The sequence below is a fragment of the Sphingomonas mucosissima genome, from assembly GCF_002197665.1.
GTDB classification, from domain to species: Bacteria; Pseudomonadota; Alphaproteobacteria; order Sphingomonadales; family Sphingomonadaceae; genus Sphingomonas; species Sphingomonas mucosissima.
In genome coordinates this window covers 113,608-226,082 of the sequence record NZ_NBBJ01000005.1, presented here as the reverse complement: position 1 = coordinate 226,082, position 112,475 = coordinate 113,608, and the positions used below count along the sequence as shown (strand labels likewise).

Here is a 112,475-nt window from a genome sequence, read left to right as displayed (position 1 = left end):
GCCGCTGGCGATAGCAAGGCTGCGCTTGCAAGCGGGGTCTGCACTGTCCGCGCACCGAGAAGCGTTCGCTCATCCCTGCGAAGGACAGACCTAAACCGCGCTTGATGTTCCTATTATGTTCATGCAGAATCACTGCATGAGCTCGACTCCACGACCAGCGCGAGCAAGACCTCAACGCGGCGCTACCAACAACGCCGAAAGCAGTCGGTTCAATCTGCCCAAGCGAGAGCTGGACGGCGATTGGCTGGACGAGCGAGCGATGATCGACGGCGAGCCGGCACCGGAACGGACAAGCGTGCAAGCGCTTCGTCCCAAGACGATCATTTCGTACAACAAGAGCCCGGACGTCCCGTTCGATCGCAGCATCAATCCGATCGTCGGCTGCGAGCACGGCTGCATTTACTGCTTCGCCCGCCCCAGCCACGCCTATCACGATCTGTCGCCGGGTCTCGATTTCGAAACCAAGCTATTTGTAAAGCCCGACGCCGCAGCGCTCCTGCGCACCGAACTCGCCAAGCCTAGTTACCGCTGTGCGCCGATCGCCATGGGCACGAACACGGATCCTTATCAGCCGATCGAATCCACATGGCGCATCACGCGCGACATCATCGAGGTGCTGGCCGCGTGCGATCACCCGTTGGTCATCACGACCAAGTCGAACCGTGTGCTACGTGATCTCGATCTGCTGGCGTCCATGGCGAAGAAGAACCTCGCCGGCGTGGCGATCTCCATCACGTCGCTCGACCCGAAGATCGCGATGACCATCGAACCACGCGCGCCCCACCCCGAGCGCCGGCTGGAGGCCGTACGCCAGCTCAGCGAGGCGGGGGTGCCCACTTATGTGAACATGGCGCCGGTGATCCCGGCGATCACCGATCACGAGGTAGAAACCATCGTCGCGCGCGCCGCCGCTGCAGGCGCACTCGGCGTCTCGTTCATACCGGTGCGCTTGCCTTGGGAAGTGGCGCCGCTCTTTCGCGCATGGCTAGACACCCACTTCCCCGATCGTGCGGGTAAGGTGATGGCAGCGATTCACTCGCTGCGCGGCGGAAAGGACAATGACGCCGGCTTCTTCACGCGCATGCGCGGCCAAGGGGTGTGGGCCGATCTGCTGCGGACCCGTTTCTCCATCGCGCGCCGGCGCCACGGGATCGATCGGATCGGCGAGCGGATGCAGCTTCGCACCGACTTGTTCCGCCCACCTGCGGGGCCGCAGGGCGAGTTGTTCTGAGTTCGCGCGCTGCAGCTTGACTCGACCTGAGCGTAACGACGTGAACATGCGCTGCAGCCAGCTCCTCAGCCGCGCTCTACCTGATAACCCCGGTCGCCAACCCGCTCACCCAACGAGCGCCAGCCGGGCCTCCGACTGCCGCAGCGTGACTTCCTGAACGCCCGTGATGTCTTCGATCCGCTGCACCAGTTCCAGGTCGAGCAGGAAATCGCGCCCCAGCAGCAGCTTCGCCTCGCCATCCGCCAGTGCGGCGCGGACGATCACCTCGCCGCGCGCGCCGCGCTGGTGCTCCAGCAGGCCGGCCAAGGCGGTCAAGGCACTCTCTTCGACCACCACTATCTCGATCACGAAGCGCGCCAGCGAGGCCAGCGTCTCAAAGGGCTGGATGCGTTTCACCGTGACGCGCGGTGTCTCCTCGCCCGGTCGGCGATCGAGCTCCACCGTGGCAAGCCCGCATCCGCCGGCCCTCGCCGCCTCTTCCAGGTCAGCGGCGACCGCATCGTCGAAGCACGTCGCCATGAACTGGCCGCTCTGGTCGCTCAGCGTTGCCATCAGATACCGCTTGCCGCGTGCCGAGGTACGCCAGCGTGCCTCTTCGACCAGCACCGCCATGGTCGCGCCCGAGCGTGTCCCATCATCAGGAATCGCGAGTTCGCCCAGCGCGGTGTAGAGCCGCGCGCCATGCGCCTTCGCCAGATGCGCGTGGCGATCGACCGGGTGCGACGAAAAGTAAAAGCCAAACGCTTCCTTCTCCTGCTCCATGCGCTCTGCCATCGTCCAGCGGCTCGCCGCCGGCAGCTTGATCGCATCCCCGGCCGGTTCCGCGTCGCCGAACAGCCCGCCCTGGCCGCTGATGCGCTGTTCGTGGGTTCGCGCGGCCACCGCCAGTATAGTTTCGGCCACCGCAAACACGCCGGCACGGTTCGCTTCGATCGCGTCAAATGCGCCGCCGCTGGCCAATGTTTCGAGCTGGCGCTTGTTGATCAGCCGCGGATCGACCCGGGCAGCGAAGTCGTCAAGGCGCGCGAACGGCCCGCTCGCGTCACGCTCCGCGACCAACTTTTCCATGGCGCCTTCGCCCACCGACTTCAGCGCGGCGAGCGCGTAGCGGACGGCGGGCCCCTCCTCGTCCACCTCTACATTGAAGTCCGCGAGGCTGTGATTGATGTCCGGCGGCAGGCACCGGACGCCCAGCCGCCGCATGTCGTCGCAGAAGATCGCCAGTTTGTCGGTCTGGTGGATGTCATACGCCATCGACGCAGCGAAGAACTCGTGCGGGTAGTGCGCCTTCATCCACGCCGTTTGATACGCGAGCAGCGCATAGGCGGCTGCGTGGCTCTTGTTGAAGCCGTAGCCTGCGAACTTGTCGATCAAATCGAACAGCGCATTGGCGCGGTCGGCAGGGATCTGGTGATGTTCGGCGCAGCCGCTCACAAACGTCGCGCGCTGCGCGTCCATTTCGGCCTGAACCTTTTTGCCCATCGCGCGGCGGAGCAGATCCGCGCCGCCGAGCGAATAGCCCGCCAGCACCTGCGCCGCCTGCATCACTTGTTCCTGATAGACGAAAATGCCGTAGGTTTCCGCCAGGATCGGCTCCAGCAAGGGATGCGGATATTCGATCGCCTCCGTGCCCTGCTTACGACGACCGAAGGACGGGATATTGTCCATCGGGCCTGGCCGGTAGAGCGAGACGAGCGCGATGATGTCGCCGAAATTGGTCGGACGGACGGCGGAAAGCGTACGGCGCATGCCTTCCGATTCCAGCTGGAACACGCCAACCGTGTCGCCCTTCTGAAGCAAGGCATAGACCGCCTCGTCGTCCCAGGTCAGCGCATCGAGATCGACGTGAATGCCACGCTTTTCCAGCAGTTGCAGACCCCGCTTCAGAACCGATAGCGTCTTCAGACCCAGAAAGTCGAACTTCACCAGCCCCGCACCTTCGACATATTTCATGTCGAACTGCGTGACCGGCATGTCTGACCGCGGATCGCGATACAGCGGCACAAGTTGCGCCAGCGGCCGATCGCCGATCACCACGCCGGCAGCATGGGTCGAGGAGTGCCGCGGCAAGCCTTCCAGCTGCATCGCGAGATCCAGCAAATGCCGGACTTGATTGTCGTTGGCGTATTCGCGGTGAAGCTCCGCCACGCCGTCGATCGCGCGCTTCAGCGTCCATGGGTCAGTCGGATGGTTCGGCACCAGCTTGGCCAGCCGATCGATCTGGCCATAGCTCATCTGCAGCACACGGCCGGTATCCTTCAGCACCGCGCGCGCCTTCAGCTTACCGAAAGTGATGATCTGCGCGACCTGATCGCGGCCGTACTTCTCCTGCACGTAGCGGATCACTTCGCCGCGCCGCGTTTCGCAGAAGTCGATGTCGAAGTCAGGCATCGACACGCGTTCCGGGTTGAGGAAGCGCTCGAACAGCAAACCGAGCTGAAGCGGATCGAGATCGGTGATCGTCAGCGCCCAGGCGACGGCCGAGCCCGCACCCGAGCCACGCCCCGGCCCCACCGGAATGTCATGTGACTTCGCCCATTGGATGAAGTCAGCCACGATCAGGAAGTAGCCGGGGAAGCCCATCTGGATGATCACATCGAGCTCGAAATCGAGCCGCTTGCGATATTCCTCCTGCCAGCCTTCCGGCAGCGGCTCGGTTGCCAGCGCCTCGATCCGCTTCAGGCGCGCGGTCAACCCCTCATGCGATCGCTCGCGCAGCATCGCGGCTTCCCCCTCGCGATCACCGGCAAGGCTGGGCAGGATCGGCTTGCGCTTGGGCGCCGCCACGGCGCAGCGCTGCGCCACCACCAGCGTGTTGGCGATCGCTTCGGGCAAATCTTCGAACAGGGTTCGCATCGCCGCTGCCGGCTTCATCCACGCATCGGGCGAACTCCGCGGCCGATCCTCGCTCTCGACATAGGTGGAGTTGGCGATGCACAGCATGGCATCGTGCGCCTTTGCAAACGCCTGCTCGGCAAAGCAGCAGGGATTGGTGGCGACGATCGGCAGCCCGCGGTCATAGGCAAGATCAAGCAAGGCCTGTTCCGCCCGCTCCTCGACCTCGTCCCCCCGTCGCGCCAGCTCCACATAGACCCGGTCCGGAAACAACGCGGCAAGCCGGTCCGCATAAGTGCTCGCGCGCGCTGGCTGGTCCTCGGCAAACAGGCGCGCCAGCGCTCCCTCCCCGCCCGCGGTCAGCGCGATCAGCCCGTCGGTACGCCCGACCAATGTCTCGAAAAGGACGTGCGGTGCAAGGTCGATCGGTCGATCGAGGTGCGCGGCGCTCGCCAGCGCGCATAGATTGTCATAGCCGCGCTCATCCTGCGCATAGAGCGCCAGCCAGTCGACGATGGGCGCCACGCCATCGGGCATGTCCGGCCGGGCAACACCCAACATGGTGCCGATGATCGGCTGCACACCCTCGGCAAAGGCGGCGTCCGAGAACGCCATGGCGGCATAAAGGCCGTTGCGATCAGTCAGGGCTGCTGCGGGAAAACCCAGCTTTGCTGCATGTTTGGCAATCGCCTTCGGATCGATCGCCCCGTCGAGCATCGTGTAGGATGAGAAGATACGAAGCGGTACGAACCCGGAATGCGGCATCCCCTGCGCCTATCTGCCAGGCCGTGATTCGACCAGCGGAACTGCGCCATGATCGATCCGTTTCGCGGCAGATCGAAGTGGAGGTTGTGATGAGCGACGTGGGCCGCGCTGGCACGCCGACCACCGGCGCCGGCTGGGGATGGATCATCGCTTATGGCGTGCTTTCGGCTCTTCTTGGCCTGGCAGCGCTGCTGTTGCCGTTCCCCGCGACAATCGCGGCCACCTTCGTGATCGGCATTGCTTTTACGGTTTCCGGCGTGTTCTCGCTCATCGCTGGTCTTCGCGGCGCCGGAGCGGAAAGCCGCGGCTATTCGGTCCTCCTCGGCGTCCTGTCCATCGCCGCGGGCGTCATCATGGTGGCCCGCCCACTGACGGGCGCCATTTCGCTGACGATCGTCGTTGCCGCATGGCTGCTGCTGCGCGGCGCACTCGAGATCGTGCTGGGGCTGCGCATGCGTCGGCGCCGCTGGCTCATGCTGCTGCTTGGCGCAGTCAACATCCTGCTGGCGCTGCTGATCATCAGCACCGTGCCATTCTCCGCGTTGACGCTTCCCGGCTTCGTCCTGGGCGTCAGCTTCATGTTCAGTGGCGTCGCGGCGGTCATGGCCGGCCTGGATCATCGCGCCGGCGCCGCCGCCTTCACCTTCCCTGATGCGCGCCGACCATGAAGGACAAGAGCCGGCCTTCGATCAGAGCAGCTTCTCGATGTCCTTGCGGATGTCTTCGGGCTTGGTCGTCGGGGCATAACGATCGACGACCTCGCCGGCGCGGTTCACCAGGAACTTGGTGAAGTTCCACTTGATCGCCTTTGATCCCAGCAAGCCCGGTGCATCGCTCTTCAGCCGTTCGAACAGCGGATCGGCCTGCGCCCCGTTGACGTCGATCTTCGCGAACACAGGGAAGGTGACGTCATAGGTGAGCGAGCAGAAGTTTGCGATCTCGGCGGCGTCGCCCGGCTCCTGCGCACCGAACTGGTTGCAGGGAAATGCCAGCACTTCAAAGCCGCGCTCGGCGTAATCGCGGTGAAGCGCCTCCAGCCCTTCGTACTGCGACGTGAACCCGCATTTGGAGGCGGTGTTGACGATCAGGAGCACCTTGCCGCGATACGCTTCCAGCGACGCTTCTCCTCCGTCCGCGGTTTTCACCTGAAAGTCGGTTATCGCGCTCATTGCCGCTCTCCTCTGATCCAATCCGAGGAGGTCTCGCCGCTTATTGAATTGCGCGCAAGACAATAACGAAGGCGCACCAACGGCTGTGATGGCACGAGGCCGCCTATCCCGTGGCCGTTTACGTCAGCACACCGTCATGTAGCCGCACGACACGGTCCATCTTCGCGGCCAGGCGCTCGTTGTGCGTGGCGATCAGCGCCGCGGAGCCTTCCTCGCGCACCAGCCGGAGGAACTCGGCCAGCACGCGATCCGCCGTGCCCTCGTCAAGATTGCCCGTCGGCTCGTCGGCGAGCACCAGCGCCGGGTTGTTCGCCAGCGCGCGCGCCACCGCAACCCGCTGCTGCTCGCCGCCCGATAGCTGGCTCGGCCGGTGCGTCAGCCGATGTCCCAGCCCCAGCGCGCTCAGCAGCGTTCTGGCACGCGCATCAGCGGCCTCGCGCTCGGCACCATGGATGAGCTGGGGCAGCACGACGTTCTCGATCGCGTTGAAGTCCGGCAGCAGGTGGTGAAACTGGTAGACGAACCCCAGGTGATCGCGGCGCACCACCGTGCGACCATGCGCGTCGAGCTTGGCGGCTTCTTCTCCGGCGATGCGGATCGATCCTTCAAAGCCGCCCTCCAGCAGCCCGACCGCCTGCAGCAGCGTGGACTTGCCCGAGCCGGACGGGCCGAGCAGCGCAACGATTTCGCCCGGCGCCACGGACAGCTCGACCCCGCGCAGGACATTGATCGTCTCGTCGCCCTGGGTGAAGCTGCGGGACAGGCCGCGGGTTTCCAGAACCGCGCTCATCGCCGCGCCTCCCAACCGCCATGAGCAATCGCGTCGGCCTTATTCATAGCGCAACACCTGAACCGGATCCGTGCTCGCCGCCTTGTACGCGGGATAGATGGTCGCGAGCAGCGTCATCAGCGCGGTGATCACGACGATCGCCACGATTTCCACCGGATCGGGTTTCGAGGGCAATTCCGTCAAATAGCGGATCGAGGGGTCCCACAGCTCCTGCCCGGTCACGAACTGGACGAAGTTCACCACCGCCTGGCGATAGAAGAGGAACACCGCGCCCAGGATCAGGCCGGCGATGATCCCCAGCGTCCCGATCGTCACGCCCACCGTCATGAAGATCCGCATCATCGCCCCGCGGGTCGCACCCATGGTGCGCAGGATGGCAATGTCGCGGGTCTTGGCACGCACCAGCATGATCAGAGACGACGCAATGTTGAAGGCGGCCACCAGGATGATGATGCAGAGCACGACGAACATCGCCACCCGCTCCACCGCCAGCGCCTCAAAGAGTTGCGCGTTCATCTGGCGCCAGTCGCTCACCACCGCGAACCGGCCGACCTTTTCCGCGAGCGGCGCAAGGATCTGCCCCACCTTGTCGGCATTGACCGTCTCGAGCTCGATCATGCCCACCGCGTCGCCGAGCAGCAGCAGCGTTTGCGCATCCTCCATCGGCATGATCACATAGGCCTTGTCGAAATCGTACACGCCGATTTCGAAGACGGCCGCCACCGTATAGTTGACGTAGCGCGGCACCGTGCCGAACGGCGTGGTCTGGCCAGCGGGATTGATCAGCGTGATCTCCGACCCGACCGTCGCGCCAAGCGATTCGGCGAGGCGCGAACCCAAAGCGACGCGGTTTGATCCCGGCGTCAGCGAACTGATCGTTCCGGTGATCACCTTGTTGCCGATCGTCTGGTTCGATCGTAGGTCCTCGACGCGCATGCCGCGCACCAGCACGGCCTCAACGCGGCCGTTATACGTGGACATCAGCGGCTGTTCGACGAGCGGCACGGCGCTGGTCACGCCCGGCGTCGCCTGAGCGTCGCGAACGACCTCGCGCCAGTCCGTCAGCCGGCCGCCGATCCCCTGCACCACGGCATGGCCGTTCAAGCCGACGATTTTGTCAAAAAGCTCGGCGCGAAAGCCGTTCATGACGCTCATCACTATCACGAGCGCCGCCACTCCCAGCATCACCGCGCCAAGGCTGAATCCAGCAACAAGAACGATGAAGCGCTCACCGCGCCCGGGAAGCAGATAGCGCCGCGCGATCATTCGTTCATAGCGCGACAGGATCATGGCCCGCGTCTATCGACGGCTTCGCAGGCTGGCAACGGCGCTGTTGCGAAATGATCACAGAGCAGAAGCAATCGGTTTAGCTGGCGTTCATTTTCGTGGACGACCCACGGGTGAGCACCTAGCAATGCCGTCACTGGCACACAGGCAAAGGCCGTGGTTCGGGGAACGCTTCCAGCCCCGCCTCTTAGATGAGGCGCGCGGGCGGAGGCACAAGGGGGCTGACGAGCAATCGTCACGCAGGCGCCCGGGTCGGAAACGATCCGGGCGTTTGCTTGTCAGCCAAATCAGAAATCACAAGAAAACAGCACTTTGCTGTCGCGAGATGCGGCCAAATCCCAATCCGGCTCGTTGTTTCGCAGCATTGGTCATTGGGCATTTGGCATGAACGGCAAAGCTGCGATCCTCGTCATCGATTTGCTAAACACTTTTGATTTCACCGGCGGCGACACGTTGAAGGATCAAGTGAGCGCGATGGTCGATCCACTCCGCTCGCTACGTCAGCACGCGAAGTCGGCGGACGTGCCGGTCATTTTCGTCAACGATAACTACGGTCGCTGGCATGACGAGCCTAGCGAACTAGTGGCTTTCGCCAGCGAGGGCAAAGGCGGTCCGCTGATTGCGCAGCTAAAGCCGGAAGAGGACGATTACTTCGTCATCAAACCGGAATCCTCGGGCTTCTACGCCACGACCCTGCCGGCCTTGCTTCCGCGCTTGGGAGTGACGCGATTGGTGCTGGTGGGCGTCGCCGCGGACATTTGCGTGCTGTTCACCGCCGCCGACGCGCATATGCGCGAATACGACCTGTGGGTGCCGCGAGACCTGGTCGCCTCGCAGCATGAGGAACGCGCGGGCTGGGCGCTGGAGATGATGGAAAACGGGATGAGCGCCAAGACGCGGCCGACCAGCGAGTTGAGCTTGGCGGATTGGCTGGCAAGCGCGCCCAAGGTCCGGCAGGGCCGCGCTGATTGAGGTGCCGCAACGTCACGGCTTTTGCCACGTTCATGGTCGATGAACCGGCTTTCCCCTGATGATGATGACGCCCGCTATATTCGCCGATTATTCCTGACCCTTGGTGTCGCGGCGCTTGCCGCGACGCTGTATTTCACGGGCAACCTGCTGATCCTCGCTTTTGGCTCGGTGCTCGGCGCGATCGTCATCCACGCCATTGCGGAGATTTTCGAAGAGCGCCTGCGCCTGCCTGCCAAGCCTGCACTCGGCGGTGCGATCATCTCCGTGCTCGCCATCATCATCTTCCTCGGATGGCTGTTCGGCGTCGAATTCCGCACGCAGGTCAACGTGCTTGTCACGCGCCTCCCCGGCATCTTGGCGGAGCTGGGCGCCCAGCTCTCATCCTCACCGGTAGGCGCCAAGGTGGTGAACGCGGTGCGCGCGGCCTTTGCCGGCAGCCGGGTTGCACAGGACATCGGCGGCATTGCGGAAGGCGCCGGGCAGTTCGTCCTCAACGCCCTGCTTGTTCTGGTCGGCGCAATTTTCTTTGCCGTCGATCCCAAGATCTATGAGCGTGGCTTTCTTCTGCTGATGCCGCCTTCCAAGCGGGCGGTGATGGAAGATGCGCTCCTCGACACCGCCTCCACGCTCCGGCTGTGGCTGCGTGCGCAGCTCATTCAGATGACGACGATGGGCGTCTTGGTCGGACTTGGCCTTTGGCTCGTCGGCGTGCCGTCAGCACCGGCGCTCGGGCTGTTGACGGGGCTAAGCGAGTTCATCCCGTATGTCGGCCCGCTCGCCGCGATGGTCCCCGCCCTCGGCCTCGCCGCCACGCAATCGCTTCATCATGTCCTGCTGACCGTCGCCGTCTTCGCCAGCGTGCGCATTGTGCAAACGAACTTCATCACGCCGTTTGTCACCAGCCGCGTCGTCGCCATTCCCCCCGCCATCACCTTATTCGCCATTCTTGCGATCGGCGCCGTATTCGGATTGTTCGGCCTGTTCTTTTCGGCTGCCATGTTAGTCGTGATCTACACCTTGGTACGCAGCCTCTATCTTCGCGACACACTTGGCGAAGATATCCCGCACGCTCGTCACCGGACCTTGTTCGATTCTGCTGGGTCGCCGCGCGAGTAATTTCTGATATACCGATTAAGCGTCTGTTTACCTTTTACGTTCACATGTGATTTGGTTAATGGATCGGTTGGGGCGTGACGGGGGTACCGAGCATGCTCGCAAACGGGAGGATGACGGATGCGCGTGCTGCTGATCGAGGATGAGCCGACGACCGCCAAGGCAATCGAATTGATGCTCTCGGCTGAGGGCTTCAACGTATATTCGACCGATCTTGGCGAAGAGGGTTTGGACCTCGGCAAGCTGTACGATTACGACATCATCCTGCTCGATTTGAACCTGCCGGACATGCACGGATATGAGGTGTTGAAGAAACTGCGCGTTGCGCGTGTTTCAACCCCCGTCTTGATCCTTTCCGGCGTGAACGAAATGGAATCGAAGGTTCGCTCCTTCGGCTTCGGCGCCGACGATTATGTCACCAAGCCGTTTCACCGCGAGGAACTGATCGCGCGCATCCAGGCAGTGGTTCGCCGCTCCAAGGGGCATTCGCAATCGGTGATCCGCACCGGCAAGCTGTCGGTCAACCTTGATGCCAAGACGGTGGAGGTGGACGGCGCCCGCGTTCACCTGACCGGCAAGGAGTATGCGATGCTGGAGCTGCTTTCGCTCCGCAAGGGCACGACGCTGACCAAGGAGATGTTCCTCAACCACCTGTATGGCGGGATGGACGAGCCGGAACTCAAGATCATCGACGTGTTCATCTGCAAGCTGCGCAAGAAGCTGAGCATGGCGTGCGATGGCGAGAATTACATCGAGACCGTCTGGGGCCGCGGCTACGTGCTGCGCGAACTGGACGAGGTGACCGCAAAGGTCGCCTGACAGGCTCCTCGTGTATTGAGGAGAGGGCCGCGGGTATCGGGGGGTTCCCGCGGCCTTTCCATTTCATGGCATGTCGCGGATTGCGACACAGGTGCCGCCTGCCGCTGATCCGGTGCAGCGACGATCCGTCGTTGTGACGCTTGGGTCAGGCCGTACCGCTGCCATCGCCTCCGAACAATGAGGGGGAAACATGACGAACATCGCTATCCTGATCGGCGCCGCCATTGTCGCGGTCGCCTCGGCACCGGTGTCGGCCACGCGTGAGCGGACCGATACACCCGCGATTAGCCCACGCTGTGACACGAAGTCTTGCGCCAGGCGCGTACCAGTCACGTGCATGATCAATGCTGCGAGCAGCAAAGCGGGCGCCTGCCAGCATTCCGCGCGCGACATGGAGGAACTGGGCCGGCAGCAGTTGGATCAACTGATCGCCGGCTTGAACTGAAGCCTCAAGGTTCCGGTTGGCGACTTACGACCAGCGCGTGGAGGTGCTCCCGTAGCGCCTGCGCGTTCGCCGGCCAGGTGAAGCTTGCCGCATGGCTGCGCGTCGCCTCGGCCGACGGCGGGGCGCGCAGCACGTCCGCGATCGCCGCTGCAAAGGCAGCCGCATCGCGCGGAACCACGCGCCCGGCCGCGGGCCCGGTTACGACTTCGTGCGCACCCCCGGCTGGCGTGATCACAACCGGCGTGCCGCAGGCCAGCGCCTCCATCCAGGCGTTCGCCAGTCCTTCGGATGCGGAGGCCAGCGCCATCACATCCGCTGCCGCGATCAATCGGGGCAGATCCTCGTGCGGCACGGCGCCCAGCAATCGCACCCGGTCCGCAAGTCCCAGGCGGGCTGCCGCCGCCTCGATGCGCCCGCGCGCCGGGCCCTCGCCGGCGATGATCAGCGACACGCCTGGCAGGCGTGCGACCGCTTCGACCACGATCTCATGTCCCTTCCGCTCGATCAGCGCGCCGACAGAAATCACCAAGGGGCCGCTGATGCCGAGCTGCTGCTTGGCCGCGGCGCGCGCGATCGGCGCGAAGCGGTCGAGATCAACGCCGGTGTGATGCACGCGAATGCGATCCGCAGGCAGGCCGATCCCGATCATGTCGTCTCGCATCGCCGACGAGACGGCCAGCAGCCCGTCAGCCTCCTGCCCCGCCCGCCGGACCTGCGCCGCCGTTGCGCCTTGGCGACCCCAGAAATGAATGTCGGCACCGCGCGCCTTGATCGACACCGGCACGCCATAACGGCGCCCGAGCGCAACGGCCGCGGGGCCGTCCGGGAAGAAGAACGACGCATCGATCACGTCGAATGCAAAGTCTCGGCGGATGGCGTCCAGAAGCGGAACCAGCGCCCGCGTCAGTGATGGAACATGCAAGCGCCCCTGCGTTCCTGGATACACCGTAAAGCGCGGCCGATCGATCGTCAGTCCCTTCCACGTCTCGGCACGCGGGAGCCCCGCGAGCTGACGAAAGCGCGGCAGCAGGCGCAACGGCCCGGGCGGCAGCCCGACCGGCGCCACGGCTCGCACGGCCACGTCGGGCTGCGCGGCAAGGCCCAGCGTCTGGCGCTCGACGAAGATGCCGAAATTGGGCCGTGTCGAATCGGGAAACAGGCTGGAAAGCGTGAGAACGCGGAGCATGGCCGTTCCTGTAGCCCGCTACCCGTTAAAGCGAAGATGCGATGGCGTCAGTCGGCGGTGATGGCGTTTTAATGCCCCCGCTGCTATTCATCAATCATGGCGCACGCGCATCACGGCCCCGGGCACCATCACGGCCACGAGCACCATCACGGCCATAGTCACGGCCATCACCATCACGCGGCGCCCGTTCGCTGGGACGGTGCCTTCGCGATCGGCATCACGCTCAACTTGGGCTATGTCATTGCGGAGGCCAGTGCCGGTTTGTGGACGGGCTCGGTGGCGCTTCTTGCCGACGCCGGCCATAATCTGTCGGATGTTCTCGGGCTCGCCGTCGCCTGGGCGGGCGCAGTGCTGGCGCGCACGCCACCTTCCAAGCGCTTCACTTATGGGCTGAAGGGATCGACGATCCTGGCGGCCCTCGCGAACGCCGTGCTGCTGCTCGTGGCCTTGGGCGTCATCGCGATCGAGGCAGCGCAGCGGTTGACCGAACCAGCGTCAGTGCCCGGCCTTACGGTGTCGGCCGTGGCGGCCGTAGGCATCCTTATCAACGGCATCACCGCCTGGCTGTTCGCGCGCGGCCGAAAGGGCGACGTGAACATCCGCGGCGCCTATCTTCACATGCTCGCCGATGCGGCCGTCTCCGCCGGGGTGGTCCTCGCCGGGCTGGGTATCTGGCTCACCGGCCTCGGCTGGATCGACCCTGTCGTCAGCCTGCTGATCGCCGCGCTGATCTTCTGGCAGACTTGGGCGCTATTGCGCGAGACGGTGGAAATGAGCCTCGCCGCGGTGCCTCGCGCCATTGACTATGATCGGGTCAGCGATGCCCTCGCCAGCCTCCCCGGCGTGGCGCACGTGCATGATCTTCACATCTGGCCGATGTCGACCACCGAACCCGTGCTTACCGCGCACTTGCTGATGCCGCAGGGGCATCCGGGCGACGGTTTCCTGCGCCAGGTGCAGCACATGCTCCACCATGATTTCGGCATCGGCCACGCCACGCTGCAGGTGGAAACCGGCCGGGAGAACTGCGTGCTGGAACCGGCAGACGCGGTTTGATCGAACGCCCGTGACGTCGCCGCAGCCGGCGGGAACTCTCCCGTCAGGCGCTACTTAGATCAGCAGCCTGCGAACCTCAGTAAACCCGCGCCACCGCAAATTCGACCGCTTCGATCATCGCATCCTTCGCCGGCCCGTCGGCAAAAGGCGCGACGGCGTCGATCGCCCGCTGTCCGTAATGCCGCGCCCGCGCGATCGTATCGTCCGCTGCATGCGTGGACCGCACCAGCTCGATGGCACGGGCGAAATCCGCGTCACTATCGCGCCGCCCCTCCACCGCGTCCTTCCAGAACTGCCGCTCTTCCTCGCTACCGCGCGCATAAGCGAGGATCACCGGCAGCGTCATCTTCCCCTCACGGAAATCATCACCGGCGTCCTTGCCCATGGTGCCCGCATCAGAGGTATAGTCGATCGCATCGTCGACCAGCTGGAAAGCGATGCCAAGGTTGCGGCCATAGGCATCGAGCGCCGCTTCCTCGCCCTCCGGACGATCGGCCACCACTGCGGCAATCCGGCACGCGGCGGCGAACAGCGCCGCGGTCTTCGCGTTGATGATCTCCAGATAGCGATCCTCGCCTAGGTCGACGCGCCGCGCGGCGGTCAGCTGGTTCACCTCGCCCTCCGCGATCACGGCGCTGGCGTTCGACAGGATCTTCAGCGCGCTGAGGCTGCCCGATTCCACCATCAGCTCGAACGAGCGGGAGAACAGGAAATCGCCCACCAGCACGCTTGCCGGATTGCCCCAGATGATGTTCGCGGTGCGCTTGCCCCGGCGCAGGTCCGATCCGTCGACCACGTCGTCGTGCAGCAGCGTCGCGGTGTGAATGAACTCCACCGCAGCAGCGAGGCCGTAATGCCGTTCGCCATCATATTGGAGCAGCCGCGCGCTCGCGAGCGTCAGCATCGGGCGCATCCGTTTTCCCCCACTGCCGATCAGATGATTGGCGAGTTCGGGAATCAGGGGGATCTGCGATTGCATGCGATCAACAATCGCGGCGTTGACCTGATTCATGTCGTCAGCGACGAGGTGAATCATCGGGTCAAGCGAAGGCTGATGGCCGGAAAGGCGTTGGACGGTGGCGCTCATCTACAACTGCCTCTACGGACGCAGGCGCTAGGCCGCAATGGGAGGGCGCGAATGGCGGACGAGGTGTTGAGGGGGTATCGCAAAAGCATCGACAACATCGATGCAGCCTTGGTCTGTCTTCTGGCTGAACGATTCAAGGTCACGCAGGCGGTCGGCCGATACAAGGCCGAAGCGGGCCTCCCGCCGGCCGATCCGGGCCGCGAGGATCAGCAAATCGGCCGGTTGCGCGCCTTGGCCGAGGAAGCGGAGCTCGACCCGGAGTTCAGCGAAAAATTCCTGCGCTTCATTATCGATGAGGTGATTCGCCACCATCAGCAGCTGCGCGGCTGAGCCGTCCTCCCCCTTTCCGCAGGGCAGAAAGGGGAACTGACACCATTATTTGCCGGTGAAATTGGCGGGCCGCTTCTCCAGAAAGCTCGCCATCCCTTCGCGGAAATCCTGGCTTTGAAACAGCGGCAGCAGCTGAAGATAGACATGCTGCACATGGGTATCGAAGGTTTCTTCCATGCCCATGCGCATCAGCCGCTTCGCCCCCTGCACCGCCATTGGCGCATTGGCGGCGATCTCCAGCGCGATTTCCCGCGCACGTGCCGCGACCTGATCCGCCGGCACGACTTCGTTGACCAGCCCTTCCTTCAGGCAATCCGCGGCGCTGAGCGTCCGCCCGGTGAAGATGATCTCGGCTGCCTTGGCCCAGCCCAGCATGCGCGGCAGAAACCAGGTGCCGCCCGATTCGGGTAGGATCCCGCGCTTCACGAACGCCGCGGCGAGCTTCGCCTCCGCCGCCATCACCCGGATGTCGCACCCCAGCGCCATGTCCATGCCATAACCGGCCGCGGAGCCGTTGAGCGCCGCGATCACCGGCTTGTCGAGCGCGTGAAGCACCGTCGGCGGCGTGTTGCGCAGGTCGATCGTCGCGCCGAAGGTCGCAGAGGAGGAGCCGATCCCGTCGCCTTTCTGTGCGGCGTTCAGGTCGAGCCCGGCGCAAAAGGCGCGCCCAGTGCCCGTCAGCACGATTACCCGCGCTTCGCGATCCTCGCCCGCGCGCACCAGCAGGCGGGTCAACTCATCGAGCATCGGACCGGAGATGGTGTTCATCCGCTCCGGCCGGTTTAGCGTCAGCGTCGCGATGCCTTCAGACACCTCGTAGGTAACGTCCTCGCTCATCATTCCCTCTCCCATTCATCGTCATTCTGAAGCCGATCGAGACGCAAGGCCGTGGCGGCGTTCCGCTCCCGGCGAACTCAGCGACGCAGCGGCCTGGACGCCGGCACAAACCCGCCATGACACACGATCTTTCGCATCGCTGGCGGACTAATGCGGCATCAAGCCGCGCGCGCCATCCGCGCGACGGTGGCTTCATATTCCGCCATCGTCTCATCGAAGATTTGCGCCACTGGCTTCACCTCACGAATGCGCCCGGCAACCTGCCCGGTGAGCGCGATGCCCGCCTCCAGATCCCCACCGAAATACACCGCCTGCGTATCGGCGAACTCACCAAAGATGTTCGCCGTACCGTCCTTTTCGATTCGCGTGGTCCGGTCGGTACGCAGCGCGCGAAGCGCCGGCCCTGGGCCGCTGCGGTTGAGGAACACCGTATCGGTCGCATCCGCCTCGACGATCGCGCGCTTCCAATTGTCATGCACCGGGCATTCGGCCGAGGAGAGAATTCGTGTCCCCATCAGCACGCCCTCCGCGCCCAGCGCGAACGCCGCCGCCATCGTCCGCCCGTCCATGATCCCGCCCGCGGCGACGACTGGGACGTCGACCGCCTCCACCACCTGCGGCACCAGCACCATGGTCGACACGTCCTTGGGGTTCTTGAAGCCCCCGCCCTCGCCACCCTCGACGATCAGGCCGTCGACGCCGGCCTCCACCGCCCGCAGCGCGCCGGCAAGGCTGGGCACGACATGGAAGACGGTGAGCCCCGCCTCCTTCAGCATGCCGGTATATTTCATCGGGTCACCGGCCGAGGTGGTGACGAAGCGGATGCCCTGATCGATCACGAACTGGATGATGCCCGGATCGCGCACGAACGCCTGGGCGACGTTCACCCCGAACGGCTTGTCGGTCAGCTGCCGCATCTTGAGGATCTCGTCGCGCACCGCGTCGAGTTCACCCGACGATGTCTCGATGATCCCCATGCCGCCGGCGTTCGACACGGCCGACGACAAATGCGACCGCGCGATCCAGCCCATCGCCGCCTGGATGATCGGCTTTTCGATCCCAAGCATCTCGGTGACGCGCGTCTTCAGCGCCATTCGCCCTCTCCCGATTCCCTTGATTTGAAGATCGGGTTCGCACGGCAAGCGCCTTGGCGCCAGTCCCTTTCAAACAGTGAGTGCGAGAAGCGCGAAGGTCGCCAGCCAGTGCGTACCCATGTAATCGTCCGCCAGATGCGGCAGGCTGGCGGCGAGGTGATCATCCGCCGCGGCGCGTGCGACCGGCGCCAGCGGACTATGCGGCAACGCGGCAGCGATCGTGCGCCAGCACCACGCCCGGCTGAGGTTCAGCCCGTCGAGATGTGCGATCTTGCCATCGCTGCGATCGGACACGATGGCCGGGGTGAACAGCGTCTGCGGCTTGCCTTGCACCGCCTGCGGCAGGAACGCGTCGAACCATGCCGCGAAGCCATCGCCGAGCACTCGGCTCATCAGCAGCGCCTCGCACAGCGCGGAGGACAGGAACTCGTCACCGCCCGGCTCCCATGCCTGACAGCCGCGATCCTCGCGGAACCAGTCGCGGGCGCGCGCGTCGATCAGCGTCACCAGCGCTGGATCATGATCTAGCGCCCAGTCACGTGCCAACGTCAGCGCGAAAGCGGTGTTGTAGTGGGTGCCGACGCGAATCGGATAGGTGAGCTTGGGCAAATGCTGGTGGAAGCGCTCGGCAAAGGCGCGCGCGAGTGGCTCCAGCGCCGCGCCCCAGGCCGCGTCATGGCGCATCGCTTCGGCATGCAGCGCCAGCGCCCAGGCCCAGCCGTACGGCCGTTCGAACCCGGCTGCGTAGGGCCGCGTGAGCACCGCCAGCTCGCCGGCGACTTTCTCCGGCACCAGCATCTCGTTGGCGCGGCCGCCAATCTCCGCAGCCTCGGGCAGATCGGGGAACAGCCGCGCGATCGTCAGTAGCTGCCACCAGCCATGGACGCAGCTGTGCCAATCGAAGCTGCCGTGGAAGATCGGGTGGATCTCATGCGGCTCGCGCAGATCCTCCGGCCCGGTCAGCACCTGATCGAGCTTGAAGGGATAACGCTGCCCGACATGGCCCAGCGTGAGCCGGGCGAAGCCGGCGGCGACATCGGGCGTCAGGGTCATGCAACGATCCACCACAACAAAAGCACATTGAACACGAGCAGCGGCAGCGCCGTCGGCACCTGCGCACGGATCACGCCGTTGCGATCCTTCAGCTCAAGAAGCGCGGCAGGGACGAGATTGAAGTTCGCCGCCATCGGCGTCATCAACGTGCCGCAGAAGCCCGCCAGCATCCCGACCGCCGCCACCGGCGCGGGATCCGCGCCATAGGTCTGTACCAGCAGCGGGATGCCGACCGCCGCCGCCATCACCGGGAACGCGGCAAAGGCATTGCCCATCACCATCGTGAACAGCGCCATGCCGAGCCCGAAGGCCAGCACCGCGCCAAGCACGCTGCCGGTGGGGATGGCGACGCCGACCAGCCGGCCGACCACCTCGCCGACGCCCGCCAGCGCGAACACCGCGCCGAGGCTCGCCAGCATCTGCGGCAGCACGGCGGCCCAGCCAATATCGTCCATCAAGCCGCGGCCAGCACGGAACGGCTCGGCCGGTGCCGGCCGCAGCCAGACGTAACAAAGCACGAGCGCCAGGAGCACGCCCGCCGTCAGCGCCACCAGCGTCGCCTGCTTGCCGTCGAACACAGTTGGGAATTGCTTGAACACGAAGGTGCCGATCAGTGCGGTTGCCGGGATCACCAGCGCGGGCACGAACACCATCGCGCCGCGCGCTGTGGGCTCGCCCGCCGGCACGCGCCGCTTCATTCGCCCGCTCGCCGCGATCGCCACCAGCGCGAGGACCAGCACGCCATTGCCGATGTCCCCCAGCCAATCGCCGGCAAGGAAGCTCGTCGCGACCAGCCCGTAGAAACCGGTGTTGGCCCAGCGCCGCTCCGTGAAAGACAGGATCGCGAAGGCGAGGAACGTTATCCCCGCGACGAGATAAACGAAATTCAGCCCGATCATGCGCGGCGGGCCTTGCGATCGAGCCGCCACAGCCGCGTCCCGTGGATCGCAAAGGCGGCGATCGCGGTGGGGATCGCCCAGACCGACATGTGCAGCGGCTCGACGAAGATGCCGTAGCCCTCCAGCACGCCCTTCATCAGCAGGATCGATCCGATCGCGATGAAGATATCCTCGCCGAAGAACAGCCCGATGTTGTCGGTGGCCGCAGCCATCGCCTTCACCTTTTCGGGATCATGCGCCTCCCCCGCCGCAGCCTCCGCCATCGGCGCGATCAGCGGGCGGACGGTCTGCGCCGGCCCCGCGACGGAGGTGAGGCCAAGCGCGGCGGTGATCTGGCGGAACGCGAGATAGGCCATCAGCAGCCGCCCGGTCGTCAGCCCCTTCAGCCCGCCGACGAGCGAGCGCGCCCGCGCCTGTAACCCGTTGCGCTCCAGCAGCCCAATCACCGGAAGCACGATATAGATGGCGGTGACGTAGCGCGTGTCGTTGAACGCCTTGCCGAACGCGGCGAGAATGGCGAGCGGATCGATCCCGGCGGCGAGCCCGGTGACGAGCGCGGAGGCGGCGATCACCAGCATCGGGTTGAAGCGCAGCAAGAAGCCAAGCGCGATGATCGCGATGCCGGCAAGGACGAGCATCTATTGCGCCATTAATCGATCGACCGAACCGCCGTTGCGCGCGAGGATCGCGGCAACCCGGCGGCGGCCCGCATAATAGATCAGCACGCCGGCATCCGGATAGCGCGCGCGGATCTGTGCCTCGTCCACCGCGCCGCCGATGCTCGTCTCTCCTGCAACGTGATCGGCATAGCCCTCGCGCTTCCAGGCCGGCAACCGAGCCAGCGCGATCTCACCGTAACGTCGCGCGGTCAGCACATGCACCATTTCGTGCGCGATTGTTCCGGAGAGCGTGCGCGTGCCGCCAATCCCTGCCCCATTCGTCACCCGATCTGCCGCCACGTCGGTGTGGTTGAACAGCAGCACGTGCGCGAACGGGCGCCGCAGCGCGACCGCCCCGGCGTGCCCCGCCGCCATGACGCGCCAGCGCCATCCGCCGTTGGTAAGCACCAGCGTCCGCGGCAGCGAAGGATCGTCCAGCGGACATTGTGCCAGCAACGCGTCGGCGCGCGCGAGCCGCTGCGCGATCACTGCAGGGATCGGCCGGTCGGCATAGATCGTTGTCCGGCCGATCTGCATCTGGTGCGGAAAGGCCAGCGCAGCGGGAACGTAGGTCAGCACCGCCGCAGTCGCTCCGCTGGCGGCGAGCGCCTCAAGGCTACGCCGCCCGAACGCTCGCTGGATCAGGCGCCCTGCATGCGTCACGCCGGCTGGAGCAGGCCTTCCCTGGCGATCTTCTCGCGCCAGACGAGCGGGGCGAGCTGGTGGACGTTGTTGCCTTCGCTGTCGACCGCGACGGTGACCGGGAAGTCCTCCACCTCGAACTCGTAGATCGCTTCCATGCCGAGATCCTCGAAGCCGACGACCTTGGATCCCTTGATCGCGCGCGCGACGAGATAGGCCGCACCACCGACCGCCATCAGATAGGCGCTCTTGGCGTCCTTGATCGCATCGGTCGCCGCCGGCCCGCGCTCGGCCTTGCCGACCATCGCGAGCAGACCCTGATCGAGCATCATGCGGGTGAACTTGTCCATCCGCGTCGCCGTGGTGGGGCCGGCCGGGCCGACCACTTCCTCGCCGACCGGATCGACCGGACCGACATAATAGATCACGCGGCCCTTGAACTCGACCGGCAGCTCCTCGCCGGCATCAAGCATGTCCTTGATCCGCTTGTGCGCGGCGTCACGCCCGGTCAGCATCTTGCCGTTCAGCAGCAGGCGATCGCCCTGCTTCCACGAGCGGACCATCTCCGGCGTCAGCGTGTCGAGGTCGACGCGGATCGCGGCCTTGTCTGGCGTCCAGTTGACCTTCGGCCACTCATCGAGCTTCGGCGTCTCGAGATACGCCGGGCCGCTGCCGTCGAGCGTGAAATGCGCGTGGCGGGTGGCGGCGCAGTTCGGGATCATCGCCACCGGCTTGCCCGCGGCATGGCAGGGCGCATCGAGGATCTTGACGTCGAGAATGGTCGACAGCCCGCCCAGGCCCTGTGCGCCGATGCCGAGCGCATTGACCTTGTCGAAGATCTCGATGCGCAGCGCCTCGATATCGTTCTTCGGGCCGCGCGCCTTCAGCGGACCCATGTCGATCGGCTCCATCAGCGCCTTCTTGGCGAGCAGCACGCAATGCTCCGCCGTGCCGCCGATGCCGATGCCGAGCATCCCCGGCGGGCACCAGCCGGCGCCCATCTGCGGCAGCATTTCCAGCACCCAGTCGACGATCGAGTCGCTCGGGTTCATCATCTTGAACTTGGACTTGTTCTCGCTGCCGCCGCCCTTGGCGGCGACATCGACCGACACTTTGCTGCCCGGCACCATCTCGACATGGAGCACGCAAGGCGTGTTGTCCTTGGTGTTGCGGCGGGTGAAGGCGGGATCGGCGAGGACCGAGGCGCGCAGCTTGTTCTCCGGGTGGAGATAGGCGCGCCGGACGCCTTCATCGACGATTTCCTGCATCGAGCGATTGGTGTCGTCGATGCGGCAGTCCATGCCCCATTTGACGAACACGTTGACGATGCCGGTGTCCTGGCAGATCGGCCGGTGGCCTTCCGCGCACATCCGGCTGTTGGTCAGGATCTGCGCGATCGCGTCCTTCGCGGCCGGGCCCTGCTCCGCCTCATAGGCGTCGCCAAGCGCGCGGATGTAATCCATCGGGTGATAGTAACTGATGAACTGGAGCGCATCGGCAACGCTCTCGATCAGGTCTGCGGCGCGGATCGTCGTGGTCATGAGGCGCTGCACTATGGCGCGCCCGCGGCGAGTGCAACTGGTCTGCGCGCCTGTTGCGATCCTCCCGTGCCGGCGCGCACCGCATGGCTCTTGGCAGCCCTGCCGCGCCCGTCACAGCCAACTCAGGTTTGACGAAAGATGCTCAGTCATAAACACTTTGCCAATCCTCTTTGGGTAGCCGGTGTGCATGGGATCCGTTCGCCGTACCATGATTGCCGCGCCAGAGCGTTCCGCCCGCCTCGTTGAGGCGCTGGGATTGGTCGCCTGCGATGACGATGCTCAGTGCGACGCCAGCACGGCGCGGCTGAAAGAAACTGCCACGCTGTGGCCGGTCGTGCTGTCGGTGCTTCTCGTAACGTCGCTGGGAACGGCGGGCACATTGGCGCTCTGGCACGAGCCGGTCGGGCTCGCCACCGCGCTTGGCGTCGCCATGACCGGGCTCGGCCTCGCGGCTTGGGCCGTGCTCGCACTTCCCGCCGCGCAGGACATGGCGCCACATCAGCGCATCCTTTCGCTTGCGGGGCTCGCCGCAGCGCTGGGCATCGTACTGTCGCTTCAGCTCGATCTCTCGCCGACGCTTCCCACTGGCCCGCTGCGGGTCACCGGCTTCGTTCTCGGCTTCGGCAGCATCGTGCTGACCGCCATTGCGCTTCACCCGGTGCGCGCGGCCTCGCTTGTCTTCGCGGTGTCGCTGGCGCTGATGGTGCCTTTCGCCGGGGGCACCGGCCTCGCCGCCGCCGCAGCGCTGCTGCTGGCCGCGCTCCTGGTCGCCGGCGTTTGCCGCATCGCGATGCGGGATCAGCAACGGCTCGGCGCCCAGGAAGACCAAGAGCGTGAGCGGCAGCTCGCGACCCGGCTGGTGCGGGAATATGAAAGCCATGGCACCGGCTGGTTCTGGCAAACCGATCGCGCGGGTTGCCTCAACTATGTCAGCGCCAAGGTCGCGCGGGAGCTTGCCGCGCTGGGCACCGCGCCCATGGGGCAGCGGCTGGTGGATGTGTTCCGCGTCGATTCCAGCATGGCGGAAACCGAACGGACGCTGACATTCCACCTGTCATCGCGCACCAGCTTCTCCGATTATTCGGTTCGCCCCGCGTTTGAAACGGCCGCCGATCGCTGGTGGTCGATCTCCGGTCGGCCGATGCTGGACGATCTTGGCCGTTTTCAGGGCTTCATCGGCTTCGGCTCCGATCTGACGGAGAAGCGCCGGTCGGAGGCGGAAATCACGCGCCTTGCCCTGTTCGACAGCCTCACCGGGCTCGCCAACCGCCAACGGCTGCGCTTGTCGCTCGATCAGGCACTCTCGACCGCCCAGGGGCCGCACACCACCACTGCCTTGTTCCTGCTCGATCTCGATCGGTTCAAGGTGGTGAACGATACGCTCGGGCATCAGTGCGGCGACGAACTGCTCAAGCAAGTCGCCCAGCGGCTGCAGCGAACCGTCGGCGATGCCGGGCTGGTCGGCCGGCTGGGCGGCGACGAGTTTCAGGTCGTCCTCCCGCGTGAGGGCAATCGCGAACAGCTCGGCACGCTGGCGCAGCAGATCATCACCGCTTTGTCCCAGCCGTTCTTCATTGCAGGCTCCTCGCTGTCGATCGGCTGCTCGGTCGGCATCGCGATCGCGCCCGAACACGGCCATGACAGCGAAACGCTGATCCGCAACGCGGACTTGGCGCTATATGCGGCCAAGGCCGACGGCCGCGGCGTTTCCCGTTTCTTCCGCGAGGAGATGCTGGCCGGCGCGCAAAAGCGCAAGCGGCTGGAAGACGATCTGCGGAGTGCCCTAGGCGACGACGAATTCCACCTCGTCTATCAGCCGGTGGTATCCACCCGTGATCAGCGCATCGTCGGCTATGAGGCGCTGCTGCGCTGGGAACACCCGACCCGCGGCGCGGTCAGCCCGGCCGATTTCATCCCCGTTGCCGAGGAATGCGGGATGATCGAGGCGATCGGCGAGTGGGTGCTGCGCACCGCCTGCGCGGAAGCGGCAAATTGGCCGGCGAACGTGCGGATCGCGGTCAACGTCTCGGCGATCCAGTTCGCCAACCCGGCACTGCCCGCTATCGTCACCAGCGCCCTCGCCACGTCCGGGATCGGCGCCGACCGGCTGGAGCTGGAGATCACCGAAAGCGTGTTCGTCAACGACGACGCTTCGTCCAACCAGATGTTCAAGACGCTGAAGGGCATCGGCGTGCGGCTGGCGCTGGACGATTTCGGCACCGGCTATTCCTCGTTAGGCTATCTGCGCAAGGCGCCGTTCGACAAGATCAAGATCGACCAGAGCTTCGTGCGCGGCGCGATCCAGGCGGGCAATCGCAACGCTGCGATCATCAAGGCGATCGTCACCCTGGCCGACACGCTGGGCATGGAAACCACCGCGGAAGGGGTGGAGCAGCAGGACGAGATCAAGCTGATCAGCGATCTTGGCTGCAGCCACATCCAGGGCTTCGTTTATGGCCGCCCGGCCCGCGCCGCGGATGTACGCGCGCAGCTCGACAGCGGCGGCAGCGGCGCTGGCGGCGCAACGCCGGTCGGCCATCGCGTCAGCCGGGCGAATCGCGCCACCGTGCTGCGCTCGGCCCGTCTGGAGATCGGCGGCGAGACCGGCGAGGTGCGCATCCGCAATCTCTCCGCCACCGGCGTGATGATCGACGGGGTGGACTTCCCCGAAGAGGCAGTCGGCGTGGAAGTCCGCATCGAGTTGGTGGAAAACGAGCTGTTCCCGGCCACCATTCGCTGGATTTCGGAAGGACGGGCGGGACTGGAATTCACCCGCCACTTCGACATGGAGCGGCTGTCGCAGGCGCCCTCACGCGTCATCCGCCGCGCGAGCTGAGGCTTCGCCCGGCTGCACCGTACCCTTCGCTAAGCCGTGCCTGCGCCGGAAAGAGCCGGCCCGGCCGCAAGCCCCGCATCGCTCGCCGGAACGCGAAAATATTTCTGCGGCGACCAATCCGGCTTGCATTTCATGAACCCCGCGGAAGTCCGCGCGTCGCCTCATTTGACGTGGTTGAACGGCACCCTCGCCACAATAAACTGTTCGCCCGTCCCAGCGATTTCCCCCTTGCCTCCGCGCCGCACCTGCCACAAGCTGTGGGGGTATTTCGCAGGAGCAGGCGCTAGCGCTGGTAGAACAGAAGCCGCGGTATCCATTATCGTGGAGGAGACCACGCCGCTCTGCGATGAGCTGCGGTCACTTTTTGTTCTCATTCGCACGACTGCTCCGGTATGACTCGGGGACAGGCCTCCGATTCGAACGAACAGACAAATAGGACGGCGGCGATGGACTTTAGAGACGCGAGCGAGGCGAACATGGCGATCGACGCACTGGAAGCGACGAACGAAACCGAAACCGGGGGTGCGGCAACAAACACGCTGCGTCGTCCCTACCCGCTCGATGTCGATCATTCGCGCGACTCGCTGCTGACCGATTTCGGCAAGGACACGCTGCAGGATCGTTATCTCCTGCCGGGCGAGACCTATCAGGATCTCTTTGTCCGCGTCGCCAGCGCCTATGCCGACGATGCCGCGCATGCGCAGCGCATCTACGATTATATCTCGCAGCTCTGGTTCATGCCGGCGACGCCCGTGCTGTCGAACGGCGGCACGGGTCGCGGCCTGCCGATCAGCTGCTATCTGAATTCCGTGCCCGACAGCCTGAACGGCATTGTCGATACCTGGAACGAGAACGTCTGGCTCGCGAGCCGCGGCGGCGGCATCGGCACCTATTGGGGCAATGTGCGCGGCATCGGCGAGCCGGTCGGCCTCAACGGCAAGACCAGCGGCATCATCCCCTTCGTGCGCGTGATGGACAGCCTGACGCTGGCGATCAGCCAGGGCTCGCTGCGCCGCGGCTCGGCCGCCTGCTATCTCGACGTGTCGCACCCGGAGATCGAGGAGTTCCTCGAGATCCGCAAGCCGTCGGGCGACTTCAACCGCAAGGCGCTGAACCTGCACCACGGCGTGCTGATCCCCGACGCGTTCATGGAAGCGGTGCGCGACGGCGGCGAGTGGGAGCTGAAGAGCCCCAAGGACGGCACCGTGCGCGGCAAGGTCGATGCGCGCAGCCTGTTCCAGAAGCTGGTCGAGACCCGCCTCGCGACCGGCGAGCCGTACATCGTGTTCGCCGATCACGTGAACAAGAACATGCCCAAGCATCACCGCGATCTGGGCCTCAAGGTTTCCACCTCGAACCTGTGCAGCGAAATCACGCTGCCGACGGGCAAGGATCACCTCGGCAACGATCGCACGGCGGTCTGCTGCCTCTCCTCGCTCAATCTTGAGACGTGGGATCAGTGGAAGGACGACAAGCAGTTCATCGAGGACGTGATGCGCTTCCTCGACAATGTGCTGCAGGATTATATCGACCGGCATGAGCCGGGCATGGAGCGCGCGGCCTATTCCGCGGCGCGCGAGCGCTCGGTCGGGCTTGGCGTGATGGGCTTCCACTCCTTCCTCCAGGCACGCGGCCTGCCGATGGAAGGCGCGATGGCGAAGAGCTGGAACCTCCGCATCTTCAAGCACATCAACGCGCAGGTGAACCAGGCGTCAATGACGCTCGCCGCCGAGCGTGGCCCGTGCCCCGACGCCGCCGACATGGGCGTGATGGAGCGTTTCAGCTGCAAGATGGCGATCGCGCCGACCGCGTCGATCTCGATCATCTGCGGCGGCACGTCGGCGTGCATCGAGCCGATCCCGGCCAACATCTACACCCACAAGACGCTGTCGGGCAGCTTTGCGGTGAAGAACCCGTATCTGGAGAAGCTGCTCAACGAGAAGAGCAAGAACGCGGAAACCGTCTGGAACTCGATCCTCGAGCATGGCGGCAGCGTGCAGCACCTCGACTTCCTCAGCCCGGAGGAGAAGGACTGTTTCAAGACCAGCTTCGAGATCGACCAGCGCTGGCTGCTCGAGCTCGCCGGTGATCGCTCGCCATACATCGACCAGGCGCAGTCGCTGAACCTGTTCATCCCGGCCGACGTGGAAAAGTGGGATCTCCTGATGCTGCACTTCCGCGCGTGGGAACTGGGCATCAAGTCGCTCTATTATCTGCGTTCCAAGAGCGTGCAGCGCGCGGGCTTCGCTGGCGGCGTGGAGGCCGACAATACGATCGAGAAGCCCAAGTTCGATCTGGGCGAGACGACCGACTACGACGAGTGCCTCGCCTGCCAGTGACGAGCGGGCGGCTTCGGATTGCCTGAGCAATCCGAAGACTCGCCACGGCGGGCAGCGGTGCCGGCATAGCCGGCAACGTCTGACGGCGTGGCGCTAGGAAGCGCAGGGACGCGACACACGCCACCCTGCTTCAGTCACCGCCAGGCCGCCGCCGCGACAATCCAGGTGCGACCAAGGCGTCACGCCCGTACCCGTAGCCCAAGGCTCCGCTAACAACCACCATCGGTGGCTAGCGGACCGCCTGCTTCGGAGCTTGAAGCGGCGATAGCTGCCTGCCCCGCCCCGAAGTTTATTTGCCGAGCAGGGCATCCCGGCGGGGCTGGCCAAGAGAGCCCCGGATGATCTCCGCAAAGGTGCCGATGGCGTCGGCTTCGGCCAGCTTACCCCGCACGATCGCAGCGGACAGCCCTTCTCCCGCGCTGACCAGGCCGATGCACAACCGGTCGAGGGCGGCCTCGGGCATGTCGCTGAACGGCCGGAGCACGGACACGAACATCGCCACGCATTGGTCGAGGAGTTCGACATAGACGTCGGCCTTTTCCGGGCTTCCCGCAAGTGCGGCACCGACGATGTGGAATTCACCGGTCAGATCGGCAGCACAGCGGATATATGCATCCGCCAGGCACGCGATCGTCTCCTCGCGGTCTTTGGAGGTGGCCGCCATCGCCTGACGAAACGTCTCTATCCGCTCGCTGTCGATCCATCGGTAGAGGTCGATCAACAGCCCGGATCGCGTACCGAAATGGTCGTACACCACGGGCTTCGACACCCCCGCACTTGTCGCAAGATGCCCGAGCGTCAGAGAGTCCGCGCCCTGTGTGCGGATCACCTGCAGCGCCGTGGTGAGCAACTGATGATGGCGATCGGCCTTGGAAAGCCTGCGGCGCGGCTGTGCGGGAACTGCAACTGGCTCTGCTGTCATGAAAAGCTCACTTGCCAAACCTATTAATGGTAGCTTATCTGCTACCTACGTTTGGTAGCTTAAATGCGGAGGAGAGAGAGTCAATGTCCTGCGCTTTGGTGGTGATGGCGCATCCCGACGCCACGTCGCTGACCCGCTCGGTCTCGATCGAGATCATCGCGGCGTTCAAGGACCATGGGATCAGCGCCGAACTCGCGGATCTCGCGGCCGAAGGCTTCGATCCGGTATTCGGTCCGGCAGACCGGAACGCCTTTGCGGCAGGCAGCCCTACGCCCGACGATGTCCGCGTCGAGCAGCAGCGGATCGATCATGCCGATAATCTAGTTCTGGTCTATCCGGTTTACTGGTGGTCGATGCCGGCGTTGCTCAAGGGCTGGATCGACCGGGTATTCGTTTCGGGCTGGGCCTTTGACGCCGATCCCGAGCAGGGCCTTGTCAAGAAACTCCGTCGGTTGAAGGTGCATCTGATCGCGCTCGCAGGCGCCGATGCTGCGACCTACGCCAAGTACGGCTATCGACAAGCGATGCAGGCCCAGATCGACCAAGGCATTTTTGGCTATTGCGGTGCGACCGTGGCCACATCGGAGTTGTTTACCGCCGATCACGCAGACTTCGCCATTCTTCCCCAACAGGCCGCTCAGTCCATCATCAACAATCTTTGATGATGGAGCATTCTGGTATTGTCGCAGGCGAACCGCTGCCGTGTAATGGCCGGCGATCTGCGCAACAACAATCCGGCGATCGGCTTACCCCACAAACCGCCCCCGAGGTTCGCCTGCCTGAACGCCCGCTTTTGGGTGCTAGCGGACGGACTGCATTTGCGCGTTCAAGCCGCTATCACCGGCCTCCAACGCAACGAGGGTGGTAATGACGATTATCGTATATGGCATTGCGAACTGTGACACCGTCCGCAAGGCGCGCGCGTGGCTCGATGCGCACCACGTCACCTACCGATTTCATGATTACAAGAAAGCGGGCGTTGATTCGGCCGCCCTCGGCCGTGCCGTTGATCGGCTCGGCTGGGAAAAGGTGCTCAATCGTCAGGGCACGACCTTTCGCAAATTGCCGGAGAGCGAACGGGCGGACCTCGATCGATCGCGCGCGATGGCGATCATGCAGGCGCACCCCTCGGCCATCAAGCGGCCGCTGCTGGAACATGGCGCTGTGGTCGAAGCTGGCTTTTCCGCCGACCGCTACGCGGAATTGTTTGACTGATCGAAGACCGGGAGGGGCTCCAGTCGCGCGCGGACGCCCTCCCCGCCTGAAGCTGCACAGCGTCGGCTCGCAGACGGCGGTGCCTTGACAAGACACGTGCCGCGCAGAACATAGCATGAACATCAATGGCGCGCCGCCATTTCGGCGAGCGCCAGGAACATACCAGATGTTGAGCATCGTTGATGCACGATGTCTATATGTTGCAGTTTTTGGCGTGGTACGGCGGGCCACTCTGCGCTATTCAACGGGCTGACCCGCCACGTTGAGCATCGCGCTCCCGAGTCGGTGAAGCCAGGTCGGTTGTGTTGGTAGGAGCGAGCGGATGGAACGGACGAAAAGCCGATGCGCCCCCGCGCCGCTGACCGGCACAGCGGCTGGTTCTGGCGCGGATATGGAGACGAAATCCGGGATGGATGCGGGCACCCGTGTGCGCCATGTCACCGCGCCACGTCGCCCATACGCAAGCGGGCAGCGCCGGCGGTCCGGCACTGCCCGCATGGTTGGCCGTGATGCCCGTCCCGCTCCCGTCAGGGGAGCAGGCGCTGGCTCACTCGCCTTCTTCGAACATGTCCATGGCGTTCTGCGCGGTTGCGCTCAGGCGGACGGTGTCGCCTTCGATCGTCGCGACCAGGCCGGCCGGCAGGTAGTGATGCTTGGCGCCCTGTCCGTCCTGGGTGGACGGGCTGTCCTGCTTGGTCAGCTTGATCCGCTCGCCATCGACATGGTCAACCGTGCCGACATGAACGCCGTCGGCGCCGATGACGGTCATATGTTCCTTGATGTTGCTATGGTCGTGCATGCTTGGTCTCCTTGCGGGTCGGCAACACAACGACACATGGGGCGATTGGATGCGTGAGGTGGATGGCATGAGCGGTGGCATCTCCGCGCGCGCTTCGTCGGCCCGTGTCGGGGCCGGGGCCGGCGCGTCTGCAAGCCGTGGCGATGCGGCGCGGTGGATGCCGGGACAGACCTGTCGAGAGCGGGGCCGGACGGCCCGGCTTGATGGTGGAAGGCTGGCGCTGCTGTCGCTCTCCCTCCTGCTCGCCGCCTGTGCGAAGCAGGTGCCGTCCGCCGTGAACCAGGCGGCCGCGACGCCGGGCTTCCTGCTCGGGCTGTGGCACGGCTTCATCTTCCCGGTGGCCTGGGTGCTCAGCCTCTTCATGCCGGATGTCGCCATCTATGCAGTGCCCAACAACGGCGGCTGGTATGATTTCGGCTATTTCATCGGGGTCGTCTTCCTGGGCGTGGGCGCGCGCAAGACGCGCACCGTCTATGTCTCCCGCCGTGTGGTCCGATGAGCTGGCAGATCCTGGCCATGTATGCGGTTGCGCTCGTCTTCGCGCTGGTCGGCGCCGGGCTCCTGCTCGCGCTCGCCCGCCCGCGCAGCGAGGGGCAGGTTTATGCCTTTCGCATGATCGGCATCATGGCCCTCGCCGGCGGCATCGTCCTGGCGATGAGCGCCACCGCCATGTGGCAGTGGAGCATGGAGGGATGACCCATCTTCTCTTGCTCACACGCACAATGTTCGTGAATTTTCAAATCGTCGTTCCGGAGTAACCCATGCCCCTCCTCCAAGCCTCCAAGCAGTACAAGCCATTCGAATACCCCTGGGCATTCGAATATTGGAAGCGCCAGCAACAGCTCCACTGGCTGCCCGAGGAGGTGCCGCTGGGCGAGGATTGTCGTGATTGGGCGCAGAAGCTCACCGATCACGAACGCAACCTGCTGACGCAAATCTTCCGCTTCTTCACCCAGGCGGACGTCGAGGTGCAGGATTGCTACCACGAAAAGTACGGCCGCGTGTTCAAGCCGACCGAGGTCAAGATGATGCTGACGGCGTTCAGCAACATGGAGACGGTGCACATCGCGGCGTACAGCCACTTGCTCGACACGATCGGCATGCCGGAAAGCGAATATGGCGCGTTCCTCGATTATGCCGAGTTGAAGGACAAGCACGACTATCTGCAGCAGTTCGGCGTCGACAATGACGAGGATATCGCGCGCACGCTGGCGATGTTCGGCGGCTTCACCGAGGGCGTCCAGCTGTTCGCCAGCTTCGCGATGCTGATGAACTTCCCGCGCTTCAACAAGATGAAGGGGATGGGGCAGATCGTCAGCTGGTCCGTGCGTGACGAAAGCCTGCACTGCGAAGGCATTATCAAGCTGTTCCACGCCTTCGTGAAGGAGCGCAACTGCCTGACCAAGGCGGTGAAGGACGATATCGCCGACCAGTGCCAGACGACGATCCGGTTGGAGGACGCGTTTATCGATCTCGCGTTCGAGATGGGGCCGGTGAACGGCATGACGCCCAAGGACATCAAGAAGTACATTCGCTATATCGCCGACTGGCGGCTGGGGCAGCTGGGGCTGAAGCCGATCTACATGATCGACGAGCATCCTATTCCGTGGCTCACCCCGCTGCTGAACGGCGTGGAGCATGCGAACTTCTTCGAAACCCGCGCGACGGAATATTCCAAGGCCGCCACTAAGGGCCAGTGGAGCGATGTCTGGGATTCGTTCGACCAGCGCCAGAAGGCCAAGGGCGCACGTCCGGCCAACGAAGACACGAGCGAAGAAGGCGACATGTTTTCGCGCGCTGGCGTAGCGGCGGAGTAAGGACACGCGCGCTGGCGCCGTCCACGCGAATTTCCGTGATGCCGGGCCCCGTCCCGGCATCCACTCCTCCGCTTATCCACCGCATTCGCCTGTGCGGCGGCGCTAATGCGGGGGAGCCCGCGTCCCAACACACTCCGATACTGGTCTCAATCGTAACCATCTTGCCCCTCTCCGCCTCCGTGCTATGCCACTGGCATGGCTGACGCATCCACCACCGCCACCCCGCCCGCCGGCGCCGCTGCCGACTGGACGGTTCCGCAGGATTGGGCGCATTACACCGCGGAGGACCACGCCACCTGGGACACGCTTTTCGCCCGGCAGGCGAAGCTGCTACCGGGGCGAGCATCGAACGCATGGTTGCGGGGACTAGATGTCCTGAAGCTATCGAAGCCCGGCATCCCGGACTTTGCAGAGCTTTCCGACCGGCTGGTGGCGCTCACCGGCTGGCAAGTCGTCGCGGTGCCGGGCCTCGTGCCAGATGATGTCTTCTTTGATCACATGGCCAATCGCCGGTTCGTCGCCGGCAACTTCATTCGCCGGCCCGATCAGCTCGACTATCTACAAGAACCAGACGTCTTCCACGACGTGTTCGGCCATGTGCCGATGCTCGCTGATCCAGTATTCGCCGATTACCTGGAGGCTTATGGTCGTGGCGGACTGCGCGCGATGGAGCATAACGCGCTGAAGTATCTGGGTCGGCTGTACTGGTATACCGTAGAGTTCGGGTTGATCGCGGAGCCGGAAGGGCTTCGCATCTATGGCTCGGGGATCGTGTCGAGCTATGCGGAAAGCCGCTTTGCGCTGGAAGATCCGTCACCGCACCGGCTGAAGTTCGATCTCGCGCGCGTGATGCGGACCGACTATCGGATCGACGACTTTCAACAGAACTATTTCGTCATTCCGAGCTTCGATGAGTTGCTCCGGGCCACGGTCGAAACAGACTTCGCGCCTCTTTATGAGGCGATCAAGCAACAGCCGGAAATCGCCGTAGCTGAAATCGTCAGCGACGACGAGATTATCACTCGCGGTACCCAGCATTATGCCGCGTCCAAGCTCACTCGGCCGAGCTGAGCGAGCAGAGCGCGCGTCAGGTGATCAGAGATCAAGCGCCCATCCGTCGCGCCCCTTTGGATCAGGTGGGCTTTGCGGCGTGAAGCGTTCGGCACCGGCGGTAAGACACAGGATCGTCCAATCACCGCGTTGATCGACTGCAGAAAGTGTGCACCCACAGGCGGCAAAAGCTTCGACGACGTTTTTCCGTTGCGTCTCCAGCAAGCCGGCAAGCACAATGGTTGCGCTCACATCAGCGATCGCTGCCAGTTCCGGTGCCATCGACACGAGCGGCCCAGCCAAAATGTTCGCAATCACTAAGTCATAGGGCGCACGCGCCGTGATGCCGTCACTCAGCGCGCCGTCGGCGACGATCAGTTCCACGCCGCTCACGTCGTTAACGGCGGCATTGTCCCGCGTCACGTCAATTGCAGCGGGATCGATGTCGGTCGCGACGATTGCAGCGTCTGGCCACAGATACGCAGCAGCAAAGGCGAGCACGCCTGTGCCGGTACCAACGTCAATGACATTGCGGAATGGACGCCCTGCAAGCTGGTCGAGCATCGCCAGGCAGCCGCTTGTCGTCGCATGATGGCCGGTGCCAAAGGCGCGGCCTGCATCGATCAGCAGGGCTCTTCCGCCCTCAGGCGCCCGCGTCGGATGCGCGCTTGTGTGAACAACGAAACGGCCTTCGCGTATCGGCTCCAAGCCCTCCTGCGACAACGCCACCCAGTCCTGAGGGCTAAGCGGGGTCACCTGCGCCGCCGTACCGGCCGCGCTCGGCACCAGGGCACGTATCGCAGCGAGCATCGCTTCGTCGGGCTCATCTTCCATGTACGCATCGAGCCGCCAGCACTCGACATCATCCTCCACCTCTTCGGTGGTCATCAGGACCGCGTCGATCGCCAGATCGTCCGCGGCATCGATCGCTTCCGCCTCCGCACGCGTGCAGGGCAACGTGACGCGCCAGCTATCAGCGGACATAGCTCGCCCCATTCACATCTAGTACCGCGCCGGTCATGGAGGCGGGCGCATCAAGCGCCAGCCAGCGCACCACTTCAGCGACCTCGTCCGGCATGGCTACTCGCCCCAGCGGGATGTCTGCGAGCAGCTTGTCGCCGCCGCGGCTCGCCAGATAGTCGTCAGCCATTCCTGTCATGGTGAAGCCGGGGCAGATCGCAAAGGCAAGAATCTCATCCTTGGCATAAGCGCGCGCGATCGTCTTCGTCATCGCGACCATGCCAGACTTGGAGGCGGCATAATGCCAATGCGCCGGGCTGTCCCCGCGGTAAGCGGCCCGACTGGCGACGTTGACGATGCGACCAGGCACCCCGCGCGTCTGCCAGTGACGCACTGCCAGCCTGCACAATTCGGCTGACGCAGTAAGATTGATCCGCATGGTGCGTTCCCACCCCGCCAGCCACTCTTCGTCACCGCCGTCGATTGGGTTCGCCTCGAACACCCCGGCGTTGTTGATCAGCACATCCACACTGCCCAGCGACTCGATCGCACTATGCCACAACGCAGCGGCCGCACCGGGCTGGTCCAAGTCTGCGGCGATGAACCCATCCATCGCGCGCGTCGCCTGACCAACAACTGTCGCGGCGGGAGACAAAGCGGTTCGAATTGATGCGCCGATTCCGCGCGAGGCGCCGGTCAGGAGAATGTTGGTCATGCCGCTGCCATAGGAGGCCTCGCCGCCGGGCTCAATTCACCGTGTCAGCATCAAACAGCCGGATGGTCGGTGCCATCACCGTTGAAGCCCGGTTCTCCGGCACGCCGCGTCAGCCTGCGCTAGGCCACCTTTACGCTGAATTTCACCGCAGCGCTGCGCAACGAGGCCAGCCGATCGTCAATGGCCGCAAATTGGGCACCCAGAACGTGGAAGTCGCGAGCAAATGCCTGCCCTTCCTGCATGATCGTCGCCATGTTCCCGGCGGTGGCATCTGCCGCCAGGGCCGTCTGGTCCACCGCGGCAGTGATGGCGGTCACCGTCTGCGCCTGAAGCTCCATTGCTCGTCGGATACGGTTGGCGGAGTTCTGCACCTCCCCGATCGTCGCCTGAATGCCGGCGTTGGCGCCCACGGTGATCCGCGTGGCCGTCTGAATAGCGATGATCTGTGCCGCAATGTCATCGGTGGCGCGCGCGGTCTGGTTCGCCAGACTTTTGACTTCTTGCGCCACGACTCCGAACCCTCGCCCGGCCTCGCCGGCGCGCGCCGCCTCGATCGTGGCATTCAGCGCCAGCAGGTTCGTCTGCCCGGCAATGTCGCGGATCAGCGCCAATATCGACTCAATCGACTGCGCATGATCGCTCAACGCCTTGCTCACGCCCACCGCGCGGTCTGCCTGCTGAGACGCACGGCTCGAGATCTCGTCCGCCGACTCAACTTCGGCGCGCGCGTCCTCGATGGCGCGGATCAGGCCAGCGGCCGTTGAGGCGGCATCCCTCATCGCCAACGCAGTTTGTTCCGACGCCGCGGCGACCTCAGCCCCGCGGCCGATGATCGCGCTTGCCGATGATGCCGCGGTGGAAGCTTGCGCGCGCACCCTCCCCCCCAAGGCCGCTGCACCATCGATTGCCCCCGCGATATGCTCGTGAAAAGAACGCGCGTGTGCTCGGCGCTCTTCAGCGATCTGTTGCTGAGCGACGCGCGCCAGATGACCCGCCATCACATCCGCCTCGATCAGCGCGAGCCGCTGCACGAGGTCGGCAAAACGCCGCATCCGGCCGCTGTCCCCGGCGACACGCGCCTCGATCAGGGCAAGCGTTCGCCCGTGCGCGAAGGCCAGTGACGTCAGAAGAGCGGCGAGGGGTATGCCTGAAGCCCTGGAAAAGTCCGCGTGCTTCGTCGCGGCCAAACGCCATGCATCATCGAACGGAGCGGCATATTTCATCTGGATATATCGAGCACTGCGAACATGCTGCCGCTCCACCCACCCGGCATCAGCTGCCGCGATGTGCCCGGCCGCCTGACCACTCAGATAATGGGCCCAGAACTCTCGGGCGATCTGGTCGCAATCGGCAGGAGAAAGCAAAGCGGCGATCTCGCGCGCACCCGGTTGCATGTCGCCGTCCCAGTCATAGTCGCGCACGTGCGCTGCAATGGAGCGGTCGGCGTCTCCGGCTCGGGCTCTTCCCGCGAAGCCATCGTGTGCCATCAAGGTCTCTCCTGCGCGATGCTGCGGCGTCGCGCTCGATTGTTTTGCTTAGGCCGCCACGCGAGCAGCAAAGTCGCCCGCGCGCCCGCTGAGCGCACCCAGCCGGCCCGCGAGACGATCAAAGCCCGCGCCTAGCGCGTCGATCTCAACAGCAACCGCATCTGTGTCGGTATGGATCGATGCGATGGTTCCGGACATGGAGTCAGCAGCCAAGGCCGTTTCATCCACTGCCGCGGTGATCGCGGTAACGGTCTGCGCCTGCGCCTCCATCGCGCCGCGAATGCGCGTGGCGGAGATCTTAACCTCGTCGATCGTGGTGCGAATGCCCTCGTTCGCTTCGACCGTGACGCGAGTCGCTGCTTGAATCGCCCGGATCTTCGCGGCGATTTCATCGGTGGCACGGGCTGTCTGATTGGCGAGGCTTTTAACCTCCTGCGCGACCACGGCGAAGCCGCGCCCTGCGTCCCCTGCCCGTGCAGCCTCGATCGTCGCGTTGAGCGCTAGCAGATTGGTCTGGCCTGCGATTTCTCTGATCAGCCCAAGAATGGACTCAATGGACTTGGCATGGTTGCTCAGTGCCTCGCTGACGCCCACTGCCTGATCGGCCTGACCGGCAGCACGTGTCGCAATTTCAGCTGCTGCCTCGACCTCGGCCCGCGCGCCTTCGATAGCTCGGATCAGGCCTGCGGCGGTGGCAGCCGCATCACGCATGGCGAGCGCAGATTGTTCGGCAGCAGCCGCCACCTCGCTTGCTTTGCCCAACACGCCACGCGCCGAACGCGACGCGCGAGAAGCTTGACCACGTAGTTCTGCGCCTTCGGCTGTTGCCTCTTCCGCCGTGGCTGCAATCCCCACCTGAAAGTCGGCCGCCAGCCTATCCCGCGCAACCTGCGCGCTGTACGTGCGGTATTCCGCGAAGATGGCGCCGGTGATCTCACCCTCGAGAGCCGAGAGCCGCATCAGCGTGTCGACCATGGCCGGAAGCCGCGGGTCGGAAGCGCCGCATCGGTCCATCAGAACGCCCAACGCTACGCGGTCGCTCGCGCTGGTCATCGAAAGAAGCGCCAACGGCGAGACCTGCGCGTTGTAGGCAGCTGCGACGGCGCGCTCGATCGCCTCTATCCAGGCTCGGCCTTCGGTATCCAGGAAGCGGTCGCGAAGAAACACGCACCCGAGGTCGATGATCTTTGCGGATTCGTGCGCCGCCCATCCGCGGCCGTCGTCGAAACAGCGCTGCCACTGCTCCCAATAAGCCCTCGAGATCGCGTGTGCCTCAGGCTCGATCAACTCCCAAACTGCCCGGCTCGACTCTCGCATCGTTCCGTCGAAGTCAAAGACGCGCAGCCTGGCTTGCAAATCGATGGTGCGGGCAAGCGTGCCCGCGGCTGGCAACTCGACAGACAAGGTGATGCGCTCCCCGTTTCAAACTACGCCACGTTAGAGCGCCAGTGGTTAAGCCACGGTTAGATTTAGACGCATCGGCAACTGCAATCGATTCGCAGTAGGTGAGCTACGCTTGCAACATCGGCCCACGCGTCTCATAGACCGCCCCAACTCACGGCTCGTCGCAGGAAACTTCGCCTTGGCCTCCAAATCCATTCGTCCCAAAAGCCCGCACCTGTTCAGCGGCCCGCTCTCGCTCCATTATCGGTGGAGCGCGGCAATGACGGTGTCCATCCTGCACCGTGTCACCGGCAGCGGCATGGCCACGGTGGGCTCATTGCTCCTGGTCTGGTTCCTCGCGGCGCTCGCCTCCGGCGCGCAAGCCTATGCAACGTTCCGCGACGTGTTCACGCTGTCCGATGGCCGGTTGAACGTCATCGGCTGGGGGGTCGGCGTTGCCCTTACGTTCAGCTTGTTCCAGCACATGATGAGCGGCATCCGCCACTTGGTGCTCGATACGGGCGCTGCGTTTGAGCTCAAGCTGAACCGACGGCTCGCGCGGCTTACCTTTGTCGGCTCCACCATCCTGACGCTTGCCTTCTGGCTTTACGTGGGAACGAAGTAATGGGTTCGGGAACTTCGATCGGCCGCGTCCGCGGGCTCGGCAGCGCGCACGAGGGTACGCATCACTGGTGGCATCAGAAGATCACGGCGGGATCGAACATCCTGCTGATGAGCTGGCTGATGATCTCGCTCGCTCGCCGCCCCGGCTATGATTACGGCGCAATGCGCGAATGGCTGTCCTCGGCCTGGGTCGCCGTGCCGATGATCCTGCTGGTTGCGTCGGTCTTCTACCACTTCCGCATCGGTCTTCAGGTGGTAATCGAGGATTATCAGCGTGATGCACGCCGTGTCGCTGCCATGGTCGCGCTCAACCTGTTCACCGCTGCCGTCACCGGCACGGCCCTTTTCGCGATCCTGAAGATCGCATTCGGAGCAAATTGATGCCCGCCGCTTACCAGATAATCGATCATACCTATGACGCGGTCGTCGTCGGCGCGGGCGGCTCGGGCCTGCGCGCGACGATGGGCATTGCCGAAGCGGGCCTGAAGACCGCCTGCATCACCAAGGTGTTCCCGACCCGCAGCCACACCGTGGCGGCACAGGGCGGCATCGCGGCCAGCCTTGGCAACAATTCGCCGGACCACTGGTCCTGGCACATGTACGATACGGTCAAGGGCTCTGACTGGCTCGGTGACCAGGACGCGATCGAATATATGGTGCGCGAGGCGCCCGCCGCGGTTTACGAGCTGGAGCACGCAGGCGTGCCGTTCAGCCGTAATGACGACGGGACGATCTACCAGCGCCCGTTCGGCGGCCATATGCAGAACATGGGCGAAGGCCCCCCGGTGCAGCGCACGTGCGCCGCAGCCGACCGTACCGGCCACGCCATGCTCCACGCGCTGTATCAGCAGTCGCTGAAGTATGACGCGGACTTCTACGTCGAGTATTTCGCGCTCGATCTCATCATGGAGAACGGCGCGTGCCGCGGCGTGATCGCACTGAACATGGAAACGGGGCAGATCCATCGCTTCCGTGCCCATGCGGTGGTGCTGGCGACGGGCGGCGGTGGCCGCGTGTATCAGTCGGCCACGTCGGCGCACACCTGCACTGGTGATGGCAACGGCATGGCGCTGCGCGCCGGCCTGCCGCTGCAGGACATGGAATTCGTGCAGTTCCACCCAACGGGCATCTACGGCGCGGGCGTCCTCATCACCGAGGGTGCACGCGGCGAAGGTGGCTACCTCACCAATTCCGAGGGCGAGCGCTTCATGGAGCGCTATGCGCCGAGCGCGAAGGACCTCGCCAGTCGCGACGTGGTGTCACGGTCGATGGCGGCGGAAATGCGCGAAGGTCGCGGCGTCGGCAAGGACAAGGACCACATCTTCCTTCACCTCGATCACATCGATCCAAAGGTGCTGGCAGAGCGTCTGCCGGGCATCACCGAGACGGGCAAGATCTTCGCCGGCGTGGATCTGACGCGCCAGCCGCTCCCCGTCACGCCGACCGTCCACTACAACATGGGCGGCATCCCGACGAACTATCACGGCGAAGTCGTCCAGCTGAAGAACGGCGATCCGGACGCCATCGTACCCGGCCTGTTCGCGGTCGGTGAAGCGGCCTGCGTCTCGGTGCACGGCGCGAACCGCCTCGGCTCCAACTCACTGATCGACCTTGTCGTGTTCGGCCGCGCGACCGGCCTGCGCCTCAAGGAAACGCTGAAGCCGAACACGCCGCACAATCCGCTGCCCAAGGGCTCGGAAGAAATGGCGCTCGGCCGGCTCGACCACTTCCGCAACGCCACCGGTGGATCGCCGACGGCGAGGATCCGCGCCGAGATGCAAAGGACAATGCAGCGCCACGCCGCCGTGTTCCGCGACAGCGAGCTGCTGTCGGAGGGCGTGACCAAGATCGACGCAATCTACAAGTCGATGGAAGATGTTGGCATCGAGGATCGCTCGCTGATCTGGAACACCGACCTGGTGGAGACGCTGGAGCTCGACAATTTGATCAGCCAGGCCGTTGTAACGATGCGTGGCGCGGAGAACCGCAAGGAAAGCCGCGGCGCACACATGCACGAGGATTATCCTGAGCGTGACGACGCGAACTGGATGAAGCACACGATCGCGACGTTCGATGGCTGGGGCGGCAAGGGTGGCAGCTGCGCGATCGATTACCGTCCGGTGCACGATTACACGCTCACCGACGACGCCGAATACATCAAGCCAAAGAAGCGGGTGTATTAAGCCCTGCACCGCGTCAGCAGCGCGAGCATCACACGAGGCGCGGTAATCGCGCGCTGGTGGCGCTCGCGCACGTCGGGCAAGGTGCACCATGCCGCCGTTATCGAGCGGATAGTCGCAGAGTCCGGCTGGTCGGGATCGTATCTGTTCGCGATCTTGATATCCGCGGGGATCGCGATCCTTGGACTGCTTCTGCCGTCAAGTGCGGTGATCATTGGCGCGATGCTGATTTCGCCGCTGATGCTGCCCATCATCGGGCTGGGCTTTGGCATCGCTACGTTCGATCTGAACGAAATACGTAGGTCCGTCTGGGCGCTGCTGCTCGGCGCATTGTTCGCGGTTGGTCTGTCGACCATCATCGTGGCAGCCTCGCCGATCCAGACCGTGACATCCGAGATCGCGGTTCGAACACGTCCCAACCTGTTCGATCTTCTGGTTGCGCTGTTGTCAGCGCTTGCCGGCTCCTACGCGATCATCAACGAACGTTCGACGACCGTCGTCGGCGTGGCCATCGCCACTGCGTTGATGCCGCCGCTCGCGGTTGTCGGCTTCGGGCTCGCGACTCAGAATTGGACGGTGCTCGGCGGATCGCTGCTGCTGTTCCTCACCAACCTGATTACCATCGCGCTCACCGCTGCAACAGTTGCGCGCCTCTACGGCTTCGGCGCGCACCTTTCTCCCGGGCAGACCCGGCTTCAGGGCACGCTGATTGTCGCTGGTCTCGCCGCCCTTGCAGTTCCGCTCGGCTTCGCCTTGAAGCAGATCGCTGTGGAAAGCTTCGCGCGGCGTCAGATCCGCGAGGCCGTCTTGCAGCCGTTCAGCTCCAATGCCCGGATCAGTCAGCTGGATATCGATTTCGCTCGCGAGCCGGCGGTAGTCCGTGCAATCGTGCTTACGCCAATGATCGTTCCCGGTGCCGACGCCCAAGTCATAGCGGCCACGCGCGAAGCGGTGCGCATTCCGCTCGATCTTCACGTCGATCAGATCCGGGTCGGGCTTGAGAGCGGTGCCGGAGAAGCCGCGCAGATCGCAGCGGCGCAGTCGAGCGATGGGCGCGCACCAGTTGCACGCGACGCGCGAAACGTCGTCGCCGAACGCATCGCGCTAATCGCCGGTGTTCCGGAAGAGGAAGTGCTGGTCGATACCGTGGCGCGGCGCGCGGCGGTGCGCCTTGCGCCCTTGCCCGGCGCTGATTTTGCCACCTATCGTGCCGTTGAACAGCGCGCGACTTTGGCAAACGGCAACTGGACGGTCGATCTGACCCCGCCGGACGGGGCGCTACCCATCATCCCTATCGCAGACGAAACGCCGGATGCTGACGCGCTTGGCGTGGCGGCATGGGCCGCTCGCCGGCTCGATCGCGGCATCACCGTCTCTGGCCCAGCTACTGCACGAGACGCAGCGATCACCCAGTTGACAACCGACGGAGTTCGCGTCACGGCCGGACCGAGCCGTCGCGGTGACACACTCACACTCGACTGGACCAGCGCTCAGCCCGCGCGCTGAGCCTCGATCGCGGCGCGGACTAGCGGCATACGATCGTTGCCGAAGAACATATCGTCCCCCGCAACGAAGATGGTTGGCGAGCCGAAGCCACCCCGCGCGATCAGTTCGTCAGTATTGTCGCGTAGCTGCGCTTTGACTGCTTCGCTCGCGATAGCGGCGAACAGCGCGTCCACATCCAGGCCTGCCCTCTCCCCGACCTCTGCAATCACGACATCATCCGAAATGTCGCGATCATCGGTCCAATATGCCTGAAAAGCGGCGCGGGCGAAGGCGACGCAGTCCTGTCCCAGCCAGCAGCAGCCGCGCATCACCTTGACGCTGTTGACAGGGAAGACACTCGGCGGAAACTTGATCGAGAGTTGCTGGAGGCGCGCCCAGTCTTGCAGGTCCTTCAGCATATAGCGTGCCTTCGCCGGAACCGGGTTCTTGCGACCTTCATAGACGCTGCCGTTGACCGCGTTGAACACGCCGCCGACGAGGATCGGGCGCCAGGTGATTTCGGCGCCAAGCTCCTCTGCCATCGTCTGGACGCTCTCAAAGCCCAGCCACGTCCAAGGGCTGGAACAATCGAAAAAGAACTCGATCATACGAGTGCCTCCCTTGTGCCGATCATCAAACAATATGCGTCTGCGGTAGAAAACAAAGGTTGATCATGCGGGCCGCTCCTTCCGGCCCGACCAATAGCCGCGTGGTCCTGCAATCAAGCGATTGACAGGCGCGCGTCGGCCCATTGTGATGTGTCCAGGGGAGGGTGCGTCCCATGAAGAGGCTGCTGACGATCCTGCTGGCTGCGCTGGCGGGGGCTTCATCTGCGCAGACTTATCGCCCCCCACAGCACACACGTCCCATGTCGATCGTGACCGGCGCTGGAGAGGCCAGCCTGATCGAATTGGCGGACCAGGGCGGCGCCATCGAACATGATCGCGCGCCCGGATGGCAGCTGGCCGAACATCGCCGCCTTGCAACCGCTCTCAACGGCCTTGCGCCGCAACGCAAAGGCACGGTGGACGCCTTTGTCGTCGCTGTCGCGCTTGATAGCGATCCGGTCTTCGGCCGAGAGGCACGCGAGGCAGGACGGGTGCTTGGCCGCCGCTATGATGCGGAGCGTCGAACGATTGTGCTCGCCGGAACTGACGGCACCGCAGAGAGCGCGCTACCGATGGGCTCTCCGGCCAATCTCGAAGTGGTGCTGGCCCGTGTCGCAGAATTGATGGACACATCAGAGGACGTGCTGGTCCTATATGTCACCAGCCACGGTGCTCGGTTCGGCATCGTCTACAATGATGCGGATCAGGGGTTTGGCGCGATTTCGCCTCGCCGCCTGTGGGGCACACTATCACAACTGGGCATCCGCAACCGATTGATCCTGGTCAGCGCCTGCTATGCTGGCGTGTTCGTGCCCATCCTCTCCAGCGATACCACAGCGATCATCACCGCCGCCTCATCGGAACGGACGTCGTTCGGTTGTCAGGCCGACAACGACTGGACGTTTTTCGGGGATGCGCTGATCAACCATGCGTTGCGCAAGCCCCAGCCGCTCGCCGCGGCTGCGCACGAGGCGGTAAGAACAATCGCAATCTGGGAACAAGGGGCCGGGCTCGAGCCGTCCGAGCCTCAGGTTTCGATCGGCGCCGGGGCCGCACGTTGGCTTGCAACACTCGATGCGCGTGCACCGCCTGTGTCGAGCGCGCCGGTCGGTCGGCCCTCTAACGCGTTGCTCACGGCTGCGGGCCGATAATCCCGCGCACATATATTCACCGCCGCTGGGAACCCCTCGCCCTAGTCCATGGTTCGCCGGGCCATGACTAACAGCAACGCCACCAACTATCCCCTGCTCGCCAACCCGCAGATCCAACTGCACGGGACGGTCGACGACATGATGTACAACAACTTCAAAAGTCAGCTTGCCGCGGCAACGGGTGATGGTCCGCTGGTCGTCTCTATCACTACCCTTGGCGGCGATCCGGAAATGGCGCGCGCGATGGGAGACACCATTCGCCTGCTGCGCGAATACACCGGCCGCGAGACGCTCTTCCTCGGCAAGGTCGCCGTCTACTCCGCGGGCGCGACCTTCATGTCCGCATTCCCGGCCGACAAGCGCTTCCTCACCCGCGGCACCCGGCTGATGATCCACGAACGGATCATGAACTCCACGGTGCAGCTGTCCGGTCCGCTCAACACTCTGGCACCGATCCTGCTGGCCAAGCTGAACGAGATCCAGGACTCGATCCGTATTCAGGATGAAGGTTTCGCGGCGCTGGTGGAAGGAACGCAGGTCAACCTTGACGAGCTGAAGGCAAAGGCGCCATCCAACTGGTATATCGAGGCTGAGGACGCCCGACGCCTCGGGCTGGTGCTCGACATCATCTAGCGGATGCGGCACCACAGCGTAACCGTCTGCTGCGCACAGGTGCTATTTGTCGTTCACAGGGCCAACCCCCGGCAGAAAGTTCGGCATGGCGATCCTCATCGCCCTGCTGCTCGCAATACCGCTCTTCGCCGTATACCTCCTGGTCTACGACCGTCAGGAGCAGTCAAACACGGCACGCGCCTCGATCGCGGAGGGCTGGGGTGGACCACAGACGATCGCTGGGCCCGTGCTGGTGCTGCCGTACCAGGCCGAAGCAACCGAGACGGTCAACGAGGGCGGCCGCCCCGTCGTACGCACCAGCCTCGTTTGGCGGGAGCTGACCCTCGCCCCGCAAGTCGCCGATTTGCGAACCGAACTTACGCCTGAACGCCGGCAACGGTCGATCTATGAAGCGGTGTTGTTTGAAGCGCTGGCGAGCGGCACCGCCCGCTTTGCCTTGCCGGACGATCTTCAACGCTTCGGCATCACCGCCGATCAGCTGGCATATGACCGCGCCGAACTGCGCTTCGGCCTCATGGACGCGCGCGGTTTGTTCGGTCGTCCGCCGGAGGTGACCGCCAACGGCCGCCGCCTTGTGCTGCAGCCCGGAAAAGGGTCCCCCGCCACCAATAACTCCGGGTTCTTCACCTGGCTCGATGCCACGTCGATCCGCGCAGCTCCACTCGGCGTGCGATTTCGATTCGCATTCCGGGGCAACGGCTGGCTCGCGCTCGCACCGCAAGCGGGCGACACCCGTTGGCACGTCACGTCAAAATGGCCGCATCCGAGTTTCCAGGGCGGTTTTCTGCCCACCACTCAGCAGGTAAGCGGATCCGGCTTTTCCGCGACATGGCGGGTCGGGAACCTGGCCTTGGGCCGCAGCCTCGTCGCATCCGGAGATCTCGTTCCTGGCTCAATTGCCCAGGTAAGCGACCGCTCTGCCACCGCGTTCCCGGCGGGAGACTATGAGGCCAGGGTGAACCTGATCTCGCCCGTCGACCTGTACAGCCAAGTCAACCGCTCCGTGAAATATGGCTTTCTCTTCATTGGCTTCACTTTCATCGCCTTTCTGATGTTCGACGTGATCGGCGGGGTTCGCGTGGCCACCGTGGAGTATCTGCTCGTCGGCGCGGGCCTGGTATTATTTTTCGTCATGCTGCTGGCGTTTGCGGAGGTAATTGGCTTCGCGGGTGCCTATATCGTGGCAGCAGCGGCGATAATCGGCCTGTTATCGGCCTATTCCGCCGCTGTGCTGCGCACCTGGCGACGAGGGGGCTATATCGCGGCCCTGTTGGCGGCATTGTACGGCGTGCTGTACGTGTTGCTGAGCCTGGAAGCCTATGCGCTGCTCATCGGATCGCTGCTTCTGTTTGCGGCGCTGGCCGGTGTTATGTATCTGACACGCAACCTCGACTGGAGCGGACTCCGCGTCCAGTCACCAACCGACTGAAGCGGGAACGGAACATGGCCGAATTTACCCTGCCGGCGAACAGCAAGATCAAGGGAGGGCGCAAGATCCCGTCGCCCGAACCGGGCGGGACGATGCGCAAGTTCAAGGTCTACCGCTACGATCCGGACAGCGGCGAGAACCCGCGCTACGATACGTTCGAGGTCAACCTCGATGAGTGCGGCCCGATGGTTTTGGACGCCCTGATCAAGATCAAGAGCGAGCAGGATTCGTCGCTGACGTTCCGCCGCTCGTGCCGTGAGGGCATTTGCGGCTCCTGTTCGATGAACATTGATGGCAAGAACGGCCTCGCCTGCACCACTGCGATCGAGGACGTGAAGGGCGAGGTGAAGATCACCCCCCTGCCCGCGATGGACGTGATCAAGGACCTGGTGCCCGACTTCACGCACTTCTATGCGCAATATGCGTCAATCCAGCCTTGGCTGAAGACGGTGACGCCGCCCCCCGCGGGCAAGGAGCGGCTTCAGTCACCGGAAGATCGCGCAAAGCTCGACGGCCTGTACGAGTGCATCCTGTGCGCCTGCTGCTCCACGTCGTGCCCGAGCTATTGGTGGAATGCGGACAAGTTCCTGGGTCCAGCGATCCTGCTCCAGGCATATCGCTGGCTCGCTGACAGCCGTGACGAGATGACGGGTGAGCGGCTCGACAGCCTGGAGGATCCGTTCCGCCTGTACCGCTGCCACACGATCATGAACTGCGCCAACACCTGCCCCAAGGGCTTGAACCCGGCGAAGGCGATCGCCGAGATCAAGAAGATGGAAGTCGAGCGCGTCGTCTGACCCGCTCCGCGTAGCCAGCATTTTCGACCACCCCGGCGAACGCCGGGGTCCAGTAAAGGGCCGGTCCCAGCTGGACCCCGGCCTTCGCCGGGGTGATTTGTTATGGAAGAAGCCAAGCCCGAGTTTTTGTACGAGGAACATCCCGACCATCCCGGGTGGTACCGCTGGGGCCTGCGCAATTCGGACCGTTACAACACCTTTCTCGGCGAAATGATGGTCCGCGTGGAGGACGGCATTTGCCGAGTGCGGATCCTGCCAGAGCGGCGCCACTCGAACCTTGGCAACAACGTCCATGGCGGCGCGATGCTTGGCTTCATCGACGTTGCCTTGTTTGCCGCGGCGCGCAGCTTCGGCTTGATCGAGGCAGGCACAGCCGTGACGCTCGACTTGAACACCCACTTCATGGGCGCTGGCAGGATCGGCGAGCTTCTGGAAGCGCGGGTTGAATTGCTTCGAGAAACTGGGCGATTGCTCTTCATGCGTGGCTTGGTCGTGCAGGATCAAGGCCCGGTTGCGGAATTCTCCGGCACGATCAGGAAGCCGACGAAGCGCTGATCGGAGCCGTAAGGCTAGCCTTGTGCCGGCGTCCGCTGTGCCGCAGGAGCAGCCGCGTCGAGTTCACGCGCAAAGGATGCCTGCAAACCGGCATGCGAAGGAATGATCATTGCCCGCAGTACTACAAGCCTATGAAACGCTCATCGTCGCGGGCGAGCTGCGTCCTGATCCCGAGCAAGCCGCGGCCGCGGCACGGCTAGACGCGCTTGCCGTGGAGCTGGAAAGTCCACGGACGACCGGCTTCTTCCGCAAAAAGGTGGTCCCGGCGCGCGGCGTTTACATGTGGGGCGACGTGGGACGCGGCAAATCCATGCTCATGGATCTGTTCTACGCGAACGTCTTGGTTGAGCGGAAACGCCGCGTTCACTTCGGCGAGTTCATGCTGGAGGTGCACGAGCGCATCGCTGCGGAGCGGCGCAAGGAACAGGGCGATCCGATCCCTCCGGTTGCCGCTGCGCTTGCCGACCAAGCACGGCTGCTCGCGTTCGACGAGATGATCGTCAACAACTCGCCTGATGCGATGATCCTGTCGCGCCTGTTCACCGCGATGATCGAAGCGGGCGTGACCGTTGTGACGACCAGCAACCGCGTACCGGCTGATCTTTACAAGAACGGCCTCAATCGCGAGCACTTCCTACCGTTCATCGCGCTCATCCAGGAGCGGCTCGACGTCCTCGCCCTTAACGGGCCGGTTGATTATCGCCGCGATCGGCTTGGACAGCAGAACACCTGGCTCGTTCCCAACGGCCCTGACGCTACCGTCCAGCTTTCCGCCGCATTCTTCCGCCTCACCGATTATTCGCCGGAAGACCGAGAGCACGTCCCCAGCGAGGAGCTGACGGTACAAGGACGCACCCTACGCGTCCCAAAGTCGCTAAAAGGCGTCGCCGTTTTCAGCTTCAAGAAGCTGTGTGGAGAGGCGCGCGGCAGTGCCGATTATCTCGCGATCGCCCGCCATTTTCACACCGTAATCCTCGTGGGCATTCCCGTTCTCGGACCCGAGAACCGCAACGAGGCCGCGCGGTTCGTCAGCCTGATCGATGCATTGTACGAGCACAAGGTAAAGCTGCTCGCTGCCGCCGATGCCGAGCCGGACGCCCTTTATCCCACGGGTGACGGGCGGTTCGAATTCCAACGCACCGTCAGCCGCCTGGAAGAAATGCGCTCAGAAGATTATCTTAAGCAAGGCCACGGCACCGGCTGACGGCTTTATTGCTATTGCGAACGGTTATCTGTTAAAAGCATTTTCACTGCCTATAGTGGGTTGTGCCGCTCGCCCAAAGGGCGTACCCGACCTCTCCAATCACGACCTACGTTACGGAAAGGGGATTGGATGGCCCGCAAGAAGATCGCGCTGATCGGCGCCGGCAATATCGGCGGCACGCTCGCGCACCTCGCTGCCCTGAAGGGGCTTGGCGACATCGTTCTGTTCGACGTGGTCGAAGGCGTGCCGCAGGGCAAGGCGCTTGACCTGTCGCAATGCGGCCCGGTCGAAGGCTTCGGTGCCAACATTACCGGCTCGAACGATTACCAGGACATCGCTGGCGCGGACGTGATCATCGTCACCGCCGGTGTCGCTCGCAAGCCCGGCATGAGCCGCGATGACCTGCTCGGCATCAACCTGAAGGTGATGAGGGCGGTCGGCGAAGGCATCCGCGACAACGCACCTGACGCGTTCGTGATCTGCATCACCAACCCGCTGGACGCGATGGTATGGGCGCTGCGCGAATTCTCCGGCCTGCCGCACAACAAGGTGGTCGGCATGGCCGGCGTGCTGGACTCGGCACGCTTCAGCCACTTCCTGGCGGACGAGTTCAAGGTGTCGGTCAAGGACGTGAACACTTTTGTGCTCGGCGGCCACGGAGACACGATGGTGCCGGTGTTGGAATATTCCACCGTATCGGGCATCCCCGTTGCGGACCTCATTGAGATGGGCTTCTCCACCAAGGAGAAGGTCGACGAGATCATCAAGCGCACCCGCGGTGGCGGCGGCGAGATCGTCGCACTACTGAAGACCGGATCGGCCTATTACGCCCCCGCCACCAGCGGCATCGCGATGGCCGAAGCCTATCTCTATGACCAGAAGCGCATCCTGCCGGCCGCGGCGCACCTGACCGGCCAGTATGGCGTTGACGATCTGTACGTCGGCGTCCCGGTCGTGATCGGCGCCGGCGGTGTCGAGAAGATCGTGGAAGTGAAGCTGTCGGACGAGGCGAAGGCAAACCTTCAGGTCTCGGTCGACGCCGTCAAGGAACTGCTCGTCGCCTGCAAGGGCATCGACGAGAGCCTGGCGTAACGCCGGATTAGATACTCGGTGCTGGCGGCATGCAGCCGCACCCGCGCCGGGTTGATTGATTGGAGAGCCAATGAGCATTCTCGTCGACAAGAATACCAAGGTCATCACGCAGGGGATGACCGGCAACACTGGCAGCTTCCACACGCAGGCCGCGCTTGATTACGGCACGCAGATGGTAGCGGGCGTCACCCCGGGCAAGGGTGGTGGTACGCACCTCGGCCTCCCGCTGTTTGATACGGTGAGCGAAGCCGTCGAGAAGACCGGCGCAACCGCCAGCGTGATCTACGTGCCGCCGCCCTTCGCCGCGGACTCGATCCTCGAGGCGATCGACGCCGAAGTGCCGCTGATCGTCTGCATCACCGAGGGCATTCCGGTGCTCGACATGGTCCGCGTGAAGCGTTCGCTCTCCGGCTCCAAGTCGCGCCTTATTGGCCCGAACTGCCCGGGCGTGCTGACGCCGGGCGAGTGCAAGATCGGCATCATGCCGGGCAACATCTTCAAGAAGGGCTCGGTTGGCGTTGTCTCGCGCTCCGGCACGCTGACCTATGAGGCGGTGTTCCAGACCTCGAACGCCGGCCTTGGCCAGACCACGGCGGTCGGCATCGGCGGCGATCCGGTGAACGGCACGAACTTCATCGACGTGCTCGAGCTGTTCCTGGCCGATGATGCGACTGAATCCATCATCATGATCGGCGAAATCGGCGGCAGCGCCGAGGAAGAAGCCGCCCAGTTCCTTCGCGACGAAGCGAAGCGTGGCCGCAAGAAGCCGATGGCCGGCTTCATCGCGGGCCGTACGGCACCTCCGGGCCGCCGCATGGGTCACGCCGGCGCGATTGTCTCGGGCGGCCAGGGCGGCGCCGAGGACAAGATCGCGGCGATGGAAGCCGCCGGCATCAAGGTGGCCGCGAGCCCGAGCGAGCTCGGCTCCACGCTGCTGTCGGTCCTGGGGAAGTAAAACAACATCCTCTCTCCTGATCGGTGGGAGGATACGAACTCCGGGCAACTCGTTGCCTGGACGAACTTGGAGAGAGGTCGAGCGAGCCGCAGCAGCAGGCTTCTGCGAGACCACTCACCTCTCTCCCAGCTACGACCGGGGCCCATCGGCTCTGGTCTGCGCAACCCTCTCTCCTGCGTTCGGGAGCGAGGGAGTGGAGTAGGCAATGGGCTACGAAGGTCAGGATTTCTCGGACATCGCGGGCGGCGTATCGCCAGCGTTCATTGATGCGCTGTATGCGCGCTTCAAGACCTCGCCCGACAGTGTCGAGCCGGGTTGGCGAGGCTTCTTCGAAGGGCTGGAGGCAGCCACGTCGGGGCCAAGCTGGCGCAATGACCGCTGGCCGCTGACGAGCACCGATGATCTGACCGCTGCGCTCGATCCCACCCAGATGGAGCCGGCGCCCAAGCCGTCCAAGGGGAAGCCCGCCCCCGCCCCGGCTGCTGCCCCTGCCCCCGCGATCTCGCAGGACGAAATCGTCCGCGCGGCGGGTGATGCGATCCGCGCGCAGCTGCTGGTGCGCACGTACCGCGTGCGCGGCCACCTCGCGGCCAATCTCGACCCGCTTGGCCTGAACGCTACGCGTGAGCTGCCTGCTGACCTGCGCACTGAATATCACGGCTTCACGGACGCTGACATCGATCGCCCGGTCTACATGGGCGGCACGCTTGGCCTGCAATGGGCGACGATTCGCGAAGTCGTCGACATCCTGCGCGCCAATTACTGCGGCAATGTCGGCCTCGAATACATGCACATCGCCGATGTCGAGGAGCGCCGCTTCCTCCAGGAGCGCATGGAGGGCAAGGACAAGGCGATTGAATTCACGCCGCAGGGCAAGAAGGCGATCCTGAACAAGGTGATCGAGGCCGAGCAGTGGGAGAAGTTCCTCGGCCGCAAGTATGTCGGCACGAAGCGCTTCGGCCTCGACGGCGGCGAATCGATGATCCCGGCGCTGGAAAGCGTAATCAAATACGGCGGCGCTGCCGGCGTGAACGAGATCGTGTTCGGCATGGCCCATCGCGGCCGCCTGAACGTGCTCGCCAACGTCATGGGCAAGCCACTGCGCGTGATCTTCCACGAATTCGCCGGCGGCTCCGCCAATCCGGACGACATCGGCGGGTCGGGCGACGTGAAGTACCACCTCGGCACCTCGACGGACCGCGAGTTTGATGGCGTAAAGGTCCACATGTCGCTCGTCGCCAATCCGTCGCACCTTGAGGCGGCGGATCCGGTGGTGCTCGGCAAGGTGCGCGCGATCCAGACGATTGCGGGCGACCTGGATGACCACAGCAAGTCGCTGCCGGTGTTGATCCACGGCGACGCCGCCTTTGCCGGCCAAGGTATCGTCTGGGAGTGCCTCGGCTTCTCGGGTATTCGTGGCTATAACACGGGCGGCTGCGTCCACTTCGTCATCAACAACCAGATCGGCTTCACGACGAGCCCGCAGTTCGCGCGCTCCTCGCCGTATCCTTCGGACGTCGCCAAGGGCGTTCAGGCGCCGGTCTTCCACGTCAACGGCGATGATCCCGAAGCGGTCACCTTTGCCACCAAGATGGCGATCGAATTCCGGCAGAAGTTCCATCGCGATGTCGTCATCGACATGTGGTGCTACCGCCGCTTCGGCCACAACGAGGGCGACGAGCCAGGCTTCACCCAGCCGCTGATGTACAAGGCGATCCGCAACCACCCGCCGGTGAGCGAGATCTACGGCAAGCGCCTGATCGAGCAGAAGGTGGTCGATCAGGCCTGGGTCGATGACAACGTCCAGCAGTTCACGACCCTGCTCGAAGGCGAGTTCGAGGCTGGCGCCAGCTACAAGCCCAACAAGGCCGATTGGTTCGCCGGGCGCTGGTCTGGCCTGCACGCGCCGGCTGATGCCGAAACCGCGCGCCGCGGTGTTGAAACCGGCATCGAGCAGAAGCTGTTCGACGCGATCGGCCGGACGCTGACGAGCGTTCCGGAAGACCTGGCGATCCACAAGACGCTGACCCGCGTGCTTGATGCCAAGCGCAACATGTTTGCGACCGGCGAGAATTTCGACTGGGCAACCGGCGAAGCGCTCGCGTTCGGCAGCCTGCTTTCAGAAGGCTATGGTGTGCGCCTGTCCGGCCAGGACTCGGGACGCGGCACCTTCTCGCAGCGCCACGCCGTGTGGGTCGATCAAAACACCGAAAAGCGCTACGTGCCGCTGTGGAACATCGAGCACGGCCATTTCGAGGTGCTCGACAGCCCGCTCTCCGAATATGGCGTGCTCGGCTTCGAATATGGCTATGCGCTCGCCGATCCGAAGACGCTGGTGCTGTGGGAGGCGCAGTTCGGCGACTTCGTCAACGGCGCGCAAATCATGATCGATCAGTTCATCGCATCGGGCGAAGCCAAATGGCTGCGCGCCAACGGCCTTGTTATGCTGCTGCCCCATGGTTACGAAGGCCAGGGTCCGGAGCATAGCTCGGCACGGCCGGAGCGGTTCCTGCAATTGTGTGCGCAGGACAATATCCAGGTCGCGAATTGCACTACGCCGGCGAACTACTTCCACCTGCTGCGCCGGCAGATGCACCGCAGCTTCCGCAAGCCGCTGATCATCATGACGCCAAAGTCGCTGCTGCGTCACAAGCTGGCGGTGTCGAGCACGGCTGACTTCCTGGGCGACTCGCACTTCCGCCGCATCCTCTCCGATCCGTCGGCGCCGGCGGACGAGGCGACGACGCGGTTGGTCCTGTGCACCGGCAAGGTTGCCTACGACCTGATCGAGGCGCGCGACGCTGCGGGCGACAGCGGCACGCAGATCGTTCGGGTCGAGCAGCTTTACCCCTTCCCGACGGAGGCTCTCGCCAAGCGCATCGCGCGCATGCCGAACCTCAAGGACGTGGTCTGGGCGCAGGAAGAACCGCGCAACAACGGCTATTGGTTCTTCGTGGAGCCGTTCATCGAGGAAGCACTCGGCGAGGCGGGCTGCGCAATCAAGCGTGCCCGTTACGCCGGCCGTGCCGCGGCGGCATCGCCCGCCACCGGGCTGATGAAGCGTCACCAGGCCGAGCAAGGTGCGTTGATCGCGGACGCGCTTGGTCATAGCGTTCGCGAGGAAATTCGCCGGGCGCGATCGTCGGAAACGACGAAAAAGGCTGGCAAGGCGGCGAGTTGATTGTTCACCCGTGACTGTTCCCCGGCGAAGGCCGGGGCCCAGTTACGGAGCAGATGTAACCACGCGCGGTGCTCTCCTTCGGGCGCCTCGCAACTGGGCCCCGGACACCGCCGGGGAACAAGGGAAGCGAAAAGATGGCAACCGAAGTTCTGGTCCCCACACTGGGCGAATCGATCACCGAAGCGACGCTCGGCGAGTGGCTGAAGCAGCCGGGCGACAAGGTCGCCGCCGACGAGCCGATCGCCAGCCTCGAAACCGACAAGGTCTCGGTTGAGGTGCCCAGCCCGGTGGCGGGCATCATGGGCGAGCATGCCGTCAAGGTTGGAGACACCGTCGAGGTCGGCGCGATGCTCGCCACCGTGGAAGCCGGCGACGGCGCTCCGGCTGCCACCCCGGCGCCGCAGCCCGCCGTGACGCAGAGCCCGAAGGGCGATGCAGCTCCTGCCGGTGACCAGACGGCACCGGTGGCGGGCGGCTACGGCAATCACGGCGCAACGCCGATCGACAGCAACGCGCCTGCCGCGCTGAGCCCATCGGTGCGCCGCGCCGTGCTGGAGCACGGCGTTGATCCTGCGATCATCAAGGGCACGGGCCGTGACGGCCGGATCACCAAGGAAGACGTGGCCGCAGCCGCTTCCTCGCGCCCGGTCGCGGCTCCTGCAGCGCCTGCCGCTACGCCGACCCCGTCGGTAGCCACCTCGACCGGCCGCAAGGAAGAGCGCGTGCGCATGACGCGCCTGCGCCAGACGATCGCGAAGCGCCTGAAGGACGCGCAGAACACCGCCGCGATGCTGACGACGTTCAACGACGTCGACATGACCGCGGTGATCGAGGCGCGCGCCAAGTACAAGGACCTGTTCGAGAAGAAGCACGGCGTCCGCCTCGGCTTCATGGGCTTCTTCGTGAAGGCCGCGACCATGGCGCTGAAGGACATCCCCTCCATCAATGCCTCGATCGAGGGCGACGAGATCGTCTATCACGATTACGCCGACATCTCGGTCGCCGTGTCGTCCCCGGGTGGCCTCGTCGTGCCGGTGATCCGCGACGCGCAGGACCTCTCTGTGGCCGGGATCGAGAAAACGATCGGGGATTTCGGCAAGCGCGCCAAGGAAGGCACGCTGAAGATGGACGAAATGAAGGGCGGCACCTTCACCATCTCGAACGGTGGTGTGTTCGGCTCGCTGATGTCGACCCCGATCATCAACCCGCCGCAGTCGGCCGTGCTCGGCTTGCACCGCATCGAGGACCGTCCGGTGGTCGTCAACGGCCAGGTCGTGGTGCGTCCGATGATGTACCTCGCGCTTAGCTACGATCACCGCCTGATCGACGGCCGCGAGGCAGTGACCTTCCTCGTCGCGCTGAAGAATGCGATCGAGGATCCGACCCGCATCCTGATCGACCTGTAATCACGAACGGCGTCAGCCGCGGTCCCGCAAGCTGCCGTCCCGCAATACGTAAGGTCCCGCTGGTGCGTGCGCCGGCGGGACTTTATGTTTCCGCCATGTTGATGCGTTCTCTCGTACCCCTGTTTGCTTCTGCGGCGCTGGCGTTGGCTGCCGCGGCCCCTGCGCAAGTGTCCGCGCCGATCATGGAACCGGGCGCGATCGAGCGAATGAAGCCCGGTGAATTCTTCTGGGCACCGCAGATCGCGCCGAACGGCCCGGTCACGATGATCGTCAGCCTGAAGACCCAGCGCGCGTATGTTTATCGCAACGGCGTGCCCGTCGGTGTCACCACCATCTCATCGGGCAAGCCCGGCCACACCACGCCCACCGGCGTCTTCACCATCTTGCAGAAGCGAGTGGACCACAAGTCCAACCTCTACAACAATGCGCCGATGCCCTACATGCAGCGGCTGACATGGGACGGCATCGCGCTTCATGCAGGCGCCCTCCCCGGCTATCCCGCCAGCCACGGCTGCGTTCGCCTTCCGCTGGCATTCGCCAAGCTGCTCTACGGCGTCACCCAGCTCGGTCTGACGGTCGTGATCACCAACGAAACGCTGGTGCCAGAGGTATCCCCCGCCGCCAATCCGATGAAGGCACCTGACGAAGACGCGCACGCCAACCCGACCCGCTTTAGCTGGAACCCGGAGCGGGCCCCAACCGGGCCCGTATCGATCATCGTCAGCGGCCGCGACCGGCGCGTGGTGGTCTTGCGCAACGGAAAGCAGATCGGATCGGCAACCGTCGCGCTTGATGAGCCGATCACGGCAACGCAGGCCTTCACGCTCCGCGCGATCGACGCTGAGGGCCCGCACTGGCTCCGCCTCCCGCTGCCCGGCGGCGGTGAAAACATGTCAGGCGAACTCACGGCGCAAGAACTGACGAAGGGTCATGTGCCCGATGAGTTTCGCACCAGGCTGGAAGCTGTTCTTACCCCGGGCACGACCATGCTGGTCACCCGCGAAACGCTTGCGACCAGCGGCACCGGCAGCAAGATCGCCGTGCTGGTCACCGATCCTAACTAACGCCCGGCCCCCCGCTGCCGCTCACGGCGCCTGATCAAACGCGCGCATGCTCTGGGCGCGTGCGCGAAACTGTTGTGAATGCCTGAACGCGGGCATTGCACCGCAGGACACACGGCGTAACAAGCACTTCATCTTAGGAGATTTCGATGCGCCCTACCCTTGCCTTGATGCTCTTGCCGATGCTGCCGCTGGTGCAGGGCGCGGCGCCCCTCCAAGCGCCAATTGCTGCGCAGGCCGGCCAGCAAGATGCGGCGCTGCTGCAGTTTCTCGACGCTGCCTATGACGAACAGCTGGCGCTAAGCCCGGAATCGCAGACCCAGCTCGGCTTCAAGACGAACTATGATCGGCTCGACGATTATACGGACGCGGCGCAGGTACGGGCGCGTGACATGGCGGAGCGTCAGCTCAAGGCGATGAAGGCGCGCTTCAAGCCCGAACAGCTCGGCGAAAGCGCACGCGTCAGCTACCGGTTGTTCGAACATGAAGTGGAGCGCGGCCGGGAGTCCTTCCGCTTCCGCAAGCATCGTTTTCCAGTGTCGACCAATGGCAGCCCGGCGGGTGAAATCCCCGTCCTGCTGATCAACAATCACAAGGTCGATACGGTCGCGGACGCGAAGGCCTATATCGGCCGCCTGCGCGATACCGAGCGTGTGATGCGCGAAGTCGCCGCGACAATGCGCGAACAGGCCGCGGCCGGCATCATCCCGAACAAGGTCAATTTTGCCCCGGCGCGCAACGACGCGCGCAAGGTGATCACCGGCGCCCCGTTTGGCAGCGGCACTGATTCGACCGTCATGGCCGATTTCCGCAAGAAGGTCACCGCGCTGAACGCGCCCGCGGCCACTAAGCAGCAGCTGCTCACAGACGCTCAGGCGGCGCTGACCGGGCCGTTCAAGCGCGGCTATGACGTCCTGCTGGCGGCGCTCAATGAGATTGAGCCAAAGTCAAAGGGCAACTTCGGCGTATGGAGCCTGCCGGACGGGACGGCTTACTACGACGATCGCCTGAAGAGCTCGACCACCACCAATCTGACCGCTGATCAGATCCACCAGATCGGCCTTCAACAAGTCTCGGCGATCCGTCAGGAGATGGAGGCGATCAAGCGCCAGGTCGGCTTCACCGGAACGTTGGAGCAATTCTTCGATCATATCCGCACCGATCCGAAACTGAAGTATCCCAACACCGAAGCGGGCCGTGAGCAGTATCTCACGGACGCACGCGCCATCATTGCAGAGGTGATGACGCTGGCGCCACGCTATTTCAGCGTGCTGCCGAAGGCCCCGCTGGAGGTGCGCGCCGTCGAGAAATGGCGCGAAGGAACGGCCTCCACCGCCTTCTACAATTCACCGTCAGCGGACGGCACGCGGCCTGGCATCTATTACGTCAACCTGGTGGACATGAACCAGACGCAGAAGGTGCAGGTCGCGGGCATCTCTGTTCATGAGGGCGCGCCCGGGCATCACTTCCAGATTGCGCGTCAGATGGAGCTGACCGGTATACCAAAGTTCCGCAAGTTCGGCGGCTATGGCGCTTATATGGAAGGCTGGGGCCTTTATACCGAACGTCTCGGGGACGAAATGGGCGTCTACAAGGATCCGTATTCGCGCTTCGGCATGCTCTCGCTGCAGGTCTGGCGCGCGATCCGGCTCGTGCTGGACACCGGCATTCATTCCAAGCGCTGGACGCGCGAACAGGCGGTCGCTTACTTCAAGAACAACAGCTCCGTTTCCGACACGGATATCGCGCGCGAGGTCGATCGCTACTTCAACTGGCCGGGTCAGGCGACGAGCTACATGGTGGGTCAGTTGAAGATCGTGGAGCTGCGCACACGCGCCCAGCGTGAACTGAAGGACCGGTTCGACATTCGCGAGTTCCATGAAGCCGTGCTGAGCCAGGGCGCACTGCCCCTCGATCTGCTGGAAGAGCAGGTGAACCGCTACATCGCTGCCAAGCGCCGATAGTCGGAACGTCCGTTCGGAGCCGACGTGCGCCGTCCAAAGGCGGCGCGCGTCGACGAGGATGATCCCCAACCCCGCTTGCGCCGACACGTACGATTGAATATGGCCCGCACATCCATCGCGTGCGGATTGTATCATCAATCAAGAGCGCTTCGGAACGGAACGGCAGTGAGACAACCGGAGGCGGTTATCTCGACGTTCTGCGGGTGTAGCTCAATGGTAGAGCAGAAGCTTCCCAAGCTTACGACGAGGGTTCGATTCCCTTCACCCGCTCCAGCCCGCCTATAGAATAGTAGCGGCGTTGCAGAGGCAGTCCCCAACGCCGCCGCGGCTCATCCGACCAGCCGACTGCCGTTCAGAACCGCCTCGACCAGCGGATCGCGCGCACTCGCCGGCGCGGCGCGGATGGCCGCTTCTTCACGCCCGATCGCGCGCCAGAGTCCGCGAGCTGCTTGGTCGGTCACCGTGCGCTGTATGCCAGCGACGTTGATGCCGGTAGCGGCGCCGAGCACCGGGCCGAGGATCGAATTGCCGTCGAACTGGCGCAGCGCGCCGCCCACCTCGGGAAGCATGGCGTCGATGATGCGATCGCCGATGGACCGCTCGAGATATGCGGTTGCGGCCGTCGGACCGCCGCGCACGATGCCGAGCGCGTCCGAGAAAGTGAGCGAGCGGATCGAGTCATAGATCAACGGGGCGGCGCGATCCGCCGCCTCACCCGCCGCGCGGTTGATCGCGAGCGCCAGCTGGCGCTGCACCGGTGCGGATCCAAGCAACGCGCCCAACACGGCCGTGGTGCGGTCGCCGGGCTGTGCCGGGAACGTGATGCGGGCATCCGGATCGTTAAGGAAGCCATTGTCCGCGATCAGCCGCGTCAGTGCGCGCTCGCTCGATATGGCCAGGAGACGCCGCAAACCCTCCGTGACACCGCCATCGAAGCCGGTCGTCGCACACGCGGGCAGCAGCAGCAGCGGCACGGCAAACCCGGCGCCAAGCAGGAGGGATCGGCGGGTCGGATTGATCATAAGGTGCGCCTTCTGCTTCAAATAACCGCTCGTTGACCGCCGCTGCTATAACCGGCGCTGAACGGGGGGCGGTCCGGGCGGGCGGTGAGCGCTGCAAAAGGCCCGGGGAAGATTACACTTTAGAGCGCCCTCGCATACCTGCTCGCACACGCTCTCACGAATGTGCGATGTCCAGTATTCGACGCAAGCAGACCCATCCTTTCCCCTGAGCCAGCGAAGGGTTTGTCACGTTTCGTTCGCCCGTCAATCTGCCTCGCATGGTCGATCGCCACCACCAACAGCGCCCGCGTGTGCGAAGCCAATATGCAGCCTGTTCCGCTGTTGCGGTGCCGTCCTCGCGGTTCCCGAGATCCGCATATCGAACCGAAGCGATGCCTTTCTCGCTTCAAGTCGCCCCTCGGTCCATTCTGGAGCCGGATAACATCCGCTGATAGCCTCTCAACAACAGCACTCCCGTCGACTGAATAACATGCGCTTCAACAAGTAAATGCCGTGGCGAAGCGCACCCTGATGGCAGTCTCAGCATGAAAATAAATGATTTGGTAATGAACCTTTCCGGCCGTCGGGCGCTTCTCCGTCTGCCCTCCTCGTGAGAGGGACGAGATAATCGGAGAGTAAAATGCGTATCACCTCCATGTTTGCAGCCGTTGCTGCAGCCGGCCTTCTTAGCACTACTGCCATGGCGCAGACGACCGCAGGCGGCGGCGCAGCAGCATCCACCCCGCAGGGCTCCGTCGCCGGCGGCGCATCCGGTGGCACGATGACACAGGGTCAGCAGAAGCGGATGGACCGCGCGCAGAAGCGCGAACAGCGCCAGCCGGGCAGCTCGTCATCCACCTACGGCGCTGGCTCGGTCTACACTGACCGTAACCGCGCGACTGGCGGCGTAGCAGCCGGCGGCACGGCAACCGGCACCGGTTCGACGTCGAGCTCGACTGCGGTCGATGCTTATGGCGCAACCGATAGCACCGGGTCGACCGGCGAAGTGTTCGGCGACAGCTCGGCGAACGCCACGGCGCCGCAGACCCCGCCGCAGAATTGAGGATGAAGGGCGGGCCAAACGGCCCGCCCTCACCTTTTGATGCTGGCCGCTCTCATCCTCACAATGGTCGCCACCACGCCCGGGCAGTGCAAGCAAACGCACTATTTCGCCGACGGGCGGGTCGAGACGACAATGGTGTCTGACGAGCGCGACGGCAGCGCACGCGCGAGTGCGCAATCGGCCGGGAGCCGATCCTCTAGCAGCTCGGTTTCGGTATCTTCCTCGAGTGACGGTCGGTCTTCCGCGTCGAGCAGCAGCACGTCCGATGGTAACGGGCGGTCGGTAACGATGACCCGCGACGCGAGCGGCTGCACGATCACGATCGATGAGCGGCCCAAACGGGAGTAACATCATGCGAACTCTATTTCTTCTTGCCCCAGCGTTGCTGGTGGCAGGCGCCGCCCATGCGCAGACCAATACAGGCAGCGCCGGCACTGCAACCCCAACCACTGGCGACGTCTCTGCTGGAACCACGAGCGGCGGCATGAGCGGCGATGGCGCGGTCGGCGTCTCCGGCACCGCCGATGCCGCGGCGGCGAACGGTGGCACCGCGACGACGGACGCGAGCGCGCGTTTCAACACCGAGAACAATACCGCGCGCCAGCGTTCCACGGCGACCGCCCGAGACGATGACGAGCGCGCACGGTCGCGCGCGATGACCAACGTCAACCCGAACGGCGACGTTCGTTCCAATTCGATGTCCATCTACAAGCAGAAGGGCGAAAAGCCGGTGATCACGCGCGAGCGGACGGTCAACGGCGAGCCGAGGTAACGAGCCGACTTGATTGAAAACGGGCCGCGGCAGGACATCTGCCGCGGCCTTTTCTTTGTTCACGAACCTTGGCGCCGTTCGCCGGAGTGCGACGGGCTGCGCCTGCGCTTGGCGCGTCGCTAAACGTTAGATACGGCGCGGGGGGACAAGGCGGCCCGTCCTGATCGTTATGGAGGCAGGGCTTGCGCCCTGGCACGCGAGATGGAAACGCCAATGATGCGAACGGAGCAAAGAGAAGCGCAATGACGTCAAGCCGGAAGAAGATCGAGGTTCAGATCCTAGACCCGCGGCTCCGCGAGTGGGGCCTGCCCCGGTATCAGACGGACATGGCCGCAGGCATCGATCTTCATGCCTGTATCGACGAGCCGTTGGTGCTTCATCCGCAAGCGCCGGCTGTACTTGTGCCATCGGGCATGGCCGTGTTGATGAACGATCCCGATATGGCCGCTTTGGTGCTCGCCAGGTCCGGGCTGGGCCACAAGAAGGGGCTTATCCTCGGCCAGTCGGTCGGGTTGATCGATGCCGACTACACCGCGCAGATCTTTGTCAGCGCCTGGCTCCGCACGCCGCCGGGCAGCGAAACGCTGACGATCAATCCCGGCGATCGGATTGCGCAGCTGGTGTTCGTTCCCATCATCCGACCCGAACTGAGCTTCGTCGATACGCTGAGCGCGACCACGACGCGGGGCGGTGGCGGTTTCGGATCAACCGGCCTCGGCACGTCCTGATCGTTGGCAGCAGATCGCCTGTCGGGTTCACCGAAACACAGCGGTGTGCGGCTCGGGCGTGCGAGGTGTAACAATGACCAGTGGTACCCCGCTCCCTTCGCTTAACGGACGTTTCCCATGCCTAATTGGCCGGCCACGTGGAGGGACCCGGGATCGTGAAGCAGTGACCGCAAACTCTCTGATGCGGGCGTCTTGCCAAAAGGCGGACGCCGGCGAGCCGCCCTTGGGAGGTCGCCGCCCTCACACCCCGGGCACAGTCGTATGGCAGTGACGCTCGGCGAGGAGGAGCGCGCACGATATGCGCGGCAGATCATCCTTCGAGAGATCGGCGGCGCGGGGCAGCGCCGGCTGAAGCGTTCCACCGTGGCCGTGATCGGCGCGGGTGGCATCGGATCGCCGGTGATCGCCTATCTCGCCGGGGCCGGGGTCGGACGGTTGGTCGTCATTGATGACGATCGGGTGGATCTTTCCAATCTTCAGCGTCAGATCCTCTTCGGCACCGGCGACGTCGGGCTGCCAAAGGCCCAGCAGGCCGCCGCCGCGGTCAGCCGCCAGAATCCTCATGTCGCCATGGATACGGTCGTCGCGCGAATCACCGCCCAGAGCGCCTCGACTTTGCTGTCTGGCGCCGATGTCGTGGTGGACGGGTGCGACAATTTCGCGACCCGGCTTTCCGTTGCCGACGCCGCGTTGAACCATCGCATCCCGCTGGTTTCGGCGGCAGTCGGCCAGTTCGAGGGGCAATTGGCGACCTATCGCGGCTGGGAGCCGGACAAACCCTGCTACCGGTGCCTGGTCGGCACCGCGCCCGATCGTGACGAAGCGACCTGCGCCGAGCAGGGCGTGCTCGGGCCGGTCACTGGCGTACTGGGCAGTATGGCAGCGCTGGAGGCGATCCGCGCGCTAGCGCCCTTCGGCGAAGATCCGGCCGGCCGGCTCACCCTCCTCGACCTGCTTGATCTTCGCTTTCGGACGATCCGGGTGCCAAAGGACCCCGCCTGCCCCGCGTGCGGGAAGGCTTAGTTCAGCAAGCTCTTCGCAAAAGCCCGCACCGACGGCCCGATATCGGCGCGCGCCAACGCGAGCGCTAGGTTCGCCTGAATGAAGCCAGCCTTGTCCCCGCAATCATAGCGCTGCCCGGTGAAGGTATAGCCGTGGAACGGCTGCTTGCCGATAAGCTGCGCCATCGCATCGGTCAGCTGGATCTCGCCGCCCGCGCCCTTCACGGGATTGTCGAGAATCTTCATAACTTCGGGCTGCAGGATATAGCGCCCCGGCGTCATCAGGTTCGACTTGGCGGTGCCCTTGGCGGGCTTTTCAATCACTTCCAGGACCTCGGTCAGCGGCCCGTCCGCCTTGCCGGGCGTGATGATGCCATACTTGTCCGTTTCCTCGGGCGCGACTTCCAATGCACCGATCAGGTTTCCGCCCACGCGATGATAGGCTTCCACCATCTGCGCGAGAAAGCCGGGGGTGCCGACCATCAGCTCATCAGGCAGCAGCACGGCGAACGGCTCATCACCCACGATCTCCCGCGCGCACCATACGGCGTGCCCCAGCCCGAGCGGCTCCTGCTGGCGGACATACACCGGCGATCCCGGCTTCTGGCGGATGCCCTCAATCGCCGACAGGCTCTTGCCGCGCGCCTTCATCGTGGCCTCGAGCTCGTAGGAAATGTCGAAATGATCTTCGAGTGCGCTCTTGCCGCGCCCCGTGACAAAGATGATCTGCTCGATCCCAGCCTCGAGCGCCTCCTCCACCGCATATTGGATCAGCGGCTTGTCGACGACCGTCAGCATTTCCTTGGGCATGGACTTGGTCGCCGGAAGAAATCGCGTGCCGAGCCCGGCAACTGGGAATACGGCTTTGCGCAGTGGTTTGAACGGCATCGATGGTACTCTCCCCCGGGGCTTTGCGCCTGGGGGCTTAACCGCACGCCGCTTTGCAGCAAAGGATCAATTACGTAGATCCGCTTAGCTCGTCCTTAATTGCTGATTGTTAGCCACCTCACCATGAAAACGCTGGTTATCTTTGGAACCCGTCCGGAAGCGATCAAGCTGTTCCCCGTCGTGCGCGCGCTACGGGAGCAGCCCGGGCTTGCGGTGCGCACCTGCGTGACAGCGCAGCACCGCGGCCTCCTTGATCAGGTTCTGGCGATTGCCGGCCTGGTCCCGGACGTGGATCTCGATCTGATGGAGCCCGGGCAAACGCTTGATCGCCTCACCGCCCGGCTGCTCACGGGAATTGGCGAGGTGCTGGATAAGGAGCGCCCCGATCGTGTCGTCGTGCAAGGCGATACTGCCACGGCCATGTGCGGCGCGCTGGCCGCTTATTACCGCAAGATCCCGGTGGCCCATGTCGAGGCGGGGCTACGGTCGGGGGACATTTACCATCCTTGGCCCGAGGAGGTGAACCGGCGGATCGTCGCACCGATCGCCGACCTTCACTTCGCGCCTACGCAAACGGCGGCGGACGCCCTGGCTCGGGAGAATATCCGCACCGGCGTGCATGTCACTGGCAACACCGTCATCGATGCGCTGCATTGGACACGCAGCCGGATCGAGGCCGATCGGTCGCTCGCCGCGCAGCTTGACGACATCGCAGCGCGTTTTGCCGGCAAGCGCATCGTGCTGGTCACCACCCACCGCCGTGAGAATTTCGGCGACGGCATGGCCGCGATCGCCCGCGCCATCGCGCGCATCGGCGCGCGTGAAGACGTGGCCGTGCTCTTCCCGATGCATCCCAATCCGAATGTCGCATCTGTCATGGACGACGTGCTGGGGCAGCGCGCCAACGTCGCCCGGATCGAACCGCTGGATTACCCGCACTTCATCCGGGCGCTCGGCCTGTGCGATCTGGCGCTCACCGATTCGGGTGGGGTGCAGGAGGAGGCGCCGGCACTCGGCAAGCCCGTGCTGGTGATGCGGGATACCACCGAGCGACCCGAAGGCGTGACCGCGGGCACCGCCAAGCTGATCGGTGCAGACGAGGACCGGATCGTTTCCGAAGTTTTCACCCTTCTTGATGACAAGGCCGCCCATGCCGCCATGGCCCGTGCCCACAATCCGTTCGGGGACGGCCATGCAAGTGAGCGGATCGCGAGGATCATCGCAGATGAAGTCGGATAACGAACTGAATGTCGTGGTGCTCGGGCTAGGCTACATCGGCCTGCCCACCGCCGCCGTGATCGCGCGAACCGGCGCCCGCGTTTTGGGCATCGACGTTCACCAGTCGGTGGTCGACACGATTAATTCCGGCCGGGTGCATATCGAGGAGGTCGATCTCGACGGCCTGGTGTCGGGTGTTGTGTCGCGCGGTCATCTGCGCGCCTCGACCCGGATCGAGCCGGCGGACGTCTTTGTCATCGCGGTGCCCACCCCCTTCATGGACGATCGCTCGCCGGACATCGCTTATGTTCTGCAAGCAGCCACCAATCTCTCGGCAGTGCTGAAGGCAGGCGATACGGTCATCCTGGAATCAACGTCGCCGGTCGGCACGACGGAGAAGGTCCGCGATCTCCTCGCCAGCCTTCGCCCCGATCTGCGCGCACCGGGCCTCGGCGAAGGCGCAGATTATGCCGTCGCTTACTGCCCCGAACGCGTGCTGCCGGGGCGCATCTTGGTTGAACTGATCGATAACGACCGGGTGATCGGCGGGATAACGCCGCGCTGCGCGCGCAAGGCGCTGACTTTCTACCGTCGCTTCGTGCGTGGCGCCTGCGTCACCACCAATGCACGCGCCGCGGAAATGACGAAGCTGACCGAGAATGCGTTCAGAGACGTCAACATCGCCTTCGCCAATGAGCTGAGCCTTGTTGCGGAAACGATGGGTGTCGATGTGTGGGAAGTCATTCGCCTCGCCAATCGCCACCCCCGCGTGAACATTCTTCAGCCGGGCCCTGGCGTTGGCGGCCATTGCATCGCCGTAGACCCATGGTTCCTGGTTGCCGCCGATCCCGCCAACACGCCGCTGATCCGCACCGCGCGCGAAGTGAATGACGGCAAGACCGATCATGTCATCGCCCGCGCCGCCGCCATGATCGAGGCCAACCCCGGCGTGCCGGTCGCCTGCCTCGGTCTCGCGTTCAAGGCGAATATCGATGACTTCCGCGAAAGCCCGGCGCTTCGCGTCGCGCAGGCGCTTGCCGAGCGGTTCGGCAGCCGCATCCGCATCGTCGAGCCTTATGCCGCGCAGCTCCCCGATTCGCTCGCCTCAGCAGGCGCCACGCTGATCGACATCGACTCCGCTATCGAGCGTTGCCCGCTGATGATCGTCCTGGTCGACCATGACGTCTTCCGTTCGGTGCCGCTGGAAGAGCGGGTCGACAAGCATGTGCTGGACACCAGGGGCATCTGGCCGGATCAGCCGCAAGCCCAGGCGCCACGCCGGTTGCAAATGGCGAGCTAAACTCCGGCGAATGTTGCGGGTGCGAGCGCCCTTGTCTAAAGGAGTCGTTCTTCCCAATATATCGGCCGCTTATGCTTTCGCGCCTTTTCACGCGCCGTCGTTCCGAACCCATCGCGGCAGAGCTGCCGCAAGGCCGCCGCATCTACGCCATCGGCGACATCCACGGCCGGCTGGACCTGCTTGATCAATTGCTCGCTCGCATTGACGAAGACGATGCGAAACGCGGCAGTGCGGCCACTGGATTGATCTTTCTCGGTGACCTGGTCGACCGTGGGCCCGATTCTGCGGGCGTGGTGGAACGCGTCCGGGCATTGTGCGCCGAGCGCCCGGACACGCGGTGCCTCAGCGGCAATCACGAGGAGATCTTTCTCGGTGCGTATGAGGGGAATGGCGAGTTGGTGCGGCTGTTCCTCCGCGCGGGCGGCTTAGAGACTCTCCTCAGCTATGGCATGGACCCGCACGAGATCGACGTTGCGAGCATTCCAGAACTCGCCGACATGATCGAACGTGCCGTTCCGCGCGAACACATTGCCTTCCTCCGCTCGCTTCACGAGTATCTGATCGAGGGGGACTATCTGTTTGTTCATGCGGGCATCCGCCCCGGTGTGGCCTTGGAGCAACAAACCCCGAGCGATCTGCGCTGGATTCGTCAGCCGTTCCTCGATTCTGCCGCGAATCACGGCCGTCTGGTGGTGCATGGCCACACGATCACCGACGACGTCGATCAGCGCGATAATCGAATTGGTATCGACACGGGCGCCTACCGATCCGGTCGACTCACCGCGATTGGGCTGGAGGCGCGGGAGCGATGGTTCCTTGATACGGCTCAAATACTTGAGGCCGCCGCTGAGTGACGATGATAAGCGTTGAATTGTTGCAACACAGCGTAAAAACGGTGGAACTCCCACCTGTACGGTGCGCTATAACCATTGCGTTGGGATCGGTTCTCTGTCAGAGGGAATCGACGGACAAAAAAGGGAGTTCGTGATGAAGCTTCGTAACTATTTCGCGGTCGTTGCCGCTGCCTCGCTGGCAGCTGCTCCTGCCGTTGCCGCTCCGGCCTCGACGGCCAAGGTTTCGCGCGCCAGCGCTCCGGCTGCTGACAGCGAAGAAGCTGCTGGCGGTGGCATCATCGTTGCCATCCTGGCGGCTGCTGCTGTGATCGCGGGCATCGTGATCATCGCCGACTCGGACGACGAGGCGGACAGCAACTAAGCTTCGGCTGATGTTGAAGAAAATAGCGGCCTTCGGGCCGCTATTTTTTTGTCCCGCGTTCCGCGAGAAATCAGACTCGCAAGAGCGAGTATATATCAAGCGTCTCACCGTTCTCGCCGGAAAGGCCTCTGCACCCACCGACCGGCGCGTCTCGCACCTGCGAACAGATCTTCAGATCCAGTGGGACGCTCCGCCGATGAGCGCGGCCGCAAGGACCACGCGAATCATCCCGCCGCTCGCCGGCTCTTCCGCTTCACAGAACGAAGCGGAAGCCCGGGAACGCTGCCACTGCCCGGACGAGTACTTTCGCCACCAAGGCCCGAACACGTTGAGATCATGCTTGTTCTTCGATCCTGGAGTGCAGCAAGGGTTGCGGTGACAGGTACCGCCAGCAGCAACAGTGCCGCCATCGGTTTCGCGCCTTGGAGCTCCGGAGCGTGGCTAAGACAAGCACCCACCGTGTCCACGCAATGGCCGCCACCTCATCCCAAAAGCGATGAGATCACCCCGCCACCACCAGCTTTACGAGCATCCCAGGCCTCAGAGGCGCCGTCGGTGAAAGGCCATTGAGCGTCAGAAAGCGCTCTCGCTGAAGATCGCCATAGGCCATCTGCCGCGCCAGCGTGTCGATCGTGTCGCCCGCACGCACCGTGTGGATGCGGATGCGCTTCCCGCGGATGGCGCTCACTTCCGCATCGGACATGGTGGTGAAACTGGCGAGCAACGGCTCAAACGCCGCAATGCCGCTTTGCGCCGGTGTGACGATCGTCCAAAGGTAGGTCGCACCCGCCAGCGGCAATGCGATCACCGTTGCGTCGACGCGCTGGTTGTTCGCGGTCGCACTGACCGTCGCCGTGGCTGCCTGCCGGCCTCCCACGCTCGTCATGCGCACCTGATCGGAAGAGACGCGCGCGCCCAGGGCCTGAAAGCCCTGCACCACCGCCGCAGCAGGATCGGTCGTGCCCCGAGGTGCGGCGCTCAGCTGCGCCTGACCGCGCGCACCTTGTACCGTCACGGCCTCGGTCGAGTTCGCGATCTTATAGCCGGCCGGCGCGCTGAACTTGATCCGCATCACGGGATGGCGGAACGTCTGTCCGTCGACCACGCCCTGTGCGGGATCATCGTCATAGCGCAGCCCGTCGAGCATCCTCAGGAACGTCACGTCCTGCGCCGGCCGAGTGCCAGCACGGCTCGCCTGTTGCGCCAGGGCCCGCGCCCTGGCGACGCGGTCGGTGCTCGACGGGTGCGTGCTCAGCCACGTGGGAATGCCCCCCGTGCTATTGCCCGATGCCCGCGCAGTCAGCGAGGAGCTCGCGCCCAGTTGCCCGAGGATCAGCGGCGCGGCCCCAGGATCGTAGCCCGCACCAGCCACATAGCGCACGCCTAGTCCATCCGCCTGATATTCCTGGTCGCGCCCATATTTCAGGCCATAGAGCTGCGACGCCCGCTGTGCCCCGGTAGCCACCAATTGCCCAAGGGCGGAGTTGCCGGCTGCCGCACCGACGATCCCGGCCAGCACGCCGCCGAGCGTGTTGGTCCGCTGGCGTCCGGCCGAGTGCCGCGCGGCCACATGGCCAACCTCGTGCCCCATCACGAAGGCAAGCTCGTCTTCGCTGTTCATCAACGCCAGCAATTGCCGCGTAACGTAGATGTATCCGCCCGGGATCGCAAAGGCGTTCTCTGCCGGTGAGTTGAGCAGCTGGACGGTGAAATCGTCCTGCGCATTCGACAATCCCGATTGCAGCGCCACGCGCTTCCCGACCCGCTCGACAAAGGCCGCCTGCGGTCCATTGTAGCGCCCGCCGAACTCGGCGACGAGTTGCGGATTAGCCTGCGTCCCTTGCGCGCGGTCGGCCTGAGAAATGGCGCGTGCGGTCTGCGCAGCGGCAGCGATCGGGGACAATGCCATTGCGGCGCTGGCGGTAATCAGGGCGAATGTGCGCAAACAAGGTCTCCTTGCTGGTTCGTCGAGCGCGACAGCCCCGACCAATCGGGGTTGCTGCCTAAGACGCCGCAAAAGGGGAATATGTTTCACGCGATCTGCCAGCGCGGCACGGCCAACGCTAGCCACGGCCAACGCAGCGCGCACGACAGCCGCATCCACCATCTTGTTGTAAAGCTGGCGCACCCGACAGGATTCGAACCTGTGGCCTCTGCCTTCGGAGGGAAGGCCCGGAAAAGCACAAAACACAAAACGCTGAAACGCTTAGCTTCTATCGCTCCGATTTCGCTCTTAAGCCACAAACCATCCGCTCTACAAGATCACTCTTGTGCTTCCCGATAACATGCGCAACCGCCCTGAATCAGAGGTGCGCTACGTCCAACTAGCTGCTTGAGCGACTACTTGCGGATCGCCTTCTCCGACTTAGCTGCCCCGTCCGCCTCATTTGTTCAATCTGACTATCAGTTGCTTTATAGTGCTTCAATATAGCGAGATCTCGATCTGAGTCAGAGTTCCTGAAAAACCTGAGGCTCAAACCATGCAACGCCGCATCATGATCCACATCAATGTCGCAGAGATAGGCCAAAATCGCCGCAGTTTCTCGATTTGAGCGTCCCTTAAATGCTTCATCCTCGTCACCGCGCATAATAGTACGCCTGATATGCTCTTTCCTCGCTGCGTCGAGTTTTGGCATCCACCCTCCCCTCGCCAAAGGGCAGAGTGCGGACAACGCAAATGCGGCGATACCGTCATCGTAATCGCCGTCTTCCGAAAACCAGATATCGGAGAGCGTATCAAGAGTCACCGGAGCAACTGCGGGCAGTGCTAATCTTCCGTCCGCGTGCCTATTGTGCATTAGACCTAAGGCCCATGCACTATGCACCCAAATAGGCTTTACGTTCTTGACAATCGCTTCTTCTAGAAATGGTTGCGTTTCAATATAGCGAGCGGCACCCGCACTGCTGGCCTTCCACAAAACACCACAGATCGTAGCCGCCGCTCGACCCACACGATCATCGTCCCTTGAGGACAAACCTGCTTTCATTTCTGAAACACCATGGTCGGACAACCAGTGATCCAACGGTTGCCGGTCCACCGCCATAAGTGCAACTGTGTTTCTCATCCAAGATTCGCGGGGCAAATTTCCTGATTTAAAGTTCCGCCAAGCCTCCTCGAAAAGGGGCTCCCCGAAAGGACCCCTCATTACGGAGGACCAGCTTTCTTGCGTCTGGCATCCGTGGGCGAAAGTAGATATTAGCCGTAGCGCCCTGTCCAAGTTCTCCTGACTAAACTCGGCCTCCTCAACTAGACATTGCAACAACCTAGAAACAGGTGGCGGCATCCTGTAGGATGAACCGAAGGCATACCTCTCGCTCTTATGCTCGCCTGCAAGGAAGTCGCTTTCAGCACGCTCTGCAATCTCTAGTAATGGAGTAATAAGCGAAGAAGCTCGCTTCTTGGCCAGCACTGCCGCCATAGGTATAACCTCCTTCCACTCGTCTGAAAGGAAGTTTTCCCCAATCGGCAGTACAATAGAGTCGCTCTCCCTATAGTCTCTGTAATGCCCTTCTACGACAGCAATGGCTGTCATATACTCTTGGAAGGTCAAGTGGCGGAACTGATAAAAGGGCACGGCACGCCGGCCTTCGAGGGACTTTCCGGCTTCGAAAAGAAGACTCGATCGCAGTTCGACCCTACGAAGAAATTCACTGGGTGTATCTTTGGCGTACAGCCGAATCATCGGTACTTCTCGACGACACTCCTCAATCAAACCAAGTAGTTCACGCTCCGTCGCCGTCTGCTTTCCTTCCTGCGTCATACGATAGGCAATGTAGGCGAGTTGCGGCACGGCTTCGCGAGGGTTGAGTGCTTCATGGCCTTTGATATTCCACGTATCTAGAAGCACCTCGACCGCTCTATCATACAATGTCACTCGGTCGGGCGGCAATCTTCCATAACCATGCTTCACAACAAGCAGCATGGTTAATAGAAGTGGATTCTCTGCCAACCTTCGCAAGGCATCGTTTTCAAGGATAGCGTTCTCAACCTCTTTAGCCTCCTCCATGATCTGTGGTCCTGAACCACCCATCAGGGAGTGCCAATGGTTGCACAATTGTTGGATAGCATCGGCAGAAAGGTTCGAAATGCGCCAACGCGAGCAGAAGCGCATCAGCGAGGGGGCTACAAGAGCAAATCCAGCTTCTCGGCTGGTTACAACAAGTCGTACTTTCGGGTAATCCTCTAGGAAACGCTCAAGATTGTCGACAAATGTGGAACGGTCGGCGTCACTATGTATTTCGTCTAAACCATCGACAAGGAGAAGAAGTTTCCCACTCTTAAGTCTCTTCTCCAAGGCTTCGGCGAGACCCGATAAGCCAGTCTGCCCCGTTATTTCAGGCAGTTTCGCGATTATAGAAGAGATAGGGTAGGTGATGTAGTCGCGCCACTCCCGGCAGCGGATCAGAACCGGAATCAAGTCATGGTCGGGAAGGTTGTCGTCAGTCGCCGAGCGACGTGCAGGCTCAGCGTAAGCGACTGCAAGCCTTTTTAGAAGAAGAGTTTTACCTCCGCCAGGGAGGGCAAGCAGAGCGATCCTGCTATGCTTGGATAAGGCGTCTCCAAATGGCAGTGACCGAGGGTTTTTCCTTTCCCAGTCCTTTATTTTCTTTTCTCGATCCTTCTCGGTCGCTGGAAAGTCAGGCGGGATCGGATCAACGTGCAAAGGAACAAACAGCCGCTCGATATCGAATTTCTGTTTTGCGGTATCCGAGTCAGCGCGAACGCCTTCGATAGTCATTTTCCCGCAGTCTGCTACGAGAAAGCGTCGGTAGTTCCGAACCGACTCAGCGTCTTGGTCAGCCTTTTTTGATCTCGATCGTTTGCCTTGATTAAGTTCCTCTAGAATACTTTTTGTTAGAAATCCAGGAAGGTCAGCATAGTTGTCGCCGTATCCAATCGGCACAACTAAGCCCTGCCATAGAGGATCACGAAGCTTTTCTTCCACTTCTGAATTACGAACCGCAGCATAATGCTGCAATCCGGCAGCACCAAGTACATCTTTCATCCATCGCAGGAGAGCGCTAAGATTAGGGTCGTAAAGCGTGTCTCCACAGCCAACGAATAGTATCCTGTTGAATGATGATAAGGCGCGTTGAAGGTTCAACCGGAACTCGTCCGTGGTTGTTTCATTGTAGTCGCTTACGCCGAGCACTACGGTCTCGGGTTCATCCCAGACTCCATGCAAGTGGAGAATCCCTGGAACTTCTCTTCTAGCCCAGTCCATCACCCGTCTAGGATTCGACATGCTTACCGCGGGTAGCCTAGTCGCCTTTTCGAGAAGAGTGTCATAGTTTAACGTAGATATCGGAACTCCGCACCTTACTAGGTCGGATATGCAAGTTCTTAACGGGTGACTGCCAGCTAGCTTTAGACGTGAGAAAGTGCTATCTAACCACCTAGCAAATAGCAACCCGCTTCTTCCATCAAGCTTGCGACCGACAAACTCGGCGGCTCCTAGAAGTTCGTCGAGATCACCAGATGCTATGGTGTCAGCCCAGCGCTTGTGCTGTTTTTCATCGATACGCCCCAAAGCTTTTGCATATTGAAAGGATCCACGTAGGAGACTAGGCCAGTCGCTTGCAGGCGTAGTTGGATGTGCGATTGCAAGGCTGGTACCTGCACCTGTTACGATTACCAGTTGCCCCGCCTTGGCCGACGCACGAATATCTTCGATATTTTCCATCCTCTAAAGTTTGAACATAAAGCTTGGACCTCGCAAGTCTTGCGAGTCCGAATGGTCGAAAAAGAACGACAAGGGCATTAAGTTGTACGTTCTGCGCCAGGTCCTATCGGTGCCTACAAGTCGGATCATAAGGTATGTTGACTCTATGTGCGCTAGGCGCATAAATGGTGGCGTAACTTATGAGCGAGTCGCTGACCTATGAGCCGCCTAGCCTACTTCCGGGTTTCCACTTCTGATCAGAGCATCGAAGCACAGCGCAACGCGCTTGGCGGTTCATTCGACAAGGAGTTTGTAGACGAAGGGGTAAGCGGCAGCATCCTTGCCGCCGATCGTCCTGGCTTCGCCTCATTACTTTCTTATGCCCGCGAGGGTGACACCCTCTGCATCTATGCCATCGATCGTCTTGGTCGTGATGCGCTGGACGTACAGGCAACGGTCCGCCGCTTACTAGAGAAGGGCGTGACCGTAGACGTGCGGGGCCTCGGGCCTATCGGCAAGGGTGTAGGGGAGTTGATCGTCGCCGTACTTGCGCAGATTGCCGACATGGAAAGGCAAAGGATTAAGGAGCGCTGCGATGCGGGTCGCGCCGCAGCCCGCGCGGCGCTTGCTACGACAGGTAGGACCCACAAGGGTAAGGCTAGCCTCGGTAGGCCTATGGCGGCGGATCGCAGCGAGGTTGTAGCTTGGCGCAAGGCAAATGGTGCCAGCATCGCCAAGACGGCGGCGCAGTTCGGGTTATCGAGCGCCACCGTTAAGCGCTATTGCTCGCTCGCTTGAGCCTTCGAAGCCTTGCAAGAAAACTCTGCCATTTTCAGCGCTACAAGTCAGATCGTTGGCTAGGTACACGACATACCCTAAACCTCCCGATTGCGGCTGTAGCGCGCGTTTTGACAGAGTTTTGCTGCAAAAGTCGGATGGTTTTTACCGATTTACCCTGCGCGCTTCGGCGGCTTCTAGCTTTTCCGCAATCACGTTAATTGCTGCTTTATCAATTACGCCGTTCCTTCGACAGTGGCGCGGCATTGGTCGGAATGGGTGGAGGTTGCAATCAACAGATACGCAAAGGGCAATCTGCTCCCTGGCGGTGCCAGATGAAAACGGATCGTATCCGCATCCAGCACAATGAGCATCCATAGCTTGTTTTCTAGTCATTTCGTTTAGTTCTTCGTTTAAGTTCTCCGGTCTACTTATAGCCTGCGCCTTATTGCCAGACTTTCATTAGAGTGGTGTGTGGCAAGTAGCACAGAGACTGCTATGTGCCAAGTGCTAGTCGATCGCTAGATCATAGCAAATAGCGTCAGCACAGCAGGAAATCAGTGCGGCGCGTGCCGAAGGCGCTTTCTTGGGCGCTATGGCGGCGAAATATGGTGTGTCGCGCGCGGCTATTCAGCGGGTTGGTAAACGTGCGACCTAGATCGCTAATTAGCGATAAACCCTCAACTCCTGCCGATCCTGCAACTTGATCTAAGCGGCCTACATGCAAAGCCTCGATGAGGCTCGACTCCTGCGCTTTTACAACCAGTTGACCCGGCAGCCTTATGTTTATCGCGCTATCACTGTTCGGCAAGTGCTAGAAACGGCCCTAAGGTCCAATAGTATTTCAATCAGTCTTCGGACGAAACACGCCGCATCCGGAGGTAATCCCTAGAGTTCGGCTGTCTTTTCCATTCTCCCCCCATAGTTTTATCACTTGTTCTTCGACCGTTGGGTCCAGAGGTCTTGAAATGGACGATCATCGCGCTCACCCGTCGCCAAATCCGAAGACCCTATAAAAACCGAGAAGTCTCTCGGTACCCGCTTTTTAAAACAAGCCACAACAGATTTATTTCGCGATGTACTATCTGCCAAAATGTAAAAGTGGTGTGACCATTGCCTTTCTGGCAGCCGCACATTCGTCCCGCCGCAATTACGGATAGTGTTGAGATATATGTCTCCGGGGGAGAGCCACTTCCCATGTGCGGAACTAACGGGCCATTCACCATCTCCCTGTATTCTGCCGTGTCCGCCCCGGACACCGTCCGGGAAGTCAAAGACGAGCGATTGGTCCGGCTGCTCCGCTGAAGACGGCTCTGCAAAAGCCGGTGATAGGATCGTCAAGATCATGATTGGGACGTGGCTCTTCATAACCATACCATACACCTCCTGGGCCATGTTGTGAATTGCGGGGGTTAAGACGATTAGCAAACCCGTTCAGCACCTCTTCGTGCATGAGGTTAGGCACGATGCCGACGACACCGCTGAACCTACTAGGTGCACTCGCCCTCCGCGCTAATTTGGTTTGCAGAGAGTGCCTTAGATAGTGGGACTGGGGTTTCGAATAGGCAATGCGTCCACAGTTTGATGTTTTGCACAACCGCAGGTCACGATTTACTGTTTCTTTATAGGCATTTTCTCGGCACAAGACTCCATAAACGAGTGTGCAGAAGAGTCGAGATCAAGAGGTTTACCTAACGTGATAACTGATGACTACGTTAACGTGTTAACCGACATTAAACAAGAAGGGGAACATAGATGAATTATGATGACATAAAACATCGAGTTAGCATTGAGGGAGATCAGACCTTCAAGTCAAAAGTTGAAGAGGCGTTGAGGTACATATACGAAGGATCTCCGCTTGCCGCCTACTCTATTGACGCTTGGCTTAATAATAACAGTACGAACATAAGAATTGTTTTTCAGAGTCAGCAGGCAGGCGCCATTCCCGGGCAAGGAATTATAGCGATAGATCCAGACTACTTCGTGGGAAACTATTATATCAGCAAAAGGGGCGATGCGGTTGCGGACACTTTAGTCTCCGGGCTCGCTCACGAACTCGGCCACGCAATCTCGGGCAAGTACGACAATAATCGCTACACTAATGCGGCGGGCGAAAACGTTGCATTAGTAAATGATTGGTTTTTTCAGCTTGGCATTGAAAGACAGGTCTCTTACCAAGCATATGAGAGTCAAATGGGCCCGCCCGGCCCAAACCCTACGGTCCTTATACCGGGTTACAATTACACAAATGGATCCGGAATAGCTGCCGCTTGGATTGATCAAGGGAGCAATGTTCGGGCCGGGGACTATGACATAAGCGGCGTGACATTTGATACTACAAATCTCGATTTGAAGGCTCAGGGGGCAGTTGGCAGAAGTCTCCTGATAGGGAGCGAAGCGGCAAATCAATATGGCGGAACTACAGCCGGGGATTTTATATATGGGCAGGGCGGGAGCGATACACTTCGAGGGTATGAAGGAGACGACCATCTTCTAGGTGGCACCGGCGATGACTATCTCTATGGCGGGCTTAACAAAGACTTCCTTGAGGGGGGCGACGGGTCGGATTACCTGTACGGAGAGGGTGGAAGCGACACCCTGTCCGGCTATCTCGATAGCCAATTCGGGCTTGTATTCGTTGACGACGGAGACATTGATTTTCTGTTTGGCGGTGATGGCTCAGACGTTTTACGCGGCTATGGCGCGGATAGGCTCGACGGCGGCGCTCAAAGCGATTATTTGGCGATCGAGAACCCGAACGGCGCGATACTGACGGGCGGCACTGGTGGTGACGTGTTCGAAATTATTACGTCCGCTGGATACGCCGGCGTTAATGTTCGCATTTCGGACTCCGACCAGGCCGATGCGCTTTTTGTGAACGGAGTTGGGCTCTCCGGGGGTACTGGCTGGGACCCCGGTGGGGGATGGGAGCCCGAGTATGTCATCGATGAAGCGGGCAATGAGTATAATTGGAATAAGCAGACCAATGTTCTGTCAATAAGCTTAGCCGGTGGACTGGGTTCGATAGTCATAGACGGTTATCGGCAACGTGATCTTGGAATCTCACTTCTTGAGAACCCACATTTGGTTGCTCCGGACTCGCCTCACATCGGTTTTGTTGGCGATGAATATAGGGCAGCATTCGGTAGTATATATCCCTTAAGCACTCCGGAGTCACTTTCGCTCCTAGTTTGATGGACAATACGAGCTGGAAATGGACGTGGTATCTTAGGGCGCGCTAGGTAATCACTGGTGGAGCCATCGCGTCAAGGCGGGTCAGCGCGATGGCTTTTCAATGATGTGATTATCTAGTGTTTACGAACAATGCTCGGCAGATCGTTCGCTTCGTTCGCCAGGGTTAGCAGCGGATCACGTTAAAGCATGCTGTGCAGCGCTCTCCGCAATGCGACATCGGTAAACGTCGATCTTCCTCTTGCAGGAAGGCAGCAAGGGGTAGACGTTCACCTAATGCGCGACATTATCCTGATTCCGATATTCTTGGGCCTTTGCGCCGTCATCACGCCGCTTTTGCTTTAGGTCTGACTGTTGCCGTGCGATCATGCATTTGGGCGAGAAACAGGGTTGGGTGCGACCGGGCGGTTGGCATCAAGAGGACTACCCTGATCGATCCCGTTAGGAACACGGCACTAAGAAAGCGGATGGCTGAATGATCTAAGTGGCGAACGCATTCTGCGTTGTGATGATGGTGGTAGCTGGCGGCTTGGACGTCGCTGTTTGTCCGTTGGTGATCCCGCAATCCTGTAGGCAAGCGGGTATGGATTGTTGGCGTAAGAGGCGGCTTGATGCGCTCGCCGTGGCGAGTGTCGGAGCCACCCAAGATGAACATGCCGTAGAATGCCCGGAAAGGCACCTCACAGCGCCCCTAAGGGCATCAGGCTATGCGGGGGCGACCAATAAAGTCGCTGGGCTGCCTAAGCGCTCCTAGGCGATGTACGGACCTACAGCGTTGCGATGATCGTTTTGCGCTGTGCCTGATGCTCCTCATCGGACAACAGTCCTTCTGTCTTGAGCCTATCTAACCGGCCCAAGCGATCTTCCACGCTGCCACCGCCTGCGGCAACCGTGACAGGTACAGGGCGAGGCTTCGTCCGTTCGGCAGCGGCAGAAGGCTCGACACGGACACGCGGCGGCTTCTTCGCAGAATGGCTCTTACCCGATGCCGCGGTAATTGCGGCGATGATCCCGAGCGCCAGACCGCCGATGATCATGCCGCCGAACCCGGCAATCAGATTTCCGATGAAGCCACCGATTACAACGCCAATGCCCGTTGCGACCGTAGCAGCTTGATCGCTGCTTTTGTCGCGCAAGCAGTATGGACATGCCTCGCCACCGAACCTGATAGTCGATCCGCAACCGCTACAACGCATGACTTTAGAACTTCATCGTCTTATTGGATTGTGCCGGTAGTTCTGTAAGAGAGCAGGTAGCAATTTTGCTCACAAGCGGGATATCAGAAGAGTATATACTGCTGATACGTCCTTCGCGGCGTTCAAACCATGTAAACCGCCCGTCTTCCCGGTCTAGTTTCGCGTCAATACGGGTGCCGGACTCTGACGACTTCATGACCATGCCGACAGAGCCATACTCGACCGCACACGATGGCAAGCCGTCGCAAACGCTGGACGAAGCGCCACTCTCTTGCGAGTATTTCTTCCACGACTGCGCATTATCATTGATAATGAATATGGCTCGGTAATCTCGATTGTATCCGTCCGCGCCGAGTCGGATTTCCTTTCCGATACAAGACAGAGCCTTGTCGCCGGTGTCTGCTGTCGCAGCAGACACCGGTGAAACAGATGCAATTAAGCAGATAATCCAGCGCATAAAGCCCCTCCTGTTCAAGGGGCGTCCCGGCGGCGAGCCGGGTGTTCGTAACCCGGAGGAACCCCACAGGCGCATGTGCCTTTACCGTCACCGGCTGGACATACGCACATGCCACCCGGCCGTGAAAACACGACCGGCTGGTTCCTTTCCGGGGTTACGACGCCCCACTGCCTGAATCTCGCAGGCAGCGGCAACACGATGGCGGATCACTTCCGGGGCTGCAACAGAAGTTTAAATCAGACCGAAGTCCTAGACCAGAACACCAGACGCTCTCAGTAAACCGTGCAGTGCCGACCCAAAACCCCCATTGCCCTCACACATGATTGAGGGGCCAGCAGATGAACGCGGCGGCGGCGAAAGCCCCAATTTTCGTCCTTAGACGTATCGGAACATAGTAGGAACGATGGCGGCTTGGATACGCCCTCGCCCCTGTCGCTCGCCTCGATGATTCTTCTCGCGCCCGGATGGTGCCAGGTCGGCATCACCGCACTGGACAAGGCGTAAGGGAAGAAGCTGCCCTTGAACTGGGGCCTTCCTTGTCGATTGCATGATTGATGCCTCGCAGGCGGTCATCCCTAACGGCAAATTGCCCTGCCGCTCTATGGGCGCTGCGGTACCTAAGTGGGACGAAGCAGGCTGCGGGCGATCACAAATCTGTTCGAGGCAGCGAATACCTTAATGGCTCGCCCGCCTTAGTTTCGGAAAAACGGCAGTACCCCTTGTCGGGACGGCGTCGGTGCCGCCCTGATCCGAAGCAAATCTGCTTCATGTGCAAACGCTTGCGACTTGGCGAGTGAATCTGCCGCTGCCGCCTGTGCCTCTAATTCAGCGATGCGGGCGCTAATGGAGGCCTTGCGGTCGGACACTGCGCCCATCTTCCTCGCCGCTGTAGAAACGGTCTAAATAGTGCCCTGCCAGTTCATAGTGCGCCTTAACCGCCTCAGGGCACTTAGACTTGCTGGCTCTTCTCAGTTCTACCTCGGCACGCTGGTAGAAGTACTCAAGGTCGCTTTGACTCATCATGTCTCACGGTTCTTTCGCCTGAGAAACGGATGATCACATTATCGTCGCCCTGCCCCTTGATCGTTAACCTAGGTTGCGAGACGGTACCAAAGTAAACAACATATACCGTGCCTCCACACGGGCCTGGCGCTGAACCACAGGCTAATCAGTTCTATTCAATGCCTCCAAGATGCGCCTTAGCTGCTTCTTTCGCATCGGCAGCACTCTTCCGCTTCTTAGGTGCTGGCTTCCTGGTGGCAGTGACGGCAGCAACTTCCTTCTCCACCTTCTGCCCTTTCTTGCGACCCAACCCAAGCTGCTTGGCTATCGCCCGACGCTCTGCCGAGTATGCAGGGGCAACTAGGGGGTAATCGGGTTTCAACCCGTAACGCTCGCGGTAGTCGGCGGGTGACAACCCATTAGCGTTCAGGTGCCGCGTCAGGCTGCGGTACTTCTTACCGTCAATCATCGAAACGATGTACTCGGGATCAGCCAGCGACTTACGCACGCTAACGGCAGGCTTGTATTCCACCGTAGCTTCTTGATCACCCGTTTGAGCGGCAGGCGTCACCAACGCACCAAGGGCATCATGCACCGCCCTCAAGAAAGCGGGTATGTCATCTACGGCGGCGCGGGTGTTTGGGTTGGACAGCCAAGCGACCGTAAGATCGGTGGCGAGTTCGACCTGATTGTTGTTTTCGTTTTTCATGCAGCATCCTCTACCTGGAACAGGCTCTAGATTGCGTTCTGAAGCCCGTACAGAGCGAAAACTGCATCTTGGCTGGTAACCAGCTTAATGCGACAATATGCGTTGTACGGGCCTTAGATCGGACCTGGTGAGGTTACAGCAAAACGAACTTACTTCTTTCTACGGCGACGCCTAATTCCGCTGCCGCCTTCTGAAACTTGGGGCATCTAACAAGTTTGCCGAAGTTGCCACGTTCTATGCCAAGCGCGTCGTAGATAGCCTTCCTTGCAATACCACGTCGGAGGTCGATAGCAGGGAGACTTGCGACATGGTCCAATATGTCTTGCTGCCTGCCACCTAGCTTGACAACAGATGGAGGCAGTTCGTTGTACCCCGCCTCCGGGAACGCGGCCTTGATATGATCCCGCAAGTCTTTGCATGAGTCTACAAGGAATACTTCGCAGGCTCCACACGACCCGGCGTCGTGATTACGGATATTAGACCTAGTTATAGCTTGCAACATAGTAGATCGAATTTCTCCAACCCTTATATTATCTATATCGACGCCACGCATCTTGGGGTTGGCACGGTAGGAAAGACGCTTCCCCTCATATCCATCTTCCGGGTAACGCATCAGACCTAGAACGATAACCTTTTTACAATCCCTATAGTCGTTGCTTGCTCGATGATTTCCCCAATATACGAACTCCAACCTTGAAGGGTCGAAGCATAGGTCCTTGAGTTCTTTCTCAAGGTCAATTCCATCGTTCCTGCTGTAAATTATTAGCCAACGATCCTTATCGCGATTGATAATCTCAGCGGCCTCATGAAGGACAACCTTCCTCTTGCCCTTGTTTTTCATGGTCATCTTACCGGCGCCGGTTAACAGATGATGGAACGTTGCAGGCCGGTAGGATAACCCTACAGCCGGATATCGTGTAACCGGCAGACCATCCCGCTCCATGATTTCATAAGCACCGCTAACGCGCGCAGAGGCGTCGAGAATGAATAAAGGGGCAAGATCGAGCGGAAATCGCGAAACCTCCCCGATAATCGAGCGTGACGATCCGCGCGGCACCATCACCCGCGTCGGCTTTCCTGCCAGTTCAATCAAGGCGCCGAGCGTCTTGCGCCTGCTGTCTTTGGGACCGAGTCCCGTATCCGCCATGGCCCGCACAGCATCGGGCACCATCGCAATAGGGATAACAATCTCGTCCCCAGCGACCGCAGCATTCATGCTAGCTTCAAGCTTCTCTACCTCTAAAACGAGGTCGTTGAATGATCCGCGAAGAAGCGCGGGAAGTTCTTTGATACGATCAAGGGTAATTGTGGATGGCTTGGCGGGTGTGAATTCTTCATCCCAGATGCGCAGCGCCCTTGGCTTCGAACGATAAAATAGGTCGGTCGAATCTTCAAAGGAACTTCCACACCGGGCCTCGAACCTCTGCGCTGTGGTGAAGAGGATAGGAGCCTCGTTTGGGTTGGAACTCCCGCCGTACTCCTTCAAAATACCTCGCCGGTCGCCAGATATCAAAACAGCATAATCGTCCCTTAAAAGTCTTGCCCCTTTGATGTACGACTTGATTTCATCGAGCCGGGTTAGGAATATAATGATACCTGTATCAACTCCCCCTCGACCTCCGTCGAGATACTCCCGGAGATACTTCTGTATACCCTTACTTTTTCCACTTCCCGGCTCCGATGAAATGACATGGAATCGGTGAGGGATCATCCCATTCATAGCAGCATCAAATAGACCAAAGAATGGTTCTGATGAGAACTCATACAAGGTTCTCTCAATTCTAAGTTTAGATATAGTCTTGCAATAATCAGACGATAGCATTTTACATTCCCTAATGATCTCCTTTCGATGTGGTGAGTTCCTTATTAAGGGTACGAAAGTCACCACTTGGAGTGGGAGTACATTTGGACTGTTGTCTGCGGAACGTCAAAACGACCCGTCTCACCTGCGGCACGACCTGTCTCGTACATGACTAGTCCCGTTCAAATAGTTTGACACACTATAAGTATTATATTGCTTCTAAGCCAAGTCTATACCGTCTAGTGTTTACTCGACAAAAGTTGCATCGTTAAACAAACCTGAAAGTTGTTAACGGTTAAACTTCTTAGATTTAAACATAGCCCGTATTATCGGATTATTACGTCACCGGAGCATTGCGTTTCTTGTGATGCTTGCTTCGGTGATTGACCTCACGCTTAGGCGGGCGTTGTGGACGCCGCACACGGAGGCTGCGGCAATGCTGCGCCTGCGTCCGAACTCCAAGACCTTCCAGCTAGCTTTCGCGCAAGGTCAGCAGGTTTTAGGTGGGTGTAGCGCATTAACATGCGCATATCTCTGTGACCGGAGATTACAGCTAACTCGACGGTCGTGAGGCCCATTTCAGCAAACCTGCTGATAGCTTCGTGCCGGAGGTCATGAAAGTTGAGGTCAGGCATACCTGCCCTTTCTCTAACGCGGTTCCATGCTAGGCGCAGAGACATAGCTGTTATATGAAACAGCTTATCTTCTTCGCGAGGTATGATAGCCAAAACGGATAGGGCGGCATCTGTAAGGGGTATCGTTCTAGCATACCCGGTTTTGGTATGCGGTATGTGCGCGGTTCTTCTGCTTATATCAATCTCGCGCCACCTTAGATTTAACAACTCCCCTCGCCTAAGCCCCGTTTCGATCGCAAGCATCACTGCCGGGCGTATCAGCTTATTCCTTGTGGATTGCAGAGCAATCATAAGGCGCTCGTACTCGCCGGGGTTGAGCCGCCTATCCCTGGCATTCTTCACCGGAATACGACGAACTTGCGACATTACATTGGTCGCTAGCCCGATCCCCCAATCACGTCGGGCAACCTCAACGATCGTCCGTAGGAGACCTAGTTCGCGTGCGATGGTGCCCGGCTTAACTACCTTAGCCCGAGCGTCCCTGTAAGCTGCTATAGGGGCGCTGGTGAGGTCGCTTAGTGCTATATCGCACATAGGTGCTGCTAGCAGCTTAGAGAGCCTTAGCCGCTCACTTTCGGCGCTAAGCTTCGAAGGCGTCACTTCTCCGATGTACCGGCGGATAAGATCGCCAAGGGTAGTTTCGCGAAGGATGCGATGGCTTACCGCTGGTCCACCCTGATCGATCCGGGCTTCCCGTTCCCTAGCCCACTTCTGCGCCTCGCTTTTCAGGCGAAACGTCTTGTACTCCGGCTCGTACCCCTGCCTGCGAATCTGCGCAAACCAGCCATTTTTACGCTTTGTAATCGTCGCCATCCGGCGGCCTCCTGTGTCACGGATGTGTACAGGAGCGGTCGAAAGCCATTCTGGACGGAGGATTTACCTTACCAGAAAATCCATAAATCCAAAGCTATCAGCAGTTTAGCTTTGGCGCACCCGACAGGATTCGAACCTGTGGCCTCTGCCTTCGGAGGGCAGCGCTCTATCCAGCTGAGCTACGGGTGCCGGAGAAAAGCGCCTAGCAGCGGCCGGCTGCCGGCGCCAGCGATTTTACGCGCGCAGTACCCGCATCACTTCGCCCGTCTTACTTCGCTAAAGTCACCGGCTGGAACGGCGCCAGGCCGCAGCTCGCGCCCGCCATCGGCGGGGTCTGGCTGAACACGGTGATGATGTCCTGCGCGCACAATTGGCTGAGCGACGTGGCATAGCTGAAGCGACGCTCAAAGCCGAGGTTCGGGCAGGAATGAGGCAAGGTCACGCGGTAGTAGCGGTTGCCGTTCACCCGGAAGTCGATGATTTGATCGCTGCGTACCATGCTTTCGCGAATGCTGCGGAGCGGGATGCATGTCTGCGGCTCGCCGGCCGGCGTCGCCGCCGGCACGGCGTTGCGATCGCGCGCGGCGCCGGGCGCCGCAAGGGTCGCAATGGCGAGGGCAATCGGAAACAGGATACGCATCAGCCTTCTCCTTCCGCCCTCGCCGGCGTCATTCCCCGGCGAACGCGCTTTTCAGGCGGGAAAAGAAGCCCTGGCTGGCAGGGCATTCGTCGCCCGTCTCGGTTTCCCGAAACTCTTCCAGCAGCGCGCGCTGCCGGGTGGAAAGTCGGGTCGGTGTTTCAACGTCGATCTGCACCACCAGATCCCCGAAGCCCCTGCCCTGCAACACCGGCATGCCGGCGCCGCGCTGGCGCAATTGCTTGCCGGACTGGATGCCCGCGGGAATGCGCAGTTCATGGCTGCGCCCGTCAAGGCCCGGGATCGTCAGCGATCCGCCAAGCGCCGCCGTGGTGAAGCTGATCGGCGCGCGGGCAAACAAGGTCGTCCCCTCGCGCTCGAACAGATTGTGCCGCTTCACATGGAGGAAGATGTAAAGGTCGCCGGCCGGTGCGCCACGTGCGCCCGCCTCGCCTTCGCCCGTCATGCGCACGCGCGTGCCTTCGTCGACGCCGGGCGGGATCTCCACGCTCAGTGTCTTGGTGCGCTCGATCCGGCCATCCCCGCGGCAATCGGGGCACGGATCGTCGATCACCTGGCCCGAGCCGTTGCAGACGGGGCACGCCCGCTCGACCACGAAGAAGCCCTGCTGTGCCCGCACTTTGCCGTGCCCGGCGCAGGTGCTGCAGGTATGCGGATGGCTGCCGGCGCGCGCGCCCGATCCATGGCAGGTATCGCACGCCGCCGTTACATCAACGGTGATCTCCGCGGATTTGCCATGATAGGCCTCCTCCAGCGTGATATCCATGTCGTAGCGCAGGTCAGCGCCGCGGCGCACCTGGCTGCGCCCGCCAGAGCGGCCGCCCATGAATTCGCCGAACACGCTTTCGAAGATATCGGAAAAGCCGGAGAAGTCCTGGCCGTGCCCGCCACCGCCGCCGCCACCATTGCGGAACGCGGCGTGGCCGTAGCGGTCGTAAGCGGCGCGTTTCTGCGGATCCTTCAGGCAGTCATACGCTTCGCTGACCGCCTTGAACTTGGCTTCGGAATCCTTGCACCCGGCGTTCTTGTCCGGGTGAAATTTCATCGCGAGCTTGCGATACGCGGATTTGATCGTGCCGGCATCTGCCGAGCGATCGACCTCCAGCAGCTCGTAAAAGTCGACTTCAGTCATTCAGCGCCCCCGCGCAGCAAGGGCCCACCCGTCACCCGGCAACAGCCGGCGTGGCCGATGGGCCGCATCGCTTACGCTTTCTGGTTGTCGTCGACTTCCGAGAATTCGGCGTCGACCACATCGTCTTCCTTTGGCGCCGCATCGGCGTCGGCGGTCGGGGAAGCCTCAGCCTGCTGCTGCTTCTCGTAGATCGCCTGGCCAAGCTTCATCGCGACCTGCGCGAGCGCCTGGCTCTTCTCGTTCATCGCCTCGGGATCACCGCCCTCGACGGCCGCCTTGGCGGCATCAATCGCGGCCTGGATCTCGCCCTTCAGCGCTTCGTCCACCTTGTCGCCATTGTCAGCAAGCTGGCGCTCGGTGGTGTGGATCAGGCTCTCGGCGTTGTTCTTCGCCTCGGCGCCGGCACGACGCTTCTTGTCTTCCTCGGCGAACTGCTCGGCCTCCTGCACCATCTTCTCGATATCGGCGTCGGACAGGCCGCCCGATGCCTGGATGCGGATCTGCTGCTCCTTGCCGGTGCCCTTGTCCTTCGCGGACACGTTGACGATGCCGTTGGCGTCGATGTCGAACGTCACTTCGATCTGCGGCACGCCGCGCGGCGCCGGCGGGATGCCGACGAGATCGAACTGGCCGAGCATCTTGTTGTCCGCCGCCATCTCGCGCTCGCCCTGGAAGACGCGGATCGTCACTGCACCCTGGTTGTCATCAGCGGTGGAGTAGGTCTGCGACTTCTTGGTCGGGATCGTGGTGTTGCGGTCTATCATGCGCGTGAACACGCCGCCGAGCGTCTCGATGCCCAGCGACAGCGGGGTCACGTCGAGCAGCAGCACGTCCTTCACGTCGCCCTGCAGCACGCCGGCCTGGATTGCCGCGCCCATCGCGACCACCTCGTCCGGGTTCACGCCGGTGTGCGGCTCCTTGCCGAAGAAGTTCTTCACCGCTTCGCGCACCTTGGGCATGCGGGTCATACCGCCCACCAGCACCACTTCGCTGATGTCGCTGGCCTTCACGCCGGCGTCCGCAAGCGCCTTCTTCATCGGCTCGATCGTGCGCTGGATCAGGCTGTCGACCATCCGCTCCAGGTCAGCGCGGCTGATCGTCTTGACGAGATGCTTCGGCCCGTTCTGGTCGGCGGTGATGAACGGCAGGTTCACCTCGGTCGATGCCGCCGAAGACAGCTCGATCTTGGCCTTTTCGGCCGCTTCCTTCAGGCGCTGCAGCGCGAGCTTGTCCTTGGCGAGGTCGATGCCCTCGTCCTTCTTGAAGCCCTCGGCGAGATACTCGACGACCTTGTTGTCGAAATCCTCGCCGCCCAGGAAGGTGTCGCCGTTGGTCGACTTCACTTCGAACACGCCGTCGCCGATCTCCAGGATCGAGACGTCGAACGTGCCGCCGCCAAGGTCATAGACCGCGATCGTCTTGCCGTCCTGCTTCTCCAGGCCATAGGCCAGCGCAGCCGCCGTTGGCTCGTTGATGATGCGCAGCACTTCAAGGCCCGCGATCTGCCCTGCGTCCTTGGTCGCCTGGCGCTGCGCGTCGTTGAAATACGCCGGCACGGTGATCACGGCCTGCGTGACGGTCTCGCCAAGATAGCTCTCGGCGGTTTCCTTCATCTTCTGCAGAGTGAAGGCGCTGATCTGCGACGGGCTGTAATCCTTGCCGCCGGCCTGCACCCATGCGTCGCCATTGGCGCCGCGCACGATGTGGTACGGAACGAGCTCAGTATCCTTCTTGGTGATCGGATCGTCGAAGCGGCGGCCGATCAGGCGCTTCACCGCGAAGATCGTGTTGTCACCATTCGTCACCGCCTGGCGCTTTGCCGGCTGGCCGACCAGTCGCTCGCCGTCCTTGGCGAATGCGACGATCGACGGCGTGGTGCGCGCGCCTTCCGCATTCTCGATCACCTTGGGCTTGCCGCCCTCCATCACTGCCACGCAGCTGTTGGTGGTCCCGAGATCGATACCGATAACTTTTGCCATGAGTGCTCTTCTAGCCCCTGCCTGAAACAAACCGTGTAACAAAAACCTGCCGCTTCGCCCCGTTACGGCGACGGAACAGCGTTGACGAAGCGCGATATAGGTGCCGGTTCCCCGGCCGCAAGGCACCTACTCTGCTTGCCGGGTAGCGCCTGCTTGCCCGCCCGCCAGGTGCGCTCGCCGCTTGCCGCCGGGGGCGCAGGGGCGTACCGATTAGGGACTGTTTCGGTTCGGGAGAGACCCATGTTTCGCGCTGCCGCTGCGCTCGCCATTGCCGCCGCCGCCCTCACGGGATGCGCACCCGAAAAGCAATTGTCGATCAGTGACGCATGGGTGCGCCTCGCCGCGGTCGAGGGGCGCCCGGCGGCTGCCTATTTCACCATTCATGGCGGCCCGCAGGATGCAACGCTGGTGAGCGTCCGGACGGATATGGCGGTGCGCACCGAACTTCATGAAAGCAAGGCGACCCAGGGTGGCATGACGATGGACGCCGTCGATCAGGTGCCCGTCCCTGCGCTCCAGCAGGTGCAATTCGCGCCCGGCGGAAAGCACGCCATGCTGTTCAACGTGAACTCGGCGGTGAAGCCGGGTGGATCGCTCACCTTCATCTTCACCTTCGCCGATGCGACGCGGATCCAGCAGAATGCGCGGGTCATCGCGGCGGGCGATCCCGCGCCCGCCGGCAAATGATCGCAGCCGCAGCGGGCACCGTAGCGCACCCGGGCGGCCGCTGTGCATCCAGTAGCGCCGCCGACTCACCGGTCCGTAACCTTTGCGTGTCATGACCTCGGGCATGGGCAAGCTATCAACATGGCGCGATGGGCTGATGCGGCGCGTGGAGGGCCGCACGCCGGGAGAGATCGCCGCGCTCACCTTGAAAACCCTCCGCCACACTGCGCGCGGGTTCAGCCCCGCCGCCGCCCGCGCGCGGCGCGCCGATCAGGCGTTCGACCGCCGCTGGGGCACGGACACCGGCGGCACGATGAACCTTTCCGCCCTGAACGTCGCGCGTGACCGCGCGCTGATGGGGTGCGGTTATCAAGCCAGCAACGGCGTCGCCTTGTCCGAAGCCATGACGGCGGCCGCAATCGATCCGGCGCGCTTCACCTTTATCGACTATGGCTCGGGCAAGGGACGCGTCGTGATGATCGCCGCCGCCGCCGGCTTTGGCCGTGCCATCGGCGTCGAGTTCGCGCCCGAGCTTCACGCGGTGGCGCTCGCCAATGCCGATCGCTTCGCCGCTGTCGGCGGAGCGTCGCGTCGCTGCGAGATGGTGTTGGGCGATGCGGGCAGCTACGTACCCCCCGCCGGGCCGATCTTTGCCTATATCTACAACAGCTTTGGCCCCGTCATTCTGCGCGAGGTGCTGGAGCGGCTCGAGCAGCGCGCCGCTGCCGGCGAGGAGATCGTCGCGGTGTACGTCAATCCGCAGCACCGGGAGGCGTTCGAGGCCAGTGATCGCTGGCACGTCCTCGCCGATCGCGAGGATTGGGTGCTGTACCGCCCCGCCGCTACGCCGCGCTGAGCAGCACCAGCCGCTGGATCGCGGCGCTGGCCTTCCTACCTAAGCGGTGATGACCACCAGACGCCTCACCGATGGCGAAAAGGTTCTCGCCCGCTCCGTCTACGGCACCGCCATCGATCTGGAGCAGGTGGAGATCTGCCACCACCGCTGGTTCCCGTTCCAGCCGCGCCATGTCGTGATGGCGCCGCGCGGCCGCATTCACTTCCACCCGCACGGCGACATCTACCGCGACGATTTCGCCGCCGCCTCGCTCGGCGAGCAAGGCCTGTTCATTCACGAGATGTGCCACGTCTGGCAGCATCAGCGCGGCATCTTCCTGCCGCTCGCCCGCCATCCCTTCTGCCGTTACCATTACAGCTTCGTGCCCGGCTGGCCGCTCAAGCGCTACGGAATCGAGCAGCAGGCGGAGATCGTCCGCCACGCCTTCCTCCTGCGTGCCGGCGCGCGCGTCATCGGCGCGCCCGACCTGGGGACATACGAAAGCGTCCTGCCGTTCGGCACGCGCTGAGCGGAACCCTCAGGCGCCGCGGCGGCTTACCCCCTTCGACGACAAATCAAGGAGAGCACGCATGAACAGGCGCAACGCAGCAATCGTCGGCGGCATCGTCGCCGGGGTGGTGACAACGGCCGCGATGTGGGCCGGGCGGCGCAGCGGCGTGCTCGGCAAGACGCTTGATCGCGACGCGGTCGATTGGATCGACCGCACCACCGGCTCGCGCGAGGTGATCGGCGACACCGGCACCAGCGCGGTCGAATTCGTCAATCACCTCGGCGCCTCCGCGGCGTTCGGCGGCCTTTACGCGCAGGTGCGGCAATGGGCGCCGAACGTTCCGCCGGCCGCGCTCGGTGTCGCCTTTGGCACCGCGCTTTACGTGGTCAACATCGCCGGCATCGCGCCGCTGCTCGGCATCACGCAAGGCGAGGTCGAAGCCGGCCCGCGCAAGGCATCCGAACGCTGGGCGCTGCACGTCCTCCAATCAGTCGTGACCGCGCTCGTCGCCGAACGACTGGCGAGCGAATGGGACGAGGTCGCCGCCTAACGCCCGCCTGCAAGGTGCCCCCGGCCAGCGCCGGGGCGCGCCCAGTGGCTTACTTCAGCAGCACCAGCTCTTCCGCCATGGTCGGGTGCAGCGCCACCGTTTGGTCGAACTGCGCCTTGGTCAGCCCGGCCTTTACGCACACGGCGGCGGCCTGGATGATCTCCGGGCAGTCCGGCCCGATCATGTGGATGCCCACCACTCGGTCCGTCTCGGCATCGCACACCATCTTGTACAGCGATCGCTCGTCGCGCCCCGCCAGCACATTCTTCATTGGCCGGAAATCGGACGAATAGATCCGCACGGAGCCCAGCTTCTGCCGCGCCTCGCTTTCGGTCATGCCCACCCCGGCGATCGGCGGGTGGCTGAAGCACGCCGCCGGCACGCAATGGTAATCCACGCTCGCACCGCCCCTGCCGAACATGTTCTCGGCAAAGGCCTGCCCTTCGCGTATAGCGACGGGGGTCAACTGGATCCGGTTCGTCACGTCGCCCAGCGCAGAGATCGACGGACAACTGGTGCGGAAATCGTCATTGATCGGGATCGCGCCCTTTGCGTCCACCTCGATGCCGACATTCTCCAGGCCCAGCCCCTCCGCGTTGGGCAGGCGGCCGGTCGCATACAAAACGCAATCAACGATCACCGGCTCTTCCTGCCCGATCATGTGCACTTCCAGGCAGCCATCGTCCTGCTTCACGATCTTTTCGAACGTGGAATCGAAGCGGAAATCGAGCCCCTTCATCATGCTGATCTGGAGCAGCCGGTCGCGGATCTGCAGGTCGTAGCCGCGCAGGATCTCCTTGGTGCGGTTCATGATGGTCACGTGCGCGCCAAGCTGGTGGAAGATACCAGCGAACTCATTGGCGATATAGCCGGCACCCGCGATCAGCACCCGCCTGGGAATGGCGTCGAGATGAAAGACGTCGTTGGAGGTGATGCCATGCTCGCACCCCGGGAACTCGGGCACGTGCGGTCGTGCGCCGCTGGCCACCAGGATGTGCGCGGCCGTCCTGGTCGTCCCGTCCGCCAGCGTCACTTCGTTCGGCCCGGTGATCGTCGCGCGCTGATGAATGATCTCGGCGCCGTTCGACTCCAGCGTCGTCGTGTACGCCTGGTTGATCCGGTCCACCTCGGACAGCACGTTTTGCTGTAAGCACTTCCAGTCAAACGCCAAATCGTCGGGCACACGCCAGCCAAAGCGCTGCGCGTCCTTCAGGTCCTCGGCGAAATGCGCGCCATAGACGAGCAGCTTCTTGGGCACGCAGCCGCGGATCACGCAGGTGCCGCCGACGCGATATTCCTCCGCCACCGCCACGCGCGCACCATGCGCCGCCGCCACGCGCGACGCCCGTGTCCCACCGGAACCGGCGCCAATGGTGAAAAGGTCATAGTCGAATTCGGGCATCAGTTCACTCCGCTGGCGTCGAGCGCAGATATGAGCCCGAGGTGTTGGACGAAAGGATCGAAATCCCGATCACTGTAAAGCAGCGGGATGCGATCAAGAATGCAGCGCGTAGCGATCAGCGTGTCGATCGTCTTGCGCGGGGTTATGCCGAGCGCGCGGAGCCGGTGATAGTTGCGCGCCGCCTCCACCGCGACCCGATGATCGCAGACCACCACAGGGTGCAAGTCTGCAAAGAATGATCGCACCCGAGCAAGATGGGTCTCGTCGCGAGTCCCTTGAAGAACTTCGGCGAGAACTAGGTCGCCCAGCACCAGTCGCTGGCGCGCCGAGCGGGGCCTCAGAATAACCTCAGTCTGCGGCGTCGAACGACCGCGCAGGTTATCGATCCAGACGCCGGAGTCGACGAAGATCAATCCCATTCGGGAAGCGGCTTGTCCGTCCGCATCACATCAAGATCGCCTTCCCAGCCGAGCCCTCGCATACCCTGAACGGCTTGCTGTTGCCGAATGAAGGCCAACGATTCTCGCAGGGCGCGATCCACCGCCTCGCGCATCGTGCGCACGCCGAAGCCCTTCATCACTTCGTCGATGAGTTCATCATCGATCACGATATTCGTCCGCATGTGTATGGCTCCGCAGAGCCATACACATAGCGTTCGCGCCCGTTCTATTCCAGCCCGGCGCGCCGGATCAGGTCGGCCGTGGAGGGATCGAAGTCCCCGCCGCCCTTGGCCGCGGCCTTGGCCATTTCCTTGCCCAGCTCGACGCCGAACTGGTCAAACGAATTGATCCCCAGCAGCACGCCGTTCACGAACACGCGATGCTCATAGAAGGCGATCAGCGCCCCCAGCGTCCGCGCGTCCAGCACGTCGAGCAGGATGGTCGATGACGGACGATCGCCGGGATAGGCGCGCGCCGGATCGTCCGGGTTCGCACGCCCCTTCATTAGCGCGGCGCCCTGCGCGAAGGCGTTGAGCAGCAACTGGCGATGATGTTCCTCGGCCAGCGTATCACCGGCCTCGATCACCGCCAGGAACTCCACCGGCACCAGATGCGTGCCCTGGTGCAGCAGCTGGAACACGGCATGCTGCGCATCCGTCCCCACGCCGCCCCAGGTGATCGGCGCGGTCGGCCGACCGACCGGCTGACCATCCACCGTCACGCCCTTGCCGTTCGATTCCATCTCCAGCTGCTGGAGATAGCTCGGCAGCAGCCGCAGCCGCTCGTCATAAGCGAACGGCGCGCGCGTCTCGCAGCCGCGCACCTGCGTGTAATAAAGGTCGGCGAAGGCCGCGAGCGCCGGCGCATTCTCGTGCAGCGCCGACAAGCGGAAATGGCGATCCATCTCCGCCGCGCCTTCCAGCAATTCGGCGAACTGGTCCCAGCCCAGCTTGATCGCCGCCGGAAAGCCGATCGAGGACCACAGCGAATATCGCCCGCCCACGCCTTCGGAGAACGGCAGGACGCGCGTCTCGTCCACGCCCCATTCGATCGCCTGCTCGGGCGATGCGGTCAGCGCGATCACGCGGCCATAAGGATCCTCGACGCCATTTTCCTGCATCCAGCCGATTGCGCTGTCGGCGTTCATCATCGTCTCGGTCGTGGTGAACGTCTTGGACGCGACCACCAGCAGCGTGGCCGATGGGTCGAACCGATCGAACACGTCCTCCAGCGCCACGCCATCGACATTGGAGACGATCGCAACGTCATAGCGCTCGCTGTCACGCCCTAGCGCGTCCACCAGCAGATTGGGGCCGAGCGCGGAGCCGCCGATGCCGACATGCAGCACGTGGCGCACCGGGCCGAACGCTTCCGCTTCGATCGCGTCGATCAGCATGCGCATCCGGGCATGATAATCGGCCGCCCGCTTTAGGCTCTCCGCCTTGCCTTCGCCCCGCTCGGCGGTGTGCTCCACCGGGCGATCCTCGGTCACGTTCACATGCGCGCCGCCGAACATCGCCTCGCGCTTGCCAGCCAGGTCCATTTGCCGGGCCAGCGCCTCGAACGCGGCCACCGCCTCGCGGGTCAGGTGAGTCTTGGAAAGGTCGAAGTGGATGCCGGCCACGTCGAGCGAGAATTTGGCAAGACGCTCGGGATCATCGGCGAACAACTGCTCCAGCCGGGTTGTCGGGAGGTCCTTGATCGTCGACCAATCCGTCATTCTGTCTTCTCCACGGTTCGCAGCCGGGCTATTCAGGCCCAATTGTTACGCGCCCGCGATAACATGGAAAGCGCGCGCGGCCACCAGCGTCACAACAGGAACGCACGGTTGATCGTTCCGGCCGCTCGCACTCCTGCCGCTTGACGAGCCGCACGCCATCGGCGACGCCGCCGATCATGGCCGAACCATCCACCGCCAAGCCCGCGACCAGCCCCGCCAAGCCGCGGTCTGAAACCAGCGAAACGATCCGCTTTCTGTTGAAGCTGGCGATCATCGTCTGGCTGTTCCGCAGCTTCGTCTTTGCGCCCTTCTCGATTCCCTCGGAGTCGATGCTTCCGCGGCTGCTGATCGGCGACTATCTGTTCATCTCCAAATGGAACTACGGCTATTCGCGCTGGTCGATGCCGTTCGGCGTGCCGCCTGTATCTGGGCGCCTGTTCGGCAGCGTGCCGGCGCGTGGCGACACGGTGGTCTTTCGCTCAAAGGGCGAGGATGATCATGACGTGATCAAGCGTGTCATCGGCCTCCCCGGGGATACGATCCAGATGCGCCGCGGCCAGTTGTTCCTGAACGGCCAGGCGATCGCCAAGCAGCGCATCGCCGACTTCGTCGTCCCGCTTTCGCCCAATTTCGATCAGCGGCATTGCGAGGCGGAATTCGTCGCCCCCGCGCCGGAGGGCGCCACCTGCCGTATCCCGCGCTTCCGCGAAACGCTGCCCGGCGGCCGCAGCTATGAAGTGCTCGATCAGCGCTACATTCCCGACGCGGACGATACCCAGGTCTTCACCGTGCCGGCCGGCAACGTCTTCCTGATGGGCGACAATCGCGACGACTCCGCCGACAGCCGCTTCCCCTCCGCGGACGAAGCGCTGCCGGGCCAGCCGCAGGGCATGGGCTTCATCCCGCTGGAACGGGTGCAGGGCAAGGCGGTGATCATCTTCTGGTCCACTGATGGCTCGGCCAATTGGCTGCTCCCGTGGACGTGGGTCACGGCCGCGCGCTGGGATCGGATCGGAGGTGGCTTTGACTGATCTCGCCAGCTGGATCGGGCGCACCTTTGATCACGCGCCCGGCGATCTCGCCGATTGGGAACGCGCGCTCACCCACGCCAGCCGGGGAGACACGCATTACGAGCGGCTCGAATTCCTCGGCGATCGCGTGCTTGGCCTTTCCATGGCGGAATGGCTCTACGAGACCTTCCCGGAGGAGCCGGAGGGGGCGCTGTCCAAACGCTTCAACGCGCTGGTCACCGGCGCGGTCTGCGCCGACATCGCGCGCGACATCGGCGTCCCCGCTCACCTGCGCCTCGGCAAGCAGGCGCGCGACGACGGCGCCAGCGACAGCGACAACATCTTGGGCGACGTGCTGGAGGCGCTGCTCGGCGCTTTGTACCGCGAGGCTGGCCTCGATCCCGCACGGGCGGCCGTGCGCCGTTTGTGGGAAGGCCGGCTTCACGCCGAATCGGCGGCGCCGCAGCATCCCAAATCCGCGCTCCAGGAATGGGCCGCCGCCAACAATCGCAAGCCGCCGGTCTATGAAGTCGTCGACCGCTCCGGCCCCGGCCATGCGCCGCGCTTCACCGTGAAGGCCGCGATACCGAAGCTCGCCGAAAGCACGGCGGAAGGCGGCAGCAAGCAGGAGGCGGAAACCGCCGCGGCCGAAATGCTGCTGCGCGAAGTCAGCTTCGCTGTGCCGGCCAAAAAATCGCGCAGGGGATGATGCTGGCCAGCACATGAGTGTTCGCGGCCAATTTTCTCCGGTAGAAGGCCGCGCGTGATCCGCAGACATTCTCCACGCGGCCAAATCGCCCCGCTTCTCACCCTCATTTTCATGCGCCCGGCAGTTTCAACCGCGCCCGCATCGTTAAAGGAATTCGCATGACCCGCTGCGGCCTCGTCGCCGTTCTCGGCGCCCCCAACGCCGGAAAGTCCACGCTCGTCAACGCACTGGTCGGCCAGAAAGTGGCGATCGTCAGCCCCAAGGCGCAAACCACCCGCACGCGCCTCTTGGGCGTTGCGATGGAAGACGACGCGCAACTCCTCCTGGTCGACACCCCCGGCATCTTTGACCCCAAGCGCCGCCTCGACCGCGCCATGGTCGCCGCCGCCTGGAGCGGCGCGGAGGGCGCCGACGTGCTCGCTCTGGTGGTCGACGCAAAGGGCGGGCTTGGCCCCAAAGTCACTGATATTGCAGAGCGAATTGCCGATCGCCCGGAGCGCAAGTTCCTGATCCTCAACAAGGTCGATCTCGCCGACAAGCCCAAGCTGCTCCTTCACGCGGAGAAGCTGAACGCGCTCGTCTCGTTCGCCGAAACCTACTTCATCAGCGCCGCGACCGGCGATGGCCTCGCCGAGCTGAAGCGCGACCTTGCCGCTGCCATGCCCGAGGGGCCCTGGCACTTCCCGGAGGATCAGGTCTCCGACGCCAGCGAGCGCACGCTCGCTGCCGAAGTCACGCGCGAGCAACTCTATCTCCAGCTCCACGCCGAGCTTCCCTATGCCGCCACGGTTGAAACCGAAAAGTTTCTTGAACGCGCGGACGGCGCAGCGGAAATCCACCAGCAGATCCTCGTGGAGCGCCCCACCCAGCGCGCCATCGTGCTCGGCAAGGGCGGCACCCGCATCAAGGAAATCGGCGCCCGAGCGCGCGCCGAACTGGCCGTTCTGCTTGACCGTCCGGTGCACCTCTACCTTCACGTGAAGGTGAAGCCCGGCTGGGACGAGGATCGCGGCGTTTATCGCGACATCGGCCTCGACTGGGTGGACTAAGTAGCCAGCAGCTCGTCCACCCACGCCGGGACGAGCGCGCTGGCCGGGCCGAACCGGCTCTCGGCGAACCAGTCGCTGCCTGCCGATGGCTCCAGGTTCAGCTCCAGCGTCTCCGCGCCATAATGGCGCGCCAGCTGCACAAAGCCCGCCGCCGGGTAAACCGCGCCCGACGTGCCGATCGACACGAACAGGTCACACCGCGAAAGCGCCTCTTCGATCCGCTCCATATGGTAGGGCATCTCGCCAAAGAAGACGATATCTGGGCGCAGCGCTGGCTCCCTGCATGCCCCGCAGGGAGCGCCCGGTGGCAGTGGGTCGCACCAGCTCACCCGGTCGCCACACGCGGCGCATAGCGCCGAGCGCAATTCGCCATGCATGTGCAGCAGTCGCTTGGCACCGGCGCGCTCATGCAGGTCGTCCACATTCTGCGTGACAATCAGCAACGCGCCCGGCCAGCCCGCATCTAACCGCGCGAGCGCCTGATGCGCGGCATTGGGCGCCACATCGGCCAGCGCCGCCCGCCGCAAATCGTAGAAGCGGTGCACAAGCGCGGGATCTGCCGCGAGCGCCCCCGGGGTGCAGATATCCTCCACCCGGTGCCCTTCCCAAAGCCCGCCTGGGCCGCGAAACGTGGCAAGCCCGCTTTCTGCCGAAATACCCGCGCCGGTGAGGATCATGATGCTGCGTTCGTCGTTCATGCCAGCGACGATAGAGCATGACGTCGCAGCGCGCGACGTTGGCGCATGTCGGCCACTCGACGCAGATGGTGTCGGGCGGTATCGGGGCGCGACACAAGCGATAAGGGAAACGCATGACCGCGATCGGCATCTACGGAAGCGCGGGGCGGATGGGTCGCGTCATCGCCACCATCGCCCCTGACGAGGGCGCTTCGATTGCTGGCGGCGTGGACGCACGCGAGGATCCCGTTCCGCTGGCGCATCACGCCGACGTCCTTGTGGATTTCTCGACGCCGACGGCGCTGGAGGCGCATCTGGCCGCGGCAGTGGCTGCCGGCACCCCCCTCGTCATCGGCACCACGGGTCTCAGCCCCACGCATCACGCCCTGATCGACCGCGCGGCAGAGACCGTCGCCGTGCTGCAGACCGGCAACACCTCGCTGGGTGTCACCTTGCTCGGCATCCTCGTGGAGCAGGCGGCCCAGCGGCTTGGCCCCGAATGGGATATCGAGATCGTGGAGATGCATCATCGTCACAAGGTTGACGCCCCATCGGGCACCGCCTTGCTGCTCGGCGAAGCGGCGGCGCGCGGCCGTGGCACGACGCTGAATGAAGAGCGCGTTGATGGGCGCGCAGGGCTGGTCGGCGCACGTACCGAGGGGACCATCGGGTTCTCGTCGCTACGCGGCGGCACCGTGATCGGCGACCATCAGGTCGTGTTCGCCGGCGAAGGCGAGCGGATCGAGCTTGGCCATCGCGGCGAGGACCGCTCGATCTTCGCGCGCGGCGCGGTCAAGGCCGCCCTGTGGCTCGCCGGCAAGCCGGCCGGTCGCTACAGCATGGCGGAGGTGCTTGGGCTTTGAAGAAGGCGGACGTCTTCGACTTTTTCAGACGCCTCGCCGAAGCCAATCCGCACCCGGAGACGGAGCTCGAATCCGGCAACACCTATCAGTTGCTGGTCGCCGTGGTGCTGTCGGCGCAGGCAACCGATGCCGGCGTTAACAAGGCGACGCGCCGCTTGTTCGCGGAAGTGACCACACCCGCACAGATGGTGGCACTCGGCGAGGAAGGGCTCAAGGAGCACATCAAGACGATTGGCCTATTCAACAGCAAAGCCAAGAATGTGATCGCCCTGAGCCAGGCGCTGATCGATCATCATGATGGCGTCGTACCCGGCGAGCGCGATGCGCTGGAGAAGCTAGCGGGCGTCGGGCGAAAGACCGCGAACGTGGTCATGAACGTGGCGTTCGGCGCGGAGACCTTCGCAGTCGACACGCACCTCTTCCGCGTGTGCAACCGCACTGGCCTCGCTAGGGGCAAGACACCGCTGGCCGTGGAGCTGAAGCTGGAGAAAGCGGTGCGTCAGCCGTTCCGCCTCCACGCACATCACTGGCTGATCCTGCACGGCCGCTACATCTGCAAGGCGCGGCGGCCGGAATGCTGGCGCTGCCCCGTCGTGGACCTCTGCGCCTACAAGCCGAAAACGCCGCCGCCCGCGGTCGCCGCTTAAGAGGCGAACGCAGCCTTCATCCGCTTGCGCAGCCGATTGGGCATGAAGCGGCGCGCGAAACTCGCCTGCCTGCCCGCCTTGCCGACAATATATTCCCGCTCGCGTCCGTGCGTCGCTTGCCAGACGACGTTCGCCGCCTCCCCTACGGTATAGACGGGCGACTGGCCGATCGCGTCGCGAATAGTGCGGTTGCTGCCCTTCGATCCCGCATCGAGGATCGGCGTTTCCACGAAAAACGGCATCACGCACGTGACGTCGATGCCGTGCCGGGTGAACTCCGCGTCGAGCGCCTCGGAAAGCCCGCGCACGGCGTGCTTCGTAGCCGAATAGACTGCGAGCCCCGGCGAGCCGACGATGCCCGCAACAGACGCCACATTCACCAGCCGCCCGCGGGTCTTCTTCAGGTGTTCGAGCGCGGCATAGGCGCCGTTGATCACGCCCTTCACGTTGATGTCGACCTGTAGGTCAGATTCTTCCGGCGTTACTTCCTCGAACATGCCGTAGCGGGCGATGCCCGCGTTGTTCAGCAGCACGTCGATCTTGCCGGCATGCTTGGCGAAGGCGTCCAGCGCGGCGGCCCATTGCGCACGATCGCGCACGTCCAGCGGCACGGTAAAGGCGCCCAGCTCCTCGCCCGCACGGCGCATGCCGATCTCGTCGATATCGCCGATCCCGACGGTCCAGCCTTCCCGCGCGAAGCGGCGTGCGGCGGCCAGGCCGATGCCGGAGGCACCGCCGGTGATGTAAATCGCCCTGCTCATCTATCCTCTCCTGATGCAGCGAGGCGGGTGGCGGAGCCTCTGGCGTGCTCCATCCCCCGCCTGCCTTGGTGCGTAAGTCTAGCCTGCCCGCACCTCGCGGAACGGTATGGTACGATCGACTTCCGGCTCCTTGGGCAAGCCCAACACACGCTCGCCGATGATGTTGCGCTGGATCTGGTCCGTGCCGCCGCCGATCGAGGTGAAATAGGCGTTGAGAGTCAGGAAGTTCGCATCCTCCGCGCGCGGATGATCCGGCCCTTCCAGCAGGCTTTCCGGCCCGAGCAGCATCGTGCGCACGCGCGCTTCCTCATGCAGGATCCGGCTCATTGCGAGCTTGCCGAGCGACATGATCGGGGAGGACGTGCCCTGCGCCAGTTCCGCCTTGGCGCGCGCGGTGTTGAGCTTGTTCAGCACCCGCCAGGCGATCACCTGCGCCACATCCTGCCGCACGACCGGATCGCCCAGCCGCCCCGCCTCGCGCGCCAGGCCGAGCAGCGCATCATCGCCCTTGGGCCCGCCCGCGCCCGAGCGCGGCCCGCGAGCCGCATCGCCCATCACGGATCGTTCGTAGGCGAGCGCGGTCTGCAGCACGCCCCAGCCGCCGTTCAGCGGCCCGAGCAGATTCTCCTCCGGGATGAAGGCATTGTCGATAAACACTTCGTTGAAGTGCGCCTCATCGGTGATCTGGCGCAGCGGGCGCACCTCCACCCCTTCCTGCTTCATCGGCAGGAAGAAGAAGCTGATGCCGCGATGCTTGGGCACGTCCCAGTCGGTGCGGGCGATCAGCATGCCATAGTCAGCGACCCGGGCGCCGCTGGTCCACACCTTCTGCCCGGTGACCCGCCAGCCACCGTCCACCTTGTCGGCGCGCGTGCGCACCGCCGCGAGATCCGATCCGGCGCCCGGCTCGGAATACAGCAGGCACATGCCGACCTCACCGGCCAGCAACTGCGGCACGATGGTGCGCTTGAAGCTCTCCGTCGCATGGGCAAGCGCGGTATTGGCCCAGAGGTTCGACCGGTCCTGCCCCGCTCCGGGCGCGCCGACCTTCGCAAAGGCGCGCTCAACGATTTTGGCCTGGTCGTTGGAAAGGCCGCGGCCCTGCCATTCAGCCGACCAGCGCGGCACGGCCCATCCCGCATCGCGCACCTTGGCCAGCCATTCGCTGCGCGGATCGCGGCCGAAGCTTTCGGTATGCGCCGGCACGCCCTTCCAGTTTGCCGCGAGCCACGCCTCGATCTCGGCCTGGAGCTGTTCGTCGGTCATGCTCATGCCTGCGCCTCCAGCGCCGTGATGTAATTCTCGCGCCAAAGGTTGCTGTCACCGAACAGCTGCGCCCCCGATCGCGCGCGGCGGAGGTAAAGATGGGCAGGATGTTCCCAGGTGAAGGCGATGCCGCCGTGCATCTGGATCCCGTCCTTCGCCACGCGCACAAAGGCATCGGCGCAGGCGAAGGCGGCGAGCGCGATCGCTGCGTCCGCGGTGGGCGTCGCTTCCGCCAACTGCCGCGCCGCATCGCGTGCCGCGGACGTGGCGGATTCGCTTTCCAGCAACAGGTCCGCCGCCATGTGCTTGATCGCCTGGAAGCTGCCGATCGCCCGGCCGAACTGGTGGCGATCGGTGGCATAAGCGACGGTGATTTCCAGCATCCGGCGCGCTCCGCCGGCCTGCTCGCCGGCCAGCGCGACAATGCCGAGATCACGCGCCGCCTTGATGCGCGACGTACCGCCGATCCGCGTCGCGGGCCCGCGGAAGGAGACATCCGCCATCCGCCGCGTACGATCGAAGACCGGCAACGGCGTCACCGCAACATCGCTGTGCTCGACCGCGAAGACGCCCTCGTCGCTCGCCACGATGATCACGTCGGCGATCGCCGCATCGGGCACGAAGCGCGCCGTGCCGGTCAGTCGGTCGCCGTCCAGCCGAACGTCGCTCCGCCCGGTCCAGTCATGGCAGCCGACGAAGGCGACGGCGGCAATCCGTGAGCCGTCGACCAGCCCCGGCAAATCCGGCGCCAGCGTCGCCGCGATCGCGGCCGAGATGAGCGGCGCGGGCAGCAACACGGCCCCCGCCTCTTCCATCACCAGCCCAAGCTCGATCGGTCCCAGCCCCGCTCCACCCGCAGCTTCCGGCGCGACCAGCCCGATCACGCCCAGCTCCCCCAGCGCTTGCCATAGCGCGGGATCATGCCCGCTCTCACTGTCCATGATGCGCCGCACATCAGCCTCAGCGCAGCGGTCGGCGAGCAATCGACGGACGCTGTCGACCAGCGCCGCACGATCATCGGCGTCGAGCATGGTTGGTGATGCGGAGGGACGCACCAGCGTGTCGGTCATGCCGCCCGCTTCCCCGCCTGTGCTTGCGCGCGGCGTTCGCCCTTGGCGATTTCCTTGTGAAGATCCGCGACGTAGCGCGCGAAGTCGACCTGGATCGTGTGCCGCTGCGACTTGTAATAATCGCCGAGTTCGCGATCTTCGTCCTCCTTGGTGATCCGCTCCATGTCCGCGACGGACGGTAGCGCGTACCGCCCCGTCATGAAGCCGGCGACCAGCTTCGACTGCTGTTCCGCGAAGTTCACCAGCGTCGGCAAGGGCTGTGCCAGCCCCATGAAGAACAGGTCGTGGATGCCGGGGATCACCATGCGCTTGAACAGCGGGAAGCGGTTCTGCGCGTCGGGCAGCAGCTTGGGATCATCGAAGAACGGGAAGCTGATCTTGTAGCCGGTGGCGTAGATGATCGCGTCCACTTCCTCGACGCTATCGTCCTCGAAGCGGACACGCGTTCCCTCCAGCGCCTTGACGTTCGGCTTGAACTTGATGTCGCCGCAGCTCGCGCGCGTCAGGAACTCGCCGGAAACGCTGGGATGGGCGTCGAGTGGTTCGTGATCGGGCTTCGGCAGGCCGTAATCCTCCATCCGCCCCACCATCTTCTTGATCACGCGGCGAGCCAGCGCCTTCCCCAACTTGCGCGGCATCCACGTCGGCATGGCGGATTTGTCCATCGGCTTGCCGCCCGCCATCTTGGGGAGCACCCACACGCCACGGCGGGCCGAGACCCACAGGTTCTTGGCCAAGTGCCGCTGCGACAGCTCGCTGGCGACATCCATCGCGGAATTGCCCATGCCGACCACGACGACGTTCTTGCCGCGCAGATCGACCGGATCATAAGGATCGCGATAGCTGTGGACGTGGAAATGCGGATTGTCGAAACTGCCGGGATAGCTCGGCACGTTCGGGTCCCAATGGTGCCCGTTGCACACGAGCAGTGTCTCGTACTCGCGCGTCTCACCGGTCGACAGCGTTATTTGCCATCCGCCGCCAGCCTGGCGCTCTGCCTTCGTCACCGCGGTGTTGAAGGTGATCAGCGGCCGCAGCCCGAAGTGATCGACATAGTCGCGGAAATATTGCCAAAGCTGCGCGTGGCTGGGGAAATCTGGCCAGTCGGCCGGCACCGCATAATCCTCGAACGCCAGCCGCCATTTCGACGTATCGATGTGCAGCGACTGGTAGCAAGCCGACTTCCCGTTGGGATTCTTGTAATACCAATTGCCGCCGATATCGTCCGACATCTCGAAGCAATCGAACGGAATCCCCTTGTCCTTCAGCCGCTTTGCGGTCGTGAAGCCCGAGCATCCCGCGCCGATGATACAAGCGCGCTTCCTCTCCGCCATGTTCCTCTCCCCGGCCGCCCTCTTCCCGCAGCCATAACGAAAGTTATGATGGCCTGAAGCGCGCGCCGAATCAACCGGCCCGCACACGAGGAGAGAGCAGGATGCGGTTCAAGGACAAGGTGGCGCTGATCACCGGCGGCGGCTCCGGGATCGGCGCGGCGACGGCACGCCTGATGGCGCGCGAAGGCGCAAGGGTGGTCGTCGCCGATCTGGTGACCGAAGCCGCGGAGTCGATCGCAGCGGAAACCGGTGGTCTCGCCCTGACGGTCGACGTAGCCGATCGCGCGGCTGTGGAGGCGATGGTCGCGCGCACGGTGGAAGCGCACGGAACGCTCGACATCCTGGTCAACAATGCCGGCATCGGCTGCTTTGGCCGCACCCCCGATCTGGAGCCCGAAACCTGGGAACGCGTGATCGCGATTGACCTCAACGCCGTCTTCTACGCGTGCCGCGCCGCCATCCCGCACATGACGGGCCGGGCCACGGCGATCGTCAACACCGCCTCGATCTCCGGCCTTGCCGGCGACTATGGCCTCACCGCCTACAATGCCGCCAAGGCCGGCGTCATCAACTACACGCGCAGCCTCGCGGTCGATCATGCCCGCGAGGGCATCCGCGTGAACTGCCTCTGCCCCGGCCTCATCGCCACGCCGCTCACCGCCAGTGCCAAGACGATCCCAGGCCTCGAAGCCGGCTGGCACGATACCATCCCGATGGGCCGCGCCGGCACGCCGGAGGAAATGGCCGAGGTCATCGCCTTCCTCGCCTCCGATGCCGCATCCTATGTCACCGGTGCTGCGTTCGTCGCGGATGGTGGCCAGACCGCCTGGACGGGCCAGCCGAACCTGCATCGCTACGCCGCCGCCGCGGCGGAAGGAGCCGTTGCATGACACCCAGTTGGTCCCCACCCGCCGGCAGCGGCATCACCATTCGCGAAGTCGCCGCCAACGGCCGCGTCTTCGAGGTCGCCGAGGCCGGCAGCGGCGACCACCTGATCCTGTGCCTCCACGGCTTCCCCGAACTGAACTTCTCCTGGCGCTATCAAATGCCGCTGCTGGCGGAGATGGGCTATCGCGTCTGGGCGCCCAACCAGCGCGGCTACGGCGCTTCCAGCCGGCCGAAGGGCGTCGCCGCCTACCGCGCCGACCAGATCGTCGAGGATGCCGCCGCACTATTCGACGCCAGCGGCGCCAAGAAGCTGACGCTGATGGCGCACGATTGGGGCGGCGCGATCGCCTGGCTGTTCGCGATCTGGAAAACGCGCCCGATCGAGCGACTGGTGGTGATGAACCTCCCCCACCCCGCCTGCTTCGCCGAAGCGCTAAAGCACGGACCGCAGCGCAAGCGCAGCTGGTACATCGCCTTTTTCCAGCTTCCCTTCCTGCCCGAATGGTCGCTCGGCCGCAACGACGCGCAGGGGATCCGCGACGCGTTCCGCGGCATGGCGGTCGACAAGAGCCGCTTCCCCGACGCGGTGCTCGACGTCTACGCCAAGGCGGCGCAGCGCCCCGGCGCGCTCACCGCAATGATCAATTGGTATCGCGCCGCCCTGCGCAACCGGGGCGCCATGGAGACCGGCGATGGCAAGGTGGACGTGCCGACGCTGATCGTCTGGGGCGAAGAGGACAAGGCGCTCGGGCTGGAAACGCTCAACGGCACCGATCGCTACGTGAAGGACCTCACCATCCGCCGCCTGCCGGGTGTCTCCCACTGGGTGCAGCAGGAAGCGCCGGAGGCAGTCAACGAGATCATCACGGCGTGGCTGCCCAGGGCTGCCGGCTAGGCGCTCGCCGAGAGCGCCAGCGTCATCGTGGCTTGGGCACCGTCACCAGGCAGTGCCCGCTGCCCGTCGCTAGCGGCCGGCCATCTTCGCTCCACATGCGCACGCGTCCGCTGATCAGCCCGTCGCCCGACACGTCACTGTCCGCCTCGCTCAATAGCCAGCCGCCCGCCGGCTGGCTTCCGTGGAAATAGACGGTCAGGTCAAGCGAGGGCGCGAGGTACGGCGCGGACTCGGTCAACCGGTGCCAATGCCCGGGCCAGATGCCCAGATCGATCAGCAGCGCGCTGCGCATCGCGTCAAAGAACAGATCGTCGGCGCCGGCCTCCGGCCAGTCGCGAAACCGCATCCAGCGATACTGTTGCGGCACCGGCGCGGGCGGGTCGCTGTGTAGCCGGAAGTGCACCGGGCGACCTTCCAGGTTGCTCCAGAACCGATTGGTCGAAATCCCCCGCTCCGCGGCAATCGCATCCTGATCGCGCAGGCCCTCGGGCCCGGGAACGTCGGGAAACATCGGTGTCAGCGCGATCGACGGGTCAGCGCGCGAGGTGGTCCAGATCTGCGCCAGGAACACCGGTCGCGCATCCTGCGACAGTGTAACGGCATAAAGTGACGACGCGCCCTCCTTGATATGGTCCACGCGAACGTCGAGCGCGCCCCAGCGCGCGACCCGCACGAACTGCCCGGTGATCGTGACCGGGCGATGCCCCGACGCGACGCGCTCACGCACGGCGCGCAGCGCGATGGCGGCGATATAGCCCCCTGCCGGGCCCCAGATCTCCCAATCCCGATCGAGCTCGACGACATAGCCGTCGCCGCGCGGCGTCAGCGCTGTTGCTGCGACCAATCCCCCCAAGGCTCGTCCCCTTCTCTCAGCCCATCAGTGCCAGCGCATCGCAATCGATCGCCTGCGCGCATCCCCCGCGCGCCATGGCCAGGAACATCGCATCACCCCGCTCGGTACGCTTGGTTGAGGCCGACGCGAACACCGCCGTTGATACGCCCGACAGCAACGTTAACCGATAGTCGCGATAGAGATCATCATAGCCATAATCGCTGACGCCATAGCCGCGCAGCTGCTCCAGATAATAGTCGAGCAGATGCCGCTCGTGCGCGCGTCGATCCTCGATCGACAGCGCCATTCCGAGAAAATAGGCGACGTCCACCGCCCCCAGCCCGATCGACGGCGACTGCCAGTCAAGCACCGCCAGCGGCACCTCGCCATCGCGCGCGTCGAACAGCATGTTGTCGAGCCGGAAATCGCCGTGGGTCAGCGTGAAGTTGGCAGGCTGCGGCACGGGCGCATTGGCGAGCAGCGCACCATAGCGATCGCACACCGCCATATATTCGGGCTCCAGCACGCCATCGTAGCGGCGGTGGAACTCGGCCAGGCAGTCCGGGAAGACGTTGACCACGAAATCGCGCGCGCCGCTGGTGTCGAGAAAGGCGTGCTCGCGCAGCGTCGCGTCATTCCAGCGCGGACCGTGCAGCGCTGCGGCCTGCTCCATCGCGCGCTCGGCATCCGCAAGGCCGCAGCCGGTCAGCTGGTTGCCCGATCGCGCAGGGGTCAGATCCTCCATCAGCAGCGCGAACGTGCCGTCCGCCGGATCATGTTCGATCGAGACGCACTTCGGCGAGCGGATCGCCACCGTATCCGCGACATGGCGGTAGAAACCGACCTCGCGTTCGTAGAGACCAAAGCCAGCGCCGGTCTGTCGGCTGGTCGGATTGGCGCTGGCGAACTTGCCGACGAACGATCCCGGCGCCCTCTCGTCGCCGTCATATTTCACCACGAAGCGGATCGAGTCGCCGAGCATCCCGACGCCCACCGGCGTGGCTTCCACGGACGTTACGCTCGCCTCGCGCAGCACGCCCGCACCCCGCAAGCGCGTCGTCAGCCAGGCTGCGTCAACCGCGCTGCCTTCCAGATCCGCGGCCATCAGCAGCCACCGTCGCAGCGGATCACCGTGCCGGTGACGAAGCTCGACGACGGGCTCGCGAGGTAAAGCGCGCTCGTCACGATCTCTTCCGGGCGGCCTGGGCGCCCCGATGCGCTGTCGGTCTTCTCGCGCGCTTCCTCGGTCCATGCCTTGGAGATGTCGGTGAGAAACGGCCCGGCGGCGATCGCATTGACGCGCACCTTGGGCCCATATTCATGCGCCATGCTGGAAACCATCGCGTTCAGCGCCGCCTTGGCACCGGCATAAGGCACCACCATCGGCGTCGGACGCAGCGACGCAATCGAGGACGTCGCCAGGATCGTGCCGCCCTCGCCCTGCGCCATGCGGTTGGCGATGTTCGCCATCAGCCGGAACGGCCCTTTGAAGTTCAGGCCGACCACGCTGTCGAACAGCGCCTCGGACACCTCGTGGCTCGGCACCAGCGGCCCCATCCCGGCATTGGCGACAAGGATGTCGAGCGTGCCGAACATGTCCCAGGCAGCGTCCGCCAGCCGGTCCATCTCGTCCCACTTGCCCGCATGCGCCGGGATTGCCGCCGCCCGTCGCCCCTTTGCCGCGATCTCCGCCACCACGGCTTCGCAGGCTTCCGCCTTCCGGCTGGAGACGATCACATCCGCGCCCGCGTCGGCAAAGGCCAACGCCATTTCCCGCCCCAGCCCGCGTGAGCCCCCGGTGATCAGCGCGACCTTGCCCGTTAGATCAAACAAAGGATGGGGTCCGGCCATGCATCATCTCCTCGTGCCGCCGATCGTAAGCCGGCTGACTTAGCCGTTGTTAAGCCGATTGCACCGCGCGCTGCAAGCGGCAGCCGGAGACACTACATGGGGCGGTGATGGGACGGGTGAAGCGCAAGATCGCTGTTGCGGAGGCAGAGGCACGGATGGCAGCGCCACCGCCGGTTGCCTGCGCCTTATGTGGGCGTCCCCTCGGCACCCGGACCGAGTGGCACCACGTGGTGCCCAAGAGCAAGGGTGGCACGCAAACCATGCCGGTGAACCCGATCTGCCACCGCGCGATCCACGTCGCTGCGGACAACACCACCCTCGCCCGCTTGGCCGACATGGAAGCCGTGCGCGCGCTGCCGGCGCTCGCACCCTTTCTCCGCTGGATCGCCAACAAGCCCGCCGATTTCAACGCGCCGACCCGCCGCGCTCGCTAGCGGTGCGGCGTCACCCGCTCGCCAGCATCGAATCCGCTCGCACCAGTGAGCGCAGCGTCAGCCCCGCGCCGGCCGCGCGCTCCACCGCGAGGCGCGTCGGCGCAGAGATGGTCGCCAGCATCGGGCAGCCCGCAAGCACCGCTTTCTCGACCAGCTCGAACGAGCAACGCGACGTGAGCAGGGCAAAGCCCCCATCCCACGTTTGCGCCGCCAGCAGCATCGATCCGATCAGTTTGTCGAACGCATTGTGGCGCCCGACGTCTTCGAACGCGACGCGGATCACGCCATCGCGGGTGCAGGCGGCCGCGGCATGAACCGCGCCCGTCTGCGCATTCAGCGGCTGATGATCCCGCAGCGCATGGTACGCCGCGAAGACCGCCGCGTCCGCGCCGTCCCACGGGGCGGCCGCAGGCAATGGCCGCAGCGCCTGCGCCAGCGTTTCCACCCCGCACAGTCCGCAAGACGCGTCGGAGGTCCGGTGGCGGACCCGGTCGGCAATGCGCTCCGCCACCCGCCGCGCGAGGGTGAGGCGTACGAGGATGCCCTCGCCGGTATCGTTCACGTCAATGGCGCGAATATCGTCCACGCCATCGATCAGTCGCTCACCCAAGGCGAAACCCGCTGCGAGCTCCTCCACGGCAGCGGGCGTCGCCATCAGCACGGCATAAGCGAGACCGTTGCATTCGATGGCGATCGGCACTTCATCCGCCAGCGCCCGCGACACCGGCGCGGCCGGTCCTGTCGCGGGCACCTTCGCGAAGTCATGCTCGATCGCTGCTGGCCGCACCTCGCCCGTCATGCGCGCTCTCGTGCGCCGCGCACCGGCAAGGGACAAGCCATCAATCCTCCAGTTCTTCCTCCAGCGCCGCGATCAGCGCGCGGTTGAACGCGGGAATGTCGTCGGGCTTGCGGCTGGTAATGAGGTTTTCGTCGATTACGACTTCCTCGTCCACCACGTCGGCGCCGGCATTCTCCAGGTCGGTGCGCACCGACGGCCAACTGGTCACCCGGCGCCCGTCGACGACGTCCGCTTCCACCAGCAGCCACGGCGCATGGCAGATCGCCGCCACGATCTTGTCGTCGTCCATGAACTCGCCGACGATGCCGACGGCGCGGTCCTCCATGCGCATCTTGTCCGGATTGCCGACGCCGCCCGGAAGCAACAGGGCGTGGAAGTCCTCGGTATCCACCTGATCCAGCGTCAGGTCCGGGGTGATCGTGCGGGTCGGGTCCGTGTCTCCCTTCACACCTTGGATCGGATCGGTCTTGATCGAGGCGAGCGTCACTTGTGCCCCGGCATCAAGCAGCGCCTGGCGCGGCTCGAACAGTTCGGCATCTTCAAAGCCGTCGGTCGCAAGAATGAGCACGCGGACGTTGGATAGGTCGGCCATGTGGCGGGAACTCCGATATACGAGGGTCACCTCACAACCGGCGGCGCATCCGCCCGTTCCGGAACCGCCGCAACCATCCGCGCATTTCCGATGCTATGTGGAGGTTGATCAGTGGCGTCGACTAAGATCGTATACCACGACGATGAGGAACCCGGGATCACCCGGAAGAAGATGCGGCACGGCTGGGGCTATTTCGATCCCGAAGGCAACCGCATCACCGATCGCGAGGAAATAGAGCGGCTGAACGCCATCGGGCTCCCGCCGGCATACCGCGACGCATGGTTCTGCCCCGATCCGAGCGGCCATATCCAGGCGGTCGGCTGGGATGAAAAGGGCCGCAAGCAATATCGCTACCATCCCGAGTTCCGCGCCGCGCGTGAGGACGAGAAGTACAATCTGTGCGCCGCCTTCGGGCGCGGGCTGCCGAAGCTGCGCGAGCGGGTCGAGGCCGATCTCAAGCTGCGTGGACACCCCAAGGAGAAGACGATTGCTGCAATCGTCAAGCTGCTCGATATCGCGCACCTGCGCATCGGCAACGAGACCTATGCCAAGAGCAACAAGAGCTTCGGGGTCACCACGCTTCGCGATCGCCACGCCCGCATCCGCGGTGGCACCCTGAAGCTGCAGTACAAGGCGAAGTCCGGGAAGCTGCGGATGCTGACCATCACCGACGGCAGCCTCGCGCGCTTCGTGAAGCGCTGCCAGGATTTGCCGGGCCAGAAGCTGTTCCAATATGTCGATGATGACGGCGAGGTGCGCCCCGTAACCTCCTCGGACGTCAACGCTTATATCAAGGAAGCGATGGGCGCGGATTTCACCGCCAAGCATTTCCGCACCTGGGGCGCCAGCGTCATCGCCTTCGAGACCCTCGCTCACGCAAAGGGGGACATCAGCCTCAAGACCTTGCTCGCGCCCGTTACCGAGCGGTTGGGCAACACGCCGGCGATCGCGCGCAAATCCTATGTCCACCCCGCCTTGATCTCGCTGATCAAGGACGGCCAGGCAGCGTTCCGCACCTCGTTGAACCTGCCCCGCACCACGCGCTGGCTCAACCGTGCCGAACGCGGCCTGATCGCCTTTCTGGAAACGGGCGAGAACGGAAGCGCACAGGAGGCGGCTTAATCGCCGTCTGCCACTGTCGCGCGTTCGTTACGGCGGCTCGGCGGCGCCCCATTCAGCGTGGATGCACCGGCTCGGCGATCATCAGCCGGGGTCGACAGGCCTGCGCCGCCCGCGGCATTAGCCGGGCAAAACATCACAGAAGGATCGGATGACAGCGAAGAACAGCACAGCACCCCTGCCAAAGATTTCCGGCGCCGACGTTGAGCAGCAGATATCCGCCTTCTGGACGTCCAGCATCGACTGGTTCGGCGCCCATTGGCTGCAGATCGCGATCGCGCTGGCGATCGGCACCGGAATCGCGCTTGCCCTTTTGTGGCTGCGCAGGCTCGGGCCGCGCCTGGCCGGACGCTCGCACACCGGCAAGGGATGGTCCGCGGTTTTCGGACGCGCGATCGAGCGCACCAGCACCTTCTTCATCATCATGGTCGCGGCGCAATTGGTCGCTGGCTATGCCGATCCGCCCGTCATTGTCGCAACGACGATCAACTTCCTCTTCACGCTTGCGGCCGTCTTCCAGGCGGCGATCTGGGCGCGCGAGCTGATCCTCGGCGCGATCGAGCATCGCACCCGCGCCGAGAATTATTCCGGCGAAGCGCTGATGAACGCCATGGGCCTCATCCGCTTGCTGGTAACGATCGTCGTCTTCGCGATCGCGCTGGTGGTCGTCCTGGACAATCTGGGCGTGAACGTGACCGGCCTCGTCGCGGGCCTTGGCGTCGGCGGCATCGCGATCGGTCTCGCGGCGCAGGGGATCTTCGCCGATCTGTTTGCGGCGCTGGCGATCATCTTCGATCGGCCGTTCCGTCGCGGCGATGCGATCACCTATGATTCAAGCTCGGGAACCGTGGAGGAGATCGGGCTGAAGTCCACCCGGATCCGCGGTATCAACGGCGAACAGCGGATCATCTCGAACCGCAATCTGCTCGACAAGGAAATCATCAACAACACGCAGCGCGAACGCCGGCGGACCAAGCTGGCGATCGGCGTCGGCTATGAAACCGATCGCGACGTGCTCGCCCGCCTCCCGCACATCCTCCAGGAAGAGGTGGAGCGTAGCGATCAGATGTTCGTGCGCGCGGGCTTCGTGGCGTTCGGCGCCTCATCGATCGACTTCGAGCTCGAATTCGACACGCCCACCGCGGATTATCAGATCGCCTATGACGCCCGCCACACGGTGGGGCTCGCCATCTACCGCCGGTTCGATGCCGAAGGCATCTCCATCCCGTTCCCCACGCAGACGAACTACACTGCCGCCCCCGACGGCAGATTGATCATGCCCTATTCCGAAGCGCCCCCTGTGCCTCAAGGAGCAGCAACGTATCAGGATGGCCCAACGCGCTGAACGCCCCGGCCTGCTGAACGCGATCAACTGAGCAGCGCGTGGAGCAGGTGGATCGCCTCCGTCTCCCTGCGCACGCCCAGCTTGCCGAACAAAGAGCGTAGATGACTGCGCAGCGTCTCGCCGGTGATCGCGCGCGCGGTGCAAATCTGCGCTCTTGTGCGCCCCAGCCGCAACAGCAAGGCGATCTCCGCTTCGCTTGCCGTGAGGCCGTATGTCTCGCGCAGAAAGGCGGCATCCGCGCTGTCGGCGGCGGGCGGGCGCTTGGCGATCAGGATGGCGAACGGGGCAAAGCCCATGTTCCACTCGCGATCCGGCAAGCGGTGAACCTTCAGCATCAGCACGCCGGCCGGCGTGGGCGCAGCGACGCTCGCCGCCCCGGCCCTACGCTCGCCGATCGTGGCCATCGCCGCCGTCAATCGGCGCTGGACAGCCAGTGATGGTGCGGCGACCCGGCCGTCCGCCAGCCGCAGCGTGCCGTCGGCAAGCAAGGCGTCAGCCCCTCGGCTGATCGCGCGCACGCTCATGGTCCGGTCCAGCACGAAACAGGCGAGGTTCATCGCCTCGAACGAGCCGGCCACCAGCTTGTAGCTCTCCCGCTCCAGCGCGACCTGAAGCGCGACGGCGGCTCCTGCGGACGCGCATACGCGGGCAAACATCGCCCGCGTCTCCGCATCGGTGGGTCCGTTCCGATGCGCGCGCAGCAGCGCGAACCCGATCAGCCCGTCGTCTTCGACCAGCAAGTTCGTCTGGCAACCAAATGGAATGTCCAGATCGCTGCACAAGTCGAGGTAGCTTTGGTCCGCAAGACTCGGCCGAAGTGCCGCGTAATCATCTTCCCAGGAAATCGTCTGCGGAGGCCGTGTAGCGCCCGCTGCCACACGAAAATTGATGGTCGGCGCCATCAGTTCTGCACGATCAGCCGCTGCATGGGCCGAAGCATCCATGTCGTTGACCCAGTTGAATCCGAATGAAAAGCTCGGCCCCACGCCGATGATCTGCGCGTGCTTCGACTGCGTTTGCTGGGCCACACGCTGCAACACGTCGAGCCAGCGCGCCGGCTCGATTGCTGCCTCCAGGAACTGGTTCGCTATTTTCTGTGGCATGACCACGCGCCGCGACTCTGTTGTTTCGCAGGCGGCTTAGCGCGGCAGCCGCTACTCAGAAAGCGGCGCCACAGCTCTTTTTTTACATGATCATTATTTGTGGGTGAAGATCCGGTTCATGAACGCCTGCGCGGCCTCACCAAGCGCATCCGCCACGCGGCCTGCATCCGTCCCGCCCGCCCCGACACCGTCCTTCGGCGCACCTGGCTCGGGCGAAGAGGCGTGAGGACGCGTCTGCCGGGCTGCCGC

The 112,475-nt window shown here is 63.3% G+C and carries 107 protein-coding genes and 2 tRNA genes (2 of these 109 only partly in view); 59 read left to right on the top strand and 50 right to left on the bottom strand.

The window, feature by feature from the left end; translation table 11 throughout:
* Together SPMU_RS14390 and SPMU_RS14385 are read left to right on the top strand one after the other, a co-directional pair.
* A protein-coding gene (locus SPMU_RS14390) for a DUF2842 domain-containing protein (RefSeq protein WP_088334640.1) crosses the window boundary here: on the top strand, positions 1–14 show its 3' portion. The gene continues 193 nt to the left of window position 1, outside the view; 14 of the gene's 207 nt are visible here — the last part of the coding sequence; the start codon falls outside the window, past its left edge; the stop codon is at positions 12–14.
* A gap of 122 nt (positions 15–136) precedes the next feature.
* Positions 137–1,231, top strand: a complete 1,095-nt coding sequence (locus SPMU_RS14385; RefSeq protein WP_088334753.1) for a PA0069 family radical SAM protein — start codon at positions 137–139, stop codon at positions 1,229–1,231.
* A 105-nt stretch (positions 1,232–1,336) separates the two neighbouring features.
* Here SPMU_RS14385 and dnaE read toward each other — a convergent pair whose 3' ends face one another.
* Positions 1,337–4,831, bottom strand: coding sequence for a DNA polymerase III subunit alpha (dnaE, locus tag SPMU_RS14380; RefSeq protein WP_088334638.1), 3,495 nt, complete (start codon positions 4,829–4,831; stop codon positions 1,337–1,339).
* A gap of 89 nt (positions 4,832–4,920) precedes the next feature.
* Between dnaE and SPMU_RS14375 the strand changes: the two genes are divergently transcribed.
* The gene (locus SPMU_RS14375) at positions 4,921–5,499 is read left to right on the top strand and encodes an HdeD family acid-resistance protein (RefSeq protein ID WP_088334751.1); all 579 of its coding nucleotides are present in this window, start codon (positions 4,921–4,923) and stop codon (positions 5,497–5,499) included.
* A 21-nt stretch (positions 5,500–5,520) separates the two neighbouring features.
* Here the strand turns inward: SPMU_RS14375 and SPMU_RS14370 are convergent, their stop codons facing one another.
* The 3 genes from SPMU_RS14370 to SPMU_RS14360 form a co-directional block, all read right to left on the bottom strand.
* Positions 5,521–6,000: a glutathione peroxidase gene (locus tag SPMU_RS14370; protein ID WP_088334636.1), complete on the bottom strand. Its 480-nt coding sequence runs from the start codon at positions 5,998–6,000 to the stop codon at positions 5,521–5,523.
* A 118-nt stretch (positions 6,001–6,118) separates the two neighbouring features.
* Positions 6,119–6,790 (bottom strand): ABC transporter ATP-binding protein, encoded by a 672-nt coding sequence (locus SPMU_RS14365; RefSeq protein WP_088334634.1) that lies wholly within the window; start codon positions 6,788–6,790, stop codon positions 6,119–6,121.
* Positions 6,791–6,829: 39 nt separating this feature from the next.
* The gene (locus SPMU_RS14360; RefSeq protein WP_088334632.1) at positions 6,830–8,080 is read right to left on the bottom strand and encodes a lipoprotein-releasing ABC transporter permease subunit; all 1,251 of its coding nucleotides are present in this window, start codon (positions 8,078–8,080) and stop codon (positions 6,830–6,832) included.
* A 381-nt stretch (positions 8,081–8,461) separates the two neighbouring features.
* Between SPMU_RS14360 and SPMU_RS14355 the strand changes: the two genes are divergently transcribed.
* The 4 genes from SPMU_RS14355 to SPMU_RS14340 all read left to right on the top strand — a co-directional run bounded on the left by SPMU_RS14355 (position 8,462) and on the right by SPMU_RS14340 (position 11,426).
* Positions 8,462–9,049 (top strand): cysteine hydrolase family protein, encoded by a 588-nt coding sequence (locus SPMU_RS14355; RefSeq protein ID WP_088334630.1) that lies wholly within the window; start codon positions 8,462–8,464, stop codon positions 9,047–9,049.
* A 39-nt stretch (positions 9,050–9,088) separates the two neighbouring features.
* Positions 9,089–10,165: an AI-2E family transporter gene (locus tag SPMU_RS14350; RefSeq protein ID WP_088334628.1), complete on the top strand. Its 1,077-nt coding sequence runs from the start codon at positions 9,089–9,091 to the stop codon at positions 10,163–10,165.
* Positions 10,166–10,282: 117 nt separating this feature from the next.
* A complete protein-coding gene (gene ctrA, locus SPMU_RS14345) occupies positions 10,283–10,981 on the top strand; it encodes a response regulator transcription factor CtrA (protein WP_088334626.1) in 699 nt (232 codons plus the stop codon).
* A gap of 190 nt (positions 10,982–11,171) precedes the next feature.
* Positions 11,172–11,426: a hypothetical protein gene (locus SPMU_RS14340; RefSeq protein WP_088334624.1), complete on the top strand. Its 255-nt coding sequence runs from the start codon at positions 11,172–11,174 to the stop codon at positions 11,424–11,426.
* A 4-nt stretch (positions 11,427–11,430) separates the two neighbouring features.
* Here SPMU_RS14340 and SPMU_RS14335 read toward each other — a convergent pair whose 3' ends face one another.
* The gene (locus tag SPMU_RS14335; RefSeq protein ID WP_088334623.1) at positions 11,431–12,612 is read right to left on the bottom strand and encodes a glycosyltransferase; all 1,182 of its coding nucleotides are present in this window, start codon (positions 12,610–12,612) and stop codon (positions 11,431–11,433) included.
* Positions 12,613–12,708: 96 nt separating this feature from the next.
* Here SPMU_RS14335 and SPMU_RS14330 point away from each other — a divergent pair, with 96 nt between their 5' ends.
* Positions 12,709–13,668, top strand: a complete 960-nt coding sequence (locus SPMU_RS14330; protein WP_088334620.1) for a cation diffusion facilitator family transporter — start codon at positions 12,709–12,711, stop codon at positions 13,666–13,668.
* A gap of 76 nt (positions 13,669–13,744) precedes the next feature.
* Here the strand turns inward: SPMU_RS14330 and SPMU_RS14325 are convergent, their stop codons facing one another.
* Entirely contained in the window at positions 13,745–14,755 is a 1,011-nt protein-coding gene (locus SPMU_RS14325; protein ID WP_088334618.1) for a polyprenyl synthetase family protein, read from the bottom strand.
* A gap of 51 nt (positions 14,756–14,806) precedes the next feature.
* Between SPMU_RS14325 and SPMU_RS14320 the strand changes: the two genes are divergently transcribed.
* Positions 14,807–15,085, top strand: coding sequence for a chorismate mutase (locus SPMU_RS14320; protein ID WP_088334616.1), 279 nt, complete (start codon positions 14,807–14,809; stop codon positions 15,083–15,085).
* 45 nt (positions 15,086–15,130) lie between these two features.
* Here the strand turns inward: SPMU_RS14320 and SPMU_RS14315 are convergent, their stop codons facing one another.
* The 7 genes from SPMU_RS14315 to SPMU_RS14285 all read right to left on the bottom strand — a co-directional run bounded on the left by SPMU_RS14315 (position 15,131) and on the right by SPMU_RS14285 (position 21,810).
* Positions 15,131–15,922, bottom strand: a complete 792-nt coding sequence (locus SPMU_RS14315) for an enoyl-CoA hydratase/isomerase family protein (RefSeq protein WP_088334749.1) — start codon at positions 15,920–15,922, stop codon at positions 15,131–15,133.
* A gap of 158 nt (positions 15,923–16,080) precedes the next feature.
* Entirely contained in the window at positions 16,081–17,016 is a 936-nt protein-coding gene (locus SPMU_RS14310) for an NAD(P)H-dependent flavin oxidoreductase (RefSeq protein WP_088334614.1), read from the bottom strand.
* A 69-nt stretch (positions 17,017–17,085) separates the two neighbouring features.
* Complete coding sequence (locus tag SPMU_RS14305; RefSeq protein ID WP_088334612.1) at positions 17,086–18,069, bottom strand: DUF2891 domain-containing protein; 984 nt, start codon at positions 18,067–18,069, stop codon at positions 17,086–17,088.
* Complete coding sequence (locus tag SPMU_RS14300) at positions 18,066–18,968, bottom strand: DUF979 domain-containing protein (protein ID WP_088334610.1); 903 nt, start codon at positions 18,966–18,968, stop codon at positions 18,066–18,068. Before SPMU_RS14300 ends, SPMU_RS14305 begins: the two co-directional genes overlap by 4 nt.
* Positions 18,965–19,606, bottom strand: coding sequence for a DUF969 domain-containing protein (locus tag SPMU_RS14295; RefSeq protein WP_088334608.1), 642 nt, complete (start codon positions 19,604–19,606; stop codon positions 18,965–18,967). The genes SPMU_RS14300 and SPMU_RS14295 overlap by 4 nt, the downstream gene beginning before the upstream one ends.
* Positions 19,607–20,290 (bottom strand): hypothetical protein, encoded by a 684-nt coding sequence (locus tag SPMU_RS14290; protein ID WP_088334605.1) that lies wholly within the window; start codon positions 20,288–20,290, stop codon positions 19,607–19,609. It lies immediately after the preceding gene.
* Positions 20,287–21,810: a fumarate hydratase gene (locus tag SPMU_RS14285; RefSeq protein WP_088334603.1), complete on the bottom strand. Its 1,524-nt coding sequence runs from the start codon at positions 21,808–21,810 to the stop codon at positions 20,287–20,289. The genes SPMU_RS14290 and SPMU_RS14285 overlap by 4 nt, the downstream gene beginning before the upstream one ends.
* A gap of 187 nt (positions 21,811–21,997) precedes the next feature.
* Between SPMU_RS14285 and SPMU_RS14280 the strand changes: the two genes are divergently transcribed.
* Positions 21,998–24,646, top strand: a complete 2,649-nt coding sequence (locus SPMU_RS14280; protein WP_088334601.1) for an EAL domain-containing protein — start codon at positions 21,998–22,000, stop codon at positions 24,644–24,646.
* A gap of 446 nt (positions 24,647–25,092) precedes the next feature.
* Positions 25,093–26,985, top strand: coding sequence for a ribonucleoside-diphosphate reductase subunit alpha (locus SPMU_RS14275; protein WP_088334599.1), 1,893 nt, complete (start codon positions 25,093–25,095; stop codon positions 26,983–26,985).
* Positions 26,986–27,274: 289 nt separating this feature from the next.
* Here the strand turns inward: SPMU_RS14275 and SPMU_RS14270 are convergent, their stop codons facing one another.
* Entirely contained in the window at positions 27,275–27,907 is a 633-nt protein-coding gene (locus tag SPMU_RS14270; protein ID WP_211275816.1) for a TetR/AcrR family transcriptional regulator, read from the bottom strand.
* Between the two features lie 26 nt (positions 27,908–27,933).
* On the opposite strand from SPMU_RS14270, the gene SPMU_RS14265 reads away from it, so the two are divergent.
* The gene (locus SPMU_RS14265) at positions 27,934–28,569 is read left to right on the top strand and encodes an NAD(P)H-dependent oxidoreductase (protein WP_211275815.1); all 636 of its coding nucleotides are present in this window, start codon (positions 27,934–27,936) and stop codon (positions 28,567–28,569) included.
* A 205-nt stretch (positions 28,570–28,774) separates the two neighbouring features.
* Complete coding sequence (locus tag SPMU_RS14260; RefSeq protein ID WP_088334595.1) at positions 28,775–29,122, top strand: ArsC family reductase; 348 nt, start codon at positions 28,775–28,777, stop codon at positions 29,120–29,122.
* A 547-nt stretch (positions 29,123–29,669) separates the two neighbouring features.
* On the opposite strand, the gene SPMU_RS14255 is transcribed toward SPMU_RS14260, so the two are convergent.
* Complete coding sequence (locus SPMU_RS14255; RefSeq protein WP_088334593.1) at positions 29,670–29,921, bottom strand: DUF2171 domain-containing protein; 252 nt, start codon at positions 29,919–29,921, stop codon at positions 29,670–29,672.
* A 49-nt stretch (positions 29,922–29,970) separates the two neighbouring features.
* Here SPMU_RS14255 and SPMU_RS14250 point away from each other — a divergent pair, with 49 nt between their 5' ends.
* The 4 genes from SPMU_RS14250 to phhA all read left to right on the top strand — a co-directional run bounded on the left by SPMU_RS14250 (position 29,971) and on the right by phhA (position 32,809).
* On the top strand, positions 29,971–30,420 hold the full coding sequence (locus SPMU_RS14250) for a hypothetical protein (RefSeq protein WP_425442193.1): 450 nt from the start codon (positions 29,971–29,973) through the stop codon (positions 30,418–30,420).
* Positions 30,417–30,617, top strand: a complete 201-nt coding sequence (locus tag SPMU_RS14245) for a hypothetical protein (protein WP_088334591.1) — start codon at positions 30,417–30,419, stop codon at positions 30,615–30,617. The genes SPMU_RS14250 and SPMU_RS14245 overlap by 4 nt, the downstream gene beginning before the upstream one ends.
* Before the next feature lie 65 nt (positions 30,618–30,682).
* A complete protein-coding gene (locus tag SPMU_RS14240) occupies positions 30,683–31,738 on the top strand; it encodes a ribonucleotide-diphosphate reductase subunit beta (RefSeq protein WP_088334589.1) in 1,056 nt (351 codons plus the stop codon).
* A gap of 195 nt (positions 31,739–31,933) precedes the next feature.
* Positions 31,934–32,809 (top strand): phenylalanine 4-monooxygenase, encoded by an 876-nt coding sequence (gene phhA / locus SPMU_RS14235; RefSeq protein ID WP_088334587.1) that lies wholly within the window; start codon positions 31,934–31,936, stop codon positions 32,807–32,809.
* Positions 32,810–32,833: 24 nt separating this feature from the next.
* Here phhA and SPMU_RS14230 read toward each other — a convergent pair whose 3' ends face one another.
* The 4 genes from SPMU_RS14230 to SPMU_RS14215 form a co-directional block, all read right to left on the bottom strand.
* On the bottom strand, positions 32,834–33,772 hold the full coding sequence (locus tag SPMU_RS14230; RefSeq protein WP_088334586.1) for a 50S ribosomal protein L11 methyltransferase: 939 nt from the start codon (positions 33,770–33,772) through the stop codon (positions 32,834–32,836).
* Entirely contained in the window at positions 33,762–34,463 is a 702-nt protein-coding gene (locus SPMU_RS14225; RefSeq protein WP_088334585.1) for an SDR family NAD(P)-dependent oxidoreductase, read from the bottom strand. The genes SPMU_RS14230 and SPMU_RS14225 overlap by 11 nt, the downstream gene beginning before the upstream one ends.
* A 119-nt stretch (positions 34,464–34,582) precedes the next feature.
* The gene (locus tag SPMU_RS14220) at positions 34,583–35,950 is read right to left on the bottom strand and encodes a methyl-accepting chemotaxis protein (protein WP_088334584.1); all 1,368 of its coding nucleotides are present in this window, start codon (positions 35,948–35,950) and stop codon (positions 34,583–34,585) included.
* A 48-nt stretch (positions 35,951–35,998) separates the two neighbouring features.
* Positions 35,999–37,342 (bottom strand): methyl-accepting chemotaxis protein, encoded by a 1,344-nt coding sequence (locus SPMU_RS14215; RefSeq protein WP_088334583.1) that lies wholly within the window; start codon positions 37,340–37,342, stop codon positions 35,999–36,001.
* 190 nt (positions 37,343–37,532) lie between these two features.
* Between SPMU_RS14215 and sdhC the strand changes: the two genes are divergently transcribed.
* From sdhC to SPMU_RS14195, 4 genes are all read left to right on the top strand, one after another.
* Positions 37,533–37,958 (top strand): succinate dehydrogenase, cytochrome b556 subunit, encoded by a 426-nt coding sequence (gene sdhC, locus SPMU_RS14210; RefSeq protein ID WP_425442192.1) that lies wholly within the window; start codon positions 37,533–37,535, stop codon positions 37,956–37,958.
* On the top strand, positions 37,958–38,338 hold the full coding sequence (gene sdhD, locus SPMU_RS14205) for a succinate dehydrogenase, hydrophobic membrane anchor protein (RefSeq protein WP_088334582.1): 381 nt from the start codon (positions 37,958–37,960) through the stop codon (positions 38,336–38,338). The genes sdhC and sdhD overlap by 1 nt, the downstream gene beginning before the upstream one ends.
* Positions 38,338–40,140, top strand: a complete 1,803-nt coding sequence (gene sdhA, locus SPMU_RS14200) for a succinate dehydrogenase flavoprotein subunit (protein WP_088334581.1) — start codon at positions 38,338–38,340, stop codon at positions 40,138–40,140. The genes sdhD and sdhA overlap by 1 nt, the downstream gene beginning before the upstream one ends.
* A gap of 81 nt (positions 40,141–40,221) precedes the next feature.
* Positions 40,222–41,643 carry a DUF389 domain-containing protein gene (locus SPMU_RS14195; protein ID WP_245833344.1) on the top strand — a complete coding sequence of 474 codons (1,422 nt, stop codon included), beginning with the start codon at positions 40,222–40,224 and terminating at the stop codon, positions 41,641–41,643.
* Here SPMU_RS14195 and SPMU_RS14190 read toward each other — a convergent pair.
* A complete protein-coding gene (locus SPMU_RS14190) occupies positions 41,628–42,230 on the bottom strand; it encodes a 2-hydroxychromene-2-carboxylate isomerase (protein ID WP_088334579.1) in 603 nt (200 codons plus the stop codon). The two genes, SPMU_RS14195 and SPMU_RS14190, sit on opposite strands and share 16 nt — an antisense overlap.
* A 173-nt stretch (positions 42,231–42,403) precedes the next feature.
* Here SPMU_RS14190 and SPMU_RS14185 point away from each other — a divergent pair, with 173 nt between their 5' ends.
* The 13 genes from SPMU_RS14185 (at position 42,404) to SPMU_RS14125 (ending at position 57,931) form a co-directional block, all read left to right on the top strand.
* A complete protein-coding gene (locus SPMU_RS14185; protein WP_088334578.1) occupies positions 42,404–43,381 on the top strand; it encodes a C13 family peptidase in 978 nt (325 codons plus the stop codon).
* Between the two features lie 63 nt (positions 43,382–43,444).
* Positions 43,445–44,014: a ClpP family protease gene (locus SPMU_RS14180; protein ID WP_088334577.1), complete on the top strand. Its 570-nt coding sequence runs from the start codon at positions 43,445–43,447 to the stop codon at positions 44,012–44,014.
* An 85-nt stretch (positions 44,015–44,099) separates the two neighbouring features.
* A complete protein-coding gene (creD, locus tag SPMU_RS14175) occupies positions 44,100–45,443 on the top strand; it encodes a cell envelope integrity protein CreD (protein ID WP_088334576.1) in 1,344 nt (447 codons plus the stop codon).
* Positions 45,444–45,457: 14 nt separating this feature from the next.
* A complete protein-coding gene (locus tag SPMU_RS14170; RefSeq protein WP_088334575.1) occupies positions 45,458–46,240 on the top strand; it encodes a succinate dehydrogenase iron-sulfur subunit in 783 nt (260 codons plus the stop codon).
* A gap of 102 nt (positions 46,241–46,342) precedes the next feature.
* Positions 46,343–46,795 (top strand): PaaI family thioesterase, encoded by a 453-nt coding sequence (locus tag SPMU_RS14165; protein ID WP_088334574.1) that lies wholly within the window; start codon positions 46,343–46,345, stop codon positions 46,793–46,795.
* A 109-nt stretch (positions 46,796–46,904) separates the two neighbouring features.
* Positions 46,905–47,999 (top strand): cell division protein ZapE, encoded by a 1,095-nt coding sequence (gene zapE / locus SPMU_RS14160; protein ID WP_088334573.1) that lies wholly within the window; start codon positions 46,905–46,907, stop codon positions 47,997–47,999.
* Positions 48,000–48,128: 129 nt separating this feature from the next.
* Complete coding sequence (gene mdh / locus SPMU_RS14155) at positions 48,129–49,091, top strand: malate dehydrogenase (protein WP_088334572.1); 963 nt, start codon at positions 48,129–48,131, stop codon at positions 49,089–49,091.
* A gap of 70 nt (positions 49,092–49,161) precedes the next feature.
* Positions 49,162–50,046 (top strand): succinate--CoA ligase subunit alpha, encoded by an 885-nt coding sequence (gene sucD, locus SPMU_RS14150; protein WP_088334571.1) that lies wholly within the window; start codon positions 49,162–49,164, stop codon positions 50,044–50,046.
* 205 nt (positions 50,047–50,251) lie between these two features.
* Positions 50,252–53,227, top strand: coding sequence for a 2-oxoglutarate dehydrogenase E1 component (locus SPMU_RS14145; RefSeq protein WP_088334570.1), 2,976 nt, complete (start codon positions 50,252–50,254; stop codon positions 53,225–53,227).
* 134 nt (positions 53,228–53,361) lie between these two features.
* Positions 53,362–54,633, top strand: coding sequence for a 2-oxoglutarate dehydrogenase complex dihydrolipoyllysine-residue succinyltransferase (odhB, locus tag SPMU_RS14140; protein ID WP_088334741.1), 1,272 nt, complete (start codon positions 53,362–53,364; stop codon positions 54,631–54,633).
* A 95-nt stretch (positions 54,634–54,728) separates the two neighbouring features.
* Positions 54,729–55,697 carry a L,D-transpeptidase gene (locus SPMU_RS14135; RefSeq protein ID WP_245833342.1) on the top strand — a complete coding sequence of 323 codons (969 nt, stop codon included), beginning with the start codon at positions 54,729–54,731 and terminating at the stop codon, positions 55,695–55,697.
* 146 nt (positions 55,698–55,843) lie between these two features.
* Entirely contained in the window at positions 55,844–57,658 is a 1,815-nt protein-coding gene (locus SPMU_RS14130) for a DUF885 domain-containing protein (RefSeq protein WP_211275814.1), read from the top strand.
* A 199-nt stretch (positions 57,659–57,857) separates the two neighbouring features.
* A tRNA-Gly gene (locus SPMU_RS14125) sits at positions 57,858–57,931 on the top strand.
* Positions 57,932–57,987: 56 nt separating this feature from the next.
* On the opposite strand, the gene SPMU_RS14120 is transcribed toward SPMU_RS14125, so the two are convergent.
* Positions 57,988–58,680 carry a DUF4197 domain-containing protein gene (locus SPMU_RS14120; RefSeq protein WP_088334568.1) on the bottom strand — a complete coding sequence of 231 codons (693 nt, stop codon included), beginning with the start codon at positions 58,678–58,680 and terminating at the stop codon, positions 57,988–57,990.
* A gap of 619 nt (positions 58,681–59,299) precedes the next feature.
* On the opposite strand from SPMU_RS14120, the gene SPMU_RS14115 reads away from it, so the two are divergent.
* Entirely contained in the window at positions 59,300–59,722 is a 423-nt protein-coding gene (locus SPMU_RS14115; protein ID WP_140418486.1) for a hypothetical protein, read from the top strand.
* A gap of 101 nt (positions 59,723–59,823) precedes the next feature.
* On the opposite strand, the gene SPMU_RS14110 is transcribed toward SPMU_RS14115, so the two are convergent.
* Positions 59,824–60,036, bottom strand: a complete 213-nt coding sequence (locus SPMU_RS14110; protein WP_140418485.1) for a hypothetical protein — start codon at positions 60,034–60,036, stop codon at positions 59,824–59,826.
* Positions 60,037–60,074: 38 nt separating this feature from the next.
* Between SPMU_RS14110 and SPMU_RS14105 the strand changes: the two genes are divergently transcribed.
* From SPMU_RS14105 to SPMU_RS14095, 3 genes are all read left to right on the top strand, one after another.
* The gene (locus tag SPMU_RS14105) at positions 60,075–60,494 is read left to right on the top strand and encodes a hypothetical protein (RefSeq protein ID WP_140418484.1); all 420 of its coding nucleotides are present in this window, start codon (positions 60,075–60,077) and stop codon (positions 60,492–60,494) included.
* Between the two features lie 242 nt (positions 60,495–60,736).
* A complete protein-coding gene (dut, locus tag SPMU_RS14100) occupies positions 60,737–61,222 on the top strand; it encodes a dUTP diphosphatase (protein ID WP_088334564.1) in 486 nt (161 codons plus the stop codon).
* Positions 61,223–61,483: 261 nt separating this feature from the next.
* Positions 61,484–62,245, top strand: a complete 762-nt coding sequence (locus SPMU_RS14095; protein ID WP_425442191.1) for a HesA/MoeB/ThiF family protein — start codon at positions 61,484–61,486, stop codon at positions 62,243–62,245.
* On the opposite strand, the gene galU is transcribed toward SPMU_RS14095, so the two are convergent.
* Positions 62,242–63,111: a UTP--glucose-1-phosphate uridylyltransferase GalU gene (gene galU / locus SPMU_RS14090; protein ID WP_088334563.1), complete on the bottom strand. Its 870-nt coding sequence runs from the start codon at positions 63,109–63,111 to the stop codon at positions 62,242–62,244. The two genes, SPMU_RS14095 and galU, sit on opposite strands and share 4 nt — an antisense overlap.
* A 123-nt stretch (positions 63,112–63,234) precedes the next feature.
* On the opposite strand from galU, the gene wecB reads away from it, so the two are divergent.
* The 4 genes from wecB (at position 63,235) to SPMU_RS14070 (ending at position 66,844) form a co-directional block, all read left to right on the top strand.
* A complete protein-coding gene (gene wecB, locus SPMU_RS14085; protein ID WP_088334562.1) occupies positions 63,235–64,350 on the top strand; it encodes a non-hydrolyzing UDP-N-acetylglucosamine 2-epimerase in 1,116 nt (371 codons plus the stop codon).
* Entirely contained in the window at positions 64,337–65,629 is a 1,293-nt protein-coding gene (gene wecC, locus SPMU_RS14080) for a UDP-N-acetyl-D-mannosamine dehydrogenase (RefSeq protein ID WP_088334561.1), read from the top strand. Before wecB ends, wecC begins: the two co-directional genes overlap by 14 nt.
* A gap of 71 nt (positions 65,630–65,700) precedes the next feature.
* Complete coding sequence (locus tag SPMU_RS14075) at positions 65,701–66,483, top strand: metallophosphoesterase family protein (protein WP_088334560.1); 783 nt, start codon at positions 65,701–65,703, stop codon at positions 66,481–66,483.
* Positions 66,484–66,616: 133 nt separating this feature from the next.
* Positions 66,617–66,844, top strand: a complete 228-nt coding sequence (locus SPMU_RS14070) for a hypothetical protein (RefSeq protein ID WP_088334559.1) — start codon at positions 66,617–66,619, stop codon at positions 66,842–66,844.
* Positions 66,845–67,346: 502 nt separating this feature from the next.
* Here the strand turns inward: SPMU_RS14070 and SPMU_RS14065 are convergent.
* Both SPMU_RS14065 and SPMU_RS14060 read right to left on the bottom strand, forming a co-directional pair.
* Positions 67,347–68,789, bottom strand: a complete 1,443-nt coding sequence (locus SPMU_RS14065) for a M48 family metalloprotease (protein WP_245833340.1) — start codon at positions 68,787–68,789, stop codon at positions 67,347–67,349.
* Positions 68,790–69,168: 379 nt separating this feature from the next.
* Positions 69,169–72,528, bottom strand: a complete 3,360-nt coding sequence (locus SPMU_RS14060; protein ID WP_088334557.1) for an SIR2 family protein — start codon at positions 72,526–72,528, stop codon at positions 69,169–69,171.
* Positions 72,529–72,726: 198 nt separating this feature from the next.
* Here SPMU_RS14060 and SPMU_RS14055 point away from each other — a divergent pair, with 198 nt between their 5' ends.
* Together SPMU_RS14055 and SPMU_RS14050 are read left to right on the top strand one after the other, a co-directional pair.
* Complete coding sequence (locus tag SPMU_RS14055; protein ID WP_088334556.1) at positions 72,727–73,305, top strand: recombinase family protein; 579 nt, start codon at positions 72,727–72,729, stop codon at positions 73,303–73,305.
* 1,734 nt (positions 73,306–75,039) lie between these two features.
* Entirely contained in the window at positions 75,040–76,479 is a 1,440-nt protein-coding gene (locus SPMU_RS14050; protein WP_088334555.1) for a calcium-binding protein, read from the top strand.
* A gap of 764 nt (positions 76,480–77,243) precedes the next feature.
* Here SPMU_RS14050 and SPMU_RS14045 read toward each other — a convergent pair.
* Complete coding sequence (locus tag SPMU_RS14045) at positions 77,244–77,612, bottom strand: QueT transporter family protein (protein WP_088334554.1); 369 nt, start codon at positions 77,610–77,612, stop codon at positions 77,244–77,246.
* A gap of 64 nt (positions 77,613–77,676) precedes the next feature.
* Positions 77,677–78,129, bottom strand: a complete 453-nt coding sequence (locus tag SPMU_RS16740; protein ID WP_140418483.1) for a hypothetical protein — start codon at positions 78,127–78,129, stop codon at positions 77,677–77,679.
* Positions 78,130–78,540: 411 nt separating this feature from the next.
* Here SPMU_RS16740 and SPMU_RS17485 point away from each other — a divergent pair, with 411 nt between their 5' ends.
* Complete coding sequence (locus SPMU_RS17485; protein WP_342746448.1) at positions 78,541–78,633, top strand: DUF6771 family protein; 93 nt, start codon at positions 78,541–78,543, stop codon at positions 78,631–78,633.
* A 670-nt stretch (positions 78,634–79,303) separates the two neighbouring features.
* Here SPMU_RS17485 and SPMU_RS14035 read toward each other — a convergent pair.
* From SPMU_RS14035 to dnaK, 7 genes are all read right to left on the bottom strand, one after another.
* Positions 79,304–79,840 (bottom strand): Ros/MucR family transcriptional regulator, encoded by a 537-nt coding sequence (locus SPMU_RS14035; RefSeq protein WP_088334552.1) that lies wholly within the window; start codon positions 79,838–79,840, stop codon positions 79,304–79,306.
* Positions 79,841–79,973: 133 nt separating this feature from the next.
* Positions 79,974–81,662 carry a hypothetical protein gene (locus SPMU_RS14030; RefSeq protein WP_140418482.1) on the bottom strand — a complete coding sequence of 563 codons (1,689 nt, stop codon included), beginning with the start codon at positions 81,660–81,662 and terminating at the stop codon, positions 79,974–79,976.
* Between the two features lie 374 nt (positions 81,663–82,036).
* Positions 82,037–83,089, bottom strand: a complete 1,053-nt coding sequence (locus tag SPMU_RS14025) for an integrase (RefSeq protein WP_088334550.1) — start codon at positions 83,087–83,089, stop codon at positions 82,037–82,039.
* Between the two features lie 112 nt (positions 83,090–83,201).
* Positions 83,202–83,278, bottom strand: a tRNA-Arg gene (locus tag SPMU_RS14020).
* Positions 83,279–83,357: 79 nt separating this feature from the next.
* Positions 83,358–83,729: a hypothetical protein gene (locus tag SPMU_RS14015; protein ID WP_088334549.1), complete on the bottom strand. Its 372-nt coding sequence runs from the start codon at positions 83,727–83,729 to the stop codon at positions 83,358–83,360.
* Between the two features lie 28 nt (positions 83,730–83,757).
* On the bottom strand, positions 83,758–84,879 hold the full coding sequence (gene dnaJ, locus SPMU_RS14010; protein WP_088334548.1) for a molecular chaperone DnaJ: 1,122 nt from the start codon (positions 84,877–84,879) through the stop codon (positions 83,758–83,760).
* Positions 84,880–84,950: 71 nt separating this feature from the next.
* Positions 84,951–86,858 (bottom strand): molecular chaperone DnaK, encoded by a 1,908-nt coding sequence (gene dnaK, locus SPMU_RS14005; protein ID WP_088334547.1) that lies wholly within the window; start codon positions 86,856–86,858, stop codon positions 84,951–84,953.
* Positions 86,859–87,098: 240 nt separating this feature from the next.
* Between dnaK and SPMU_RS14000 the strand changes: the two genes are divergently transcribed.
* From SPMU_RS14000 to SPMU_RS13985, 4 genes are all read left to right on the top strand, one after another.
* Positions 87,099–87,545: a copper chaperone PCu(A)C gene (locus SPMU_RS14000; protein ID WP_088334546.1), complete on the top strand. Its 447-nt coding sequence runs from the start codon at positions 87,099–87,101 to the stop codon at positions 87,543–87,545.
* Between the two features lie 103 nt (positions 87,546–87,648).
* The gene (locus SPMU_RS13995) at positions 87,649–88,380 is read left to right on the top strand and encodes a hypothetical protein (RefSeq protein ID WP_140418481.1); all 732 of its coding nucleotides are present in this window, start codon (positions 87,649–87,651) and stop codon (positions 88,378–88,380) included.
* Positions 88,381–88,429: 49 nt separating this feature from the next.
* A complete protein-coding gene (locus tag SPMU_RS13990) occupies positions 88,430–88,888 on the top strand; it encodes a vgr related protein (protein WP_088334544.1) in 459 nt (152 codons plus the stop codon).
* 61 nt (positions 88,889–88,949) lie between these two features.
* Positions 88,950–89,420: a hypothetical protein gene (locus tag SPMU_RS13985; protein WP_088334543.1), complete on the top strand. Its 471-nt coding sequence runs from the start codon at positions 88,950–88,952 to the stop codon at positions 89,418–89,420.
* A 49-nt stretch (positions 89,421–89,469) separates the two neighbouring features.
* On the opposite strand, the gene gorA is transcribed toward SPMU_RS13985, so the two are convergent.
* Genes gorA through pgi form a run of 4 tightly spaced genes read right to left on the bottom strand, consistent with a single transcriptional unit; the run spans position 89,470 to position 92,982 of the window.
* On the bottom strand, positions 89,470–90,822 hold the full coding sequence (gorA, locus tag SPMU_RS13980) for a glutathione-disulfide reductase (RefSeq protein WP_088334542.1): 1,353 nt from the start codon (positions 90,820–90,822) through the stop codon (positions 89,470–89,472).
* Complete coding sequence (gene vapC / locus SPMU_RS13975; protein WP_088334541.1) at positions 90,822–91,241, bottom strand: type II toxin-antitoxin system VapC family toxin; 420 nt, start codon at positions 91,239–91,241, stop codon at positions 90,822–90,824. The genes gorA and vapC overlap by 1 nt, the downstream gene beginning before the upstream one ends.
* A complete protein-coding gene (locus tag SPMU_RS13970) occupies positions 91,232–91,444 on the bottom strand; it encodes a type II toxin-antitoxin system VapB family antitoxin (protein ID WP_088334540.1) in 213 nt (70 codons plus the stop codon). Before SPMU_RS13970 ends, vapC begins: the two co-directional genes overlap by 10 nt.
* A 44-nt stretch (positions 91,445–91,488) precedes the next feature.
* Positions 91,489–92,982 (bottom strand): glucose-6-phosphate isomerase, encoded by a 1,494-nt coding sequence (pgi, locus tag SPMU_RS13965; protein WP_088334539.1) that lies wholly within the window; start codon positions 92,980–92,982, stop codon positions 91,489–91,491.
* A gap of 176 nt (positions 92,983–93,158) precedes the next feature.
* Here pgi and lepB point away from each other — a divergent pair, with 176 nt between their 5' ends.
* The 3 genes from lepB (at position 93,159) to era (ending at position 95,750) form a co-directional block, all read left to right on the top strand.
* Positions 93,159–94,013: a signal peptidase I gene (gene lepB / locus SPMU_RS13960; protein WP_088334735.1), complete on the top strand. Its 855-nt coding sequence runs from the start codon at positions 93,159–93,161 to the stop codon at positions 94,011–94,013.
* A complete protein-coding gene (gene rnc / locus SPMU_RS13955) occupies positions 94,006–94,701 on the top strand; it encodes a ribonuclease III (protein WP_245833337.1) in 696 nt (231 codons plus the stop codon). Before lepB ends, rnc begins: the two co-directional genes overlap by 8 nt.
* Positions 94,702–94,859: 158 nt before the next feature.
* Positions 94,860–95,750: a GTPase Era gene (era, locus tag SPMU_RS13950; RefSeq protein ID WP_088334537.1), complete on the top strand. Its 891-nt coding sequence runs from the start codon at positions 94,860–94,862 to the stop codon at positions 95,748–95,750.
* Here the strand turns inward: era and SPMU_RS13945 are convergent.
* Positions 95,747–96,448 (bottom strand): NAD-dependent deacylase, encoded by a 702-nt coding sequence (locus SPMU_RS13945; protein WP_088334536.1) that lies wholly within the window; start codon positions 96,446–96,448, stop codon positions 95,747–95,749. The genes era and SPMU_RS13945 overlap by 4 nt on opposite strands.
* A 113-nt stretch (positions 96,449–96,561) precedes the next feature.
* Here SPMU_RS13945 and dapB point away from each other — a divergent pair, with 113 nt between their 5' ends.
* Both dapB and nth read left to right on the top strand, forming a co-directional pair.
* A complete protein-coding gene (gene dapB / locus SPMU_RS13940) occupies positions 96,562–97,290 on the top strand; it encodes a 4-hydroxy-tetrahydrodipicolinate reductase (RefSeq protein ID WP_088334535.1) in 729 nt (242 codons plus the stop codon).
* The gene (gene nth / locus SPMU_RS13935) at positions 97,287–97,937 is read left to right on the top strand and encodes an endonuclease III (RefSeq protein WP_088334534.1); all 651 of its coding nucleotides are present in this window, start codon (positions 97,287–97,289) and stop codon (positions 97,935–97,937) included. Before dapB ends, nth begins: the two co-directional genes overlap by 4 nt.
* Here the strand turns inward: nth and SPMU_RS13930 are convergent.
* The 4 genes from SPMU_RS13930 to SPMU_RS13915 form a co-directional block, all read right to left on the bottom strand.
* Positions 97,934–98,698 carry an SDR family oxidoreductase gene (locus tag SPMU_RS13930; protein ID WP_088334533.1) on the bottom strand — a complete coding sequence of 255 codons (765 nt, stop codon included), beginning with the start codon at positions 98,696–98,698 and terminating at the stop codon, positions 97,934–97,936. The genes nth and SPMU_RS13930 overlap by 4 nt on opposite strands.
* A 78-nt stretch (positions 98,699–98,776) precedes the next feature.
* A complete protein-coding gene (locus SPMU_RS13925) occupies positions 98,777–99,970 on the bottom strand; it encodes an acyl-CoA dehydrogenase family protein (protein ID WP_211275813.1) in 1,194 nt (397 codons plus the stop codon).
* Positions 99,967–101,034: an acyl-CoA dehydrogenase family protein gene (locus SPMU_RS13920; protein ID WP_211275812.1), complete on the bottom strand. Its 1,068-nt coding sequence runs from the start codon at positions 101,032–101,034 to the stop codon at positions 99,967–99,969. Before SPMU_RS13920 ends, SPMU_RS13925 begins: the two co-directional genes overlap by 4 nt.
* Positions 101,031–102,368: a flavin-containing monooxygenase gene (locus SPMU_RS13915; RefSeq protein WP_088334530.1), complete on the bottom strand. Its 1,338-nt coding sequence runs from the start codon at positions 102,366–102,368 to the stop codon at positions 101,031–101,033. Before SPMU_RS13915 ends, SPMU_RS13920 begins: the two co-directional genes overlap by 4 nt.
* 101 nt (positions 102,369–102,469) lie before the next feature.
* On the opposite strand from SPMU_RS13915, the gene budC reads away from it, so the two are divergent.
* Complete coding sequence (budC, locus tag SPMU_RS13910; protein ID WP_088334529.1) at positions 102,470–103,258, top strand: meso-2,3-butanediol dehydrogenase; 789 nt, start codon at positions 102,470–102,472, stop codon at positions 103,256–103,258.
* The gene (locus tag SPMU_RS13905; protein ID WP_088334528.1) at positions 103,255–104,151 is read left to right on the top strand and encodes an alpha/beta fold hydrolase; all 897 of its coding nucleotides are present in this window, start codon (positions 103,255–103,257) and stop codon (positions 104,149–104,151) included. Before budC ends, SPMU_RS13905 begins: the two co-directional genes overlap by 4 nt.
* Before the next feature lie 22 nt (positions 104,152–104,173).
* On the opposite strand, the gene SPMU_RS13900 is transcribed toward SPMU_RS13905, so the two are convergent.
* Genes SPMU_RS13900 through SPMU_RS13890 form a run of 3 tightly spaced genes read right to left on the bottom strand, consistent with a single transcriptional unit; the run spans position 104,174 to position 106,834 of the window.
* Complete coding sequence (locus SPMU_RS13900; protein WP_088334527.1) at positions 104,174–105,004, bottom strand: acyl-CoA thioesterase; 831 nt, start codon at positions 105,002–105,004, stop codon at positions 104,174–104,176.
* Between the two features lie 16 nt (positions 105,005–105,020).
* On the bottom strand, positions 105,021–106,088 hold the full coding sequence (locus SPMU_RS13895; RefSeq protein WP_088334526.1) for a phosphotransferase: 1,068 nt from the start codon (positions 106,086–106,088) through the stop codon (positions 105,021–105,023).
* Positions 106,088–106,834, bottom strand: a complete 747-nt coding sequence (locus tag SPMU_RS13890; RefSeq protein ID WP_088334525.1) for an SDR family NAD(P)-dependent oxidoreductase — start codon at positions 106,832–106,834, stop codon at positions 106,088–106,090. Before SPMU_RS13890 ends, SPMU_RS13895 begins: the two co-directional genes overlap by 1 nt.
* A 155-nt stretch (positions 106,835–106,989) precedes the next feature.
* Here SPMU_RS13890 and SPMU_RS13885 point away from each other — a divergent pair, with 155 nt between their 5' ends.
* A complete protein-coding gene (locus tag SPMU_RS13885; protein ID WP_088334733.1) occupies positions 106,990–107,268 on the top strand; it encodes an HNH endonuclease in 279 nt (92 codons plus the stop codon).
* Positions 107,269–107,278: 10 nt separating this feature from the next.
* On the opposite strand, the gene fdhD is transcribed toward SPMU_RS13885, so the two are convergent.
* Both fdhD and SPMU_RS13875 read right to left on the bottom strand, forming a co-directional pair.
* Complete coding sequence (gene fdhD / locus SPMU_RS13880) at positions 107,279–108,067, bottom strand: formate dehydrogenase accessory sulfurtransferase FdhD (RefSeq protein WP_088334524.1); 789 nt, start codon at positions 108,065–108,067, stop codon at positions 107,279–107,281.
* A 40-nt stretch (positions 108,068–108,107) separates the two neighbouring features.
* Positions 108,108–108,659 (bottom strand): type 1 glutamine amidotransferase domain-containing protein, encoded by a 552-nt coding sequence (locus tag SPMU_RS13875; RefSeq protein WP_088334523.1) that lies wholly within the window; start codon positions 108,657–108,659, stop codon positions 108,108–108,110.
* 171 nt (positions 108,660–108,830) lie between these two features.
* Here SPMU_RS13875 and SPMU_RS13870 point away from each other — a divergent pair, with 171 nt between their 5' ends.
* A complete protein-coding gene (locus SPMU_RS13870) occupies positions 108,831–109,781 on the top strand; it encodes a DNA topoisomerase IB (RefSeq protein ID WP_088334731.1) in 951 nt (316 codons plus the stop codon).
* Between the two features lie 148 nt (positions 109,782–109,929).
* Positions 109,930–111,123 carry a mechanosensitive ion channel family protein gene (locus SPMU_RS13865; protein ID WP_088334522.1) on the top strand — a complete coding sequence of 398 codons (1,194 nt, stop codon included), beginning with the start codon at positions 109,930–109,932 and terminating at the stop codon, positions 111,121–111,123.
* A gap of 23 nt (positions 111,124–111,146) precedes the next feature.
* On the opposite strand, the gene SPMU_RS13860 is transcribed toward SPMU_RS13865, so the two are convergent.
* Entirely contained in the window at positions 111,147–112,226 is a 1,080-nt protein-coding gene (locus SPMU_RS13860; RefSeq protein WP_088334521.1) for a helix-turn-helix transcriptional regulator, read from the bottom strand.
* A 93-nt stretch (positions 112,227–112,319) separates the two neighbouring features.
* Positions 112,320–112,475, bottom strand: partial view of a hypothetical protein gene (locus tag SPMU_RS13855; protein WP_088334520.1) — the 3' end only. 174 nt of this gene lie beyond the right edge of the window; 156 of the gene's 330 nt are visible here — the last part of the coding sequence; its start codon lies beyond the right edge, outside the window; it ends in the stop codon at positions 112,320–112,322.

Bases quoted from the DNA above. Each gene is read 5' to 3' on its own strand.
- SPMU_RS14385 (WP_088334753.1), top strand. From the start codon at position 137: ATGAGCTCGACTCCACGACCAGCGCGAGCAAGACCTCAACGCGGCGCT.
- dnaE (WP_088334638.1), bottom strand. From the start codon at position 4,831: ATGCCGCATTCCGGGTTCGTACCGCTTCGTATCTTCTCATCCTACACG.
- SPMU_RS14375 (WP_088334751.1), top strand. From the start codon at position 4,921: ATGAGCGACGTGGGCCGCGCTGGCACGCCGACCACCGGCGCCGGCTGG.
- SPMU_RS14370 (WP_088334636.1), bottom strand. From the start codon at position 6,000: ATGAGCGCGATAACCGACTTTCAGGTGAAAACCGCGGACGGAGGAGAA.
- SPMU_RS14365 (WP_088334634.1), bottom strand. From the start codon at position 6,790: ATGAGCGCGGTTCTGGAAACCCGCGGCCTGTCCCGCAGCTTCACCCAG.
- SPMU_RS14360 (WP_088334632.1), bottom strand. From the start codon at position 8,080: ATGATCCTGTCGCGCTATGAACGAATGATCGCGCGGCGCTATCTGCTT.
- SPMU_RS14355 (WP_088334630.1), top strand. From the start codon at position 8,462: ATGAACGGCAAAGCTGCGATCCTCGTCATCGATTTGCTAAACACTTTT.
- SPMU_RS14350 (WP_088334628.1), top strand. From the start codon at position 9,089: ATGAACCGGCTTTCCCCTGATGATGATGACGCCCGCTATATTCGCCGA.
- ctrA (WP_088334626.1), top strand. From the start codon at position 10,283: ATGCGCGTGCTGCTGATCGAGGATGAGCCGACGACCGCCAAGGCAATC.
- SPMU_RS14340 (WP_088334624.1), top strand. From the start codon at position 11,172: ATGACGAACATCGCTATCCTGATCGGCGCCGCCATTGTCGCGGTCGCC.
- SPMU_RS14335 (WP_088334623.1), bottom strand. From the start codon at position 12,612: ATGCTCCGCGTTCTCACGCTTTCCAGCCTGTTTCCCGATTCGACACGG.
- SPMU_RS14330 (WP_088334620.1), top strand. From the start codon at position 12,709: ATGGCGCACGCGCATCACGGCCCCGGGCACCATCACGGCCACGAGCAC.
- SPMU_RS14325 (WP_088334618.1), bottom strand. From the start codon at position 14,755: ATGAGCGCCACCGTCCAACGCCTTTCCGGCCATCAGCCTTCGCTTGAC.
- SPMU_RS14320 (WP_088334616.1), top strand. From the start codon at position 14,807: ATGGCGGACGAGGTGTTGAGGGGGTATCGCAAAAGCATCGACAACATC.
- SPMU_RS14315 (WP_088334749.1), bottom strand. From the start codon at position 15,922: ATGAGCGAGGACGTTACCTACGAGGTGTCTGAAGGCATCGCGACGCTG.
- SPMU_RS14310 (WP_088334614.1), bottom strand. From the start codon at position 17,016: ATGGCGCTGAAGACGCGCGTCACCGAGATGCTTGGGATCGAAAAGCCG.
- SPMU_RS14305 (WP_088334612.1), bottom strand. From the start codon at position 18,069: ATGACCCTGACGCCCGATGTCGCCGCCGGCTTCGCCCGGCTCACGCTG.
- SPMU_RS14300 (WP_088334610.1), bottom strand. From the start codon at position 18,968: ATGATCGGGCTGAATTTCGTTTATCTCGTCGCGGGGATAACGTTCCTC.
- SPMU_RS14295 (WP_088334608.1), bottom strand. From the start codon at position 19,606: ATGCTCGTCCTTGCCGGCATCGCGATCATCGCGCTTGGCTTCTTGCTG.
- SPMU_RS14285 (WP_088334603.1), bottom strand. From the start codon at position 21,810: ATGACCACGACGATCCGCGCCGCAGACCTGATCGAGAGCGTTGCCGAT.
- SPMU_RS14280 (WP_088334601.1), top strand. From the start codon at position 21,998: ATGGGATCCGTTCGCCGTACCATGATTGCCGCGCCAGAGCGTTCCGCC.
- SPMU_RS14275 (WP_088334599.1), top strand. From the start codon at position 25,093: ATGGACTTTAGAGACGCGAGCGAGGCGAACATGGCGATCGACGCACTG.
- SPMU_RS14270 (WP_211275816.1), bottom strand. From the start codon at position 27,907: ATGACAGCAGAGCCAGTTGCAGTTCCCGCACAGCCGCGCCGCAGGCTT.
- SPMU_RS14265 (WP_211275815.1), top strand. From the start codon at position 27,934: ATGGTAGCTTATCTGCTACCTACGTTTGGTAGCTTAAATGCGGAGGAG.
- SPMU_RS14260 (WP_088334595.1), top strand. From the start codon at position 28,775: ATGACGATTATCGTATATGGCATTGCGAACTGTGACACCGTCCGCAAG.
- SPMU_RS14255 (WP_088334593.1), bottom strand. From the start codon at position 29,921: ATGCACGACCATAGCAACATCAAGGAACATATGACCGTCATCGGCGCC.
- SPMU_RS14250 (WP_425442193.1), top strand. From the start codon at position 29,971: ATGCGTGAGGTGGATGGCATGAGCGGTGGCATCTCCGCGCGCGCTTCG.
- SPMU_RS14245 (WP_088334591.1), top strand. From the start codon at position 30,417: ATGAGCTGGCAGATCCTGGCCATGTATGCGGTTGCGCTCGTCTTCGCG.
- SPMU_RS14240 (WP_088334589.1), top strand. From the start codon at position 30,683: ATGCCCCTCCTCCAAGCCTCCAAGCAGTACAAGCCATTCGAATACCCC.
- phhA (WP_088334587.1), top strand. From the start codon at position 31,934: ATGGCTGACGCATCCACCACCGCCACCCCGCCCGCCGGCGCCGCTGCC.
- SPMU_RS14230 (WP_088334586.1), bottom strand. From the start codon at position 33,772: ATGTCCGCTGATAGCTGGCGCGTCACGTTGCCCTGCACGCGTGCGGAG.
- SPMU_RS14225 (WP_088334585.1), bottom strand. From the start codon at position 34,463: ATGACCAACATTCTCCTGACCGGCGCCTCGCGCGGAATCGGCGCATCA.
- SPMU_RS14220 (WP_088334584.1), bottom strand. From the start codon at position 35,950: ATGGCACACGATGGCTTCGCGGGAAGAGCCCGAGCCGGAGACGCCGAC.
- sdhD (WP_088334582.1), top strand. From the start codon at position 37,958: ATGGGTTCGGGAACTTCGATCGGCCGCGTCCGCGGGCTCGGCAGCGCG.
- sdhA (WP_088334581.1), top strand. From the start codon at position 38,338: ATGCCCGCCGCTTACCAGATAATCGATCATACCTATGACGCGGTCGTC.
- SPMU_RS14190 (WP_088334579.1), bottom strand. From the start codon at position 42,230: ATGATCGAGTTCTTTTTCGATTGTTCCAGCCCTTGGACGTGGCTGGGC.
- SPMU_RS14185 (WP_088334578.1), top strand. From the start codon at position 42,404: ATGAAGAGGCTGCTGACGATCCTGCTGGCTGCGCTGGCGGGGGCTTCA.
- SPMU_RS14180 (WP_088334577.1), top strand. From the start codon at position 43,445: ATGACTAACAGCAACGCCACCAACTATCCCCTGCTCGCCAACCCGCAG.
- creD (WP_088334576.1), top strand. From the start codon at position 44,100: ATGGCGATCCTCATCGCCCTGCTGCTCGCAATACCGCTCTTCGCCGTA.
- SPMU_RS14170 (WP_088334575.1), top strand. From the start codon at position 45,458: ATGGCCGAATTTACCCTGCCGGCGAACAGCAAGATCAAGGGAGGGCGC.
- SPMU_RS14165 (WP_088334574.1), top strand. From the start codon at position 46,343: ATGGAAGAAGCCAAGCCCGAGTTTTTGTACGAGGAACATCCCGACCAT.
- mdh (WP_088334572.1), top strand. From the start codon at position 48,129: ATGGCCCGCAAGAAGATCGCGCTGATCGGCGCCGGCAATATCGGCGGC.
- sucD (WP_088334571.1), top strand. From the start codon at position 49,162: ATGAGCATTCTCGTCGACAAGAATACCAAGGTCATCACGCAGGGGATG.
- SPMU_RS14145 (WP_088334570.1), top strand. From the start codon at position 50,252: ATGGGCTACGAAGGTCAGGATTTCTCGGACATCGCGGGCGGCGTATCG.
- odhB (WP_088334741.1), top strand. From the start codon at position 53,362: ATGGCAACCGAAGTTCTGGTCCCCACACTGGGCGAATCGATCACCGAA.
- SPMU_RS14135 (WP_245833342.1), top strand. From the start codon at position 54,729: ATGTTGATGCGTTCTCTCGTACCCCTGTTTGCTTCTGCGGCGCTGGCG.
- SPMU_RS14130 (WP_211275814.1), top strand. From the start codon at position 55,844: ATGCGCCCTACCCTTGCCTTGATGCTCTTGCCGATGCTGCCGCTGGTG.
- SPMU_RS14120 (WP_088334568.1), bottom strand. From the start codon at position 58,680: ATGATCAATCCGACCCGCCGATCCCTCCTGCTTGGCGCCGGGTTTGCC.
- SPMU_RS14115 (WP_140418486.1), top strand. From the start codon at position 59,300: ATGCGTATCACCTCCATGTTTGCAGCCGTTGCTGCAGCCGGCCTTCTT.
- SPMU_RS14105 (WP_140418484.1), top strand. From the start codon at position 60,075: ATGCGAACTCTATTTCTTCTTGCCCCAGCGTTGCTGGTGGCAGGCGCC.
- dut (WP_088334564.1), top strand. From the start codon at position 60,737: ATGACGTCAAGCCGGAAGAAGATCGAGGTTCAGATCCTAGACCCGCGG.
- SPMU_RS14095 (WP_425442191.1), top strand. From the start codon at position 61,484: ATGGCAGTGACGCTCGGCGAGGAGGAGCGCGCACGATATGCGCGGCAG.
- galU (WP_088334563.1), bottom strand. From the start codon at position 63,111: ATGCCGTTCAAACCACTGCGCAAAGCCGTATTCCCAGTTGCCGGGCTC.
- wecB (WP_088334562.1), top strand. From the start codon at position 63,235: ATGAAAACGCTGGTTATCTTTGGAACCCGTCCGGAAGCGATCAAGCTG.
- wecC (WP_088334561.1), top strand. From the start codon at position 64,337: ATGAAGTCGGATAACGAACTGAATGTCGTGGTGCTCGGGCTAGGCTAC.
- SPMU_RS14075 (WP_088334560.1), top strand. From the start codon at position 65,701: ATGCTTTCGCGCCTTTTCACGCGCCGTCGTTCCGAACCCATCGCGGCA.
- SPMU_RS14070 (WP_088334559.1), top strand. From the start codon at position 66,617: ATGAAGCTTCGTAACTATTTCGCGGTCGTTGCCGCTGCCTCGCTGGCA.
- SPMU_RS14060 (WP_088334557.1), bottom strand. From the start codon at position 72,528: ATGGAAAATATCGAAGATATTCGTGCGTCGGCCAAGGCGGGGCAACTG.
- SPMU_RS14055 (WP_088334556.1), top strand. From the start codon at position 72,727: ATGAGCCGCCTAGCCTACTTCCGGGTTTCCACTTCTGATCAGAGCATC.
- SPMU_RS14050 (WP_088334555.1), top strand. From the start codon at position 75,040: ATGAATTATGATGACATAAAACATCGAGTTAGCATTGAGGGAGATCAG.
- SPMU_RS16740 (WP_140418483.1), bottom strand. From the start codon at position 78,129: ATGCGCTGGATTATCTGCTTAATTGCATCTGTTTCACCGGTGTCTGCT.
- SPMU_RS14035 (WP_088334552.1), bottom strand. From the start codon at position 79,840: ATGAAAAACGAAAACAACAATCAGGTCGAACTCGCCACCGATCTTACG.
- SPMU_RS14030 (WP_140418482.1), bottom strand. From the start codon at position 81,662: ATGCTATCGTCTGATTATTGCAAGACTATATCTAAACTTAGAATTGAG.
- SPMU_RS14025 (WP_088334550.1), bottom strand. From the start codon at position 83,089: ATGGCGACGATTACAAAGCGTAAAAATGGCTGGTTTGCGCAGATTCGC.
- SPMU_RS14015 (WP_088334549.1), bottom strand. From the start codon at position 83,729: ATGCGTATCCTGTTTCCGATTGCCCTCGCCATTGCGACCCTTGCGGCG.
- dnaJ (WP_088334548.1), bottom strand. From the start codon at position 84,879: ATGACTGAAGTCGACTTTTACGAGCTGCTGGAGGTCGATCGCTCGGCA.
- dnaK (WP_088334547.1), bottom strand. From the start codon at position 86,858: ATGGCAAAAGTTATCGGTATCGATCTCGGGACCACCAACAGCTGCGTG.
- SPMU_RS14000 (WP_088334546.1), top strand. From the start codon at position 87,099: ATGTTTCGCGCTGCCGCTGCGCTCGCCATTGCCGCCGCCGCCCTCACG.
- SPMU_RS13995 (WP_140418481.1), top strand. From the start codon at position 87,649: ATGGGCAAGCTATCAACATGGCGCGATGGGCTGATGCGGCGCGTGGAG.
- SPMU_RS13990 (WP_088334544.1), top strand. From the start codon at position 88,430: ATGACCACCAGACGCCTCACCGATGGCGAAAAGGTTCTCGCCCGCTCC.
- SPMU_RS13985 (WP_088334543.1), top strand. From the start codon at position 88,950: ATGAACAGGCGCAACGCAGCAATCGTCGGCGGCATCGTCGCCGGGGTG.
- gorA (WP_088334542.1), bottom strand. From the start codon at position 90,822: ATGCCCGAATTCGACTATGACCTTTTCACCATTGGCGCCGGTTCCGGT.
- vapC (WP_088334541.1), bottom strand. From the start codon at position 91,241: ATGGGATTGATCTTCGTCGACTCCGGCGTCTGGATCGATAACCTGCGC.
- SPMU_RS13970 (WP_088334540.1), bottom strand. From the start codon at position 91,444: ATGCGGACGAATATCGTGATCGATGATGAACTCATCGACGAAGTGATG.
- pgi (WP_088334539.1), bottom strand. From the start codon at position 92,982: ATGACGGATTGGTCGACGATCAAGGACCTCCCGACAACCCGGCTGGAG.
- lepB (WP_088334735.1), top strand. From the start codon at position 93,159: ATGGCCGAACCATCCACCGCCAAGCCCGCGACCAGCCCCGCCAAGCCG.
- era (WP_088334537.1), top strand. From the start codon at position 94,860: ATGACCCGCTGCGGCCTCGTCGCCGTTCTCGGCGCCCCCAACGCCGGA.
- SPMU_RS13945 (WP_088334536.1), bottom strand. From the start codon at position 96,448: ATGAACGACGAACGCAGCATCATGATCCTCACCGGCGCGGGTATTTCG.
- dapB (WP_088334535.1), top strand. From the start codon at position 96,562: ATGACCGCGATCGGCATCTACGGAAGCGCGGGGCGGATGGGTCGCGTC.
- SPMU_RS13930 (WP_088334533.1), bottom strand. From the start codon at position 98,698: ATGAGCAGGGCGATTTACATCACCGGCGGTGCCTCCGGCATCGGCCTG.
- SPMU_RS13925 (WP_211275813.1), bottom strand. From the start codon at position 99,970: ATGAGCATGACCGACGAACAGCTCCAGGCCGAGATCGAGGCGTGGCTC.
- SPMU_RS13920 (WP_211275812.1), bottom strand. From the start codon at position 101,034: ATGACCGACACGCTGGTGCGTCCCTCCGCATCACCAACCATGCTCGAC.
- SPMU_RS13915 (WP_088334530.1), bottom strand. From the start codon at position 102,368: ATGGCGGAGAGGAAGCGCGCTTGTATCATCGGCGCGGGATGCTCGGGC.
- budC (WP_088334529.1), top strand. From the start codon at position 102,470: ATGCGGTTCAAGGACAAGGTGGCGCTGATCACCGGCGGCGGCTCCGGG.
- SPMU_RS13905 (WP_088334528.1), top strand. From the start codon at position 103,255: ATGACACCCAGTTGGTCCCCACCCGCCGGCAGCGGCATCACCATTCGC.
- SPMU_RS13895 (WP_088334526.1), bottom strand. From the start codon at position 106,088: ATGGCCGCGGATCTGGAAGGCAGCGCGGTTGACGCAGCCTGGCTGACG.
- SPMU_RS13890 (WP_088334525.1), bottom strand. From the start codon at position 106,834: ATGGCCGGACCCCATCCTTTGTTTGATCTAACGGGCAAGGTCGCGCTG.
- SPMU_RS13885 (WP_088334733.1), top strand. From the start codon at position 106,990: ATGGCAGCGCCACCGCCGGTTGCCTGCGCCTTATGTGGGCGTCCCCTC.
- fdhD (WP_088334524.1), bottom strand. From the start codon at position 108,067: ATGACGGGCGAGGTGCGGCCAGCAGCGATCGAGCATGACTTCGCGAAG.
- SPMU_RS13875 (WP_088334523.1), bottom strand. From the start codon at position 108,659: ATGGCCGACCTATCCAACGTCCGCGTGCTCATTCTTGCGACCGACGGC.
- SPMU_RS13870 (WP_088334731.1), top strand. From the start codon at position 108,831: ATGCGGCACGGCTGGGGCTATTTCGATCCCGAAGGCAACCGCATCACC.
- SPMU_RS13865 (WP_088334522.1), top strand. From the start codon at position 109,930: ATGACAGCGAAGAACAGCACAGCACCCCTGCCAAAGATTTCCGGCGCC.
- SPMU_RS13860 (WP_088334521.1), bottom strand. From the start codon at position 112,226: ATGCCACAGAAAATAGCGAACCAGTTCCTGGAGGCAGCAATCGAGCCG.